We start from the raw sequence: 113,570 nt of genomic DNA, 5'->3' as shown, positions 1-113,570 counted from the left end.
GTGTCACCGAATTCGGTGACACACCCCGCTTCACGTTTCAGTGGAGCAGCTGATCGATCAGTTCACGGCTTGGTCAGATCAATTCCCGGAACCGACATCGCAACATCGGCGACCGGCGGAGCGATCGGGCCTTTGCCTTTTCGCTTTCCGGATCTCAGGCGCTTCTCCACCTTGGTTGCCAGGAAGGTGAGGGCTGAGTTGAGGGCGATCATGATCGCTGCGACCACGATGAGCGCCGGCAAGAAGTTCCCGTAGAAAGTGCCGAGTTGTTGGGCCTGACGCACCAATTCCACGTACCCGATCAGGTAACCGAGGGCGGAGTCCTTCAGCGCCACGACCATCTGCGAGATCAGCGCCGGGAGCATGGCGGTGACCGCTTGGGGGAGCAGGATCGTCACCATGATCTGTGTCTTGCGCATGCCCAGTGCCTTGGCTGCTTCGCTCTGCCCCCTGGGAAGTGAGTTGATTCCGGCACGGACGATCTCGGCGATCACGGAACCGTTGTACAGAGTCAAGCCGACGACGACTGCGGCGAGTGCGAGGTACTTAGACTTGAAGACTTCGTATTCGGCAAACACCTGATACGAGAAGATCATCAGAATCAGAACTGGTACCGCACGGAACAGCTCGACGATGACGCCGCAAATCTTTCGAATGATGTTGTGATCGGAGAGTCGACCGATACCCAGGGCGGAACCGAGGATCAGTGCGAAGACGATGGACATCGCGGCCGCAATCAGCGTCCCACGGATGCCGGGTAGCAGATACGTTGTCCACGAGGTGGATTCGAGGAACGGATCCCACTTCGCTGCGGTCAGCTGGCCTTTTTCGTCGAGCGCGCGGTAGATGACGTACCCGATTGCCACCATCAGGGCGGCGACAACCAGTGACGCGAATCGGTAGAGAGTTCGCGCTCTGGGGCCGGGCGCGTCGTACAGGACTGTTGCGCGGTTGCTCATCGTGAAACCTCGAATCGCTTGCTCAGCTTGCCGAAGATCAAGCCCATGGGAAGTGTCAGGATCACGAAACCGACAGCGAAGATTCCACCGACGACGAAGATCGCGGCTTCATTTTCGATCATCTTCTTCATCAGCGCTGACGCTTCGGATACGCCGATCACCGCGGCGATGGTCGAGTTCTTGGTCAGTGCGATGAGCACGCTACCCAGAGGTGCTGTTACCGCGCGAAATGCCTGGGGTAGAACGATCAAGCGAAGATTCTGTGCAAACGACAGGCCGAGTGATCGGCCGGCCTCAGCCTGGCCCACCGGAACGGTATTGATTCCTGATCGAAGTGACTCACAGACGAATGCGGCTGTGTAAACACTGAGGCCGAGTACGGCGAGTCGGAAGTTGTTGTCTGTCAGGAACGTCGGCGAGTCCGACTTGGCGAGGTTGACTCCGAGCGTCTGCGACAGTCCGAACAGACAGAACAGCAGAATCAGCGTCAAGGGGGTGTTGCGGAACACGGTCACATACGCGGTGCCCAGGAATCTGGCGACCGGGACCGGTGACACGCGCATGGCCGCGACGATGACACCGATGATGACGGCGCCGATCGCGGAGAAGAACGTCAGCTGGATCGTGGTCCAGAAGGCTTCCAGAATCTGGTCGCCGTACTTGCTCAGTAGGTTCACTTGCCGTCTCCCCAGATCACGGGATCTCCGTTGGTGGCGTCAGGCGCTGCGGCTCCCGAAGTGGGGAGCCGCAGCGAGATTGACGGTGAAAAAAGCAGGTCAGTAACGATCAACGGTGGGTGGTGCCGGGATGGGGTAGCCGGAAGCGCCAACGGTGTTGTTGAAGGCTTCTTCCCAAGCGCCGGTGGAGATCATCTTCTCGATGGCGTCGTTGATCTTGCCGCGACCTTCGGAATCGTCCTTGGCCAGGCCGACGCCGTACTTCTCGGTCGTGAACGGCTCTCCGACGACCTTCAGCTCGCCCGGGTACTGGGCCGCGTAGCCGGCGAGGATGATGTCATCGGTGGTGACAGCGTCGACTGCGCCGTTACGCAGAGCCTCGACACACGCGGAGTAGGTGTCGAGAGGCTGGAGCTGGACGTCCTTGGCGTAGTTGTCCTGGATGTTCTGGGCCGGAGTCGAACCCGACACCGAGCAGAGCTTCTTGCCTCCGGTGAGGGAATCGGGTCCGGTGATATCGGTGTTGTCGGAGCGAACGAGAAGTGACTGGCCGGCGATGAAGTACGGGCCGGCGAAGCTGACCTTCTCCTTGCGCGTGTCGGTGATCGAGTAGGTCGCGACGATGTAGTCGACCTCGCCGTTCTGGATCAACGTCTCACGCTGGGCTGACGGCGATTCCTTGAAGGTGATGCCTTCCGGCTTCACACCGAGTTCGTTGGCGATGTACCGGGCTACCTCGACGTCGAAGCCGGAGAACGTACCGTCGGGATTACGCTGGCCGAGGCCCGGCTGATCGAACTTGATGCCGACGGTGAGGGTGCCGTCGGAAGCACCCTCGGTGATCGACTTGTTCTCCTCGCCGCCGCCACAGGCTGTGGCAGCGAACGCAATGGCCATGATTCCGATTCCGAAACGGACGGAACGATTGATCTTCATGGAGATCCTCTCAGTTGTGACGACATTCGAATGTGTCGACATTCGAACTGTGAAGTCGAGACGGGTGTCTTGTGGACGTCGGTGCAGGACTTGATCAGTGCGTGAGGATCTTTCCGAGGAAGTCCTTGGCCCGATCCGACTTGGGGTGGGTGAAGAACTCTGTCGGGTTGGTGTCTTCGACGATCTGGCCGTCAGCCATGAACAGCACCCGATCGCCGGCTTTACGTGCGAAGCCCATCTCGTGGGTCACGACGAGCATGGTCATGCCCTCTTTTGCGAGGGAAGTCATGACGTCGAGGACTTCGTTCACCATCTCGGGGTCGAGAGCGGAGGTGGGCTCGTCGAACAGCATCACTTTCGGTTGCATCGCGAGAGCGCGAGCAATGGCGACACGCTGCTGCTGACCGCCGGAAAGCTGTGCGGGGTACTTGTCGGCCTGATTGGCAATTCCGACACGCTCGAGCAACTGAAGAGCGGTCTTCTTTGCGTCCTCTTTCTTGGCTTTGCGGACTTTCATCGGTGCGAGCATGACGTTCTCGAGGATCGTCTTGTGGGCAAAGAGGTTGAAGGACTGGAACACCATGCCCACGTCGGCGCGGAGAGCTGCGAGGGCTTTGCCTTCCTCGGGAAGGGTCTTACCGTCGACTGCGATGGTGCCTGAATCGATGGGTTCGAGCCGGTTGATGGTCCGGCACAGCGTCGACTTACCGGAACCGGACGGACCCAGGACGATCACAACTTGGCCCTGGGGCACTTCGAGATTGATCTCTTGGAGCACATGAAGATCCCCGAAATGCTTGTTTACCGAAGTCATCGAGATCATGGATGTGGAATCGCCGGAGGTGGTCGGCGTCTGCGCATCGTCGGCGTGGGTCATAACCGAGAACCTTAGGCGTAGTTTCCGTCTGTGCCCCGCATTTCGTCAGGGTTCTGCGTAACGGTAGTGAAAATTTTACGCCGCTGACGTTTATATGGTGCTTTGTCGGTTTACCTGGGCGTTATTACACGTCGTAGTGGACGTGAGCTACGCTGAAGCGTGTCACTGATCGACGAAAAGACCCCCACCGTGCCTTCGGCTACCACCGCCACGGCTTCGGCAGCGCCTCCCGCCCGCACCTACGAAGTGCGGACTCACGGCTGCCAGATGAACGTCCACGATTCCGAGCGTCTGTCGGGACTTCTCGAAGATGCGGGTTATCGCAAGGTGGAGTCCGGCGTCGATCCCGATCTTGTGGTTTTCAACACCTGTGCCGTCCGCGAGAATGCCGACAACAAACTGTACGGAACACTCGGTATGTTGGCGCAGAACAAGAAGGCCAAGCCAGACATGCAGATTGCTGTCGGTGGATGCCTTGCGCAGAAAGACCGTGAGACTGTCGTCAAGCGGGCTCCGATCGTCGACGTGGTCTTCGGAACGCACAATATCGGTTCGCTGCCTGCACTACTCGACCGCGCGCGCCACAATCAGCGGGCCGAGGTCGAAATCCTCGACGCGCTGGAGGCGTTTCCGTCGACGCTGCCTGCGAAGCGTGAATCTGCCTATGCCGGTTGGGTTTCCATTTCAGTTGGCTGCAACAATACCTGCACGTTCTGTATCGTTCCCGCCTTGCGCGGCAAGGAAGTCGATCGCCGTCCGGGCGACATCCTGGCCGAGGTGCAGGCGCTGGTGAACGAAGGCGTGTCCGAGGTGACCCTGCTCGGTCAGAATGTCAACGCTTACGGCGTGTCCTTTGCCGATCCCGAGCAACCGCGCGACCGCGGGGCTTTTGCGTCCCTGCTGAAGGCCTGCGGAAACATCGAAGGGCTCGAGCGTGTCCGGTTCACGTCGCCGCACCCCGCGGAATTCACCGACGACGTCATCGAGGCTATGGCGACCACTGCCAACGTGTGCCCGCAGTTGCACATGCCGTTGCAGTCCGGTTCCGACAAAGTTCTCAAGGCGATGAAGCGTTCCTACCGCAAGTCCAAGTATCTCGGAATCATCGAGAAGGTGCGGGCCGCCATGCCGCACGCTGCGATCACTACGGACATCATCGTGGGATTCCCTGGCGAAACCGAAGAGGACTTCCAGGAAACCCTCGATGTCGTACGCAAGGCACGGTTCTCGAATGCGTACACGTTCCAATACTCCATTCGCCCCGGCACTCCGGCAGCAGAGATGGAAGACCAGATCCCCAAGGACGTGGTCCAGGAACGCTACGTGAGACTTCTGGCGGTGCAGGAAGAAGTCAACATCGAAGAAAACCGCAAACTCGTGGGCACCGAAGTGGAGCTCCTTGTTGCTGCCGGTGAAGGCCGTAAGAATGCGGCCACGCACCGAATGAGCGGTCGCGCCCGTGACGGCCGGTTGGTGCATTTCCGGCCCGAAGGCAATGTGGAGTCCTCGATTCGCCCCGGTGACGTCGTGACCGTAGTCATCACGCACGGCGCGCCGCACCACCTCGTTGCCGACGACGGCGTGCTCACTCATCGGCGCACGCGCGCCGGAGATTCTTTCGACCAGGGGATCACGCCCAAGACCGCGCCGATCGGCGTCGGTCTCGGACTGCCGAAGATCGGTGCCCCAGCCCCACAACCCGTTCAGATGGGATGCAATTCATGAGTTCAGCACACGACAACAGGACGTCGCCTTCCGGCGACGACGCTTCCTTCGAGGAATACCGTTCCGATCTCGACGCCGTCGAGCGAAAGATTGCCGGCGAAATCGATCCGGGTGTTCGGGCGATGGTTGTTGCGATAGCCGTTCTGGTGCTCGTCGGAACGCTTGCGCTTCCGCACGCCGGGGTCGCCAACGGCTGGGACGTCTTGGCGTTCAACCAGGACGCGGTTTCCGAGCGCATCGCGCTGTTCTCGCGCCTGTATGTGTGGTTTGTTGTGATCTTCGGCATCGGATTCTCGATGCTTGCCTTGGTTACGCGTCGGTGGTCGGTGGCCTGGATCGCGCTGGCCGGTAGTGCCGTTGCAAGTGCACTCGGCATGATGGCAATTTGGTCGCGTCAGACAATTCCCGAAGCGTTCCACGTAGCCGGACCGTCGATCGGACTGGTCATCGGCTGGTTCACGGTCATGTTCCTGACGTTCCACTGGCTCAAGGTCGTCTGGGCGCGCACGACAATCCAGTTGGCTGCCGAGGAACAGCGACGGATCGCTGCCGCGGAAGCAGAGCAAAACCAGCAGTGGAACGCCGGCTGACCCCGCGGCGCGGGGCCAGCCGACGGTAACCCCGCTCAGTCGTTGACTGCGCCTTCGGCTGCGTCTGCCCACTCTTGCCACTGCTTGGCCTGAGCGCGCGCCTTTTCCGCATCCTTGGTCTTGCCGGCAGCTTCGGCCTTGGCGGCCTGCTCCTCGAACTGCGTGACCCGTTCCTTGAACTGGGCTACGCGGGCGAGGGCCTCCGGGTCGGTACGACGCCACTGCGCGTCGACGGCGTCACGGACCTTGCTTTCCAGAGCCCGAAGCTTCGCCTCGAGATCCTGCATGCGATCGCGCGGAACCTTGCCGATGGCATCCCACTTCTCCTGCAAGTCGCGCAGTGACGCACGCGCGCTGTCGAGGCCGTGCTCGGGATCGATGTTGGCGTGCGAGGCCAGGAGGGCTTCCTTGGCTTTCGCGTTCTCCTCGAACTCTGCGTCACGTTCTGCAGCTGCGGCATTACGCGCTGCAAAGAAGACGTCCTGCGCGGTCTTGAACCGTTCCCACAGTGTGTCGTCGGCCTCGCGAGGTGCGCGACCTGCGGCTTTCCACTCGGTGAGAAGGTCGCGGAATTGGCCTGCCGTCGGTCCCCACTCAGTGGACGTCGACAGCTTTTCGGCGCGCTCGACCAGTTCTTCCTTGGTGGAGCGCGCGCTGGCCCGGTCTCGGTCCAGTTCTGCGAAGTGGGCGCCACGTCGACGATTGAAGGATTCGCGGGCTTTGGAGTACCGCTTCCACAGCGCGTCGTCGACCTTACGATCGATACCGCGAATGGTCTTCCACTCGTCGAGGATTTCGCGCAGGCGATCACCTGCGGTCTTCCACTGGGTGGATTGGGTGCCGATCTGTTCTGCCTCGGCAGCAAGGGCTTCCTTGCGTGCAGTGTTGGTCGCCCGCGACTGCTCCTTCTCCTCCTTGGCGTGAGCTGCAGCTTCGTCGGAACCGGCGATAATGTGGTCGAGGCGTGTGGAAAGCGCGTCGAGATCGCCGATCACTGCTGCGGTGGGAAGCGTTTCCAGGAGCGCAACAGCTGCGGCCTTGGTCTTCTTCGCATCACCGGCACCGGAGGTCAGACGCGCCTCGAGTAGGGTGACTTCGGTTGCGAGGTCGTCGTAGCGCCGACCGAAGTGGGCCAGGCCCTCGGCCGCATCACCGGCCTGCCACGATCCGATCTGGCGTTCACCGTCAGCGGTCTTCACCCATGCGGTGCCGTCTTCCTCGACGCGGCCGAACTTGCTCGGGTCGCTTGCCGGGGTAGTCGGTACTGCCGGACGGCTGGCAGCCGGTCCTGGCCGTGGCGCGCCTGGTCGCGGTCCACCTGGTTTCGGAGCGCCGGGTTTCGGCGTCGACGCACTCGGCTTGGCGGCACCGGGGGTTGGTGTGCCGGGTGCCGAGCTGGTGTCTGTTCCGGTGGTGGGTTCGCTGTTCTCGGTCATCGGTCCTCGTCTCTGCCGCGCGTCACGGCTGCCTGATCGCATTTCTGGTTCCACGTATCTCTGGTTTATTGAACCCGGTACTCACGTTCTACGACTATTGAATCAGGTAACGGGGTGTCAGGTTGCCACCTCGGGTTGGACTAGCGTGGCATCTGTGTTCACAGCTGCCGCACTGGTCCCGTCGCCCCCACTTCTTGTTCCCCAATTATCGGGCGACTCGGCTCCGGCCGACGAGGTCCGAGCGGAGACACTCCGGGTAGTTCGGGAATTGGCAGCCACTGCTCCGCGATGGATCGCGTTGGGCGCCGACACCGAGAAAGTCCTGGAAATCGCCGGAACCGTGGGTGTGGGCCAGGGCGAGGTCGGAACCTTTGCCGGTTTCGGAGCTGATGTTCGCACCCAACTCGACGGTAATGCTCGGGGACCGGTCAATCCGGAGCTGCCATTGGCTGTCTTGGTTGCCGGTTGGCTCCGCGAGCAGAGCGGGCGGGATGTGTCTGTCGACGTGCATCTGATTTCAACTACCGCGTCGGTGGACGAATGCCGCGCACTCGGCGCGAAGCTGCGTGAAATCCTGGACGCCGGAGACGAGCCGGTCGGCCTACTGATTCTCGCGGATGGAGCGTCGACTCTGAGTCCCAAGGCGCCCGGCAGCTTCGACGAGCGGGCCGCGCCGGTCCAGGCGGTGATCGACGATGCGCTGGAGGTGGGGGATCGGGCGGCTCTTCTGGAGCTGAATCCTGCGCTGTGCGAGGAGATCGGTGCGTCGGGCCGCGCTGTCTGGCAGGTGTTGGCGTCGGTGTTCACCGAGCAACCCGACGCTGTAGTGCACTACAGCGGTGCACCGCTGGGCGTCGGTTATCACGTCGGGATGTGGCGTCCGTGAGCGTCAACGGCGATTGGCGACCCATTGCCGTGGTCGGCCCGACGGCTGCGGGTAAGTCCGATCTTGCGCTCGATCTGGCGCAGGAGTTCGGCGGCGAGATCATCAACATCGACGCGATGCAGCTCTACCGCGGCATGGACATCGGAACCGCAAAACTTCCAGTCGGTGAACGCCGCGGGATTCCGCATCACCTGCTCGACGTGCTCGATGTCACCGAGACGGCCACCGTGGCGCGGTATCAACACGACGCCATCACCATCGTGGAGCGGTTGATGGCGGAGAGAAAAGTGCCCGTCATCGTCGGTGGATCCATGATGTACGTGCAATCGCTCCTGGACGAGTGGGCCTTCCCGGCCACCGACCCCGTGGTGCGTGCGCGGTGGGAAGCTGTGCTTGCAGACGAGGGAATCGCGGCGGTGCATGCCGCGCTGGTGGCGGCGGATCCCGTTGCGGCTGCGTCGATACTTCCGACCGACGGCCGCCGCATGGTGCGTGCGCTCGAGGTTGTGGAGTTGACCGGGCAGCCATTTGCGGCGTCAGCTCCCCAGATCGGTGAACCTCGTTGGGGTACAAGGATCTTGGGGGTCGATCGGGATACGGAACAGTTGGATGCGCGTATTCGGCTGCGGACGGAGTTGATGTTCGACGCCGGATTGGTCGGTGAGGTCGAGGCGTTGATCGAACAGGGTCTCCGCGACGGCGTGACCGCGCCGCGAGCGATCGGCTATGCGCAGGTACTGGCTCATCTCGACGGTGAATACGACCTTGCGGAGGCACTCGAGCGCACCTTCATCGGGACTCGTCGATACGTTCGGCGTCAGCGGTCGTGGTTCCGTCGCGATACGCGGGTCCAGTGGCTCGACGGCGGCGCTGACAGTTTGCTGGACGCCGCGCGTGAGGCTGTGGCGGGAGTAGCGCAGTAGTTGTGCGGCCCCGTGTGTAACGCTTCCCCGAATTCAGCTATCTTACAGTTATGGCTATCGGGTGCGGTGGCCAGCTGACGAAGGGTGAAGAGAACATGGTGCAGACCGCGGTGCACGCTCGAACGCCCCGCAAGCGCAAGACGACTCTGCCCCTGATTCTTCTCCTGGTCGTGTTACTGGCAGCGGGTGGAATCCTTGTCTACGTGGCTGTCAGTGCTGCGGGAAAACCGATCAGCGCACCATTGCCCGATGCTCCATTCGAGGTCGGAACAGCGCCGGACCCCGGAACTGTCTGGGCTCCCGTACCGACCGATCTGCCGCCCAACACGCTCGCGATCCCGGATCTCGACGTGCGAGCCGACATCGTGACCAGTGGTCTGGGCGCCAATCGCGGCATGATCCTTCCGCATCCCGACAAGGTCTCGCACTTCCTGAACGACGTGCAATTCGGTGAGCCCGACGGCACCAATCTTGTCGCCGGGCACGTCGACGACGGTGACCGCACCCACGGCGCGCTCTGGCCGTTGCACCAGATCAAACCGGGAACGCCGATCTACGCCACCGACGACGCCGGCACTATGTACACGTACACCGCCGCGAGTCTGAAGCTCTACGAGAAGGTGGCCTTGCCGACCGAGTTCTTCGAGGACACCGGAGCACCGAGACTCGTGCTGGTTACCTGCGGCGGCCCGACGGTTCCCGATCCGTCGATGCCCTCCGGTTTCACGTACGAGCACAACCTGGTGGTCACTGCCTCACCGGCGTAAGGGTCCGGGTGGTCCGGATAGGATGGCGCCCATGGATTTCAGCAAGGGCCACGGCACTCAGAACGACTTTGTCGTGCTTCCCGATCTCGATGTCGCGATCGATCTCGAGCCGGCGCGCGTCGCGGCGCTCTGTGACCGTCGTCAGGGATTGGGTGCCGACGGAATCCTGCGTGTCGCGCGCGCCGGTGCGCTTGCCGACGCCGGCGTCCTGAGCGAGATTCCGGCAGGAATTGTCGCTGACGACTGGTTCATGGACTACCGCAACGGCGACGGCTCGATCGCCGAGATGTGCGGAAACGGTGTTCGGGTGTTTGCGCATTACCTGACGGCATCCGGTCTCGAGAACCGTCGCGAGTTCGTCGTCGGCAGCCGGGCTGGTGCAAGGCCGGTGGTGGTTCACTCGACAGGCGCCACCGCGGGTGACGTCACGGTAGGTATGGGAACAGTCACCGAGTTGGGAACCAGTAGCGCCAGCATCGAGGGCCGGGCATTCACCGGTCTGGGAATCGATGTCGGCAATCCGCACCTGGCCTGCGTCGAGAAAGATCTCCGCGCCGAGCAGTTGGCTGCGCTGGATCTGTCTATCGCACCGGCATTCGATCCGGCATTCTTCCCGCACGGCGTGAACGTGGAATTCGTGACGCCAATCGAAGACGGCAGTGTCGGCATGCGCGTGTACGAGCGGGGTGTGGGCGAGACACGTTCGTGTGGAACCGGGACTGTCGCGGCAGCGGCAGCGGCGCTGCGCCACGACGGTCGCAGTGACGGCACTGTCGCCGTCCGAGTTCTCGGCGGCGAGGTTCAGGTCGCGATCGAGCAGGGTGTCGCTGAGCTTCGCGGACCGTCGGTTCTGCTCGCAGTAGGATCGATCAGCGACGACTGGTGGCGATCACTCGGATGAGCTGCGTATGCCGTACGCGAAAAGCGGATGCGCCGCTGTGAGGTTTCGTGGGAACATGGATCTTGTATGACGAAATCACATGACAATCAAGAATCCACTGCAGACGAGTCTGCAGAATCGTTTGCTGCCGACTCTTCAACTGCAGACTCTGGCGAGGGGTCTGATTACACAGGCTCCGGCGAGGGGTCCGATTACACAGACTCCGGCGAGGAGTCCGATTACTCAGCGTCTTCCGGTTCCGGAACGCCGTCGGTTGGCGAGATGCAGCTTTCCGAGCGTGGCGCATTGCGCCGCGTTGCGGGACTGTCTACCGAGCTGGAAGACGTCACCGAGGTCGAGTACCGCCAGCTGCGCCTCGAGCGTGTTGTCCTGGTGGGCGTCTGGACTCAGGGGACAGCGGAGCAGGCAGCGTCCAGTATGGCCGAGTTGGCTGCGCTGGCAGACACGGCCGGTTCCGAGGTTCTCGACAGCCTCGTTCAGCGCCGCGACAAACCCGACACGGCTACGTACATCGGTTCCGGCAAGTCCCAGGAACTGCGTGAGATGGTGCTCTCGACGGGCGCCGACACCGTGGTGTGCGACGGTGAATTGACACCTGCGCAGCTCACTGCGCTGGAGAAGATCGTCAAGGTCAAGGTCATCGACCGTACGGCCCTGATTCTCGATATATTTGCTCAGCACGCCACGTCCCGCGAAGGCAAAGCTCAGGTCGCTTTCGCACAGATGGAGTACATGCTTCCTCGCCTGCGTGGTTGGGGCGAGTCGATGTCGCGCCAGGCCGGTGGTCGCGCCGGCAGCAACGGCGGTGTGGGTCTGCGTGGTCCTGGTGAGACCAAGATCGAAACCGATCGCCGACGCATTCGTGAGCGCATGGCAAAACTGCGGCGCGAGATCAAGGCCATGAAGGCGGCCCGTGACACCAAGCGGACGCGTCGACTGCGCAGCGACATTCCAGCCGTTGCCATCGTCGGCTACACCAATGCCGGCAAGTCGAGCTTGCTCAATTCGCTTACCGGGGCAGGCGTATTGGTGGAAAACGCACTGTTCGCCACGCTGGATCCGACTACCCGCCGGGCGTCGCTCGAAGACGGCCGCGAGTACGTCCTGACGGACACCGTTGGTTTTGTTCGGCATCTTCCCACCCAGTTGATCGAGGCATTCCGTTCGACTCTGGAAGAGGTTGCCGACGCGGATCTGCTGATGCACGTTGTCGACGGTTCCGACGCGTTGCCCACCGAACAGATCAAAGCCGTCCGCGAAGTGATCACGGACGTTCTGCGCGAAACCAATTCGCCGGCGCCGCCGGAGTTGATCGTGGTGAACAAGATCGACGCCGCAGATCCGGTCACGCTCACGCAGTTGCGTGCATTGCTGCCCGGCGCTGTGTTCGTCTCGGCCAAGACGGGCGAGGGAATTGCGGAACTGCGGGCACACCTTGCCGAGGTTCTGGTGCGCCCCGACGTGGAGGTCGACGTACTGGTTCCGTATCACCGCGGCGATCTGATGGCGAAGATCCATTCCGACGGAACAATTCTGGACTCAGCTCACGAAGAGTCCGGCACTCGAGTTCACGCCCGAGTTCCCCAGATATTGGCGTCGGCTTTGGTCGAGTACGCACCGAGTGCGTAGTTCACTCGGTGTAACCGCCGCGTGCACCGTGCTGGTGGTGCTCCTGTCCGGAAGTGCTGGAGCACAAGCGAATACACCCGTTCCAGAGGCGGGTGTATTCGAACCGCTCTGCACACCAACCGATCCCGGACTCGAGGAACTGTCCGGCATGGTCGCCGTCGGCGACCGTTTCTATGCCGTCGGCGACAGTGGGAACGACGAAGTAGTCCTGAAGCTGGACGCCGATTGTGTTGTGCACAACCGGATTCCCGTGCCGATCGATCCGTACGACATCGAGGATCTGGCGTATTACGACGGTTCACTGATTCTCGCGGACATCGGCGACAATCTCCGTACCCGCGAAACCGTCGCGTTCATCACGCTAGACCTCGAGTCGGGCAGCGGCTCGTTGCATCGCGCAACCTACCCCGATGGACCACACGACGCCGAAACCGTGCTTGTCGATCGCAGTGGTCGCGTATTTGTCGTGACGAAGGAGCTTTTCGGGACGAGCAGCATCTACACACCCGCACAGGGGCAGGCCATCTCCGCGCTGGCCGAACCCGGGCCGACACCCCTGACACGAGTCGGAACACTCGCCACCGGGGATGGATCGAGCGCCTCGATGTTCACGGGCGGCGCTGTATCCGGCGACGGTTCGATGGTTGCCCTGAGGAATTATTCGGACGTCTATCTCTACCGGGTCGGCGGCGAAGGAATCGGCGCCGCACTCACCGAGGGGCAGCCGCTACGCATTCCGACGCCGTATCAGCCTCAGGGCGAGTCGGTCACCTTCACGGATGCCGGTGATCTTGTGATCGGTTCCGAGTCGAGGGGCGGTGAGCTCCCGCCGCTGTACGTGTTGCGGGGCGCTGCCGCGACACTGGCGTCGCAGGACGGTGGCGCGTACGTGGCCGACATCTCTGCCGGAGACCACGTGGGCGAAGAGCCGAGTAACGCAGCGGCGTGGGGCATTGTCGGCGGTGTTGTTGTTGTTGTTGTGCTTCTCGTGGGCGTTGGTTTGTTCGTTCGTATTCGCAAGCGCAGATAGATAATCGTAGACAGACAACACAAAGCCGGACACTCGCATGAGCGTCCGGCTTTGGGTGACGGCGATTCAGGCGTCGAGATCGGCAGCAACCAACTCGGCAACCTTCTCGAGAGCGTCGATGTCGTCGGATTCGATGGTGACTTCGGCGCCCTTGGCGGCGCCGAGCGTCATGATCATCAGCGCCGAGCCGGCGTCGACGGGTTCTTCGCCGGCAACGGCAAGAGTCACGGTGGCTCCGGAGGCTCCCACGGCTTCGGCGATGAGGGCAGCAGGGCGGGCGTGGAGGCCGACTGCGGAACCTACGGCAACTGTCTTACTTGGCATGAGAACTCCTCAGGGTGGTGGTGGGTGTGATGTCGATCATGCCGCAGCGGGCACGATTTCGGGGTCCAACTCGGCGTCTGACGGGCCACTTCGGATGAACTGTTTTGCGCCGATGACCGCCAGCGCGGCTACGACGGTTCCGGCGGCAAGGGAGATGAGGAACCAGCCGATTCCGCCGACTGCGAAGAATACGAAGATTCCGCCATGTGGGGCGCTCAGTGTGACGTCGAACGCCATGATCAGACCGCCCGTGACGGCGCCGCCGGCCATCATCGAGGGAATGACGCGGAGCGGATCGGCAGCGGCGAAGGGGATGGCACCTTCGGAGATGAAGGCAGCGCCGAGCAACCAGGCAGCTTTTCCGTTTTCGCGTTCCGCTTCACTGAACAACTGGGGACGCAGGACGGTGGATGCAAGTGCCATCGCGAGCGGCGGGACCATACCGGCTGCCATGACGGCGGCCATGATGCGCAGTGACGCGGGGTCGTCGACGTTCAGGCCGGCTACAGCGAAGGCGTAAGCAGCCTTGTTGACCGGTCCGCCCAGGTCGAAGCACATCATCAGGCCGAGGATGATGCCGAGGAAGATCGCGGAGCTACCCGAGAGTCCGTTGAGCCAGTCGGTGAGTCCGGTGGTGATCGCGGCCAAGGGGCGTCCGAGGACGAGGAACATCAGCGCGCCGACGATCATGGTGGCGAACAGCGGAATGATCACGACGGGCATCAGTCCGCGGAGCCACTGCGGTACGGAGATCCGGCCGATGTACAGGGCGACAACACCGGCGATCAGACCACCGACCAGGCCACCGATGAATCCGGCGCCGACGAAGACCGCCACCGCGCCGGCTGTGAAGCCGGGGGCGATGCCTGGCCGGTCGGCGATGGCAAACGCTATGTAACCCGCGAGCGCCGGTACGAGGAAGCTGAAGGCCAGCGAACCGATCTGGAACAGAACGGCGCCGAGGTACGTGGCGAGGCCGCCGTCGGGCAGGTTGGTCAGTGAATTGTTGAGAACGATGTCTCCGGCCGGACCGGAGATTTCGTAACCGCCGAGCAGGAAACCGAGTGCGATGAGCAAACCACCGGCGGCGACAAACGGAATCATGTAGCTGACGCCGGTCAGGAGAACCTGGCGCAGATGCGTGCCGAATCCGACGTCGCCGGACTCGCCGTCATCCGCGTCGGCGGTCACGGACCCGTCCACCGTTGCGGCTGCGGGATTGTCGGCGGCGCGGAGCGCTTCGGCCAGCATCTTGTCCGGTTCGTTGATGGCCCGTTTCACTCCGGACGCCACCACGGGTTTACCGGCGAACCGCTCGCGACCCTTCACCCCGACATCGGTGGCGAAGATGACGGCCGCGGCACTTGCGATGAGCGACGGCGAGAGTGGTGTGCTTCCGCTGGAGCCCTGTGTTTCCACATGCACCGTGACACCGGCGCGCTCACCGGCGGCAACGAGGGAATCGGCGGCCATGTACGTGTGGGCGATACCGGTAGGGCAGGCAGTGACGGCAACGATGTGCCGCTCGGCAGCGGCAGGCGCGGCCGGCTCCGGTGCCGTTGGATCCGCCGAGTGTTTCGCTGTGGAAACAGCAGCAGCGGCCGGCGCCGGAGTTGCGGGCTTTGCCGGTGCCGGGTTGAGCACCTCGTCCACCAATCGCACGATGTCGTCGGGTGTCGCAGCCTCGCGCAGGGATGTCACGAATGCGGGTCGCACCAACGCGCGAGCCAGTGACGACAGGAGCTTCATGTGCTCGGCGCCGGCGCCCTCGGGGGCAGCGATCAGGAACACCAGGTCTGCGGGACCGTCGGGGGCGCCGAAGTCGACCTTCGGATCGAGTCGCGCAAACCCCAGCGACGCCGATGTCACGGCCTCGGCGCGGCAATGTGGAATCGCGATTCCGCCGGGGAGGCCGGTCGCAGATTGCGCTTCGCGGGCCAGCGCTGCGTCGACCAGACCGTCGGCGTTGTCAGCCCGTCCCGCTGCAGTAAGACGTGCGGCCAGGGCGCGAATGACGTCCTCTTTCGAGGCGCCGAGGTTGGTGTCGAGTGAGATCAGTTCAGGGCTGATGATCGGGGAGCCGGAACTGCGTGCGGTGGGTTCGGACATGTCGATTTCCTTACGGCGTCAGGCGAGTTCGGTGGGCAGGGCGGGTGCGGATGTGGCAGACGAGATCGTGACGCCTGCAAGATCGACTTGTTGTGGCGTCGGGAGGGTAGTGCCGGGAAGGGATGCGGCAGCACTTCCGTAGGCGACAGCGTGGCGCAGGCATTCGCCCGGATCAGCCCCGGCGGTCGCCGCCAGGATGTATCCGGCAAGTGAGGAATCGCCGGCGCCGACGGTACTGACCGCGACGATCGGGGGAGCAGTGGCAATCCAAGAGCCTTCGGCGGTGACCAATACCGCTCCCGCTGCGCCGAGGGTCGCGAGCACCGCGCCGACACCGCGTTCGACCAGAAGGGTGGCCGCTGCGATCGCGGGCCCCGGATCGCCTTCTTGCGCAGCATTTTCCAGGGCATTGCCGTCGACACCGGTAAGTTGAGCCAACTCTTCGCCGTTGGGCTTGAGGAGATCCGGTGCTGTGAGCGGAAAGTTGTCCGCGAGAGCGGACAGCGGCGCGTCGGAGGTGTCGACCGCGACCTTGCACGGGTGATCACGTAGTGCGGCAACAAGTTCGCCGTACCAGCCGGGAGAAACGCCTGGTGGAATGGAGCCGGACAGCACGATCCAGCTGGCCACGTCCGCTCGTGAGACGAGTTCGCGCGCCAGGTTGTCGAGCGTAGAAGCAGGCAGCGCTGCGCCAGGTTCGTTGATCTTTGTTGTGGTTCCGTCCGGTTCGGCGACGGTGATGTTAGTGCGCGCGAGGCCCTCGGTTGCGACGCCGAGGTGGGGGATTCCGCCACCGGCCAGTGCGCTGAGCAGGGGATCGCCCGGATTTCCGGGAAGGATTGCCAGGGCCTCGAGTTTTGCCGCACTCAGGACTCGGGCCACGTTCACCCCCTTGCCGCCCGGATCGCTGCGGGTGGAGAGGGCTCGCAGGACTGAGCCGCGCTGGAGCGGTTGCTCCAGTTGCACCGTTCGGTCGATGCTCGGGTTGGCCGTCAGGGTGACGATCATGCGATGACTACCTCGATTCCCTGGTCGTGGAACTCGGACGTGTCGGTCGGGGTGATGTCCTCGTCGGTGATGAGGACGTCGATGCTGTCGAGCGGCGCGAAGCTGATGAGATGCTCGCGGCCCACTTTGCTTGAATCTGCCAGTACCACTACGTGATTGGCGGCCTTGACCATTGCTCGTTTGACTGCTGCCTCCTCGCTGTCCGGGGTGGACAATCCGTGCCCGAGGCTGATGGCGTTGGTGCCGATGAAGGCGACATCGACGCGCAAGGTGCCGAGCACTCGTAGTGCGTCCTCGCCGACCGAGGCTTGGGTGACTCCGCGGACCCGGCCGCCGACGAGGATCAGCGATACCGAGTTCATCGACGCGAGTCGTGCGCCGATCGGAACCGAATTGGTGACTGCCGTGAAATCGAGATCGGTCGGAATCTCGGGAATCATCCGACCGGTGGTGGTGCCGGCGTCGAAGAGTGCACTACCGCCGTTCGGCGGCAGGTACGACAGCGCGCAACGGGCGATGCGGTCTTTCTGTTCCGCGCGGGTTTGATCGCGTTCTGCCATGCCGGGTTCGGTGACGCGCAGTGAGGCGGTGGGTACCGCGCCGCCGTGGACGCGTCGTACCTGCCCGATTCGTTCGAGGAAGGCCAGATCACGCCTGACTGTTTCGGTGGTGACGCCGAAGGTCTCGGACAGTGCTGCGACGGACATGCGTCCGCGCTGCGACACCATCGTGCCTATCGCTTGTTGGCGTTCTTCCGCGTACACAGTCTCTCCATTGCTTGGTGCCGGCCGGCTTGGTGCCGGTCTGTTTGGTGCCGGTCGTGATTCGCGGGTGCGGTGCGAGTCACAGTCAATGTTGCTTTATGTTGTTTTACGCCCGAGTGTGTTGACATGTCAAGAGTTGCGAGTAATCTTCGTCACAACAAAGCTGAACAGGAAGTCAGCGCGGCGTGGGACCTACGGTTGGTGGCCAGTCGGGCAAATCGTTTCTAGGAGGACCGATGACCGAACAGATCGATATCGCGAGTGTGCATGGAACACCGGTTGTTCCCGGGGTCGCATACGGCCCGGCAATCTGGCCTTCCCGGCGCCCCGAGTTGATCGCCGAAGCCCCACCACTGGACGAGTCGGTGCGTGCCGCCGCTCAGGACGATTTCATCGCAGCGGCCAAGGCCGTGGAAGGCCGACTGCTTGCACGGGCGGCCTCTGCGACCGGCGCTGCCGCTGAGGTGCTCACGGCCAATGCGGCCATGGCAGCCGACCGCGGCTGGATCGCAAAAGTGCAAAAATCCATCGCTGCCGGGGTTCCTCCGGTCCAGGCCGCCATTGCGGCGACCGAACAGTTCGTGACGATGTTCACGAAGCTCGGCGGGGTCATGGCAGAGCGGGTGACGGACCTCGAGGACGTTCGCGATCGGGTGATCGCCGAGTTGTCCGGGCTACCGGAACCCGGAATTCCCGCCCCCGAGACGCCGTCCGTTCTGTGCGCCGACGATCTTGCGCCGGCCGACACCGCCGGGCTCGATGCAACCAAGATCATCGGACTCGTGACCGTCCTCGGTGGACCCACCAGCCACACCGCGATCATCGCCCGTCAACTGGGCATTCCGTGCATCGTGGCGGTCAAGGATTTGGGCACGGTAGAAGCCGGTACACCGGTGCTGATCGACGGGACTACCGGTGAGGTGATCAGCAATCCCGACGCAGACAAGGCAAAGGCGCAGGTCGAGCAATCCAGGCTCGAACGTGAGCGGGTCAGCACCTGGGTCGGCCCGGGGAAGACGGCCGACGGTAGGCCCATTGACGTTCTGGCCAATGTCCAGGATGGCGCCGGTGCCCGTGCGGCAGCGCTCACCGCAGCCGACGGCATCGGACTGTTCCGCACCGAACTGTGCTTCCTCGGACGTGAAACCGAGCCGACGGTCGACGAGCAGGCGGCAATCTACGTAGAAGTTCTGGAAGCGTTCGCGGGCAAGAAGATCATCATCCGCACCCTCGACGCGGGGTCGGACAAGCCCTTGAAGTTCGCCAATCACCAGGAGGAAGCGAATCCCGCTCTCGGCGTACGGGGCGTCCGAATTGCGTGGCAGGACATGGGAATTCTCGATCGGCAACTCGACGCGATCGCGGCCGCGGCAGCGCGGACGGGCTCGTCGCCGTGGGTCATGGCGCCGATGATCGCGACGCCGGCGGAAGCCAAGCGCTTCGCCGACGCCGTTCGAGTCCGTGGTTTGGTTCCCGGCGTCATGGTCGAGGTCCCGGCGGCGGCGTTGCTGGCTGATCAAATCCTCGAGCACGTCGAGTTTCTCTCCATCGGTACAAACGACTTGGCTCAGTACACGATGGCCGCCGACCGAATGTCGTCCGAACTCGCCGAGCTCACCGATCCGTGGCAACCGGCAGTGCTCGCGTTGGTCGCTCGCACCGCGCAAGCCGGTCAGGCCGTCGGCAAGCGAGTGGGGGTGTGCGGCGAGGCGGCGGCCGACCCGTTGCTGGCGTGCGTTCTTGCCGGACTTGGTGTCTCGTCACTCTCGTGTGCGGCCGCGTCCGTTGCCGGCGTCGGCGCCAAGGTCGGTTCCGTCACGATGGAGCAGTGCGTCGCTGCGGCGTCCGCAGTTCTGGCCACCGGCGATCCCGCGTCGGCACGAAAGGCAGCTGCACTGGCCCTGAGTTGAACCGAATGAGGTCGCAGTACCTGCACTGACCTAGTATTTCGGGCTGTGACTAAACGAGAAACGACGACCGGGGCCAGCGGAATCGGTTGGACTGTCCACGGCGACGGTAAACGAATTGCCGACGGCGCCGTGGTGGGCCCGGACGAACGGCTCAGTTGGCCCCGAACCATCGGTATCGGAATGCAGCACGTCATCGCGATGTTCGGTGCGACGTTGCTCGTGCCGACGATTACCGGCTTTCCGGTCACGACCACCCTGCTGTTCTCGGGTATCGGTACCGCGCTGTTCCTGATCATCACCAAGGGGCGGATACCGAGTTACCTCGGTTCGTCGTTTGCGTTCATCGCGCCGCTGACGGCGTCGGCCGGGTCCGGCCCGGCCGCGCAGCTCGGTGCGGTCATGGCTGTCGGCATCGTACTGATGCTTATCGGTGTTGCCGTGCGTGTGATCGGCGGACGTGTGATCGACGCAGTCATGCCCCCGGTGGTGACCGGTGCCGTCGTGGCGTTGATCGGTCTCAATCTTGCTCCGACCGCAGCCGGGTCGTACCAGTCGCAGCCTCTGATCGCGACCGTGACGTTGTTCTCGATTCTTCTGGTCACGGTGGTCGGGCCTGGTCTGCTCGGCCGCCTCGGAATCCTTGTCGGCGTCGTGATCGGCTGGGTCTTTGCCGCGATCTACGGTGGCCTCGACAGCGAGCGCGTCAACGCGCTGCGAGAAGCCGACTGGTTCGGTGTTCCGAGCCTGCATGGTCCGTCGTTCGATTGGTCCGTGATCGTGTTGGCGCTGCCAGTAGTAATCGTGTTGGTGGCCGAAAACGTCGGACACGTCAAAGCTGTGTCGGCAATGACTGGAAAGTCGTTGGACGACCTCGCCGGAAACGCACTTTTTGCCGACGGTCTGGCAACTACCTTGGCCGGCGCGGGCGGAGGCTCGGGAACCACGACGTATGCCGAGAACATCGGCGTGATGGCCGCTACCCGCGTCTACTCGACTGCTGCCTACTGGGTTGCGGCGGCCACAGCGGTGGTTCTGGCGTTCTCGCCCAAGTTCGGCGCGCTGGTGTTCACGGTTCCGAACGGCGTCATCGGCGGCGCGACCATGGTCCTGTACGGCCTGATCGGCATTCTCGGCGTGCGGATCTGGATGGAGGCAAAGGTCGATTTCACCGATCCGGTGAACCTGACTGTGGCAGCTGCCGCACTGGTAGCCGGTATCGGCAATCTGACACTCACCATCGGCTCCGTCGAGCTCGGTGGTATCGCGTGGGGCTCGATCGGCATCCTCGTCGCGTACCCGGTCATGCGCTATCTGGCCAAATTCCGTACTTCGGGTAACAGTTAACCGGTACAGTCACGAATCGTGATCGTTCGGGTCATCGACGCGCGGCACCCTTCGGTTCTAGCGTCGGTACGACAGTCAAGTGGGACGAGTGGACATCAGTTCGCCCACGATGCATCGAAGTAGTAGGAGCTGGCGTGGAACGTACCCTGTTCGAACCGGAGCACGACCTTTTCCGGGAGTCCTTCCAGAAGTTCTTGGCCCAGCACGTCGCGCCCTTCCACGATCAGTGGGAAGAGCAGAACATCGTCGATCGCGGTGTGTGGGTCGAAGCCGGAAAGCAGGGCTTTCTGGGAATGGCCGTTCCCGAGGAATTCGGCGGAGGCGGCGTCAAGGACTTCCGTTACAACGCGATCATCACCGAGGAAGCCACCAAGGGTGGGTACAGCGGGCTCGGCTTCACACTCCACAACGACGTTGTGGCGCCGTACCTACTTGACCTGTGCAACGACGAGCAGAAGCAGCGCTGGCTCCCCGGATTCGCGTCAGGCGAACTGATCTCCGCGATCGCGATGACGGAACCAGGCACGGGCAGTGACCTGCAGGGCATCAAGACCAAGGCAGTCCGCGACGGTGACCACTGGATCCTCAACGGGTCCAAGACGTTCATCACCAACGGTATCAACGCTGACCTCGTCATCGTTGTGGCGTGTACCGATCCCGACAAGGGCGCACAGGGATTCAGCCTCTTCGTGGTCGAGCGCGACATGCCGGGCTTCGAGCGCGGACGCAATCTCGACAAGATCGGCATGAAGGCACAGGACACCGCAGAACTCAGCTTCACCGACGTTCGGGTTCCCGCAGCCAACCTGCTCGGCGAAGAGGGAATGGGCTTCCTCTACCTGATGAAGAACCTTCCGCAGGAACGTCTTTCCATCGCAGTGGTGGCCGCTGCAGCCATGGAATCCGTGCTCGAGAAGACCATTCAGTACTGCCGTGACCGCAAGGCTTTCGGCAAGTCGATCGGCAGCTTCCAGAACACCCGATTCGTGTTGGCCGAATTGGCCACGGAGACCACGGCCGTTCGCGTTCTCGTCGACAAGTTCATCGAGCAACTCAACGCCGAGAAGCTGACCGTGCAGGAAGCCGCCATGGCAAAGTGGTGGACCACCGAGGCCCAGGTCAAGCTGATCGACCGTTGCCTCCAGCTTCATGGCGGTTACGGATACATGAAGGAATACCCGGTTGCCAAGGCGTACATGGATTCTCGCGTGCAGACCATTTACGGTGGCACTACCGAAATCATGAAGGAGATTATCGGACGGTCGCTGAACCTCTGATAACAGCAGCGACAACGATGGCCCCGGCATCAGCCGGGGCCATCGTTGCTTTGTTGCTTTGCTCTGTGCGCGTCAGATCTTGCGCATCACGGTGACAACCTTGCCGAGGATGACGGCGTTGTTACCGGAGATGGGTTCGAACAGGGGATTGTGCGGCATCAGCCACACGTCCTTCTTGACCCGCTTGAACGTCTTGACCGTTGCCTCGCCGTCGATCATCGCGGCAACGATGTCCCCGTTCTCGGCGACATTCTGCTGACGTACGACTACCCAGTCGCCGTCACAGATCGCAGCTTCGACCATGGATTCACCGACAACCTTGAGCATGAAGAGCGAACCCTGCCCGACCAGCTCGCGGGGGAGTGGGAACACCTCTTCGACAGCTTCTTCCGCGAGGATCGGCCCGCCCGCAGCGATGCGACCGAGGACCGGCACGAATGCAGGTTCCGGAAGCGGATCGCCCGCGGCGCTGCGAATCTCCGACGCGTGCCTCGTCACCGAAGCGATAGCGGTGTCGGCAGCAACCTCGTCCAGGCCGCGGACGTCCACCGCACGAGGGCGATTGGGGTCGCGGCGAATGAAGCCCTTGCGCTCCAGCGTGCGGAGTTGATGTGCGACCGACGAGGTCGACGTCAACCCCACGGCGTCGCCGATCTCGCGGATGCTGGGCGGGTAGCCACGCTCGCTCACCGAATCCCGGATCACTTCGAGAACACGGCGCTGCCGTTGGGTGAGCGTCTCGGCTGACGTCGCGGCAACGCCTGCCGTTGCGGCACTTGTGGAGCGATCGTCCTTCATGGCGTTGAGCCTTCCGTGTTTGCGGTGAATATTTGTCCGTGCAGTGAATATCAGGATTATGGCGGTGCTGTGATCAATCGGCCGAGCTTGTTATCCGGTGGAGCTTTCTTGTCGGTGGTGCGTGGTTCTCTGTGCGTGTCGCACCGGGAATCTCAGTTCGGGATTCCCAGTTCGGAATTCCCAGTTCGGAATTCCCACTGTGTGACTTGACACGAATCTAGTCGCATTTGCTCGCGGTTTCAAACATCTGTTCGACCTGTGTCGCTCGAACAGGAGACTTTGTCAGTCAGACGTGGTAGAAATTCGAACATGCGTTCCATCGAACGCAGGTTCGAACCGCTAACGAGTTCGAATGAGCCGGTGTAGATCCGCGGAGGTCAAGATGGGCAACGCAGCACTGAAGTACGACGCAGCTTTCGAGTACGACCCAGCTTCTGATCAGGCACTTCCGCATTCTCCGGTGGCGCCGAAGTATCACGCGTCGTTCTACGATGCCGCGCCGTACGACGAGGCCGTCGGGGCGATGGCCTATCGCGTCCGCCGTGAGGCGCTAGACATTCGCGGACGTCGTGACGCTGTTCGTGAGCCGGTCGGTGATCGCCGATTCGATCGAGATTCGGATTCTTCGCGGCCTCACAGCGGTAACTTCGATCATCGCAATCGGGTCGGAGTCTCACGGGCGCCTCATCACGTCGATGTCGATCGTGTCGATTCCGGCGGACTCGGTTGGCGGAGTATGGCAACGGGAGTGCTGCTGACTGCCCTGACGGTGCTCGGTCTGGTGGGGCTCGCTGCTGTGTCCACAAGTGGTGCTTCGGATCCGGTCGGCGCTACCTCCGTTGTACGTGTTGCGGCAGGTGAATCGCTGAGTGACATCGCAGCCGATATTGCTCCTGGCCAATCGGTGGGTGTTGTTATCGAGCGGATCATGGATCTCAATGCAATGAATGATTCCAGGCTGAAAGTAGGTCAGACGCTGATTGTTCCTGCCGCGCAGGGGCGTTGAGGTCCGCGCAGCGCGGTTCGAGGTTACGGTGTGCGCCGGTGTCAAGCACTCCACGGGCGGAGAAGGACCGAGCGCGCGTTCGGGTGGTGTCGAACGAGTAAGCTGTGACCTTGACAGTCACACCACCTCGGGTGGTCGCGCAACTGCTCTGTGAATCTTTGGAAGATTTGCGGTTGGTGGGAAATTTCGATTGCGGCCATTTCCGGCAACGAAGAAGGAACCGCGATGCATTGCCCGTTCTGCCGGCACCCTGACTCCCGAGTGGTCGACTCGCGTGAGGCGGATGAAGGTCAGGCAATTCGCCGTCGTCGTTCGTGTCCCGAATGTGGTCGTCGCTTCACGACAGTCGAGACGGCGGTGCTGTCGGTAGTCAAGCGCAGTGGTGTCACGGAGCCTTTCAGTCGCGAGAAAGTGGTCAAGGGTGTGCGCCGCGCGTGCCAGGGCCGTCATGTCGACAACGATTCGTTGAATTTGTTGGCTCAACAGGTCGAGGATGCCGTGCGTGCTTCCGGTTCGGCTGAGATTCCGAGTAACGAAGTGGGATTGGCAATCTTGGACCCGTTGCGGAACCTTGACGAGGTGGCGTATCTCCGGTTTGCGTCGGTCTATAAATCCTTCAGCTCCGCCGAAGATTTCGAGCGAGAGATCACGGATATGCGAACCCGCGTGGACGCACAAGCGTCCGGCGAAGAAGTCGTCTCAGTCGACTGATGTCGAGATCGTTGATGTTCGAGCTTGGAGCGGGTGCCCGGCCGAGCATCACTCGCGGTAGTATTCAGCCACGGCAGTAAACGCAGCCTTGGGCTCCCACTGCATATCGGGGTAGGTCTGCCCGCTGTGGTTTTCGAGGACCTTCACGATCCCGAGGCTGGCGAGGTCCAGGTCGTCGCGCGGGTCACCGTCGGGGCGGTGCGGGTAGTTGTAGAGCGCGAAGAGAAACACGAAGGTGCTGTCAACGCCCTCGCTGTCGAAGATTTCGAGTAGTTCACTCAGGTACTCCGCTTGGCCGGCCTCGTCACGCGTGTAGTGGCCGTTCAACCGGATCGGTTCACCATGCGCGTCATGCTCGACGATCTCCATGCTGCGCGGCGCCATATCGCCGGATCCGCGCCACGTTGCTGTCCCAAATCCGGTGACAGCCACTGGTTTTCCTTGCGCGACGAGGGTGCGAACGCCCTCCCGGAACTGGTCGGCCACCTCCGCGGACCGGATCAGCTCGATCGACAAATAGTCGAACGGAGTCCAATCGACTTGCTCGAACTGTATGCAGGCATAGGTGACCTTGCCTCGAAATTGCGCGCGCACGACGGGCAGGGCTTCACCGAAGAAGTCGTTGAGGCGAGTGCTCACCTCAGCGAACCGGGCGGTTCGGGCGTGGGGGTCACCCAACAGCGTGTCCAGTCGTTCTGCAGTGCTGTCTCCAGAGACGAATCCCCGGTTCATGATGCTCAGCTCGACACCGGCGACGAATACGATCTCGGCTCCAGTGCGTCGGATCCGTTCGGCCCGCTCGGCGCAGTCGGCGAACAGGGGCACGATCTCGTCGGGGGTCAGTTCAAGGGGGTAGGGGGAGAACCAGACCTCCAGGCCCGACTCGGCGGCGCAGCGGGCGGCGAGCTCGAGCCGGTCGGGATCACCGCCGGTGATGTGGACTGCGGTGCAGTGCAGATCGTTTCGGATGATGGCGAGTTCGCGCCGGACCACCTCAGGGTCGAACTCCTCACGTGACACCGTGCCGTTCCGGACGAAGCCGGTGTCGTATGTCATTCCTTTTTTGCGCATCTGCTGCTCCATCGTGTCGGGTACGTCGGCTCGGGGACACACGCTAAACCATAAACATGCGTGTACGCAATATTACGTATGCGCAGTTTTTGCTGGCATGATGACGTCGTGACGATGAAACAGGCCGGGTTGCGCGAGCGAAAGAAGCAAGCCACCCGACGAGCTCTGCGCGAATCGGCATTGCAGCTGGCTCTCGAACGTGGGCTGGACGGCGTGCGCGTCGAGGACATCGCCGACGCAGCCGGCGTCTCGCCCAGGACTTACAACAACTACTTCCCCAGTCGCGAGCATGCGATCGTCGCAGCCGTTACCGCTGAGCGGGAAGCCCAGGTCGCGGTAGCGGTTGCAGCGCAACCCTCGGATGTCCGGCTTTCCGATGCCATCGCTGATGCGATCGTCGAGCAGTACACCGACCCGGGCGAGCACCGTCGCGACGCACTACTGCTGATCACCACCCACCCAGCTCTCCGAGAGGTATTCCTTGACGCCACGAGTGCCATGGAACAGCCCCTCGCCGGCGCAATTGCCGACAGACTTGACGGCGCCGACGATCGCACAGCCCGCGTACTCGCCGCCAGCGTGGCAGCCGCGGTCCGCATCGCGCTCGAACAGTGGCTGCGGCCCGCCACTGAAATGCTTACCGCTACGGGCCTTGTCGTGGTGTCCGGCGCACTCTCTGAGCAGCTTCGCGCCGCACTCGCCCCCCTGACGCCAGCACTGGACGCTGCGGAGAAGAACCACCACGACGCAAAACATCGGTGAACCCGACGGCCTGTGCGCCGACAGGGAGTCCTGCTGAGGGAGCATCCTCAGATAACGCTCCGAGAACAAATAGGGCTTTTGTCCCTATTTTCCGGCCACGGACGCCTACGCTCGACGAGTACGTTCAGCGGTCCGAGTCGGAATCGCAGCATTCGGGCCGAAAGTCCGCATCTGTCGTTACGGAGGCGTTATGCCCTTGAACGGAATCCTCGCAGTAGTCAACAGCTTGGTCACGTTAGGTTTGGCCAATACTGTCGCAACGATCGGTGGCTCGGTCGCCAACGTGAACATCGTGCAGTGAACTCCTGACGATCAGCGTTTGATCGACTCGATTGCTTTGAGTACCCGCTTCTCCGAGACCGGAGTCGGGGTTCCCAAGGACTGTGCAAACAGCCCCACCCGAAGTTCTTCGATCATCCACGAGATGGCGTCGACATCTCGGGCGGTACGACGCTCTTCCGGCAGCGAATTCAACAATCTGTCGTATGCGGCGTATACCCGATCGAGAACGTCCATGGCCTGTTGGTCGCGATGAGCGCTGGCAGGAAGTGCTTCGAGTCGGAAGGTCGCGGCCGCCAGGTATCGGGGAAGCTCGCGTAGTCTCGCCGAACCCAATTCCGCGACAAATCCGGGGAAGAGGAGCGATTTCAGTTGCTCGCGAACGTCTTCGGCTGCTTCTCCGCTGGATCGGTGGAGGACGACATTCAAGCGGTGTGATTGTTCGAGAATGGGAACGATCATGCGCAGTATCGCGGACACGCGACCGGCCAATTCCGATCGGGCCACTTTCACCAGTGCCTCGAATGCCTCGGGTGTCCGCACCGGTCCGCCGTGGGCAGCGATGATCTCGTTGGCCGCGGCAACACGACAGTCCTCGACCAACGCTTCGAGGCTTCCGTCGGGATTCTGTCCCAGCATGAGCCGGTGTGTATTGGACAGCCCGGATGTCACTGCCTTGAGTTGAGTGGGTACAGCCGCGAGAAGTAGAGCGCGAGTGCCCTCTCGCATGGCTTGTGCCTGCGCTGCGGGGGTACTGAGAACCCGTACGGCCACGCCGCCGTTTTCCGGCACCAGCGCCGGGTATCCGGTGACCTGCTGGCCGCCGATGCTCCGGGTGATGGTCGGCTCCAGCGCGCCCAGTGTCTCGGAAGTCCACACTGTCGCTGCTGCCCGCTCGGTGCCGGTTGCTGCCTTGGCAACTTCCTTCTGAACTCGCGGGGCGAGAGTGCGTCGCAACTGCGCCAGGTCCTTGCCCTTGGCCAGAACTTTTCCGGATTCGTCCTCGACCACAAACGTCATCCGAAGGTGATCGGGAATGGCGCTCGGATCAAAATCCTTGGCGTCGATGTGCGTTGCACCCAACCGGGACAACTCGCGTGCCATTGCGGTGAGCAGCGGTTCCGATCGCGGCTTTACCGAAGCCAGAGCTGCGGCTGCATAGTCCGGCGCCGGAACAACTTGTCGCCGGACGGTCTTGGGTAGCGTCTTGATCAATGCCGACACCAATTCGACGCGCATGCCAGGTACCAGCCAGTCGAACCCGACGGGTTGGAGTTGTGCGAGGAGGCCGACGGGAATGTGCGCGGTGACACCGTCGTCGTCCTTGCCTGGTTCGAACTGATAAGTCAGTGGCAGAAGCATGTCGCCCTGACGCCAGGCGTCCGGGTATTCGCCGCCCACAACCGTTGCGGCGTCGGAATTCACGACGGTTTCGGGTGTGAACGTCAGTAGGTTCGGATCTTGCCGGCGTGCAGTCTTCCACCACTTGTCGAAGTGGCGCGCCGACACAGCTTCGGCGCCGACGCGGGAGTCGTAGAACTCGTAGAGCGTCTCGTCGTCGACCAGGATGTCGCGTCGACGAGCCCGGTTCTCGAGTTCTTCGACATTGTCGAGTAGTGCGCGGTTTTCGTGGAAGAACTTGTGCTGGGTGGTCCATTCGCCCTGTACCAGTGCATGACGGATGAACAGTTCGCGCGAAGTTTCCGGATCGATCGACGAGTAGGTGACAGCGCGCCCGGTAACCAGGGGTACACCGTAGAGTGTCACGCGCTCGTAGGCCATGGCCGAACCACGCTTGGACGACCAATGCGGTTCGGAGTAGGTTCGTTTGACCAGGTGGGGGGCCAGTTTCTCGGCCCACTCCGGTTCGATGCGCGCGGACATACGCGCCCAGAGCCTGGTTGTCTCCACCAGTTCGGCGGCCATCACCCAGCGTGGTGGCTTCTTGAACAGGCCGGAGCCGGGGAAGATCGCAAAGCGGCTTCCGCGAGCGCCGAGGTAGTCGCGCTTTTCGCCTTCACGGAGTCCGATGTGGGAGAGCAGACCAGCCAGCAATGACTGGTGGATCGAATTCTCGGCCGCGGGTAGTTCATTGACCGACCAACCGAGTCCACGTGTGATCTGACGCAACTGTCCGTGCAGATCTTGCCATTCGCGGATGCGCAGCCAGTGCAGGAACTCGTTGCGGCACATTTTGCGGAACTGGCTCGAGGACAGATCGTTTCGCTGCTCGCGGAGATAGTCCCACAACTTCAGGTAGGCGAGGAAGTCGGAATTCTCGACCGTGAAGCGGGCATGCTTCTCGTCGGCGGCCTGCTGGAACTCGGCGGGCCGCTCTCGTACGTCCTGTATCGACAGTGCCGCGACGATGACCAGCGTTTCGTGCAGCGCTCCGTTTGTCTTGGCTTCCACCAACATTCGAGCCATGCGAGGGTCGACGGGAATCTGGGCCAATTCGCGGCCGATCGGCGTCAGTTCCGGATGTGACGCGTCGGATCCGCGTGAGATTGCGCCCAGTTCTTCGAGCAGTCCGATGCCGTCCTTGATCGCTCGCGAATCCGGTGGTTCGACAAAGGGGAATGCCGCAATGTCTCCGAGGTCGAGCGCCGTCATCTGCAGGATCACGGATGCCAGGTTGGTGCGCAGGATCTCCGGTTCGGTGAACGCCGGCCGGGCTTCGAAGTCCTCTTCGGAATACAGACGGATGCAGATACCTTCGGCGACACGGCCACAGCGACCGGACCGCTGACGCGCCGACGCCTGGGAAATCGGTTCGATCGGCAGCCTTTGCACCTTGGTGCGGACCGAATACCGCGAGATGCGCGCCGTTCCGGGATCAACGACGTAGCGAATGCCGGGAACCGTCAGAGAAGTTTCGGCGACGTTGGTGGCCAGGACAACTCGTCGACCGGTGTGCGGCGAGAACACCTTGTGCTGTTCGGCTGCCGACAGACGTGCATACAGTGGAACAATTTCGGTATTGCGAAGTCTGCGGTCGCGCAATGCATCTGCGGTGTCACGAATCTCGCGTTCACCGGACAGGAAGACCAGGATGTCGCCCTCGCCCTCTGCGCTGAGTTCGTCCACAGCTTCACAGACGGCGTCGACAGGATCTCGGTCGTAGCTGATGTCACCGGAGTCGACAGTGAGTGGGCGGTAACGCATTTCCACCGGGAAGGTTCGGCCGGACACCTCGACGATCGGTGCGGGCTTCCCGTCGACGGCAAAGTGCTGAGCGAACCGCTCCGGGTCGATGGTCGCCGAAGTGATGATGACCTTGAGGTCGGGTCGGCGGGGGAGTAGCTGCGCCAGATACCCGAGGATGAAGTCGATGTTGAGGCTGCGTTCGTGAGCCTCGTCGATGATGAGAGTGTCGTAGCGGCGCAACATCTTGTCGCGCTGAATCTCTGCCAGCAGAATGCCGTCGGTCATCAACTTCACGTATGTGCGATCGGAAACCTGATCGGTGAATCGCACCGTGTAACCCACGGCGTCGCCGAGTTCGGTATCGAGTTCTTCGGCGATCCGCTCGGCGACCGTTCGCGCAGCGAGCCGGCGGGGCTGGGTGTGCCCGATCAGTCCTCGAACGCCCCGCCCCAATTCGAGACAGATCTTGGGGATCTGAGTGGTCTTGCCGGAGCCGGTCTCGCCGGCGACGATGACTACCTGGTTCTCGGAGATCGCACGAGCGATGTCGTCCTTGCGCTGGCTGACCGGCAGCGCCTCGGGGTACGACACCGCGGGCACGTGAGCCGCGCGTTCGGCCAGCCGGACACGCGCGGATTCGATCTCCTTGGCCAGTGCGGTCAAGTTTTCCGGAGTGCGGGCGCGGTCGAGTTTGCGCCGCAGACGGTTCTCGTCACGGAGTGAGACCTCGGACAGGGCGCGTTTCAGGTCGCTTCGTCGTGGTGAGAGCGGGGCCGGTGGTGTTGTAGACATGCTGACGAACAGCTTATCGAACGCCGGGAAAAGTCCCACCTGCAGAGTGCGTTGTGACACGATCGGGCAGTGACGACATTTGCGACATCCACGCCGTTGGCGGTAAGAATTCTGCGTCTTGCGTTTGCGGTCTACGGGCTGACCGCCCTGTTGTGGATCCCGCTACGCAATGCCGAGGGATTCTCGCTCGTCAACTACTTCAGCTATTTCACCATCGAGAGCAATATCGCTGCAGCCGTCGTACTGATTGTCGGAGGGTTGCGGGATCCGCAGTCGCGTACCTGGCAGACGGTTCGAGGTGCCGTGACGCTCTACATGGTAATCACGGGCATCGTCTACGCGGTTCTGCTTTCGGACGTCGATGTAACGCTGAACGACGCCTGGATCAATTCCGCCCTGCATCAAGTTCTTCCGTTGGTGCTGCTGGCCGACTGGGTGTTTTCGCCTCCACGCCAGCGCATTTCCGAGGGATCGGCGTTGACGTGGCTCGCTTTTCCCGCTCTGTACGCCGTGTATTCGCTCGTTCGCGGGGCAATTGTCGATTGGTACCCGTATCCGTTCCTGGATCCCCGGGCCAACGGTTCCGTGTCCCTGGTTGTCGGACTTGTCGTTCTTGCCGTGGCTATGGCGTTGATGGCATTGGCCGTCAACGCCGTCGGCAAACTAGGGGCGCGGTGGCGGTACGGCGATACCGAACGGGCTTCGGTCGAACTGTGAGATTTGCTCTCGGACAGCTCAGCTGACGACGATGCGCGCCCGCTACTGCGCTGGAACTTCCTGAAGTCCGAGGGTGTTGCCGGTGGCAAGAACCTGATCGAGGCGGTCGATGTTGGGGTGCTTGCCCGGATTCGCGCGCGCATCTTCGGTGTGCTCGGCAAAGATTGCCAGTGCAGCTGTTGCGGCTTCAGGGGTGATTGCGCCGTAGACCTGCGCCAAGTGGTTGTAGACCTTGACCGAACCGGACTTGCCCGGCTTGTTCTCCACGGTGTCGATGACCGTGCCGTCGGCGTCGAGCACGTTGATGGCGGCGAGGTGATCGATCGATGGGAGGGCGGCAAGATTCTCGGCAAAAGTCATGGTGATGAGATTACGTGCCCGGTACGGGGACGCCCACGCTGGGCAGCATCGCTCGGGGGCAGATTTGTGGTGTCGATATAGTTGCTGCACATCGTTTGCACACCAGCATCGTTGGTATTCGTTTGGACTCGAAGGGGAAAATGATGGCTTCGGCACTGTGGCACGGGTTCGCGGATATGGGCGCGGTCGAGAAGAACGGCGCATTTGTCGTTTCTCGCGGTGAAGGCGCGTACATCTGGGACTCGCAGGATAATCGATACCTCGACGCAACTGCCGGGCTCTGGTTCACGAACGTGGGCCACGGCCGCACCGAGATCGCCGACGCCGTTGCCGCTCAGCTGTCGAAGATCGCTCACTTTTCCAACTTCGGTGATTTCGTCCCCGAAACCACACAGGCATTGGCCGAGCGTCTCGCGAAGATCGCGCCGGTTCCCGGTAGCAAGATCTTCTTCACCTCGGGTGGTTCCGATTCCGTCGACACCGCAGCGAAGCTGGCGCGGCGGTACTGGCACGAGGTCGGTCAGCCCGACAAGAACATCATCGTCGGACGCCAGAAGGCTTACCACGGAATGCATGTTGCGGGAACAGCTCTCGCCGGCATTCCAGTCAATCGTGAGGGGTACGGCGAGCTGATGGCCGATGCTGCCACCGTCGGCTGGGACGACGCCAAGAGCCTCCTCGATCTGATCGAGAAGGTCGGCGCGAACAAGATCGCCGCCTTCTTCGCCGAGCCCATCATCGGTGCCGGCGGCGTGTACCTTCCGCCGGAGGGCTACCTGGCCGAGGTTCGTGACATCTGCCGTGAACACGACATTCTGTTTGTGGTCGACGAGGTTGTCACCGGCTTCGGACGTATCGGTGGCGAGTGGTTCGCCTCGACCCGTTTCGATCTGCAGCCCGACATGATGACCACCGCAAAGGGTTTGACGTCCGGATACGTTCCGATGGGCGCCGTGTTCATCGCACCTCGCGTCGCCGAGCCGTTCTACAACGGCGCTTGGTGGCGTCACGGTTACACCTACGGTGGGCACGCCGGAGCGGCAGCTGCCGCCATGGCAAACCTCGACATCCTCGAGCGTGAGAAACTGCTCGCCGATTCCAAGCGGCTCGAGGCGTCGTTGCACACACACCTGCAGCCGCTGGCCGAGCACCCGCGAGTATCCGAGGTCCGCAGTGGACTGGGCGCCGTCGCCGCAGTCCAGTTGGCAGACCCGGCCGAGGCACTGCCGTTCGTGAAGACGTTGCGCGAGCACGGAATCTCGGGTCGCGCGGCAGGTCAGGGAGCTATGCAGATTTCCCCGACCTTCGTGATGACGGACGATCAGGTGGCCGAGATGGCTGCGGGAATCCTCGCCGCTCTCGGATAAATTTTCGAACTAGCTGCGGCGTCGGAAGATTTTCTTCATCCGGCGCCGCAGTGTGCTCGGGACCGGTTCCAGTTCGATGGTGTCCTGCTCCGACGCCCTGGCATACGCCTGCGTGTATCGCTCGTGGAGGACGGAGCGAATCTCGTCGGGGGAGTATGCCCGACGCGCACGTTCATTCCGCACGGCGAGTACGCCGGTGGCCGCGACCCCCATAGCGCCGGCGAGGCCGACGAGCTTCCATACGTGCGAGGCGCGAAGTGTCATCCCTCTAGGCTAGAGGTTATGGACAGACGATCGCGCTCTCAGGTGACTCTCGACGAGGCTGCCAGTGTCACCCGCACTGGCGATATCTGGATCTTTCGTGGAGATTCCACGGCCGACAAGGCAATTCAGACGCTCACCAACAGCCCGGTGAATCACGTCGGGATGTCGGTGGTGATCGACGATCTGCCACCGCTCATGTGGCACGCGGAGCTCGGTCATTCGTTGCAGGACATGTGGACCGGTCGTTTCCAGCGCGGCGTGCAGTTGCACGATCTGAAGGCCGCTGTACAGGTGTGGGGAGCCAAGTACGGTCAGCAGGGCTGGCTGCGGCAACTCGACACTCCGGTCACGCGTGAACAAGAGGATGCGTTGCTGCGCACCATTGCCCGCTTGGACGGCACGCCGTTTCCCTCCACCGCCAAGCTTGCATCACGCTGGTTCGGTGGGCGCGTACCCAAGTTCCGGAAGAAGCCCGAAGCACCGGCGTCCGGCATCGAAAGCGCCTACTGTGCCGAAGTTGTCGCGCAGACGTACGAGGCAATGGGTCTGATGGTCGGGAACCGACGCATCAACTGGTTCGACCCCGGCAAGTTCTGGAGTGGCGATCAACTGCCCCTCGCACCCGGAGTCGCACTCGGCGACGAAATTGCCGTGACGCTCAGCGCCGCAGACCTCGAGGCAGGACGGAATCCGGCAGGGCAGTCACAAAGTTCGTGACTGCTCGGCAACCACGCGTCCGCCTACCTCCAGCCACCCATCGGTTGAGTAAGTGGTGTGCAGGATTGATCCCCGTCCCTGAGTGATCCGAAGTGATTTCCGGAGGTGATCGGTGATGCGCAGCGCTGCCGAGCCGGTAGCTTCGTCCTCGGGGATTCCCATTTCCGGTGCGAACATACGTGAGCGAATGGAAGATTCGAGTTTGTCCTGCCACGCCCAGAGGTAGGAGTGGTCGGTTTCGTAGTCCGACGGAACGGCGTCGATCACGTCGTCCACCGTTTCTAGGGGGTAGAGAGCAAACTCCGGCGCCCACTCGGCGCGGGCGCGAACCCACGTGAGGTTGCCGCTACGGCGTACATCGAGTTCGCCGGCTGGCACGCCCAGTGTTGTCACCGGTCGAGTCTGCTCGTGCAGCCACCACGTGAGGCCGACCGTGGGATGGCCGGCAAAGGGGAGTTCTGCTGCCGAAGTGAAGATCTGGGCGCTCGCTCGTGTGGCGCCCACATCGGGGAGATCGACAAAAATCGTTTCGCTGTACCCGAGCGCCTCGGCGACTTCTTGCCGTTCGGATAGTGCGACCAGTGAAGCGTCGACAATCCCGAGTGGGTTGCCGTGCTTGCCGTTTTCGTCCGTGAAAACCCGGACCACACTCACTTCGATGCCCATCGGTCCACAGTAGCGCGCAGGAAAAACGACTAAACCCTCCCCACCATGGAAGGTGGGGAGGGTTTAGTCGACTACTGCGTCGGTCTGAGATCAGACCTGTGCGGCAGAGAGGATCTCGTTGGCCTCGACAGCCTGCGCGACACCCATGACGATGGAACCGGCACGGATCGCTTCGAAGATGACCTCGCGGGAAACGCCTTCCTGACGGAGGGTGTTCTCGTGAGCTTCGAGGCAATGGTTGCAGCCGTTGATCGCGGAAACCGCGAGCGACCACAATTCGAAGTCGGCCTTGTCGACGCCCGGGTTGCCGATGATGTTCATCCGCAGGCCCGCACGAAGGTCGTCGTACTTACCGTCAAGGTAGCCCTTGGTGCGGTAGAAGACGTTGTTCATGCCCATGATCGCCGCTGCACCGAGCGCTGCGTTGTACGCCTCAGCGGACAGATTGTCTGCCGCCTCGGCTGCGATCTCCTTGAGCGTGGTCGCCGACTTGGTGGCAGCCGCGGTTGCGAGGAGGGTGCCCCACAGCTGCTGCTCGTTCAAAACCGTGGTGCGCGCAATGGAACTCAGGTTGAGCTTGAGATCCTTGGCGTACTCGGGAAGCGAATCTTTCAGGTTGTCGACGCTCATGATCAGACGCTCGCGTTCAGCAGCTCGCCGGCGTTGATCGTCGGGTCGCCCTTCTTCCAGTTGCAGGCGCACAGCTCGTCGCTCTGCAGAGCGTCGAGAACGCGGAGAACCTCGTCGACGTTACGGCCGACGGAACCGGCTGTGACGGAGACGAACTGGATCTCGTTGTTGGGGTCGACGATGAACGTCGCGCGGTCTGCAACGCCGTCAGCGTTGAGGACGCCGGTGGCCTCGGCAAGCTCGCGCTTGAGGTCCGAGAGCATCGGGAAGGGGAGTGTCTTGAGCTCGTCGTGCTGTGCACGCCACTGGAAGTGAACGAACTCGTTGTCGACGGAAGCGCCGAGAACCTGTGCGTCGCGGTCTGCGAACTCGTCGTTCAGCTTGCCGAATGCTGCGATCTCCGTGGGGCACACGAACGTGAAGTCCTTGGGCCAGAAGAAGACGATGCGCCACTTGCCGGCGTAATCGTCGCTCGTGATCTGAGTGAAGTAGTCGTCGGGCTGCTGAGCGTCGACCTTGGAGAGGTCGCCGCCGATAACGGCCTTCAGGTTGTATGCCGGGAACTGGTCGCCGATTGTCAGCAGAGCCATATGTCTCGTCCTCCTACTTGTCTTGTGAACAGGTTTTTCTCACACGCACGATCACGAATGACTGTGATCGAAAGTTCTCGATACCGCCGAAGCGGGTCTCACCGTCGTGGTGCATGACCGGCGCTTTTTGGTATGAGTCCATTCTGCATCAAAGTGGTCAAAAGGTAAAGGTGATAGGTGGCACTACACTGATAGGCATGGCTGATCAGACTTATCAACCTTCCTTGTCACAGCTGCGTGCCTTCGTCTCGGTGGCGGAACATCGCCACTTCGGCACCGCTGCAGCACGTTTGAGTGTGAGCCAACCCACACTCTCGCAGGCGTTGGCCGCGCTCGAATCGGGCCTCGGCGTGCAATTGATCGAACGCAGTACCCGACGCGTCCTCGTCACCGGCGACGGTCAGCGGCTCCTCAGCCAAGCGAAGCTGATCCTCGAAGCCGCCGACGGATTTGTCGCGAGCGCCGCCGGAATAGGGGATCGATTGGCCGGGCCACTTCGGATCGGGCTGATTCCCACTGTCGCGCCGTACATTCTGCCGTCACTGCTGCCGGCATTGCGGGCATCCATGCCGACGGTTGCCCCTCACGTCATCGAGGACCAAACCGCACGCCTGCTCGACTCACTGCGATCGGGTGCCCTCGATCTGGCCCTGCTCGCGCTACCCGCCGGTGCGCCTGGGCTGATCGAGATACCGCTCTACGACGAGGATTTTGTTCTTGTCGTCCCAGTCGGCCACCCGTTGGCCGGGCGGGACGATCTCACCGCAGACGTCCTCGACGAACTGCCCTTGCTGCTTCTCGACGACGGGCATTGCCTGCGGGACCAGACGCTCGATCTGTGCCGCTCCGTCGACGCCCATCCGCTCTCCGGGGATACCCGGGCAACATCCTTGGCGACGATCGTGCAGTGTGTTGCCGGCGGCCTCGGTGTGACCTTGGTCCCTGAATCGGCTGTGCCGGTGGAGAGTCGGAGAGGTGAACTCGCTACAGCGACATTCACGGCGCCGGCACCCGGCCGGACTATCGGACTTGTGTTCCGCTCGTCCAGCGGCCGCGCCGAAGGGTTCGGCCAGTTGGCGGAGGTGGTGAAATCCGTGGCGCCGGGGCAGACGATCACTCAATGACATCTCCAACGTCGATCCGGCAGCGGCAGTCAGTCGCCGAGGACCAGGACCGCGCCGGGATTGAGAATCCCCAGGGGATCGAGCGCATCTTTGATCTTCCGATTGAGAGCCATCACGTCCTCACCCAGCTGAGCCGGCAACCAGTCGCGCTTGATTCGGCCCACTCCATGCTCGCCGGTGATGGTGCCGCCCAGTGCAATTGCGAGATCCATGACCCGACCGAATGCGATCTGGGCGCGCTCGGTCATATCGGGATCAGATGGATCGAACACGATCAGAGGATGAGTGTTTCCGTCGCCGGCGTGCGCGACGGTGCAGATAAGGACATCCAGGTCCGCGGCGATTGCTTCCACCCCGGTGATCAATCGCGGCAATGCTCGCATCGGAACTCCGACATCTTCGAGGAGCAGATTCCCCAACGCTTGAACGGCAGGAAACACCGCCCGCCGGGCCGCAGTGAAAGCATCACCCTCTGCCTTGTCGTCTGTCGCGAAAACTTCGGTAGCCCCGTTGTTTTCACACGCCGCGACAATGCTCTCGATCTCGAGCACGCCAGCGGCGCCTGGCGCATCGGATTGGGCCAGAATCAGTGCTCGAGCCTTCCGGTTGAGTCCCATCCGGACCGAATCCTCGACGGCATTGATGCTGGCATGGTCCATGAACTCGAGCATTGCCGGCCGAATGTTGCCGGTAATAGCCAACACTGCGTCCGCAGCTTCCTCGACAGAATCGAATGATGCCACCACCGTCGACGCCGGGGGCTGAGCGGGAATGAGGCGCAACGTCAGTTCCGTGATGATGCCCAGAGTGCCTTCGCTGCCGACAAATAGTTTCGTGAGTGAAAGTCCGGCAACATCTTTCAGTAGCGGACCACCCAGTGACACCGCGGTGCCGTCGGCGAGTACCACCTTCAGGGCAAGCACATAGTCGGTGGTGACGCCATATTTCACACAACAGAGTCCGCCGGCGTTGGTAGCGGCATTGCCACCGATGGAACAGATCTCGAACGACGACGGATCCGGTGGATACCAAAGCCCGTGCTCAGCGGCAGCGTTCTTGACCTCGGCATTCATCAGACCCGGCTGCGTGACAGCGACGCGAGCCACGGGATCGATCATGATCTGACGCATCTTCTCGGTGCTGACCATGACACAGCCGTCGACGGCACTCGAACCACCGGAGAGTCCTGAACCGGCACCACGCGGAACTACGGGAACTCGGTATTCGGTTGCCCAGCGCATCACAGCCTGGATGTCTTCGGTGCAGGTGGCCCGGACAACAGCCAAAGGGGTACCGGCATTCGGATCTGCTGCCCAGTCCTGCCGGTAACCAGCCGTCAGGTCCGGATCGCTGACGAGCGCACCGTCCGGCAGTGCCGCGATCAGTTCTGCCAGGACCGTCGAATCAACCGAAGTCATAACTCCATCATGCGCGCAGAACTCCGGAATGCGAGGTGAGTTGGAGGAACTCCCCGCTAGCGGCCCTTCGGTTTACCCGTGAACCGGCCACCCGAACTCTTGGTGCCGCCGGACTTGCCGCTGCCCGCCTTGCCACCGGCCTTCGCCTTACCGCCGCTGGTGTTGCGGCCCGAAACACTTTTTGCCGTTCCGGCACTCTTGGCTTTGTGGTCGGCTTTGGCCGCCTCGGCCCGGCGTTCCTTTGCCGCTTGCTTGGCCTTGACCGAACCCTTGATCTTCTCGGCGGGTTGACCGTTGCGTCCGCGTGAACTCTGAGCAGTACGTCCGCGCACGATGCCGATGAGTTCTTCGACCAATTCTGTGGTCTTGGACTCCAACCATGCCAAGGCGATCGGAGACTCGGGAGCGCCGGCAACCGGACGGAAGGTCAGATCCTTGCGATGGTGCAACCGCGCCACCGAATGCGGAACAACGACAACGCCGATGCCCGCCGCAACCAACTCGATGGCGTCGGCGATCGTTGCCGGCCGCTGAGCCGCCGCTTTACCCGGACGGGTCGTCCACTCGAGGGTGTCCTCGAGAGGATTGAGCACAATCTCCTCATCCAGATCGGCCACGGAAATCTGTTCTACAGCGGTGAACACATGATCTTTGGGGATCACCACGACGGGTGTCTCCGCATACAGGGAGATCGCGCTGAGTTCGGTGCGATCGATCGGCAAGCGGACCAGACCGGCGTCGGCCTCTCCCGCCCGCAGCGCTGCGACAACCTCGAGAACCGGAAACTGGACCAACTCCAGACGGACGTCGGGAAGCCGCTCGTGCCACACCCGAATCCACTTGGTCGGCGTTACCCCGGGGGCATACGCGAGTCGAAAAATTGCCGGACTATCCGCGTTGCTCACCCGCCAAGGCTACCGCCTTGGTAAAACGTGACGCGATGGCTGGCTACTCTTGACGCATGACGTCGAACAAAACGCCCCAGACGATGAAGCCGACGACGGCTGCCAAGAAGCTGGGTGTGTACCTGGAAGCAACACCGAAAGAGTTCCAGGAAGGCGACGTGACCCGTGAAGAACTGACCGCGCTTCAGACCGAAGCCCCGGAGTGGCTGCTGGAACTGCGCCGCACCGGCCCGCACCCGAAGCAGGTCATTGCCGCAAAGCTGGGCATCTCCATCGCCGGTCTTGCTCGCGGCGGCGTCGAAGAGGCACTCACCACGGATCAGGTTGCTGCCCTGCTGGAAGAAAAGCCCGAGTGGCTGGAGAAAGAACGCGCACTGCAAGCGGAGGTGCGCGCTGAAAACCTTCGTATCAAGGAAAAGCGCGCGTCGCGTCGCAATCAGCCGCGCAAGGCACGCCGCGGCTGAGCCTGCTGTGCGCCTTTGTCAACCGCGGGCGGTTAACAAAGGCGCACAGCAGTGCTAGCCCTCGACGATGCTGAGCTCGTCGAACACGATTTCACCCAACGCGTCGGACTCCGGGATGTCGACGACGCCGAGCAGCGCCCAGCCGTGATCACCCTCCGGGTCCTCGAGCACCTGACGCACTCGCCAGAACTCACCTTCCTCGACTACCTGGAACAACGCCGGCCCACGCGCTGACGGCCCCGTTCCGATCGAGTTGTACTCCTCGAAGTAGGGGAGTAGCTGCTCTTCCCACTCGGCGGCGTCGATACCGTCGTCGAGGTTTTCCAGTTCGTTCCACTGCCGCCGCGACGCAAGGTCGATCCGACGGAACATCGCGTTGCGCACCATGACGCGGAACGCCCGCGGGTTGGCCGAGATCGGCCGGGGAATATCGGCGCCGAATGCAACCTCTTCGGTGTCGGCTTCGGCTCCTGGGTCGGTGAGAGACTCCCACTCGTCGAGCAGGCTCGAGTCGACCTGTCGGATCAATTCACCCAGCCACTCGATGATGTCTTCGAGTTCTTCGGTACGGGCCTCGGTGGGCACGGTCTGGCGCAGCGCCCGGTAGGCGTCCGCAAGGTAACGCAGAACCAGTCCTTCGGAGCGTGTGAGGCCGTAGTGGCTGATCAATTCGGCAAAGGTCATCGCGCGTTCGATCATGTCGCGCACGACGGATTTGGGGGAGAGCGCAAATTCGGTGATCCACGGATGACCGCCGCGGTACATCTCGAAGGCAGGGAACAGTAACTCGGCCAACGGTTTCGGCCAGGTGACCTCTTCGAGGAGTTCCATGCGCTCCTCGTACTCGATACCGTCGGCCTTCATCTGCGCAACAGCCTCACCGCGGGCGAAGTGCTGCTGGCCCATCAATACCTGACGGGGGTCGTCGAGCGTCGATTCGATGATGGACACGACATCGAGTGCGTACGTATCGGATTCGACGTCGAGGAGTTCGAACGCGGCCAGTGCAAACGGCGAGAGCGGCTGATTCAAGGCGAAGTCGCGCTGTAAGTCCATCGTCAACCGCGCCATCCGGCCGTGCTCGTCGGGTTCGTCGAGGCGCTCGACAATGCCGGCGCTCAGCAATCCGCGGTACAGCGAGACCGCTTTGAGGATGTGCTTGCGTTGCGCCGGACGCGATTCGTGGTTGTCCTCCAGCAGATGTCGCATCGCGTCGAAGCAATTGCCCGGTCGAGCAATAACATTGAGCAGCATGGAGTTGCTGACGGAGAACCGCGACACCAAGGGTTCCGGTGATGCCGCAACCAGCCGGTCGAACGTCGCTTCGCTCCAGGACACAAACCCTTCGGGAGCCTTCTTGCGTTGAATCTTCTTGATCTTCTTCGGATCGTCGCCCGCCTTGGCAACTGCTCGCAGATTGTCCACCTCGTGTTCGGGTGCCTGCACGACGACGGTGCCCATCGTGTCGTAACCGGCCCGACCGGCGCGACCCGCGATCTGATGGAACTCACGAGCCTTCAGGTGGCGGGTGCGGACGCCGTCGTATTTGGCGAGACCGGTCAGCAACACGGTGCGGATCGGGACGTTGATGCCGACGCCGAGGGTGTCGGTGCCGCAGATGACCTTGAGCAGGCCGTCCTGAGCCAGTACCTCGATGAGCCGTCGGTACTTGGGCAGCATGCCGGCATGGTGAACGCCGATGCCGTGGCGGACCAACCGGGAGAGGGTCTTGCCGAATCCTGTTGTGAAGCGAAATCCGCCGAGCGCCTCGGCAATTGCTTCCTTCTCCGTTTTGGAGCAGAAGTTGACGCTCGTGAGCGCTTGCGCTCGTTCGAGAGCTGCTGCCTGCGTGAAGTGCACGATGTACACGGGAGCTTGGTTGGTGGTGACCAACTCTTCGATGGTCTCACCGACCGGGGTGGTGGCGTACGAGAACATCAGGGGGACAGGGCGTTCGGTACCGGAGACGACGGTGGTGGGCTTGCCGGTGCGACGCGTGAGGTCCTGGGAGAAGAAGTCCACTTCGCCCAGAGTTGCCGACATCAGCAAGAACTGGGCGTGCGGCAGTTCGATCAGCGGAACCTGCCACGCCCACCCACGGTCCGGTTCGGAGTAGAAATGGAACTCATCCATCACCACCTGGCCGATGTCGGAATCGGGTCCCTCGCGCAACGCGAGATTCGCGACGATCTCCGCTGTGGCACAGATGATGGGAGCCGACGAGTTGACGGCCGCGTCGCCGGTCATCATGCCGACGTTCTCCGCGCCGAACACCTCGCACAGGGCGAAGAACTTCTCGCTCACCAGCGCCTTGATGGGCGCGGTGTAATACGTACGTTTGCCCTGGGACATCGCGTAGAAATGCGCACCGATCGCCACCATCGACTTTCCGGAACCGGTTGGGGTAGCCAAAATGACATTGGCACCCGAGACCAGTTCCATCACAGCCTCTTCCTGGGCAGGATAGAGCGTCAAACCACGCTCGATTGTCCAGGATAAGAAGGCGTCGAAAACGGAATCGGGATCCGCGTTGTCGGGGAGCAGTTCCGTCAGCAGCACTTGTACAGGTTAGCCGCTGGCGGTGATCAGGTTGCGCTGCGCTCGTCGGAGCCCATCGCATCGAGTACCGCCATGCGTGTCGACGACGAACCGGTGATGGTGTTTTCGCCAACCCCGGCAATGAGCATGTGCCGCCAGTGCGCCTCGTCGAATACGAGGGGCGCTGTGCTCGCGAGGAACTCTTCGATCACCTGAAGGAAATGCATGGGGTCGTCGCGGAAAGGGAAGTGTCCGGATCCACGGAAAACTTCGAGTCGGGAGTTGGGCATCGCCGCATGCGCGAGGTGCGCGTGCGAGACAGGAATCACGGAATCTTCGTCACCCCAGATCAACTGAACCGGCAAATTCTCCGTCAGATAACACCGATCGAGCATCGTGACGACCTGACCTCGCCAGTCGACCACTGCGCGCAACGTCCGCAAGTAGGCCTCGTACGCAGTGGGATCGGGCAGTTCGGCGAGAACGCGAATGAGATCGGGAGTGTCGTGCAGCATGGTTCCCGGCCGCAGGTTCGATCCGTGGACGGCGCCGGCGAGAGTACCGGCGAGGCGCACGATGGGCATCGCTCCGGGAATGCGCAGGAGTTTGAGAACCTCGTTTACCACCGGCACCGACATCAACCGAAGAATCGGATGAACGTCCTTGGTGATGCCGCCGGTGGAGACCAACACGAGTCGATCGACCATGTCGGGGAACTGGTACGCAAATTGCATCGCCACACCGCCGCCGAGCGAATGCCCGATCACGCTGACGTGTTCGATGCCCAGAGTGGACAGCAAATCGCGCATGCCGTTGGCGTAGGCCGCTACCGAGTAGTCGGCACGAGGCTTGTCAGAGCGGCCGTGCCCGAGAAGGTCAGGGGCGATGACGGTGTAGTTCTTGGCCAGATGGGGGATGATCTCCGTCCACGTGGACGAGTTGTCGCCGATGCCGTGCAGGAGCAGAACTGCTGGGCCCTCGCCGGCAATGCGAAAAGCTCGACGGTAACCGTGAATCGTCCGAAACATCATCCGCGGTTCCTCGTCGGGAACTGGCCGGAGCTGCCGCGTTCGGGGTCTGCTCATGTCGCCTCCAGTATCAGCGCGTGACCGCTGTTGACTGAATCGCCCCGATTTGTTGAGCCGTCAACAAAAGTCACGCAGAATTTGAGGCTATCCGACAGATGTATCGAGAACAACATCTCAGGTAACGACGAGGTTGCGGATTGCGCACGATGTGCGCAATCCCGCAGCTCAGATGTCAGTTTCGGTCGGATTCGCCGTCATCCGGCGTGTCGAACTCTCCACTGCCTGCCTGTTCGGCCAGGAACCGCTCGAATTCGGCACCGATCTCGTCTCCACTGGGAAGGTCGGCCTCACCGGCGAGCAGCGACGCCTGCTGTTCCTGCGCCGTCACGAAGGTGTCGTACTGGCGCTCGAGAGCGTGGACTACAGTCTGAACTTCTTCGTTCCCGGCAATGTGCTCGTTAACCTGCTCGAGGACACGCGCCGACGCCTCGCCGAGGGCGGCGAGCGGCAATTCGAGCCCCGACACCGACGCCACATTTTCGAGCAAGGTCTCGGACGCAGCCGGGTAATCGGTCTGTGCGAGGTAATGGGGAACGTGGACGGAGAAACCGACGGCTTCGTGGCCGTGCTGGCTCATCCGAAATTCCAACAGCGACGACGCGCTGCCGGGAACCTGCAGTTCGCCGGACCAGCGCTGGTGATCGCCGATCAGATCCTTGTTCGTGGAATGCGCGGTCAGGCCCAACGGACGGGTGTGCGGAATTGCCATCGGGATCGCATTGAGTCCGATGGTCTGGCGTACGCCCAACTGTTCGGCAAGCAAGCGGACAGCGGTGGTGAACCGTTCCCACTTGAGATCGGGTTCCATGCCGGCAAGCAGCAGGAAGGGCGTTCCCACCGTGTCACGAAGCGCGTACAGGTTGATGGAAGGCGTGTCGTAGTCCGAGAAATGATCTGCCTTGAACGTCATCGTGGGACGACGTGATCGGTAGTCGATCAACTCGTCCACGGCAAACGACGCGACAAGTTCGGTTTCGAGGCTCTCACGCAGATGCTTCGTCGCAAGTTTCACGGCATGACCTGCGTCGGAGTAGCCCTCTAGTCCGTGGATGAGAACCGGTCCCTGGCCGTCGGCAGCCGACAACTGCGGTGCCGGGAATTCCAGCTCGTACATTTTCGACTGGTCGTCCATCGCAGTCCCCTTCGTTCACGGTGCTTGTTTCCAGTGTCCACTATCGGCAGTTGCCGATTCGCAGTGGAGTCGGCAGGCGAGTCGTCTTTTGCCGAGGTTCCTTTGGTGGAACACGCTCCGCGTGCTCGGGCATTCCCGAATTCCGATGCGGATGCGTTCGCCAAGAGCGAAGCACGCCGTCCGAGGTCGACACTCTCGCGGAGAGGGCGGAGATCCACGACCCGGCAGATTGAGCATGGCAGAGTAGCGATGAGGTACTGCCGTGGTGGATTTCTCCCATTCGGCTGCAGCCGAACGGAGGCACACGTGATGGTCGGTCGGGGATCGCGCAGGTCGAGGCTCACAGGCGTCGTGACTGTTGTTGCCGCGCTGGGATTGGCAGCGGGGTGTTCCTCGTCGGTTCCCGGGGAGGCTTTGCCTGACGCCGGCGGGCAGACACCCGCCGCTGCGGCGACCACAACGAGCGCTACCGCTTCACCCAAGGCAGCGCCGTTGGCGGACCTCTTACTGACTCCGGCAGAGTTTCCGCCACCGTTCGACGCAGTAGTACTTCCCGCGCAAGCTGTTCCGATGGCCGCGCCGGATCTGGTGGGCGTTCCGCGTGGAGCAACCGTCGACCCTGCCGACTGCGCCCCACCCGAACAGGATTACGGACCTACAGGCACCGTGATGGCTGTGGGCACTGACAACGCGAGCAGATCGACTATCTCGGTGGAACTGACCCGGAGCGAGACCAGCCTGACCACGTTGGAAGCGCAGACCGAAGATTGCACGTCGATGAAGGTGACCGCAAACGGTGTGACGTCGACGGTTACGACCGCGATCTTGCCGCCTTCGCCGATCAATGCCGATCAAACGTTGTCGTTGCGTCGCACGGTGTCGACACCGTCCTCGGCTACCGGTGGCCAAACGATGTTGACGTTGATGGCCCAGGTCGGTGACGTGCGCATTGCTGTCACGCTGATGACATTCGGTGCAACCGAGCCGTCCACCGCGCCCCTGGACGAGGCATTTACCGCTGCTGTTCAGAAAGTTCGCGCCGGTAGCTGAGAATCATGCACGAGGCACCGACTCGCATCGTGTGATCAGCGCCTGTCTTCGTGATTCGTCCACAGCAACATCGGTTGTCCACAGCCGAGCGTGACGTGGCACGTTTCGCCAGGTCGAACGCCGGGTCGCGGCGACCGCGCTTGCCATGGTTCTTCCATGACAACACCACCGTTTTCCCGCGAATTCGAATCCTCCGACGACCAGGTGCAGAGTTGGGCGTCGCCAGAGTCCGAACACCTCTCCGAACCAGGCGAGCTGATCGCCGCGATCCCAGCGCTGATGGGATTTTGTCCCGAAGACTCCGTCGTCGCGTTGTGCCTGATGGGCACCACACCTAAAACGCTCGGACCGATCATGAGGCACGACTACTTTCCCAATATCGGGTCCGAGCTTGCTCCGGCGATGCACTCGGCTCTCGAACAATTTGTTCGAGTCTGCGCGACGGAAGGAACCGTCGCGGTGATCCTGGTGATGATCGGAGACCATCCGATGGGGGAATTGTTCGACATAGCAGCGGAATTCAACGACATGCTGACCGGCAACGGCGTCGAGCTCGTCGATGTGCTCGCCGTGCCGGTGATCGCCAGGGGCCGAGACTGGATGAGCATCCTTGCCCCGGATCGGTATGGCCGTCTGCCCGATCCCGGCTCGTCCTCTGTCGCTGCTGCCCAGGTCCTCGGGGGCCGTGTGATCAGAGCGTCCCGCGGCGAGTTGGTGCATTCGGTTCGTGGGCAATCGAGCAATCACGCGGTGATCGGATCATTGATCGACCGGGGGCGCGCACAGCTCGCGTCGCTGCGCTGTGAGGCACATTGTTCGAACGATCCCTTCGCTCAGGTGCGCCGGGAGGTCGAGGAAGTCCTGACGCATGTCGAGCGGATGCGGCGTGGGATATCTCCCGACCCCCGAGAATGCGCGCACCTGGCACTGGTGTTGTCCGACGTGCGCGTCCGGGACACCGTCATGGGTCTGGCGGCCACGGAGTACGCGGATTCCGCGGAAGCCTTGTGGGCGATCTTGACTCACGAACTTCCGGTTCCCGAATGTTCTTTTCCCGCTACACTTCTGGGGTTCTTTTCCTATGCCCGCGGCGACGGCCCACTCGCTGGTATCGCGCTTGCGTACGCGCTGGAAGCGGACCCCGAATACTCGTTGGCCGGCTTGCTCGACAACTCGCTGCAAGCCGGCCTGAGACCGGACGGAATTCGTGCCTTGGCAGAAGTCGGACTCGACCTCGCCCGGGACTTCGACGTGAGTGCGATGCCCGAGGCGAGGTGACTGGGCCGAGTAGTGACTGGACCTGGAGAGTCGCAGATCTACCGAGCAGAGTGCGATGCAGAACCGAGGTCCTGCAGGAACTGCCAAGCATCCGCGACGATGACGTCCAGATCGGTGCGTGTCGGTGTCCACCCCAGTTCGGCAATTGCCTTGTCGCTGGACGCGATCAAAACGGCGGGATCGCCGAGGCGGCGTGGAGCATCCTCGACGTTGATCGGAAGTCCGGTCACCCGAGCACACGACGCAATAACCTCGCGGACGCTGAATCCGGCGCCGCTACCGAGGTTGTAGATGCGATGCTCGGATGGTGTGGACTTCTCCAACGCGAGAAGATGAGCCTCGGCCAGATCGAGCACGTGGATGTAGTCCCGCACAGCAGTGCCGTCGGGCGTGGGCCAATCGGTGCCGAAGACCGCGATCTTGTCTCGCTGCCCCAGCGCAACCTGCAGGATCAACGGGATCAGATGTGTTTCGACAACCCGGTTTTCACCAGCAGACTTGTACGCACCCGCAACATTGAAGTATCGCAGGCTGGTGGCGGCTAGACCGTGCGCGACGGAATACGACGTGATCGCGTGGTCGATGGCAAGCTTGGATGCCCCGTATGGATTTGTAGGCCGAGTCGGAGCAGTCTCCATGATCGGAGTCTGCTCCGGCTCGCCGTACGTCGCCGCCGTCGACGAGAACACCAACCTCGGAGTCCGAGAGGCCCGAATGGCCTCGAGGAGCGCGAGGGTTGTGACGACATTGCCCTGCCAGTACTTTTCGGGATGGAGCACCGATTCGCCGACAAGTGACTGCGCGGCAAAGTGCAGTACGCCGTCAAAAATCGGGGAGTTGCCGAGGACCTTCGCAGCCGTCTCCGCTACATCACCTTCGATGAAGTCGGCACCTGCGGGGACGGCATCGGCATTTCCGGTGGAGAGGTCGTCGATCACAACGACCTCGTGTCCGCGTTCGAGTAGCACTGTGCTGCAGACACTGCCGACATAGCCGGCACCGCCGGTGACCAAAAGTTTCATGAAATTCCTCAGACCAGCTTTACCTGTACGGCGTGCGCCATTTCTTCTGCCAATTCCACACCGTCGTGGCCGGGCACGATGATGGTGACCGAACCTGGGCGGGTCTCAACGGTCACGCGGGCATCCGGAACAACGCCTGCGTCGCGCAGCTGCGCGATCACATCGGGATCGGACTGCACGTGCTCGGCGAGCCTGCGCACAACCACGGCCGTCGGCTTGCCCGCCGGAACGTCGGTGAGACGCATCAAGGTCTCGGCAGGATTGCTCGGGCCGTCGAGGCCCAGCTGATCCAGCCCGGGAATGGGATTACCGTACGGCGATGTGGTGGGGTTGTTCAGCACGACGACGAGGCGGCGCTCGACGTCCTCGCTCATCACATGCTCCCAGCGGCACGCCTCGGCATGCACGTCTTCCCACTTCAAGCCGATGATGTCCACCAGCAGTCGTTCTGCCAAGCGGTGCTTACGCATGACCGAAACGGCCAGGTCGCGGCCCTTGTCGGTGAGCTCCAGGTGTCGATCGCCGGCAACCATCAGCAATCCGTCACGCTCCATGCGCGCAACAGTCTGGCTGACGGTGGGTCCGCTCTGTTCGAGCCGTTCGGCGATCCGCGCCCGGAGTGGGACAACGCCCTCTTCTTCCAAGTCGTAGATCGTCCGGAGATACATCTCCGTGGTGTCGACTAGATCCTTCACACTCAACCCCTTCGTCAACGGTCATTCTACCGTTCGGTTCCGGAAACTTGTGCCGCTCGATCAGCGGCGAGTCCAGCTGCTCGGCCGGCGCCGACATCCCTGGTGCGGCGGCCTGCGCACACGAGCTGAACAGTGTGGTGCACGGCACGAATCCAACACGAAGTAGCGTGTTCCCATGACCGCCTCGATCAGATCTGACGAGGACCCCACGACGCCTCGAGCAAATCGAGTTGTGGTGTGGAGTCCGGAGTACCTGAGTTATCGGTGGAGTAACGATCACCCGATGAATCCGACCCGCCTCGACCTGACGATGGAACTCTCCCGTGGCCTCGGACTGCTCGAGGGTATCGAGTTCCTCGAACCCACACCTGCCAGCGACGTCGACCTCCTCCGCATACACACGCCCGCGTACGTTGCCGCCGTCAAATCGGCCGGCCATTCTGCTTCCAACGGTGTTACCGGCGCGGATGTTCCCCACGGTCTCGGGACCGAGGACAACCCGGTTTTCCCGCAGATGCACGAGGCGAGCGCAATTCTTGCCGGTGGTTCCCTGGCCGCTGCCAAGGAAATCGCGTCGGGCCGCACCCGTCGTGCCGTCAGTATCGGCGGCGGAATGCATCACGCGATGGCCGACTGGGCATCGGGATTCTGCGTGTACAACGATGCGGCCGTTGCGATCTCCTGGCTCCTCGACAACGGATACGACCGCATCGCGTACATCGACGTCGACGCACATCACGGTGACGGTGTGCAGCACGCATTTCTCGGCGACCCGCGAGTCTTGACGGTGTCCCTGCATCAGCATCCGGCAACACTGTGGCCGAATACCGGGTGGTCAAGCGAAGTCGGGGACGGCGCAGCGGAGGGAACGGCTGTCAACATCCCGGTACTGCCGGGAACCGTGGACGCATTGTGGCTGCGGGCATTTCACGCGGTGGTGCCCGGCGCGATCGCCGCGTTCCGGCCGCAGATCATCATCAGCCAATGCGGCGTCGACTCGCATCGGGAAGATCCGCTGGCCGATCTGGCATTGACCGTCGACGGTCAACGAGCCGCGTTTCTCGCGATGCGTGATCTCGCCGACCGCTACAGCGAAGGTCGATGGCTGGCGGTCGGTGGCGGCGGATACGGACTGGTGCGGATCGTGCCACGGGCGTGGACGCATCTCATCGCAGCTGCGCTCGATCGTGACATCGACGTGAATACGACGCTTCCGGACGGGTGGAAGGAAAAGACCGGGGCGATGGCCCCTGGCGTGGAACTTCCCGAGACCATGGGGGACGGCGGCGACATCAACTTCTCGAAGTGGGACGGGCCCGGCGGTACACCCGAGACGGGAGTGGCGTCGGTGGACCGAGCGCTCACCCGCATCGATTCCGCCATCATCGCGACGCGCCGCGCTGCGTTTCCGCTTCTCGGACTCGACCCGGAGGATCCCCGTGACTGAACAGTCCGACCCCAAATCCGATACCGGCTCCAAGTCCGACACCGGCCCCAAGTCCGACACCGAAGCCAAGGCTGCCGCTGCGGTGGACGCGGCGCACAACTATCCCCATGAATGGGTTGTCGACGTGCTCGCGTCGGACGGCGGCGCAGTTGCCCTGCGGCCGATCGTTCCCGAGGACGCGGACAAGCTTGTCGATTTCCACGGAAAGCTCTCCGAGCGCACGCGGTACCTGCGGTACTTCGGTCCGTACCCCACGATGTCCAAGCGCGACGTCACGAACTTCACGACGGTCGATCACCACAACCGGGTCGCGTTTGTCATGATGCTCGGCGACGAGATCATCGCCGTCGGCCGGTACGAGCGGCTCATCGACGTCGGTGACGGCAAGTCGGCGGAGGTGGCGTTTGTTGTTGCCGACGCCCATCAAGGGCGCGGCCTGGGCCCCATCTTGCTCGAGTATCTGGCTGCTGCTGCGGCGGAGAACGGGCTGACGATGTTCGTGGCCGAGGTTCTGTCCGAGAACCGCAACATGGTCACTGTGTTCCGTGAAGCCGGGTATCAGGTCAGTCGATCGTTCGACGGGGGAGTGCTGCGCCTCGAATTCGCGATCGACCCCACGGAAGCCCTTGTGTCCGTGCGTAATTCCCGGGAGCGGGCGGCTGAGGCCCGGAGTATGGGCAACGTACTCAGTCCACGGTCCGTGGCCGTGATCGGGGCGTCGGCCGACCCGGCGAAGGTCGGTAACGCGGTTCTGACCAATCTCCTGCGCGGCGGGTTCACCGGTCCGGTCTATCCGGTCAACGCCGAACACCGTTCGGTGCACGGAGTTCGGGCCTACAAGACTGTTCGTGAGATTCCCGACGATGTCGACCTGGCGGTTGTTGCCGTCCCGGCCGAATCCATCAGTTCGGTTCTCGACGACTGCCTCGACAAGGGCGTCAAGGCCCTGGTCGTCGTGTCGTCGGGGTTCAGCGACAGCGGCCCGGACGGTCGCACATCGGAGCGAAAGCTCGTCCACGCCGCACGTGCGCACGGGATGCGTCTCATCGGACCCAATGCGCTGGGAGTGGCAAACAACGATCCGGCGATCTCCCTGAACGCGACGCTGGCACCGGTTCTTCCCACCGCGGGCAACGTCGGCTTCTTCTGCCAGTCCGGTGCTTTGGGAATCGCGATCCTCGACGAGGCCGCGCGCAGTCGAATCGGGCTGTCGGCCTTCGTCTCTGCCGGTAACCGCGCCGACGTATCCGGAAATGACCTTCTGCAGTACTGGGATTCGGATCAGTCCACCGAAGTGGTGCTCCTGTACCTGGAGAGCTTCGGTAACCCACGAAAGTTCTCCCGGATCGCACGGCGGGTGGCGCGCAAGAAGCCGATCGTCGCGGTCAAGAGTGGACGCCACGCAGTACCGCCGGTGCTCGCGGCCACCGGAGTCGAGATCGACGACTCTGTGGTTCGCGCTCTGTTCGAACAGGCGGGTGTCATCCAGGTCGGGTCCATCTCCCAATTGTTCGACTGCGCACTGCTGTTCGGTTATCAACCGTTGCCGGCCGGTCCGCGTCTGGCCGTCATCGGCAACTCCACCGCTCTTGGTGTGCTGGCCGCGGACGCGGCTCGCAGCGAAGGGCTCCAAGTCAGCGATCCGATCGACCTGGGAGCGCAGGCCAGTCCCGAGTTGTTCGCGGCCGCTGTGCGTGATGCCTTGGCGTCCTTCGACGTCGACGCCGTCATCGCGGTGTTCGTCCCGCCGGTCGCCATCCCGGTCGAACCCTTCGCGAAGGCCCTCAAGGATGCGGTCGAGGGATCGGACAAGCCGATTCTCACGACGTTCCTGGCTGCGGAAGGTGTGCCGGAGGTGCTGACGGTCCGTGACGACGTCGGCAATCCGACTCGCGGGTCGGTACCGTCGTATCCGGGACCCGAACGTGCGGCACTGGCGTTGGCGCGGGCCTGGAGATATGCCGAATGGCGAAGTAAGCCCGCGTCCAAGGTGGTGCGGCCCGCCGGAATCGACTCCGAACGGGCTCGCCAGATGGTAGCCGCGTGGCTCGAAAACTCGCCCGGCCGTTGGCTTTCCGACTTCGAAGCGGCGGAACTATTAGCGTGCTACGGCGTCGACGTCGTCGAATTCCGCTCGGTCCTCAGTGCCGACGAAGCTGTTGAGGCGGCCGACGCACTCGGGTACCCCGTGGTGGTGAAGGCAACCGGTGAACTGTGGCGGCACCGCCCGGATCTTGGTGGTGTCCGCCTCGATCTGGTCGGACCGGACTCCGTTCGGCTTGCGTACAGCGACCTGGCCGCCGCTTCGGGGGAGCCGCTCCTGCACGTGCAGAAAATGGCACCCAAGGGCATCGGGTGTGTTGTGGCCGTGCAGGACGACCCGTCGTTCGGTTCACTGATCTCGTTCGGTCTGGCCGGCGTGATCTCGGATCTTCTCGGTGATCGTGCCTATCGAGTCCTACCGCTGACCGAGGACGCCGCCACCGAATTGATCGACGCCCCCAAAGCCGCGCCGCTGCTCTCCGGATACCGCAACGCCGTCCCCGTCAACAAGGGTGCGCTGGTGGATCTGGTTCAGCGAATCTCGACGTTGGCCGACGATATCCCCGAAGTTCGGGAGCTCGCCTGCGAGCCGGTACTGGCATCGGCGGTCGGTGCCGAGATCACCGACGCCCGCGTGCGCATCGGGCCGGAACCGAGCGCCGTGGATCTGGGACCCAGACGACTGCGCTGACCGCCCGCGTCAGACACAGAAAAACCGGCCACCGTACGTTCCCGATGGGAGAACATACGGTGGCCGGTGTGTTATGTCACACGACGCCGCGATCAGCTGGCGTAGGAGCGCAGCTTCTCGGCACGATCGCCGACACGAAGCTTGCCCATGACCTCGCGCTCGATCTGACGCACCCGCTCGCGGGAGAGCCCGAAGAGCTTGCCGATCTGGTCGAGGGTGCGCGGCTGACCGTCGTCGAGGCCGTAGCGCAGACGAATGACCTGCTGCTCACGTTCGTCGAGGGTGCCGAGCACGCTGCGGACGTCACTGTGCAGCAAACCGGCGATGACGGCGTTCTCGGCCGACGTTGCCTCGGCATCTTCGATGAAGTCACCCAATGGTGCTTCTTCGTCGCTGCCGACCGGCATGTCCAGGCTTACCGGGTCGCGGCTGTGGTCGAGGAGATCGGCGATCTTGTGCGCCGGGATTCCCGACTCTTCCGCTAATTCCTCGTCGGTCGCTTCGCGTCCGAGCTGCTGATGGAGTTCGCGTTTGATGCGGGCCAGCTTGTTGACCTGCTCGACAAGATGGACTGGTAGGCGGATGGTGCGGCTCTGATCAGCCATTCCGCGCGTGATGGCCTGGCGAATCCACCAGGTGGCGTACGTCGAGAACTTGAAGCCCTTGGCGTAGTCGAACTTCTCCATCGCACGGATCAGACCGAGGTTTCCCTCCTGGATCAGATCCAGGAGCGGCATGCCGCGTCCGGTGTATCGCTTGGCCAGCGATACGACGAGTCGCAGGTTCGCTTCCAGGAGGTGGCTACGTGCCGACTCTCCCTCGCGAACGATAGTTGCGAGATCCCTCTTCTTGGCAGCTGTCAGGCGCTTTCCCGTAGCCAGAACGTGGCTGGCGTACAGCCCCGCTTCGATTCGCTTCGCCAGTTCGACTTCGTCTGCTGCTGTCAGCAGTGCGGTGCGACCGATTCCGTTCAGATAGACACGGACCAGGTCCGCTGACGGGCTCTGGGCGTCCAGATCCGCAGCGCTCGGACGAATGCGAGTAGTGGTGCTGGGGCTTGTCATGACTTGCCTCCCTATCGGCGGTCTCTCACAAGGTTCAACGTGTGAGAGTTCCGAGATAGTTCCCGCAGCGATTTCGTCGAAATGGCTCTGACCTGCTGTGTTCCCGCGACCGTCCTGAGAAGTTGCTGAGAACCCGAAAATCTGCAACCCAATCGGAACTGAGCTACGTGACCGGCAACACCAATCCGTGACGTACGAGTGACACGAGCAGAGCGACGACGCCGGCACTCAGATCGTCGGGGTCTTCACCGTTCGCGGCGGCCAGAAGTTCCACCAATTCCCCGGCGACAAGTCCGTCTGCCCGCAGCCCGGCCAGTAGTGCGGCACCGAGGTCGTCGATCTCGTGCTGCCAGTGTGGTCCGTTGCCACGGTGAATCCGTGTGACAACCTGCTGCCACCCTTCCTCACCGGGCAGATAGACGCGTTCGAGGGCGGTGTTCGGATCGACGACAAACCGTTCCTGCAACACGTCGTGTTCACGCAGCCATGCGACACGGTCGAAGTACGCGAGCGCCTCCGGTCCGAGCGGGTCGGAGAAACCGTGGAGGAGGTCCTCGGCCATCAAGTCCGTCGGAGCGTCCGTTCGGCGCAGGAAGACGAAGCCGAATCCCACTCCTTCTACGTTCGACTCCTCGAGATGATCGAGCCAGGCATTGGCGCGTTCCTCGGTGGCGGGATCCCGCGGGTCCTGGCCGCCGTCCTTGAGCCAGGTCCCGACGTAGAGCGCAGGATCCGCGACATCACGTTGCACCACCCAGGCGTCGACGCCGTGTGCCGGGAGCCACGATGCGATCCGCGATCGCCAGTCTTCGCCTTCGACATGCACCCACGACGCGAGCAGTGCTGCGGTGCCACCGGGATTCAGATAGTCGACGGATCGCGAGATCATCAGTTCGCTGGCCCCGTCGAGTTCGAGACCGGAATCTCGATAGGTGTGGTGAACGCGTGCCTCGCCGACGACAAACGGGGGATTGGCGACTACTTGGTCGAAGGTTCGTCCTTCGATCGGTTCGAACCACGAACCCTGATGCAACTCGACGTCGAGGCCGTTGAGCGCCATGGTTGCGGCGGTGAGATCGATCGCGCGCTGGTTGATATCCGTCGCGGTGACGGAATCGGCGTAGGTCTTGGCGTGCAGGGCCTGGATTCCGCAGCCGGTGCCCACGTCGAGAACGCTTCCGACGTGAGAGGTCGGCGTTGCTTGCAGTAGTGACAGTGACGCGTGCCCGACGCCGAGGACATGGTCGCTGGTCGTGGACTGCTTCGGCCGAATTCCGCCGTCCAGGTCCGACATCACCCAATGGTCGCCGGCGCCGACGTCGATGGGCCGCAGATCCACGGCGGCACGTACAGCGGAGTCGGCCGAGTCTTCCAGCAGACCAGCCGCTATCGCATCGTCGAGGGTCAGCGGCGCCAGTGCGGCGGCGACGTCTTCGCGAGGACAGTCGTCGGCCAGCAGGAACAACCGGATGAGAACACCGATGTCACCGTGCTCACGGCTCGCGCGTCGCACCGGAACCGGTTCACTGCGACCGAGCGCTGCATGAACTTCCGAACCGAGCAGTTCGAGCAGGGTGTCGGTGTCGAACTGATTGCGCAGCAGTGCCGTGCGCAGCGCAGGGGTGATGGACAGGAGTGTTGTGCTCACCCGGACATTCTCGCAGGCGACAGATTTCGCCCAGGTGATGCGTCAACTCTCGATGATGTGATGTGGGCTGGACTCGATCTCGCCGGCATTGTGGCGTCGGCCGTCGTAGCGACTCGGTTCGTCCTTCGTACGCGGTGGTCGATCGTTTGCGATGAGGACCGCGATCCACGGAAGTGGGATGGACGCTCCGATGATCAGCATCGAGACCCAGCCGTTCTCCCAAATGCCATACGCGATAGCAGCCAGAATCAACGCGGGGAAACGGAAAGCCATGATCGTCATGTACTTCCGCACGCGCGCTTTGTGCTGCTCGTCGATGGACAACTGTGCTTCGGTGATCAGTACGGGATTGTCGGGTGTTCCGGCTTCGTCGGAGTGACCGAACGCGCCATTTCGTGCCATAGCTCCACTGTTCCACTCTCGGCCGACAATTGCACACGCGGCCCGACGGTCGCACCGCGCTCGCGGAGACGGCATTATTGGAGGTATGAGCACCCAAACCAAGGAACGTCCCGACGTCTCGACCGACGAAACGACCGATGACGACACCCCGAAGGTCTTTCACTACGTCAAGAAGAACAAGATCGCCGAAAGCGCAGTGATGGGCACCCATGTGGTTGCACTGTGCGGCGAGGTCTTTCCGGTCACCAAGTCGGCGAAGCCGGGATCGCCTGTTTGCCCCGACTGCAAGAAGATCTACGAAGGACTTCGCAAAGGCGAATGACCGGGTAATCGGGACCGGCCTCGCTGCGCCGGATCCGACCCGTTCTCCGAACTCGGCGACTCGACAGTGTCAGCGCAGTCGGTCGCCGAGTTCGACTCTGCTCCCATGCCGACACAATCCTTGCCCTCCGAGTTGGCCCGCCGACTTCGCGGTCGGCCGTACGTCGGCACTGCTGCCGGATCGGCTTTGTCACCGGACACCCGAATCGGACTGGTTGCCAGGTGCCACGTCAGAGTGGTCACCGGCCCTGCGCTGTTGTCGTCCTCCTGTTGTGCGGCCAGCCACTCGCGGACCTGTTCGAGCCGCGTCGCTCGCGCCGGCCAGAATTCCTGCACCGTTGCGTTGAACTCGGCTCCGAGTACTACCGCGAAGCCGAGGAAGAAGGTGAACAGCAGGAAGGCGATCGGCGTAGCCAAGGCTCCGTAGGTGTAGCCGGTGCCGGTGACAAAGCCCAGGTACCAGCGCAACCCGGTGCTCGCGGCCATGAAGAACACACCCGCGACCAGTGCGCCGGCAAGAAGTCGATGCCACGGCAGGGACTTCGGCAACGCGACTTTGTACAGCGTTGTCAAACCGATGATGACCAGCAAGCCAACGGCCGGGTAGTAGAACGTGTCGACGAGGTGCGAGCCCACGTCGTACCACGACGGCGGCAGCACACGGCCGATCATCGTCGGACCGAGCGCGACCATCGGCAGGATGAATACGGCCAGCCCGAGGAACATCACGTAGAGCAGCAGGGCAAAAATCCGTTGCCAGATCGGGTTACGCGCGTCCTTCTGCCCGTGCGCTTCGACGATCGAATCCACGAACGTCGAGATCGCCGACGAACCGGCCCACAGTGACAGCAGGAACCCGACCGAGATGATTTCCGGCCGGCCACGTTGGAGAACGTCGGTGACCGTCGGCCTGATGATCTGATCGACGACGCTTTCGCTGAAGATCGTTCCGCTGAACGTGACGATCTTCGACTCGATGATCTCGACGGTGTTCGGTCCGAACCAGCCGCCGATGTAGCCGATCATGCCGAGCAACCCCAGCAATAGCGGGGCAAGTGAGAGTGTCTGCCAGAATGCGGCTGTTGCGGCTTTGGCGAAGATCGAGTCGTCCCAGGCCTTGCTCAGAGTGCGGCCGATCAGTTGGCCCGTGCGGCGCAGCGGATGCCATCTGCGGTGATGCAGATCACTTCCGTGCGTCTTCGGGCCCGCCTCTTCGCTCATGATCACTCCAGCATTCCTGATGACACGCCCCGATGCCCAACCGCGGCGTCGCCGTGTCGCATATTTTTCCGCGGCGAGGGTTGCGCCCCCGATCTCGTGAAACCTCGCCGCGGGAGGGCACCGGTAGTGAATCCGGCCATGCCCGGGTGCTTCGGGTGCGGCTTTCGTCGGTAGCGACAGTTAGGCTCGTCGCCGGACATTCATGAAAAATCTAGGAGCGCGAGGCAATAGTGCGATTCCAGCGGAGGCGCGCTTATGACGTCTGAGACAACGGCGACAGAAGTGACAGGGGCAGCCGAAGTGAACAACTCGACCGAGAGTGCCGGAGCGCAACCGACGGCATCGACGGGGTCGCTTCGCGCGTGGCAGCGGCGTGCACTCACCAAGTACTTGGCAAGCAGTCCTCGGGATTTCCTCGCGGTGGCAACCCCGGGTGCCGGTAAGACGACATTTGCTCTGCGGGTGGCGTCTGAACTGCTTCGCGACCGGACCGTCGACCAGATCACCGTCGTTGCTCCCACCGAGCACCTCAAGCATCAGTGGGCAGAATCGGCCCAGCGTTCAGGCTTGTCGTTGGATTCACGGTTCTCCAACTCCACCGGCCAGACGTCGAGCGACTATCACGGCGTTGTTCTGACATATGCACAGGTGGCGGCGCATCCCACGAAGCACCGGGTCCGGACCGAAGGTCGCAAGACCCTCGTCATTCTCGACGAGATCCACCACGGCGGCGATGCAAAAAGTTGGGGCGAGGCAATCCAGGAGGCGTTCGGTGACGCCACCCGGCGTCTGGCGCTGACCGGAACTCCGTTCCGAAGTGATGACAGCGCAATACCTTTCATTCAGTACGAGCCTGACAAAGAGGGATTGCTGCGCTCCAAAGCCGATCATTCCTACGGCTACTCGGACGCGCTCAAGGACGGTGTTGTCCGTCCGGTTGTCTTCCTCGCGTATTCCGGTGAGGCCCGCTGGCGCAACAACGCCGGCGAAGAATTCACCGCCAGGCTCGGTGAGCCGCTCAGTGCAGAGCAGACCGCCCGAGCCTGGCGTACCGCACTCGACCCTGCCGGCGATTGGATTCCCGCCGTCCTGCAAGCAGCAGACACGCGTTTGGGGCAGCTGCGTTCCACCGGTATGCCAGACGCCGGTGGATTGGTCATCGCCACCGATCAGACTGTTGCTCGCGAATATGCCAAGGCATTGACGGCAATCACGGGGGAGGAGCCCACTGTGGTTCTCTCCGACGACCCCACCGCGTCCAAGCGCATTGCGGAATTCGGTGCGAGCGATCAGAAATGGATGGTTGCGGTGCGTATGGTGTCGGAGGGCGTGGACGTTCCGCGTCTGGCCGTCGGCGTGTACGCGACCAGTGCATCGACACCCCTGTACTTCGCGCAGGCCATCGGACGATTCGTGCGTTCGCGGCGGAAAGGTGAGACCGCCAGCGTTTTCCTGCCGTCGGTACCGGTTCTGTTGGACCTTGCGGCGCAGTTGGAGGCTCAGCGCGATCACGTCCTGGGCAAGCCGCATCGCGAAAAGGACGGTCTCGACGACGATCTCCTCGCGGACGCCAACAAGCAGAAGGACGAACTCGGCGAGGAAGAAAAGGCGTTCACGTCGCTCGGCGCCGATGCCGAGCTCGACCAGGTGATCTACGACGGCGCCTCGTTCGGAACCGCCACCTTCTCCGGCAGCGACGAGGAAGCCGACTATCTCGGTCTGCCCGGTCTGCTCGATCCCGATCAGATGCGTGCACTTCTGCGTCAACGCCAGGCTGAGCAGGTAAACAACAACACCGCCAAAGCGGCCGCTCCGGCGCCGACCGCCGCAGTGGTCGCGGAACGTGCCGCAACGGCCGACCAACTGGGTGCTTTGCGACGTGAGCTGAACGGCCTGGTCGCGATGAACGTGCACCGCACCGGACGGCCCCACGGAATCATTCACGCCGAACTGCGTCGCGTGTGCGGTGGCCCGCCGACGGCAATCGCGACGGTCGATCAGCTCACCGAGCGCATTGCGATTCTGCGTAGCTGGTAGAAATCCTGCAGACGGCAAAACGGGCGATCACAGTGATTGTGATCGCCCGTTTCGGCGTTCATGGTGCGCCTCGCGAAGAGGCCACCCCCGGCTGACAGGTTAGTTTGCGGGTTCGCTCTCGGAGACGACGGCATTCATCTCGCGAAGTCGATCCGCGTGTTCGGTTGCGTGGTGTCCGCAGAAGAGAAGCTCGCCGCCGGTGGGAAGCACGGCGCGTACGCGTGCTCCGGCACCGCACCGGTCGCACCGGTCGGCAGCGGTCAACTGTGGGCTGGTCAGTGTTCCGGGCATGACTCCTCCGTACTGGCTTGACGGCTTTCGTGCCGCGTGCCTGGGGCCTGGTCCGCCGCGTCGGAATGGCGCGGTAGATCCACTCTTACAGACGTTTGGCGTTCATGGGTTGTTCCCAGAAGAGTTTCTTAGTGTTGTGTCTCACTGGAAATGCGCTGGGCAGGCATTCTTCAGCCAGAATTGTTCGCTGAGAGCTGATTCAATTCCGCGTGTGCAGAGCGATATTCTGGGGCGATGAACCAGGAATCCGGAACGGATGTCGACGCATCGGTCGAGTTGCTCCATATGTGCACACAGGCCGAATGGGAGCGCGCGCAGGAGATCGGTGAGCGCGTCCCGGACGGATTTGCCGCTGAGGGCTTTGTGCACATGTCGACGCCCATGCAGGTTCATCTGCCGGCCAACCGGATCTTCGCGGGCCGGGACGACATAGTGTTGCTCGCCCTGGATCCGGCTCGGCTGGGAGCTGAAGTCAAGTGGGAACCGGGAGTGCCGTCGGATCCCGATTCGATGCGTTTCCCGCATCTGTTCGGACCGATTCCCGTCGCCGCTGTCACTGCCGTTACTGCGTACGTTCGCGACGAGAACGGTGCGTTTGCGGCGTTGCGGTGACGCGATCGAACCTGCCTCGCGGCGCCGGCCGACGATAATTTCGCCCTCCTGCGAAACTTGTCACAGATCGGCGCTACCGTTGATATATGAATGTAGAAGTCACCCCTCTGCCGGGCATCGGGACTCGTAAGGATTTTGTCCTGGCTTCCGGTCGCCGCGTGGGTGTCGTCACTCATCGTGACGGACATACGGACCTCATCGTGTCCAAGGAAAACGATCCGGATGCGTGCGCCGCGTCCTTGCCGCTCACCACGGAAGAGGCCGCTGCACTGAGCAACCTGCTCGGTGCGCCGCAGCTTGTGGCCCAGCTCGAAGACGAACACAGCGACATACCCGGGATCAGAACCAAACAGCTGTACATCAAGGACGGTTCCCGCTACGACGGACAGACACTCGGCGATACCGGGATGCGGACACGCACCGGCGTCTCGATCGTCGCTGTGATGCGTGCCGGTCAGGTGAATCCGTCGCCGAACCCCGACTACACGTTTACCGGAGGCGATCTGCTGGTGGCAGTCGGTACACCCGACGGCTTGGCTGCCGCTGCAAAAATCCTGACCAACGGCTGACGGGCAGGTGGATACAACCACACTTGCACTCATCGAACTGGGCGCGGTCTTCTTCGCGCTAGGACTTCTGGGAAGGCTCGCAGCACGATTCGGCATGTCGCCGATCCCGTTCTACCTGATCGGTGGCCTGTGCTTCGGTCAGGGTGGATTCATCCAACTCGGCGACATCGGCGAATTTGCTCACCTCGCAAGCGAAATCGGCATCGTGCTTCTCCTGCTCCTGTTGGGGCTCGAGTACACCGCAGCCGAATTGATGACCGGGCTCAAACGATCGCGCGTTGCCGGCATCGTCGACATCGTTCTCAACGCCACCCCTGGTGCCGTCGTCGGTCTGATGCTCGGGTGGGGTGTTGTCGGTGCCACAGTCATGGCCGGTGTCACTTACATCTCGTCGTCGGGAATCATCGCGAAAGTTCTCAGCGACCTCGGACGCCTGGGCAACCGCGAAACACCGGTCGTCCTCTCGATTCTCGTGTTCGAGGATCTTGCGATGGCGGTGTATCTGCCGATCCTGACGGCGATGCTCGCGGGTGTCAGCTTCATGGGCGGACTCGAAGCTGTCGGAATTTCGCTGTTGGTCATCACAGTCGTGTTGGTGGTGGCCTTGCGATACGGACGGTACGTCTCCGCTCTGCTGGACAGTCCGGACAGCGAGACATTGCTTCTCAAGTTGCTCGGTGCTGCGCTGCTGGTGGCCGGCGTCAGTTCTGCGATGCAGGTCTCCGCGGCGGTGGGGGCCTTCCTGCTCGGTATCGCGATTTCGGGTTCGACCGCTCATAACGCCAGTCGGGTGCTCGAGCCCCTTCGTGATCTTTTTGCGGCGATGTTCTTCGTGGTGTTCGGACTCAGCACCGATCCGAGCACAATTCCGCCGGTACTCGGGTGGGCCGCGATTCTGGCCGTCGTCACCGCGCTCACGAAACTGATCACCGGGGCATGGGCGGCCAAGCGTCAGGGTGTGGCCCGGATGGGTCAGGCCAGGGCGGGTGCGGCACTGATCGCCCGCGGCGAGTTCTCGATCATCATCGCCGGTCTGGCAGTGTCGGCAGGCGCCGTGGAACCGGAACTTGCCGCACTCGCAACGGCCTACGTGCTTCTGATGGCCGTGATCGGTCCTGTGGCGGCGCGAGTTGTCGAACCGGTCACCTCGTTGTACATCAAAGTTCGCACAAAGTCCTGATTGCGAAAATATCCTGTTTCGATGAGTAATGGATTCGCTCGTCCCGTCGCGACAGTGGCGTGTGCCATCTTGATTGCGTGTGCGCCGGTTCCCGCCTTTGCGGGCGGGATTCCCACCGCAGACCAAGACGTCTCGGCCGCGCAGGTGGTCGTGGATCGATCACTGCACCTCGAGGGGGCGTCCAATGCGAGGGATGTGGGCGGGTTCCGAACTGCGGACGGGCACACCGTCCGGATGGGACAGGTCTTCCGGACCAATGCACTCGACAAGCTGAGCCCGTCGGATCTTGTGGCGCTGCAACAGCGCGGCGTGGTGTCGGTCGACGACTTCCGGACGGTCGTCGAACGCGCCATGTCCCCGGACCGCATCCCGGAGGGTGCCGGGAGCAATTGGTTCGACGTGATCGGGACCAACCCGGCGAACTTGCCGGCACTGTTGGATATGCCGTCGATGTACACACTGATGGTGAGTGATCCCGGGGCCGGCCGAGCCTTCCACGACGCACTGACGAATATCGCGAACACGGACGGCGGTGTCCTGTACCACTGTTCGGCAGGAAAGGACCGTACGGGCTGGATGACCGCGGTTCTGCTGACACTGCTCGGTGTGTCCCGGGAAGACGTGAACGCCGACTACATGCTGAGCAACCAGTACCTCGCCGGTCCCCGCACCGGCATTGCCTTCGTCGACGGTGTGGAGCAGTCGTGGCTGGATACGTCGTTTGCGACGGTCGAGCGGGTGTACGGCGGTTTCGACAACTACGTTCGGGACGGACTGCAGTTGAGCGCGGACGATATCGCGCAGCTCAAAGACAAACTCTTGGCCTGACACAGGAGCGAATCGAGACAGAAGAGCCGCTCCCCGGTGAACAGGGGAGCGGCTCTTCTGCGTGGAGCTGGTGTGGCTAGTCGAGGTAGTCGCGCAGAACCTGCGAACGCGACGGGTGGCGCAGCTTCGACATCGTCTTCGATTCGATCTGGCGGATACGCTCACGCGTGACGCCGTAGACCTGTCCGATTTCGTCTAAAGTCCTCGGCTGGCCGTCCGTGAGGCCGAAGCGCAGGCGAACAACGCCGGCCTCGCGCTCGGAGAGCGTCTCGAGGACCGACTGCAGCTGATCCTGCAGCAAGGTGAACGAGACGGCGTCGACTGCGACAACAGCTTCCGAGTCTTCGATGAAGTCACCGAGCTGGCTGTCACCCTCGTCGCCGATGGTCTGGTCGAGAGAGATGGGCTCACGCGCGTACTGCTGGATTTCCAGCACCTTCTCCGGCGTGATGTCCATTTCCTTGGCAAGCTCTTCCGGCGTGGGCTCACGGCCCAGGTCCTGGAGCAGCTCACGCTGGATACGGCCGAGCTTGTTGATGACCTCGACCATGTGCACCGGGATACGGATGGTGCGGGCCTGGTCGGCCATAGCGCGGGTGATGGCCTGACGGATCCACCACGTTGCGTAGGTCGAGAACTTGTAGCCCTTGGTGTAGTCGAACTTCTCGACTGCACGGATCAGGCCCAGGTTGCCTTCCTGGATGAGGTCCAAGAACGCCATGCCGCGGCCCGTGTATCGCTTTGCGAGCGAGACGACGAGACGGAGGTTGGCTTCGAGGAGGTGATTCTTGGCGCGGTTGCCGTCGCGGCAGATCCAGCTCATGTCGCGGCGCTGAGCGGCGGGCAGCTTTTCGCCCTTGTCAGCAAGATCCTGCATGATCTGCACGGCATACAGACCGGCTTCGATGCGCTTGGCGAGTTCGACTTCCTCCTCGGCGTTGAGGAGCGCGACCTTGCCGATCTGCTTGAGGTACGCGCGAACGGAGTCGGCGGACGCCGTGAGTTCGGCATCCTTACGAGCCTGGCGAAGTGCCTCGGACTCTTCCTCGTCCCAGACGAAGTCGCCGGACGCCTTGTCCTTGTCGGTCGGTTCCTCGGTGGCGGGCTCTTCGTCCTCGCCGACTGCGACGACCTCGACCTCTTCGAGGTCTCCGTCTGTGATGTCGATGTCTTCCAACTCGACGTCGCCGTCTTCTACATCAGGATCCCCGGCCTTCTTGGGGCTGGCCTTCTTTGCTGCTGCCTTCTTCGCCGGAGCCTTCTTGGCGGGGGCCTTCTTAGCTGCTGCCTTCTTGGCGGGGGCCTTCTTCGCCGGTGCCTTCTTGGCGGCCGGAGCTGTGACGGTGGCCGCCTCCACGGCTGAAGATTGTGGCTCTGACTCTGATGGAGAATCAGCAGTCTGACGTGTATCGGTGGCTGCCACGTACGCCCTTTCGTGACGGTGTCGTGCGGCGTCACGCCAGAGTGGTGATCCGGCGGAGAGGTCAATGGTTGTGGCCGGCGCGCAGCCGGACTCCACCATTGTAACGACTCTCAGGAAACTCTTACGTCACGACGGGCGTTAACGGCATTTTCCGCACGGGATTAACCCCCGTTTTCACCCTTTCGCGCAACCCGTCGCCGGCGGAATCAGCCTAGATTTTCGACGCGGCCAAGGCGGCGCCTGCGATTCCGGCGGTGTTGAGAAGTGCGGCAGGAACGACCGGCGTGCGATTGGTGAGGAGCGGAATCCACTTCTCGTGCTTACGGCTGATGCCGCCGCCGGCGATGAACAAATCGGGCCATGTCAGGTCCTCGATCGTGGTGAGCACCTTGGAGACCTCGACGGCCCATTGCTTGTAGCTCAGGTCTTTTTTCTCTTTCACCGACGACGCAGCTCGGTGTTCGGCTTCCTTTCCGTGGACTTCGAGGTGGCCGAACTCGGTGTTGGGCAACAGAACTCCGTTGTGCAGAATCGCCGACCCGATACCGGTTCCGAAGGTCAGCAAGATGACAACCCCAGACGCGTCCTTGCCGGCGCCGTAGGTGTCCTCGGCGATACCAGCGGCATCGGCGTCGTTGAGAACGGTGACGGCGCGGCCGCCGAGTGCCTTGCCGAACAGCGCAACAGCATCGGTTCCGATCCAGGACTTGTCGATGTTGGCGGCACTGCGGGCGATGCCGCCGGTGACGACCGACGGCAATGTGATGCCGACGGGGCCGTCCCAGCCGGCCTGCTCGACGATCTGGGTCACAGTGGTGGCAATTGCGTCGGGAGTCGAGGGTTGCGGGGTCAGGATCTTGATGCGCTCACCGATCATCTCGCCGGTGCTCAGATCGATGAGCGCGCCTTTGACTCCACTGCCGCCGACATCGATTCCGAAACCTGTCGTTGTCATCGTCCTGCGCTCCTGAGGGCTCGAATTCGAATGTCGCGATCTGACCGAATAGAACACTAACCCGAACGGGTGCGCGTGGTGCGGCGCATCTATGGATGTGTTGCGATGGTGGAGTGCGCCCACAAGAGATTTCCCTGTCCGAGCTGTCCACAGATTCGCTTGATCCGGCCGAACTGAGAGTGGTTGCGGTTGCCGTCGCGGAACGTGCTGCAGCGCACGTTCGAGCCCGTCGTCCGGAAGTGTTCGGCGTCGTCGGTTCGGGTGAGAGCGCGAGTAGTTCCGACGCCGGATCCGTTGCGGTCAAGAGCACACCGACCGACCCGGTGACGATCGTCGACACCGAGACGGAACAGGTGATCCGGGATCTGCTTGCGACGCTACGGCCGCACGACTCGATTCTCGGTGAGGAAGGTGGCGGCCACGCCGGCGACGTCGTCGGGGTCCGTTGGGTCGTAGATCCCATAGACGGAACTGTGAACTTCCTCTACGGGGTTCCGGCGTTCGCGGTGTCGGTGGCGGTGCAGATCGACGGAGTTTCGGTGGCCGGCGCGGTGGTCGACGTGTCGGCGCGGGCGACGTATTCGGCGCACCGCGGCGGCGGTGCCACGATGACCACCGAGGACGGTGCGGTCAGTGAGCTCGCCGTCAATCCGGTGGCCGAGCTGTCAATGGCGTTGGTGGCTACAGGTTTCGGATACGGCGCGCAGCGACGCAAGGCGCAGGGGCGGATCATCGCGGAAATTTTGCCCCAGGTGCGCGACATCCGGCGGATCGGTTCTGCGGCGCTGGATCTGTGCATGGTCGCGACCGGTCGTGTCGATACCCATTTCGAGCACGGCCTGAGCCCGTGGGATTGGGCTGCCGGTTCGTTGATCGCCGAAGAAGCCGGTGCCGTGATCAGCATCCCGGGCCCGAATTCGACGTCTGCGGCGGGTGACATCGTCTATGCGTGCGCCCCGGGGATCGCCGACGAGTTCGCGAGGATGCTTTCCGCCTGCGGTGCTGATCGCCCGATCAGCACCTAGCGGTTCGCGCTGCTTTCAGAAGATCGATGTCCATTGCAGCGGCTTCGGCATTCGCGGGTTGCTCGGCGAGGGCGCGGAGCACCTCGCCGGCGTCGGTGTTGGGGGAGATCTTGCCGAAGTACGTGCCGAGCGCAAGATCCACCGTGTCGTCGGTGCGGCCGTCCTCGATCAGTTCGGCGCACGGCGCGACCAGCCATACGGCGCTGGCTGCAGCAATTCCGTTCTCCCCGAACCGGATCTGGCCTTGGCATTGCATGTTCTGATCCACGTAGACCGGGTCGTTGCCCACCTGTACGTCGGGAGCGCTGGCAAAGCCGTAGTCCTTCAGTTGGGCGGCTACCTGCGAGGCCTGGCCGCTTTCGCCGTTGGCGTTGAAGACTCGGACCTTGGTCGCGGCCAGCGGTGCCGGTTCCACGTCGAGCAGCGTGGTTCGGTCCACTACGGAACCGAGGGGCATCGGTTGTGGCGCGGCCGGATCGGACGACGCCTGCGGGCGATTGCACGCGACGGTGTCGCTGATTTTTGCGTCGGCCGTGAGGATTTTGATCCAGAGCGCGCTGCCGAGCACGGCGAGTACCGCGAACACCGCGACGACCGGCCACACGCGTCGGCGCCGGAACGGACGACCTTGGTCGTCGGTCGCGCTGCCTTCGGTGATCAGAGAAACCACGGTATCCCTCGACTTTCTGGACGAGTTGGAGCTTCGTCGTCAAGCCGAGCAGTGCGGGCGTGACGTTCGGTGCCTACCTTAGAGGGCGCGCGGTTCAATCCCGTTCACGTGTGTGGTGACTGGCCGTCAACCGAATTTCGCCGAGTTGATACGTCGGTGCCGCCGCGGTCATACCGAGGTGATTTCAACGGCGTTTTGGGGGTCGAAGATCACAAAATGCTGTGTAGTTGGTGACGATTCGCAGACTTTTTTCGGAAATGACCGAATGGGTTACTACTTTCGTGCTTACTTCGGCTACTGTCTGGCGGCCCAGGTCGTTCGACTGGGCGTCGGCTCCATGCCGTAATGACAACCAAATGAGGCACAGATCACGTTCTCGGGAAAAGTTTCCGGGCACTTTTCCGCCCGCTGCCACGTTGTGCAGCGACAGGGAATGATCTCCATGCCACGGCGGTTTCCATGCGCATGACGGGATCTACCGGATTCCAGGCGTTCATGGGACCGGGATACACGAGAAGGATGAGGGGTAAGCGACATGGCAACTGACTACGACGCACCGAGGCGTACAGAGTCCGACGAGGTTTCGGAGGATTCGCTCGAAGAGCTGAAGGCGCGGCGCAACGAGGCGCAGTCGGCTGTCGTCGATATCGACGAGACCGACACTGCAGAATCCTTCGAGCTGCCCGGTGCAGACCTTTCCGGCGAAGAGCTGTCGGTTCGGGTCGTTCCGAAGCAGGCCGACGAGTTCACGTGTTCGAGCTGCTTCCTCGTGCATCACCGCAGCCGTTTGGCGAGCGATGCAAACGGACAGCTCGTGTGCATGGACTGCGCAGCCTGATAGTCCTTCGCAGCGCTACATTGCGTCCCGGCGGTCGACGCAGCGCTGCATTGCGTCCCTGCGGTCGGCCCGATGTCTTCGGGTCGACCGAGGGATCAAGGCGGCCGCAGAATCAGGCCGCCGCAGAATCTGGGGACCGTGAGACTGCTAGACGCTCAGAGCTTTGACCAGCTCGTCCGGTCGACGTGAGCTCACGAGCCAGTACGGCGTGGGGTCTTCCGGATCGTCGAGGACGATCAGAACCATGGTCTTGACCCACGGCCGGTGCTGAACGAAAGCCGACGGATCGAGCTGGCGACCCATCGCGGCACTCTTTGCCGAGGCCGGTACCGCAGCGGCCCGGGAGATCAGATCTACCGGAATGTGCGCACGGCCCACATGCAATTCCTTGACCCCGCCGGTTTCGACAACCTCGACTCGGGAGCGGCTGAGCCAGAAGGCCAGCCAGATCGGGATGGGCAGCAGCAACACATACGCGAGCAGGGGCAGTAGCCCGGAACGCCCCATGTGGAACTCGGCGGCCAGGAGCGCGGCCACCGCTACTCCGGCAATCCACCATCCGATGGGCAACCAGAGGCGCTCGGCATAGAGCGTCCTGGACGCAGGGGTTGTGGCAGCGACGTCAGGTCGAGATGTTTCGGGCACGAGTCAAGGATAGTCCGTCGCGCCGAGTAGTCTTGGCCGACGTGAGCGATCATCTCTCCATCGCCTTGAAGCGACTGGACCCAGACCTGCCGGTTCCGCAGCGTGCACATCCCGGTGATGCCGGTGTGGATCTGTGCTCCACCAGCGATGTCATCATCGAGCCCGGCCGCCGTACCCTGGTTGGTACAGGTATCGCGATTGCCTTGCCGGTCGGCACTGTCGGACTCATCCATCCGCGTTCCGGACTTGCTGCAAAGTCGGGTTTGTCCATCGTGAATGCGCCGGGCACCGTGGATGCGGGCTATCGCGGCGAACTCAAGGTGTGTCTGATCAATCTCGACCCGGACACAGCCGTCGAGATTCGTCGAGGCGACCGAATTGCGCAGCTCGTGGTCCAGCGCGTCGAGCTACCGGTATTCGAGGAAGTGGAGTCGCTCGACGACACCGCCCGCGGTACCGGCGGATACGGTTCGAGCGGTGGACACGCGATACTCGACACCGATGCAGGTGTCAGTCCTGTCGTAGAGGGAGTCTGAAATATGTTCGGACGTAAGAAGAAGTCAGATGTAGACGAGGAGCCGACAGGTTTCTTCGAGGACGAGGATCTCGACCAGGTCGACGATGCCGACGACGTGGATGACGCGGTGAGCGAAGAGTCGGAGGGCCCGTACGACATCGCGGACCTGGAGTCCGACGATCCCACTGCCGGTCGCAGCGGTCAGCGGCTCGATCTCGGTTCTGTTCTGGTTCCGATGCCTCCTGGCGGTCAACTGCAGGTGGAGATGGCACCCAACGGGTCACCCCAGGCAGTGCACCTGGTCACCGAACACGGGCGAGTCACTGTTGCCGCGTATGCGGCGCCTAAATCGCCCGGGCAGTGGCGTGAGGTCGTCGCCGAACTGGCGCAGTCCTTGCGTGACGACAATTCGCCGGTCAGCATCGAGAACGGTCCGTGGGGTCGTGAATTGGTCGCGGAGACCGCTGCCATGGATTTGCGTTTCATCGGCGTGGACGGTCCCCGGTGGATGGTTCGGTGTGTTGTGGCGGGTCCCAGTGGATCGACGGCCGCCGGTGCACCGCTGGTGGCCATTGCGCGCGACATTCTGCGCGATACCGTCGTCAATCGCGGATCCGAGCCACATCCGGTGCGGACACCGCTGCCGGTCGTGCTGCCGCAAGCGCTGGCTGAGCAGCTCGCCGCCGCGCATGAGCAGCAGCTGGTCGCGCAGCAGCAGGCCGCAGCTCAGCAGCAAGTCGATCAGCAGATCGCTGCGGGCCAGCAGGCGCAGCAACAGCCGCCCACCCCGCCGGTTCCGCCGCAACGCCGCGGCGAATCCGGTTCTGCCATGCAGCAATTGGGCCAGTAGCCCACGTCTGCTTCAGGCGCTCGCGGCGGTGTCGGATTGGGCCGCTGCGAGCGCTTCGAGACACGTTGCCCCGAGTATCGCGGCGTCATGTCCGATCTGGTCGAGCTCGAGCGTGCCCACTTCGGCGCGAGGGAGCGCGGCCGCCCATTCGTAAGCGACGGCTGCCGGATGAACCGGATCGTCGAGCGCTACCGCAATTCCGACGGGGACGTCGATCTCCGCGAGAGCCGCTTCGGTCAGCGAGAAGTACGTTGCGGCCTCGTCGAGAGCTGCGGGCAGATCCGGCCACTGTGAACGCCACGAACGCTCCAGCTCGCGTCCCAGCCAGGCCGGGCTCGATGCGAGCATCGCCGCAATCACCGATTCGAGACCGTCGCTGCGTAGTTGTGACGACGTGAACCGTGCGCTTGCCGCCGCCGGTGCGTTATCCGGCGCTCCGGTCCACGGTGGCAGCGCCGCCAACACCCCCGACGTCCTGTCCGGATTGAGCGCTGCCCACTGCAATGCGACGGCAGCACCGATGGACACACCCCCGACAAGGATTTGTCCGTATTCGGTGGCTGCGGCATCCATCGCGTCGAGGTAGCTGCCCACGACACGCCGAGGGTCCGGTTCGATTGCGATGGTGCGCACACTTCGGGCAGCGAGGGGTCCACGGAACGCGTGGTCCACGAAGTGTGCGTCAGAGCCCGTACCAGGGAGAATGACCGCAACTGATGGTGAGTGTGTGAGCGCCATTACCTGATCTTGCCTGGTGCCCCGAGATCACCGATCGACCGGTGTGGTTACCGGGTCGTAATGGGGCTACAGTGGCGAACACACAGCCCTTCCGTGACGCGAAACCCGTGCGTCACATTTGTTCGCAGGAGCGCGCAATGGCACCCGCCGCCGCAGGATATTTTCGCCGATTGACCCGTCGCCTCACCGAGGATGTCGATCAGTTGGATGCACAGGAAATGACCGAGTCCATCGAGGCCGTGGGAGGCCGGAAGGCATGTGACTGTCGGCGCGGCGAAGAAGTCACGATGGAGGGTCGACTCCGTAGCGTCGACGCGTGTCCGAAGTCGGGTAATGCCAGTATCGAAGCGGAATTCTTCGACGGCACCGAGGTCATCAACCTCGTCTGGATCGGCCGACGCCGTATTCCGGGCATCGAGACCGGCAAGAGCATTCTGATCCGTGGCCGCGTCGGCGAGCGGGACGGGCGCAAGGCAATCTTCAATCCGTACTACGAGCTGCGCGGCGAGTAGACGCAGCCCTAGTACCAGACACAGCGCATTTGCCGCATAACGCGGCGGGTGTGGCACCCTCGACAGGTGAGCGAACCCAAACAGCAATCGGTGATGGACCAACTCGGTGGTGTGAGTGGTCTCGTCTACACGTCGTTGCCGATTCTGATCTTTGTACCGGTCAACAGCATCTGGAACCTCACCGCTGCCATCTGGGCGGCCGTGGGCGTGGCCGTGTTGATCGCCGCGTGGCGAGTCTTCCGCAAAGAGTCCATCCAGCCGGCAATTTCAGGCGTTCTCGGTGTCGCCGTATCTGCGTTCATCGCCCACCGCACCGGAGATGCCAAGGGCTACTTCCTCTTCGGTATCTACACAAGTCTCGCCTACGGTGCCGCATTTGTGGTGTCGATACTGATTCGATGGCCTCTGGTCGGCATCATTTGGGGATTTCTCAACGGCCATGGCAACCTCTGGCGCCGGCACAAAGGTGCGGTGCGGGCTTACGACATTGCCACCGCGGCATGGGCGTTGGTATTCGGTGCGCGGTACATCGTTCAGTCGCAGTTGTACGACACCGATCACACGGGCTGGCTCGCCGTCGCGCGAATCGCGATGGGGTGGCCGCTTGCGGGACTGGCTTTCCTGGTCACCATTTGGGCTGTGCGCAAGGCAGATCGGATTGTCGAGCCCTCGCCTACCGAGAGCGACATCGAAGCGGTAGGCGAGGATCCGGGCGATCAACCCGATCAGCGCGACGTCAGCTGATCAAATCCTGATAGTCGGGGTGCTTGCCGAGAAACTTCACGACGTACGGGCACACCGGATGTACCTTGAGGCTGCGCGCGCGGAGTTGGTCCAGCGCGCCGCTCACCAGAATCGAGGCAAGTCCCAATCCTTCGAAACGGGGATAGATCTCGGTGTGATTGAACGAGAGCACATCGCCGGCGGTGGTGTAGTCCTCGATTCCGGCCAGATCTCCGTCGACATGAATCTCGAAGCGGCTCTGAGCCGGATTGTCGACGACAACGGTGTTTTCGGGTGCAGCGGTCATGAGTGTCCCTTTCGATGTGTGAAGTCGGTGTCAGTCGTCGAGGCGAAGTGCTGTTCTGAGTTGATCCTCCGTGTCGATCGCTGCGACGAAGAGAAGTTCGTCGCCGCCTTCGATGGGGTCGTCGAGTTCGGGAACTATGACGCGCCCACCGCGCAGGATCGTCACGAGCGCGCAGTCTCGGGGGAGTTCGAGTCGTTTGACGGGCTTGCCGGCGAGGGGTGTGTTGTCGGGCAGCGTGATCTCGACGAGGTTGGCCTGACCCTGACGCAAGGTCATGAGTTTGACCAGATCACCGACCGACACGGCTTCCTCGACCAACGATGCCAGCATCCGGGGGGTGGAGACGGCAACGTCGACGCCCCACGACTCGTCGAAAAGCCATTCGTTTCGCGGATCGTTGACGCGGGCGACGACGCGGCGGACACCGAATTCCGTTTTCGCGAGCAAGCTCAGCACGAGGTTGGCCTTGTCGTCACCGGTTGCGGAGATGACCACCTCGTAGGACTCCAGTGAGGCTTCCTCGAGTCGGCTGAGCTCGCAGGCGTCGGCATGTACCCAGGTGGCTTCGGGTACGGACTCGGGTTCGACGTGTTCGATCTTGCGTTCGATCAGCATGACGTCGTGATTACTGCGAATCAGCTCGCGCGCAATGGAGCGACCTACGGCACCTGCGCCGGCGATGGCGACCTTCACCTGGAACTTCCAATCACGTTGTGGTGCATCATGTTTTCGGGCAGTGCACTCGGGTGTGGTGTGTACATTGCAGCCACCTCAGTCGTCGCTCGGCGGCGGATTGCCGGCAAGTGCGATCGCTTCGGCGACAGTCCCGGAGACTGCTGCGACGTAGACCTGGTCGTCGGCCTGGATGACGGTCTTGCGATCGGGGAGGACGCCGGTGCCGAAGCGGATGATGAATGCCACCCGGGAATTGGTCGCGCCTTCGAGGATCGCGATGGATTTGCCGGCCCAATCCTCGTGTAGCGCAAGTTCGGTGATGGCGACGTTTCCCGACGGGTCGCGCCACTTCGCGGTCTGGCTTTCCTTGGTCAGCGTGTGCAGGAACCGGTCGGTCGACCACGGAACTGTTGCCACGGTGGGGATGCCGAGGCGCTCGTACACAGCGGCGCGCTTCGCGTCGTAGATTCGAGCGACGACGCGTTCGACACCGAAGGTTTCGCGCGCAACCCTGGCCGCGATGATGTTGGAATTATCACCTGACGATACGGCTGCAAAGGCGTCAGCGCGCTCGATGCCTGATCGGATCAGCACATCGCGGTCGAAGCCCATGCCTAGAACCGTGGTTCCCGTGAAATCATGGTCGAGACGCAGAAATGCACTCTGATCGCGGTCGATGACCGCAACTTCGTGTCCGATCCTGGTCAGGGACGCGGCGAGGGAAGATCCCACACGACCGCACCCCATGATGACGACATACACGACCTACTCCGTTCATGGACTTTCCGACGCGATTGCACGTCGAAACGAACCGTACATCGCCGAGCGGGAAGAGCAAGTTCCGACTGGCGTAATACTGCTGTGATCGCACCGATGACAACGGAGTTCTGCTGCGGATGACTCGATATCGGGCGCGACGGCTTACGCTTTGCACGTGTCTAAGCTCTCGACCGCGACCAAGCGGCTCTTGCTCGGCCGGCCGTTCCGAAGTGACAAACTCGGGCACACGCTGCTACCCAAGCGGATTGCGCTCCCTGTGTTCGCGTCCGACGCCATGTCGTCCGTTGCCTATGCCCCCGAAGAAATCTTCCTGGTTCTCTCCGTTGCGGGCATTTCGGCGTACGCGTACACGCCGTGGATCGGCCTGTCGGTCGCCATCGTGATGGCTGTTGTCGTGGCGAGTTACCGCCAGAATGTCCACGCCTACCCGTCGGGTGGCGGTGACTACGAGGTGGCGACGGTCAACCTCGGCCCGACAGCGGGTTTGACGGTCGGCAGCGCACTGATGGTCGACTACGTGCTCACTGTTGCTGTGTCGATCTCGTCCGCGGCGTCCAACATCGGTTCAGCGCTGCCGTTCGTCGCTCAGCACAAGGTGCTGTTCGCGGTGGCGGCGATCGTTCTGCTGACGGCGGTGAACCTGCGCGGTATCCGAGAATCGGGAACTGCGTTCGCGATTCCGACCTACGCCTTCATCGTCGGCATGTTCCTGATGCTGGGGTGGGGTTTCTTCCGGATCTATGTTCTCGGTGAGGATGTTCACGCGGAATCGTCGTCGTTCACCCTCGATGCCGAGGACTCGCACCTCTACGGGATTGCCTTCGCGTTCCTGATCGCGCGGGCGTTCTCCTCGGGTTGTGCAGCGCTGACGGGCGTCGAGGCAATCAGCAACGGTGTGCCGGCCTTCCAGAAACCGAAGTCCCGCAACGCGGCGACCACGTTGCTGCTGCTCGGTTCGATCGCCATCGTCTTGCTGATGGGCATCATCATCCTGGCTCAGAAGATCGGCATCGTCTATGCCCATAATCCGCAGGAACAGCTGGTCGGTGCTCCCGAGGGCTACCACCAGAAGACCCTGATCGCGCAGATCGCCGAAGCCGTGTTCAACGGGTTCCCGATCGGGTTCTTCTTCATCGCCATTGTGACTGCGCTGATCCTCGTGCTGGCCGCGAACACCGCGTTCAACGGATTTCCCGTCCTCGCGTCCATCCTGGCTCAGGATCGTTACTTGCCGCGTCAGCTGCACACTCGCGGTGACAGGTTGGCGTTCAGCAACGGCATTCTGTTCCTGTCGGCTGCTGCCATTGCGTTTGTGGTCATCTTCGGCGCTGAAGTCACCAAACTGATCCAGCTGTACATCGTCGGTGTCTTCGTCTCGTTCGTGCTCAGTCAGACCGGCATGATCAAGCACTGGACGCGCCATCTGAAGTCCGAGACCGACAAGGCGCAACGTTCGCGTATGCAGCGGTCTCGGGTCATCAACTCGATCGGTCTTGCGATGACCGGTGCTGTACTTGTCATCGTTCTGATCACCAAGTTCGCGGCGGGCGCCTGGATCGCGATCGTCGCGATGGTGGCCATCTTCGGTGTCATGAAGTTGATCAGACGGCACTACGACAGCGTTGCCGCCGAGCTCGAGGAGCAGGAGTGGGACGGCGTACTGCCGAGCCGGACGCACTCGATCGTGCTGGTCTCGAAGCTGCACATGCCGACGATGCGCGCCCTGGCCTATGCGCGAGCAACACGACCGGACACGCTGGAGGCAATCACCGTCAACGTCGACGAACCTGACACCCGCGCACTGGTTCGACAGTGGGAGAAGAGCGACGTGACGGTGCCGCTCAAGGTAATCGAATCGCCGTACCGCGAGATCACGAAGCCGGTTCTCGACTACGTCAAGCGAGTGCGACGCGACGCGCCCCGTGACGTGGTCACCGTGTTCATCCCCGAGTACGTGGTCGGACATTGGTGGGAGCAGATCCTGCACAACCAGAGCGCATTGCGGCTCAAGAGCCGGCTGCTCTTCCAACCCGGCGTGATGGTGACGAGTGTTCCGTGGCAGTTGAGTTCGTCGGCAAAGGCCAAACCGCTCGATATCGAGAAGACAGCCGGTGCAACCCGTCGTGGCTACGACGCGGGAGAAAAATGATCAATCAAGAAAATGGAACGGCAGGCGTAGTTCGTTGAGTGAGAATTGGACCGGGCAGAGCTTCGAGGCCGAACTGGGGAAGCCCGGTCACGGCGGGTTTGTCGTTGCCCGCCACGAGGGCCGCGTGGTGTTCGTCCGTCACGGTTTGCCGGGGGAGCGGGCTCTGGTTCGGGTCACCGAGGACAAGGGTGGGTCGTTCGCGCGCGCCGACGCGGTGTCCATTCTCGAGGCGTCGCCGCATCGCATCGACCCGACGTGCCCCGTCGCGGGACCCGGGGGAGCCGGTTGCTGCGACTACTCGCACGCCGATCTCGAGATCCAGCGCGAGATGAAATCTCTGGTGGTGGCCGAGCAATTGCAGAGACTGGCGGGCGTCGAACACGACGTGCCGGTGGAGGTTCTGCCGGGGACCGGCGACGGCACCGGGTGGCGGACTCGCGTTCGGCTTGCCGTCGACGGCAACGGCGAGGCGGGGTACCACGCGTTTCGCAGCAATCGCATCGTGACGGATCTGCGATGCACCCAGATCGAGGAACGTGCCTACGACGGTTTGGCCGGTCCGCAGTGGTCTCCGGGCAGTGAACTGCAGGTAGTCCTCGACGGTGCGGGTGCCAGGCATGTTGTCGAGATCAGCGCGCCCACCATCGCGAAGGCCGGGCGTCGTGCGACCGGTCGGCGCGGGGCGACGGCCCGCCGTGCTGCCGGCAGTGGCCCGCGGAAGACGCGAGTTGCTCTGGGAAGTGACACGGCGCGTGAGCGCGTGGGTACCCGCGAGTGGGAACTCTCTGTGACGGGTTTCTGGCAGGCGCATCGTGGTGCGGCGCAGGCATATTCGGACGTTGTGCGTGATTGGGCCGGCGTCGGCGCCGGCGATACGGCATGGGATCTGTACGGCGGGGTCGGGGTGTTTGCGGCAGTACTGGCGGATCGTGTCGGACCGGACGGGGTCGTGGAATCCGTGGAGTTGTCTGCGCGTGCAACGTCGGACGGACGGGCGGCGTTGGCCGATCAGGAGCAGGTCCGATTCCACACCGACCGGGTCGAGAAGATCGTGGCTGCCGCGTCGTTGGCGCCGTCGCCGGGTGTGGTTGTTCTGGATCCACCGCGAGCGGGCGCCGGACGACCGGTGGTGGAGGCGATCGCGTCGACCGGGACCGAGCGCGTGATCCATATCGGGTGTGATCCGGCGTCGTTCGGCCGGGATGTCGGGTTGTACCTCGAGCAGGGGTTCCGCATCGGGGGGCTTCGTGCCTTCGACGCCTTTCCTCAAACTCATCACGTGGAATGCATAGCCCTGCTCGAGCGTTGAGCCCTATCGAGATGTGATCGCTGTCGGTTAGCTGATTCCCGAATCGGATGTGACTCTTATCGCGTCGCCGGAGGTTGCTTGCACTATGCAACTAAATGTATAGTTGTGTTCTGCAAGTAGTTTTCGCGCAGATCGTTGTCAGGGGTTCTCAATGTCAGTGCAGCCGGATACGGCCCAAGCTCTTGTCGACACGGTTTTCCTGTTCGGCAGGTCCTTACGGGCCGTGGTGACTCACAGCGCCGAAAGCGTGTTGCCGCCGGCGCTGGTCAGCGTGTTGTTCATGCTGGCGGCAAAAGGGGAGTGCAGACAGAACGAGTTGGCAGTAGACCTTTGTGTCAGTCAGTCCTCGCTCAGTCGGCAGATGTCCGATCTCGTGGATGCCGGGTATGTCGAGCGAAGTCCCGACCCCGCAGACAAGCGAGCGTTCCGAATCCGAGTCTCGGACGAGGGGCACAGCGTTCTCGAGGAAACGAAACAACGGCGAGCGGCGCGATTGCGCAGCATGCTCGAAGACTGGAGCCAGGAAGAGGCCGTGGCCGCAGTGTCGTCGCTTCAACGTCTCAACGAGACGTTCGGCGCAGCGATCCATCGTCAGGCCTCACCTGCAGTCCCGCACACGGCCATGCCGGTCGCGGGCGTAGAAACTATTGGGAGATAAAGCACATGTCAGCCACAGTTGGAGAAACTCGGGCAAGTACCGAGAGCGGTGCGATGACGCACAGCGAAATCTTGAGAGTCCTGACCGGACTCATCGCGGCACTCTTTACCGCGCTGCTGAGCAGCACCATCGTCTCGACGGCACTCCCGACCATCATCGGTGAATTGCACGGGACGCAGACGCAGTACGCCTGGATCATCACGGCGGCACTGCTCGCGACGGCCGCGTCGACGCCCATCTGGGGCAAATTGTCCGACCTCTTCAACAAGAAGTTGCTGGTCCAGACGTCGATCGTGATCTTCGTGGTCGGCTCCATCATTGCGGGCGCAGCACACAACGTGCCGCTGCTTCTCGGTGCCCGTGTGATTCAGGGCATCGGCATGGGCGGCTTGACGGCCCTCGTCGTGGCAATCATCGGCTCCATCATTCCGCCGCGTGATCGTGGTCGTTACTCCGGTTACATGGGCGCTGCCATGGCTGTCTCGATGTCCGGTGGACCCGTGCTCGGCGGTGTCATCGTCGACACGATCGGCTGGCGCTGGTGCTTCTACGTGTGTGTTCCGTTGGCAGTCATCGCACTGTTCCTCCTTCAGCGCACCTTGCACATCGAGACCGAGAAGAAGGACAACGTCTCCATCGACTGGTTGGGCGCCACTCTGCTCACCGCAGGTGTCAGTGTTCTGCTGATCTGGGTTTCCTTCGCCGGTCAGGATGACTACTACGCCTGGTTCTCGATGCAGTCGCTGTACTTCGTCGTCGGCGGACTTGCGTTGCTGGCCCTGACGATGTTCGTCGAATCCAAGGTCAAGGATCCGATCCTGCCGATCAAGATCATCACCGAGCGCACCACCGCGTTGGCAATCATCGCATCGGTAGCAGTGGGTGTCGGCCTGTTCGGTGCGACGACCTTCCTGACGCAGTACTTCCAGACAGCTCGCGGTTTCGATCCCACGGCTGCCGGATTGCTCACCATTCCCATGGTGGCCGGCATGCTCGTCGCCTCGGTCGGTTCCGGACAGTTGATCACCAAATTCGGTCAGTGGAAGCCGTTCGTTGTTTCCGGTGCCGTCCTGCTCGTCATCGGTTTCGGTCTTCTCTCCACGATCGACCATGGGACCAACCTGTGGATTATCGGAGTCTTCATGGCGATCGTCGGTATGGGTACCGGCATGTTGATGCAGAACATCGTGCTCGCGGTCCAGAACACGGTCAGTGTCGAGAACATCGGCGCGGCAAGCAGTATCGTTGCGTTCTTCCGCACCTTCGGTGGCGCGATCGGCGTCTCGGTTCTGGGTTCCATCCTCGCAAGTCGCGTCGGCACTTTGACGAAGGAATCCGTGTCCGCTCTTCCGCCGGAGCAGCAGATGGTTGCGGGCAAGAGCATGCAGGACGGGCTCGACCTGAACAACATGCCCGACTTCGTCGGACAGATCGTTCGGTTCGCCTACGGTGACGCAACGGGACGCATCTTCCTGGTCGCAGCGATTGTCGCCATCGTCACCCTGGTCGCGGTTGTCTTCATCCCGAACCGCGCACTGCGGACCACGATCGACATCGTGGAACCTGCGGCCAAGGACGTCGACCTCGAGAAGGCCACGTCACAGTAATCACGCCATAGACCATCGAACACGGATCGAGATCGTTTCTTCGATCTCACCGTGTTCGACGGCTAGCGGAGCAGAATCTGCCCGAGCAGCGGCAAACACACCGCGCACCGGGATCATCTGGTCGACACCCTCGGAAATCTCGAGGGTGTCGACCAGATTTTTCTGTGCCAGACCAGCCAGATGCACAGCCTTCGATCGGGCTGCTGCCCAGGCTGTTTCGCGGGCCCGCTCTGCCAACTCCGTGCGATCTTCGAGATCGAACTCCAGGCTGTCCAAACGAATCGCGTCGCCGGCGGCGGATATGCAGGCGGCAATGAGCGATGCCGGGGAGGTTGCGCTACTCGGGTCGAGATCGCGAACTACCACTCGGAACGTCGTTGACGCTGTGAAACCGGTTGTCTCGCTTCGTCCACCGTCGACCCATTGTGTCTGCGGGTGAACGCTGAGTCCCGTCGTAACGAGGTCGACTCCGCGGATGTCATGGGCACGCAGCGTTTCCGTCAAGGTAGTCGAGTGCCGGGCCAGTGCGTCGAAAGCGTCTGCCACGGCTGGATATGTCACCGAAATGCCGATCGACACGCGGGCAATGTCGGGAGCGGCAGTGGCGCTGCCGGTTCCGTTGACGGTCACTGTGCTCGGATCCGAGTGCTCCGACGTTGTCGAGGTCACGAAATTCTCCTATCCGATGCGTCCGGCACCGATGACGCTGCGCAAGGTCATGTCGAGTTGTTCGTAGGCTCCGGACGCCAGGTTTTCCAGTAGTGCAAGTTTGAGTTCCGGTGCCGCAGAAGTGAGTTCGCTGTAGCGTGCAGTCGTGAGGACGGCAACAACGACGGTGGTGTCGGCGCGGACGTCGTTGAGGAAGCGGGTGTCCAGGAACATCGTCATCTCACCGAAAGTCATTCCAGCGGACAACGTGGCGATCCGGTGCCGGGCGCCCTGGACATCGGTGAACGTCGTGGTTACCTGGCCTTGCAGGATGAGGTAGAAACCCGATGCGGGATCACCACGGCGGGCGATAGTCTCACCCCGCGCATAGGTTCGATTCTCGAGTTGTGAGACGAAGGCAGACACTTGCTGCGGTGACAACGCGTCCAGGACGGGGTGGTTCTCGATCGACAGACTTGTCGGTTGGCGCTGCTGCGAGCAATGGATCGTCAGTAGGGCATCCTCGCACCAGGCCATCGCCGAGTCGAGATCCGCGAAGACCCGTCCGCCGCGCTGGCGGGGATCGATGCTCGAACTCGCCTGACCGAGAAGTCCGGCCGGGTCCACCAGAGCCACGGCGCAACCCCGTTCGGCCAGTTGAGTCCGCAGCGCCGTGATCATGCGAATCGCCACGTCGCTGGCGTCGTCGACCCGGCGGACGTCGATCACCACCACTTCGAGCCCCTCGTCCACCGAACCGATCTCGCGTACAGCTGATTCCGCGCCGGTGAACAGAAGATCGCCGTGCAATTCGTAAACCCGGCTTCGTTTGCCGACGTCGTCGAGCACTGCTTGCTCTGTGGGTGTCCGCCGTACCCGTGACGGAGCTTCCGTCACGGTGTACCGCGCCCGGATCGACGACCTCGCTGCTCGCGTCACATGCAGGAAGTGAAGCTCCAATTCCTTGGACAGTGCTTTTGCCGCGGCGATGCCACGAACGCTGTTTCCGTGAGCATCGAGCCGGGGGGAGTAGACGGCAATTCCGATCTGCCCGGGAAGCACTGCCATGACGCCGCCGCCGACGCCACTCTTGGCGGGCAACCCCACCTCCACCAGCCACTTCCCGGCGCCGTCGTACATTCCACACGTCGACATGACACTGAGGACCTGTTCGACGCCGACGGCGGTGAGCGCGCGCTCACGGGTCAGGGGATTGACACCGTTGTTTGCCATTGTTGCGGCCATCAGGCTCAAGTCGCGACAGGTCACGTCGATGGAGCACTGACGAAAGTACAGATCGACCGCGTCGTTGGGGTCGCCGGAGATCACGTCGAACGAGCGCAGCATGTGTCCGATCGCGCGATTGCGATGTCCGGTGCGCGCTTCGGAGTCGTAGACGGCTTCGTTGAACGGCAACTGCCGGCCGGCGTAGCGCGAATACGCTGCGCGAATGCGTTCGAACCGGGTTGCCTGATCTGCGCCCGCCACCAACGAAGCCGCGGTGATGGCGCCTGCGTTGATCATCGGATTCCGCGGGCGTTCGGTCAGGGGGTCGAGACTGATTTCGTTGAACGGCTCACCGGATGGTTCGACGTCGATCTTCTCGGCAACCGCGTCGGCGCCGCGATCGGCGAGAGCCAGCGCGTACGTAAATGGTTTGGAGATCGACTGGATCGTGAACGGGTGCCGGGAATCACCGATTTCGTAGACGTATCCGTCGATAGTGGCGAGACAGATCCCGAACGAATCGGGGGCGACTGCGGCGAGTTCGGGGATGTAGTCCGCGACTTCTCCGGCATCGAGTGATCGGACTTCGTCGAAGACTCGGGCGATCAGATCGTCTACCACGTTTCCCATAGGAAGACTGTAAGCCGAGAGGTTCGACAATTTGTGGTTGCAGAGCGGGCGAAGACAAGATCTGTCATCCGATTTGTCTGTGATTGCAATCACGAACCGTCGGCTGGCGGTGCTGTTACTCGAAGTCACAGGTGAATACCGCCGAGTCCGCGTGTCGGTTCGCGACAACGCTCCGTAGACTGACAGAACTGTCGCACAGACAGCCGCGGCGCGCACCGGTGCAGCTGTGAAGCACGGAAGGAGCGATCTCGTTGGGTGTTCTTGCCCGCATTCAGGGTCCTGACGATCTGCGTCAGTTGAGCCACGCCGAGGTTTCGGAGTTGGCTGACGAGATTCGTGAGTTCCTGGTGCAGAAGGTCGCTGCTACCGGTGGTCACCTCGGTCCCAATCTCGGAGTTGTCGAACTGACACTCGCCCTGCATCGAATTTTCGATTCCCCGCAGGACGCCATCATCTTCGACACCGGACATCAGGCGTATGTCCACAAGATCCTCACCGGCCGCAAGGATCAGTTCGGCACCTTGCGTAAACAAGGCGGTTTGTCGGGGTACCCCTGCCGCGCGGAGAGTGAACACGACTGGGTCGAGTCCTCCCACGCGTCAGCCGCCCTGTCCTATGCCGACGGTTTGGCCAAGGCGTTTGCTCTGACCGGTCAAGATCGTCACGTCGTCGCCGTTGTCGGCGACGGTGCGCTCACCGGCGGAATGTGTTGGGAAGCCCTCAACAACATCGCGGCCGGCAAAGATCGCTCCGTGGTGATCGTCGTCAACGACAACGGTCGCTCGTACGCGCCCACCATCGGTGGACTCGCCGATCACCTCTCCGCGTTGCGGACCGCCCCGAGCTACGAGCGGGCGCTCGACAACGGTCGCAGGATGGTCAAGAAGCTTCCGTGGGTGGGACGCACGGCGTACTCCGTCCTGCACGGAATGAAAGCCGGGCTCAAAGACGCGGTCAGCCCGCAGGTCATGTTCACCGACCTCGGTATCAAGTACCTCGGCCCCGTCGACGGACATGACGAGCCGGCCATGGAATCGGCGTTGCGCCGGGCCAAGGCCTACGGCGGACCGGTGATCGTTCATGCCGTCACCCGCAAGGGCAACGGTTACGCACATGCCGAGAACGATGTCGCGGATCAGATGCACGCAACCGGGGTTATCGATCCCGTGACCGGTCGGTCCGACAAGACGCCGGCACTCGACTGGACATCGGTCTTCTCCGCCGAATTGATCGAGCAGGCTTCGCGCCGCGAGGACATCGTGGCGATCACAGCCGCAATGGCCGGCCCCACCGGCCTGGCCGCGTTCGCGGAAAAGTTTCCTGACCGCATGTTCGACGTCGGTATCGCCGAGCAGCATGCAATGACGTCAGCGGCCGGACTGGCACTCGGCGGGTTGCATCCTGTGGTCGCGATTTACGCGACCTTCCTCAACCGCGCCTTCGATCAGCTGCTCATGGATGTTGCACTCCTGAAGCAGCCGGTGACGGTCGTCCTCGACCGCGCCGGCGTCACCGGCGTCGACGGCGCCAGCCATAACGGTGTCTGGGACTTGTCTCTGCTCGGCATCATTCCCGGAATTCGTGTTGCTGCCCCACGCGACGCCGTCACGCTCCGTGAAGAATTGGACGAGGCGCTCAAGGTCGACGACGGTCCGACCGTCGTCCGGTTCCCGAAGGGTGCTGTCCCCGAGGGGATTCCGGCGATCAAGCGGCTCGACGGCCTAGATGTGCTTCGCGAATCCGAGGGCGATCGCGGCGATGTGCTCCTCGTTGCGGTGGGACCATTTGCATCGTTGGCACTCGCGATCGCCGAACGACTCGACAAGCAGGGCATCGCAGTGACCGTCGTCGATCCGCGGTGGGTTCTGCCCGTCTCGGACGCATTGGTGAAGCTGGCCGACCAGTTCGCGCTTGTTGTCACTCTCGAAGACGGTGGAGTGCACGGTGGTATCGGTTCGACGGTCTCCGCTGCGTTGCGCGCTGCCGGTGTTCACACCGCGTGCCGCGACATGGGTGTGCCGCAGCAATTCCTTGATCACGCCTCGCGAGAAGCTATCCATCAGGAGTTGGGTCTCACGGCGCAGGACCTGTCGCTGAAGATCACGGGTTGGGTCGCAAGCATGGGCGGCTCAGCCGTTCATGTTCGAGACGACGCGCCCGCACGCGGCGACGCGCCCGCACAGGGCTGAGTAGAAACGTCAAACGTATCGGCACTGCTGGGAATTGCTTCTCAGCAGTGCCGATACGTTTATGGCTGGGATGTGGCTTGTCGGTGTTATTGCACCGATTCGAGTGTGCTGCCCCGCGTTTCCTTCACGAATCTCAGCACCACGAACAGGGACAGCAGTGCCATCACCGCGTAGCCGCCGTAGGTGAGCGACAGATTCCAATCGGCCAGTGACGGGAAGGTCCAGGACACCAGGAAGTTGGCGACCCAGTTTGCTGCGGTGGCGAGTCCGACTGCCGTGGCACGCACTCGGTTGGGGAACATCTCGGAGATGAGGACCCAGACGACCGGTCCCCACGACAGTGCAAAGAAGAACACGAAGGCGTTCGCGCCGATGAGCGCGATGGTGGCGTTGGCGCCGCTCAGTGTCGCGACGGACTCGCCGATCTCGTTCTTCGTTACTGTTGCCGAATGGAAACAGATAGCCGCTGTTCCGAGTGAGATCGCCATACCGGCGGAACCGACCAGCAGCAACGGCTTTCGCCCGACGCGGTCGATGACGGCAATCGCGACGAAGGTGCCGATGATGTTGACCAAGGCACTGACGACGCTGATCAGGAGCGAGCGGTCTGCGCCGAATCCGACGGCCTGCCACAGCGTGCTGGAGTAGTAGAAGATGACGTTGATTCCGACGAACTGCTGAAGCGCGGCCAATGCTATGCCGAGCCAGACCAAGTACGAGACACCGAGGCGCTTCGAGAAGAGCTCACGCACAGTGGTTTTGGCCTGCTTGAGTTTGAGAGACTCGCGAATCTCCTCCATCCGGCCGGTGACGGCTTCGTCGTCGCCGCCTTCGAGGTCGGAGATGATCTTGCGGGCGCGGTCGTCCTTGCCCTGAGCGACGAGGAAACGAGGAGATTCCGGGATCGTCGTGGTCATGACGAGATAAAGCAGCGCAGGTACTGCCTCGAGCATCAGCATCCACTGCCAGGCTTCGAGGCCGGCAATCTGGTTGCGAGCGCCACCCGCCGCGGCTTGGAGTGCGTAGTTGACCAACTGCGACACCGCAATTCCGAGCACGATGGCCAGCTGATACATCGAACCGAGGCGGCCACGGATAGCGGCCGGCGAGATTTCCGCGATGTATGCCGGTGCGATCACCGACGCAAAACCGACTGCGACACCGCCGACCACACGCCAGAACGTGAGGTCGTAGACGCTGAACGGAACCGCAGAACCGACGGCGCCGACAACAAACAGCACTGCCGCGATCTGCATGACACGGATCCGACCGAGCCGGTCGGCGAGTGATCCCGCTATCCAGGCACCCAAGGCCGCGCCGAGCAGGGTCAGTGACACGGTTAGTCCGGTGGCACCGGCACCGATGTCGTACTTGTCGCGGATCGCTCCGACTGCTCCGTTGATGACAGCTGTGTCGTATCCGAAAAGGAAGCCGCCGAGTGCGGCAGCGCCGGCAAAGAGAACTGCATGTCCGACGGCAGCGCGTGTAGCGCCGGAACCGCCACTGTCGGTGGTACCGCTGAATGCCATTCCTGCCCCCTTCGGGCCAAGTGAACTACGCCCCGATGCGTCGTCCGTGTATGAAGCACTCTGGACGCTACGCCCACCGTGGGCGATTTGGCGGCTAGTCGAGTCTTGTTATCCACCTGAGTTGTTCGGGACATTCGTCCAGTCGGCGATTGCGCGTCATGTTCAGGCGGTCCGTTCGGCCTTTGCGGCGAAGTCAGCAAGGTCGGCGGCCATCATCTTTCGGGTGATCCGAAGTCCGAGGCGTCCGAGTACGGCACCGAGGACCTTGGACGCGGCGGACTGGGACTCGGAAACACCGGCGAAGTTCATTGCGAGCAGCGTGCCGCCGGGAACGGGCTTCAGCGTGAACCCGGACGTGTAGTCCATGCCGTTCGAATGCGCTTTCACCACAGTGCGGGTGGGCGCGTCGACCTCTACGACCCACATTTCCTCGGTTGCTTCCTTGCCCATGAGTTTTCGGGTTTCACGCCACCGGGTGCCAACGGCGTACCCCTCACCGGCGAGCCGTTCGATACGGCTCACGCCGGTGAGGGTGTCGACGGCACCGTCGAGGTCGGTGACGACCTTCCATACGGTGTCCACGGGTGCATGGACAACTCTGGTCACGGTTGTCGCTAGTTCGGCCATGCGGAGAGCCTAGGTCGCGGCACCGACAAACGCGCGGCTACTTCAACCGACGATGACGTCGGCGATCAGTCGAACTGGCAGCCACCGACCGGCACGCCGTTCAATCGATCCCGGAGGTAGTCGAACGCGTTGTTCGGGCCGAATCCGTCGATGATCTCCGGGCCGAAGTGATTGGCAAACGTTGTGCCGGGCGCGATCGGTGGCAGGACGTTGGTCCGGAAAGTGACCGTGGCACCCCGCGAACACCATGTCTCGGCCAGCGCCCGTGCCTGCGCGTATGGAATGGTGTCGTCGTTGATTCCGCTGGTCACGAGAACGGGGGAGGCCGGCGTCAGGTTACCGATCTGTTGTTCGTCGAGAATGGTTGCGGCTTCGGGGATCTCGTCGAGATGCTCGAGGAGAGGTCGGCCGTCGACGGTCAGCGCGTCGGTGCGCATGAAGGGGTGCTTGACGATGATGTCACCGACACATTCGGTGGACAGTTGATCGAGAAGGGCGCGCCCTTGCGGGGTGATCCGCTGGTCCAACGACGCATTCAGTTCGGGATAACGCGCGAGTAGCCCGTTGATGTTGAATCCGACAACACCGCCGATCAGGTTGCCGTCGATCTGTCCGAGTACCGATCGCAGATCGGGCGGGGGAGCGCCCGCCCAGGTTCCCGCGAGGTTGAGTTCCGGTGCGTAACTCGGCTGGAGCTCGGCCGCTGCGGCAGCCGCTCCGCCGCCCTGCGAGTATCCCCAGAACGCCAGGGGAGTATCGGAGCCGGTTCCACTGAGAATGTTTGCCGCCCGGGCGGCGTCGAGCATGGCGTGCGCTTCTTCGATTCGATTGACGTATGTGTGGACGCCGGGGGTGCCCAGACCGATGTAGTCAGTGACAAAAACGCGGGCCCCCAATGCATTCCAGGTTCCGGCGGAGAACAGTTCCTGATTTGCGGACATCGACAGCGGATCGGTCTGGATCAGCAGTGCGTCGGGAAAAGCCCGCGACGGCGCGCATTGGTCACCTTGACCCATCGTGCCTGGCCCGATGACAACAGTGGGTCGCTCGCCGCTGCCCTGCCACGGCTTCGACGTGTCGATGTAGGTGCCCGTCACCGCGGTGGGCGTGCCGTCCTGAAGCCGTGACGTATACATCACTCGTTGCGCTGGGGCCGGCCACGGACCGTTGTACTCGGGCAGTGATGCTCGGAGCGTCATCGGTTCGGTGCGAATGACGCTGCCGGGAACGGTCGAGAAATCCTCGGGCGGTTGATAGAACTCGGGGATCGCTGGAGCAGCGGCGGCAGGGCTGATCGCGGTGACGGCACAGAGTGATGTTGCAACGACGGACATGCCGACCAGTGCGGCAACCCGGAATCGCCGAGTGGACGTGCGCCGAAACGCTGCGGACAAATTGTTCATGGATGCCTCTCGATGCGTGTCGAAGACAGCGCGCGAGTTGCTGCGATCGACCTGAAGAAGTGTGAAAGACGGTCCTCGACAGAGGCCCGCTTGCCGTATCGGATCGCCGGACGCGTAGGTGCGGCAATCGATCTCGGCAGTGCTCGGAAGTGTGGTGCGGAGCTCACCCCTATGAGCTACCGGCGAGTAACAACATAGCCCATAATTTCGTGAACTGGGTCACGAAAGTGCGATTTTGCCCAGAAATCTTCTCGAACGGTCCGTAAATCGTCGTGACCTGCGGGCTTGTCGCGATCCAGGTTTGGGTGAATCGGGTGCTGATAGGCGATAATTTCCCGGTGCGGTCGCAGCAGAAGATCCTGAACGCCACGCTTCGACTGATCGAGGGTGGCGGGTTCGAGGCCGTCAACATGGCTGCGATTGCTCACGAGGCTGGTGTGTCGCGCCAAACCGTCTACTCCAACTTCGGGTCCCGTGAAGAAGTTGTGTCCAAGGCGATGTCCGATCTCACGGTCGAGATGTTGAGTGGCATCAAAGCGCGACTGGCTGCGGTGGAAAGCGCCTGCGAATACGTCGTCGAATTCATCGTGGCCTCGCGGGCGGAGGTGCGGGCTCACCCAGTGCTGACAACATTGTTGCTCGCCGAACGAGGTGATCCGGTGTTCTCGGTAGAGATGATGGATCGGGCTAAACCTGTTGCACACGAGTTTCTTTCACCCATCGTGGAGCGAGGGCTCGCAACGGAGGAGGAGTTGGACGGCATTATCGAAATTGCCGTCCGCCTGGGGTTATCGGTCATCGCGTTCGACAGCGAGTCCATTCATTCCGACGACGATCTACGGACTTTTCTTACGCGGTGGCTGCAGCCCGCTATGGGTTCCACTGACTAGGTTGTAGCTTTCTCTTCAACTATTCTTGACACTTTTCCGCAAAGTGTCTAGTTTTGGACTCGCTCGGTTGTTCTGTCCATACGGAATTAGGCACTGCCCCCTGATTTTCTGGTGCCCCGTGAATTTTCGCCGCCGGCTGATTCGGCGAGTCACCAAGGGAGCACAGCTATGTCTGCACTGAAACGGCGAGCCTTTCTGTCCGGGGCTGCCGCGGCAATGGCCGCAGTGGCCATACCGAGTGTTGCTCGGGCCGGTAGCGCTGCCAGAACCGTGGGAGTCCCGCTCACCCGCGAAGAACACCGCGTTGTGGTGATCGGTTCGGGATTTGGCGGCGGCGTGACCGCGCTGCGGCTGGCTGAGGCCGGTGTTCCGGTTACATTGCTGGAGAGGGGAATTCGATGGCCGTCCGGCCCCAATGCCGAGACATTTCCCCATCCGGCCAATCCTGACAAGCGGATCCTGTGGCACCAGTCCAATCCGACGCTCTTCGGGAGACCGGTTGCATTCGAGCCGTACGCAGGGTTGCTCGAGACGGTGTCCGGCGAGAACATGACCTCGATCTGCGCCGCTGGAGTTGGCGGCGGATCGTTGGTGTACCAGGGCATGACACTGCAACCTGCAGAATCCGTCTTCAACGCGCACTTTCCCGAGCAGTTGGACTACGCGACGATGGATCGCGTCCACTATCAGCGCGTCGCATCCATGCTGCAACTCGCAGTAGCTCCGGACGAGTTGGTCGAGAGCCCCAATTACGAGGCTGCCCGTGTATTCGCCCGCAATGCAACACGTTCCGGGCTTCCGGTGTCGAAGATTCCGATGCCGATCGACTGGAATTTTGCACTGGCCGAGCTGCGCGGGGAAATGAAGGCCTCGTACACCAATGGCGATGGCGCACTAGGCGTGAACAACGGCGGCAAGCATTCGGTGGACGTCACCTACATCGCCGCAGCAGAAGCCACAGGATTGGTGAAAGTCGAGACGCTGCATCAGGTCACCGATGTCGAACGCGCGGAAGACGGCCGGTGGCGGGTATACGTGAACCGCACTGACACGTCCGGGCGGGTGCTCGAGAACAAGATCCTGACGACAAAGGCGCTGGTCATGACTGCGGGCAGTGCCAACACCACAAAGTTGCTTGTGCGGGCCGGTGCACAGGGGCGGATTCCCGATCTGCCGGACGAGTTGGGCGGTGGCTGGGGCACCAATGCCGACCGCATCTACATCTGGTCCGACCCCACCGAGAATTTCGGTAGCACCCAGGGCGGTCCGGTTGTCTACGGAAGTCGGAACTGGGACGATCCGAACTCCGCGTTCACCGTCATTCAGGCGTCGTTCCCACCGGTGCCGTTCGATGCGCACAGCACAGTGATGGTCGGATTCGGTGTCAGCAAAGACAGAGGCCGGTTTGTGTACGACTCCGCGCGGGACGAGGCAGTGCTCCGCTGGCCGAAGGACGGCGACTCTGCAATCCAGCAAGGTCACATCGGGCCGGCCGCCCACAAGATCGCCGGGACGACCGGCCTCCTCACCGACACGAATGCGCTGCTGTCGTCGACGTGGCATCCGCTCGGCGGCGCGTGCATGGGAACGGTCTGCGACCTCGAGGGCCGAGTGCATGGCCAGCGTGGGTTGTACGTGCTCGACGGTGCCTTGATGCCCGGCACTGCCGCCGCCTGCAATCCGTCGATGACTATCGCGGCCGTCGCTGAGCGGGCCCTCGACTACATCGTGAAAGAGGATGTCGGAACGGTGTTTTGAGTTACTGGCTAGTTTGAGCTGTTGCACTGACGCGAACGGCGCACCCGGAAAATTCGGGTGCGCCGTTCGGCTTTGTCTGTGCGAGAAGATCAGACGCTGGCAACACCAGGCGCGAGGAAGCGCTTGCCGTTGACTGCTTCGGAGGTGCCGGTTCGGTCCAGGTACGGTGTGATTCCGCCGTTCCAGAATCCGAATCCGCCGCCGAGCAGCAGGCAGAGGTCGATGTCCTCGGCTGCCGCTACAACGCCCTCGTCGAGCATGATCTGGATTTCCTCGGCGAATGCACGACGGGTGCGCTCGAGAACCTCTTCCGAGGTGGATGCCTTGTCGCCCTGCGGCCACAGTGCTGCAACCTCGGGGTCGACGGCCTGACCGTTCTCGCCCCAGGTCCACACGCCGGGCTTGCGGGCCTCGACGAGTGCTTCGAGTCCGGGTGAGCTCTTGAACCGGTCCGGGTACGACGCCTGCAGAGTCTCACCGGTGTGCAGTGCCACGGCGGGTCCGACGAGGGCGAGCAGGGTGAACGGCGACATGGGCATGCCGAGTTCGGCGATGGCGTTGTCGGCGACGTCGAAGGGGGTGCCTTCGTCGACGGCGGACATGACCTCACCCAAGGTGCGGGTGACGAGGCGGTTGAAGACGAAGCCTGCCTTGTCGCCGCACAGGACGGCGGACTTCTTCAGTGACTTTGCGGTGGCGAAAGCCGTTGCGAGCGTTGCGTCGTCGGTCTTTTCGCCCCTGATGATCTCGAGGAGGGGAAGAACGGCAACCGGGTTGAAGAAGTGGAAGCCGACCACGCGCTCGGGATGCTCGAGCCCGGACGCCATCTCAGTGATGGAAAGTGACGAGGTGTTGGTCGCGAGGATCGTTTCGGGAGCGATGAACTGCTCGAGTTCCGCGAAGACCTTCTTCTTGACGTCCATGTTCTCGAAGACGGCTTCGATGACGAAGTCGGTCTTGGCGAACGCGGCCTTGTCGAGCGAGCCGGAAACGAGTGCCTTGAGGCGGTTCGCGGCGTCGGGGGACAGGCGTCCCTTGCCGAGGAGCTTGTCGATCTCGGTGTGGACGTAGCCGACACCCTTGTCGATGCGCTCTTGGTCGATATCGGTCAGGATGACCGGCACCTTGAGCTGGCGGACGAAGAGCAACGCCAGCTGGCTGGCCATGAGGCCGGCACCGACGATGCCGACGCCGTTGACCTTGCGGGCCAGCGAACGGTCCGGCGCTCCGGCGGGTCGCTTGGCGCGCTTGTTCACCAGGTCGAAGGCGTACAGGCCGGCGCGGAGTTCGTCGGTCAGGAGGAGATCGGCCAGAGCCTCGTCCTCGGCCGCGAAGCCCTTGTCGAGCGAAGCAGCATCGGTGATGTCGGTGCTGCGAGCGAGTTCGAGCAGCTCGACGGCCTTGACGGCGCCGGGCGCGTTGCCCTTGGTCTTGCCGACGACGATTGCCTTCGCGCGTGCGATCGCGTCGTCCCAGCCCTGGCCGCGATCGATCTCGGGGCGAGCGGGGGTGACAGTGCCGGCGAGAACCTGCGACGCCCAAGCGAGGGACTGCTCGATGAAGTCGGCGGAGTCGAGAACGACGTCGACGACGCCGAGTTCGAGTGCCTTCTTGGGGGAGAGCACCTTGTTCTGGTTCAGCGAGTTCTCGATCACCACGGTGACGGCGTTGGACGGGCCGACCAGGTTGGGGAGCAACTGCGTTCCGCCCCATCCGGGGACCAGACCGAGGAATGCTTCCGGCAGGCCGAGCGCGCCTGCGTTGGCGGCAACCGTGCGGTAGTGGCTGTGCAGGCCGACCTCGAGGCCGCCGCCCAGAGCGACACCGTTGATGAAGGCGAACGTGGGAACGGACGACTCACGCAGGCGTCGGAACACCTTGTGGCCCAAGCGGCCCAGCTCGAGTCCCTGCTCACGTGAGGTGATAGCGGGAACACCCTTGAGGTCCGCGCCGGCGGCGAAGATGAACGGCTTGCCGGTGACGGCGATGGCAACCGGGTTGGCTGCAAAGGCTTCGTCGAGGGCAGCGTCGAATGCTGCGAGTCCGCCGGGACCGAAGGACGACGGCTTGGTGTGGTCGAAGCCGTTGTCGAGGGTGATCAGTGCAAACGGGCCCTCGATGCCGGGAACCGAGATGATCTTGGTGTACGCGTTCGTCACGACCTCGTCGGCGAATGCTGTTGCAATATCAGACATTTAGTTAACTCCTGCCTGGTAGTCAGCGTGGTTCGGGTTCTCCCAGATAACGGTGCCACCCATGCCGAGGCCGATGCACATGGTGGTCAAGCCGTAGCGCACGTCGGGGCGCGTCGCGAACTGGCGGGAGAGCTGCGTCATCAGGCGCACACCCGAGGAAGCGAGGGGGTGGCCACACGCGATGGCGCCGCCCCACTGGTTGACGCGCGGGTCGTCGTCGGCGATTCCGTAGTGCTCGAGGAAGGCGAGGACCTGAACGGCGAACGCCTCGTTGATCTCGAAGAGTCCGATGTCCTCGATCTTCAGGCCGGTGCGGGCCAGGAGCTTCTCGGTGGCGGGAACCGGTCCGATGCCCATGACGGCGGGGTCGACGCCCTGGTAGGCGAAGCCGACCATGCGCATGCCGACGGGCAGGCCGAGTTCGGCTGCGGTGTCCTCGCCGGCGAGCAGGGCGGCGGTGGCGCCGTCGTTGAGCCCGGCGGCGTTACCGGCGGTGATGCGTCCGGCGGGGCGGAACGGCGTCTTGAGCTTCGCGAGGTCTTCGACGGTGGTTCCGGGGCGCGGCGGCTCGTCCTCGGTGGCGAGGCCCCAACCGGCTGCGCTGCGGGTCGCGACGGGAACCAGGGTGTCGGCGATGAAGCCGGCCTTCTTGGCGGCGTCGTACTTGTTCTGGCTGTTGACGGCGTAGGCGTCCGTGCGGTCCTTCGTAATGGTCGGGAACCGGTCGTGCAGGTTCTCGGCGGTGTTACCCATCACGAGGGCGCTCGGATCGACCAGGCGGTCGGCGAGGAAGCGCGGGTTGGGATCTGCGCCCTCACCCATCGGGTGGTGACCCATGTGCTCGACGCCACCGGCGACAACAACGTCGTACTGGCCGAAGCCGATGCCAGACGCGGTGGTGGTGACGGCGGTCATCGCGCCGGCGCACATGCGGTCGATGGCAAATCCGGGGACGGTCTCGGGCAGGCCGGCGAGGATCGCGGCGGTGCGGCCGATGGTCAGTCCCTGGTCACCGGTCTGAGTGGTGGCTGCGATCGCCACTTCGTCGATCCGCGCGGGATCCAGCTGCGGGTTGCGACGAAGCAGTTCGCGGATGGCTTTGACGACGAGGTCGTCTGCACGCGTCTCGGCGTACATGCCCTTGGGGCCTGCTTTGCCGAACGGGGTGCGAATGCCGTCGACAAAGACGACGTTGCGTTGGTTGTGTGTGGATGGAGCCACGCGAATTCCTCCTGATGGAGATGCCCACCACGCGCTGGGCGGATGGGACTTACGGTTCGGCAATCACGGCCAAGCGTCCGGCCTTGTGACAAGCGTACTACTGCCCATTACTCGCCGGTAACTTAACGTGTCGAATTGCTCCACCCACCCGCGTGGTCGCGTCAGGATTCTCCGGTTTCCGCTGCTTCCGCTTCGGCCGGGGGCGCGTCGCTCTCCGCCGGAACCACCGAGTTCAGCGCCTCGGCGAGGACCGGGACGGTGAGTGTTCGCTGCCACGCGCGAGCGCCACCGGACGTGAGCTTCGTCTCGATCGCATCGGTGACAACGGCGATGTCGGATGCCGGCTCGATCGTCCAGTCCCAGCACAGGCGACGGACCAGATCCGGTTGCAGCAGATTCTCGACCGGGACCGACACCTCGGAACTGAGATCCGACAGCGCGGCGCGGGCCGCGGTCAGACGATCGGCGGCGGCCGGATCTTGACGTGCCCAGCGGCCGGGAGCCGGCGGGCCGATGTTCGGCGGAGTCTTCGGCGGAAGCTCGCTGTCCGGCAGGGCCCGAGCCGATTCCAGCGCCGACATCCAGATCCGTGAGTAGCGTCGTTGCCTCGGTCCGCCGAATACGGGCAGCGACCGCAGCGCGTCCATCGACCGGGGATCCTTGAGCGCCGCGTCGATGATCGCCGAATCCGGCAGCACTCGGCTGGGAGAGACGTCGCGCTTGCGTGCGAGATCTTCACGCGCCTGCCACAGTGCCCGCACAGCGGCCAATTGGCGAGTGGTCTTCAGGGACGTGATGTGCGACGTGCGACGCCAACGATCCGGCTTCGGCTTCGGGGGACCGGCAAGTCGAATGTGCTCGAATTCTTCTTTCGCCCAATCCAATTTGCCTTGCGCACGCAGTTCGGCTTCCATGGCGTCGCGCAATTCCAGAAGCACTTCGACGTCGAGCGCAGCGTAGTTCAGCCACGGCGGCGGCAGTGGCCGCGTCGACCAGTCGGCGGCGCCGTGGCCCTTGCGAAGTTCGACGTGCAACGTGCGTTCCACGATCGCGGCCAGACCGACCCGTTCGAATCCGGCCAGTCGGCCTGCCAACTCCGTGTCGAAAAGTACAGCCGGATACAACCCCAGTTCGGCAAGGCCTGGCAGATCCTGATCCGCGGAATGCAGAACCCACTCCAGGGGGTTGATCGCCTCAGCCAGCGGTGCCATGTCCGCAGCGGTGGGGATCGGATCGATCAGAAACGATCCAGCGCCCTCGCGTCGGAGCTGAATCAGATACGCGCGGGCTGAGTACCGGAACCCCGACGCACGCTCGGCGTCAACAGCCAAAGGCCCCGTGCCCGCCGTCAATTCAGCGGCAGCCTTCGCGACTCCGTCGGCGGTGGTGATGACATCCGGCACGCCGTCACGCGGTACGAGGAGTGGTTCGACATCGGACGTGGGCTCGGTTGCATCATCGGTGACTTCGGACATGATCGATAACTCTACGTCGCAGGGGGCGTCGTGGTTGCGCAACCTTCCCCGTTACTTTCGTCGTCGCCTGTCTCGGCCGCTCCCAGGAGTTCGTCGAGTGCCAGGGCGAATCCTTGCGCGAGTTCGTGCAATTGGGGTGCCAAGTCTGTGCAACTGACAATTCCCACATCTACATTGCCGTCGAGCGACATCACCGTCACATTGAGTCCGGCACCGTGAAAGATAGGTCCCAGTGGGAACATTCCCGTAATGCGTGCGCCCAGGAAGTACAGCGGAACCGGCGGACCGGGAACGTTCGACACGACAAGATTCGACACAACCGGGTGGCGTTCCGCCAGCTTGAGTGAGGAGTAGACGCGCATTGCGGCGCCGAAAACTGCGGGCGACGCAAATTGTGACCAGTCTTGAAGCATGTTTGCGCCCAGCGCCTCGTTGTGGTTTTTCGAGGTCGCGTTGTATTCGCTGATCGCCCGCAAACGGGCCAGCGGGTCGGCGATCTGGGTGCCCAGTTGCGTGAACATGCCGGAGATCTGGTTTGTGCCCGCCCGGTCGGATTTTCCGTGAACAGACACGGGAACCATTGCGACCAACGAATCGGCGGGAAGCTCACCCCGCTCGTCGAGGTAGTTGCGCAACGCTCCGGCACACAGCGCAAGGACGACATCGTTGACCTTGACGCCGTGCCGGTCCTTCACAGCTTTCACTTTGGCCAGGTCGAGTTGGGTGAAGGCGATATTGCGATGCCCGGTGATGGCGCCGTTGAATGACGTTCGAGGGGCAGTGAACGGCGCGGGCATCGCCGTGCCCTTGCGGGCGCGGGTTACCCATTTGGGCAGCATCGCTATACCTCCGGGCACGAGGCGCGCCAGCCGTGCAGGCCTGGAAATCACTGCGAGGAGGCCTCCGACAGCGATATCGAGTGTGCCGGCGTCACCGGCGCTCTCGGCTGTGGTGTCCACCAAAGCGGGCGATTCCGGTTCCAGACTGCACAGTTGAGCCAGGATGTTGGCACCGGTGATGCCGTCTGCGGCGCTGTGGTGGATCTTCGACATGACGGCGATGGTTCCGTCGGCAAGTCCTTCGATGACCCACATCTCCCACAGTGGACGGGAGCGGTCCAACGGTTGGCTCGCGATATGTCCCGCAAGTTCTGCCAGTTCGTCGTGGCCACCCGGCGCGGGTACCGACGTGCGATGGCAGTGGCGTTCGATGTCGAAGTCGTGGTCGTCCACCCAGACGGGGTAGTCGAGGTTCAGGCGTGAATCTTTCAGCTTGCGCCGGAACGTCGGCATCGCTGCCATGCGGGAGTCCAACTCGCCGAGAAGTGATCGATAGCGGTACCCGCCGGGGATCGTCGACGGGTCCAGTATCACCAGGCCGCAGACGTGGAGTAGCTGTGTCGACGTTTCCAGGTAGAGGAAGGTGGCATCAAGTCCGCTGAGGCGCTGCATCTGCCAATTTTAGAACGGGTTCTAGTTAAATTTGGGTGGAATCATCAAACCGGACCAGGGGATCAGTCATTCTTTCGCGACAATTCCGTTACCCCGGCAGGTGGCAGGCCTGCGGCGTAGGCCAGTACCTCGCAGAAGGCCTCTACGTGATGTCCCAATTCCGTGGATGTGGCAGTCCACGAGGCCCGGAGTTCAAGTTGATGTGCCCGCGGAGGCCCGGCGATGTCGCCGTAGCGGACCGACGTCGTTGCCGTGACCGTGCCGCCGAGCGCAACAAACGGAGCGCCGCCGGCTTCGAGGGCGTCCACCAGCCAACTCCACGCAACTTCGGGCAACAGTGGATCAGCAGCGAGTGATTCGTCGAGATCGGCTTGGATGTAGGCGACCAGACGCATGGTGCCGTTCCAGGCCTCGTCGCCGTCGGGGTCGAAAAGCAGGATGAGCCGACCGAACGCGTCGCCTTCCGATTGTTCCGAGACGGTGTCCGATTCCGGATGGAGCACCTCGGCGCCGATCGCATGGCTGTACGGCGCGAGTCGTTGTGGCGGGCGAATCGGACCGACTTCGATCTCGGACCGGACCTGTGCTGAGCCCATTGCGGCGATTGCGGCACGAAATTCGGCCGGGTCAGCGGTGGATCCGGAAGTTGTCACAGGTCAGGACGTTAGTCGGGGAAAAGGTCCCTGAGGTGGAGGCGCGCCGATCAACTGTGACGCGGCCCGCAGAGTTAAGTGTGAGCACCGTCACGAAATGTGACGTGGACGTTTCTGCCCGCTGAACATGGCAGCATTGGGAGCGGTCGAATACACATGTTGGCGGAGAGCGCGAGGATTGATGAGCGGGTTGGACAACTTGAATTCAGGCACCATCGGGTCTGCGGAGTACAGCGCACGGCGCGTGCTTCCGGATGCGCCGTTGTTGGCGGCGGCCACCGGTCGGAAGCCGGTGCGGCGTCCGGTGTGGTTCATGAGGCAGGCCGGCCGCTCGCTTCCCGAGTATCGCGAGATCCGCGCCGGAATCGGAATGTTGGAATCCTGCTTCGATCCTGCGTTGGTCTGTGAGATCACGATGCAACCGGTCCGCCGCCACGACGTCGACGCCGCAATCCTCTTCTCGGACATCGTGGTGCCGTTGAAGGCGGCCGGAATCGACCTCGACATCGTTGCCGGTGTCGGTCCGGTGGTCGCCAATCCCGTTCGGTCGATCGACGATGTCGCGTCCCTGCCGCGGTTGGTGCCCGACGAGGTCGGTGCAATTGCGCAAGCTGTGCGTCTGCTCACCGCCGAGTTGGGTTCGGTGCCGCTGATCGGATTTGCCGGTGCGCCATTCACCTTGGCGTCGTACCTGGTCGAGGGTGGACCGAGCCGCAATCACGAGAAGACCAAGGCGCTCATGCTGTCGGATCCCGCGACGTGGCATCAGCTCCTCGGCAAGATCGCCGACATCACCATTTGTTTCTTGCAGGCGCAACTCCATGCCGGTGTCGACGCTGTTCAGCTGTTCGATTCCTGGGCTGGGGCCCTCTCGCTCGCGCAGTACCGCGAGTTCGTATTACCGCACTCCGAGCGCGTGCTGGCCGAGGTGGCGAGCGCCGGTGTGCCGCGCATCCACTTCGGTGTGGGTACCGGTGAACTGCTCGGCGCGATGGGTGAAGCCGGAGCCGACGTCGTCGGCGTCGACTGGCGTATTCCGCTCGACGTCGCCGCGACGCGGGTCGGCCCGGGCAAGGCGCTGCAGGGCAACCTCGATCCGGCAGTACTGTTCGCAGGTCCCGAGGCGGTTGACCGCGAGGTCAGGCGCATCGCGGCTGAAGGTGACCGCGCGATCGAGGCCGGCGCGATCGGGCACATCTTCAACCTCGGACACGGTGTTCTTCCGGACACAGATCCGGCGGCAATCACGGCGGCGGTGGAGCTGGTGCATTCACTGTGACAACAACTCGGCCGTCGGTAGCGGTGATCGGGGGCGGAATCTCCGGTCTGGTCGCCGCCTACCGGCTTCGCCGAAGCCTGGGAGGTGACGCGGCGATCACGATCGTCGACCACAGTCCCAGGCTGGGCGGTAAGTTGCGCACGGTTGATCTCGGCGCCGGGCCGATCGATGTCGGCGCCGAGGCGTTCATTGCGCGTCGGCCCGAGGTTCCGGCGCTTCTCGCCGAGCTCGGTCTCACCGACCAGATCGTCTATCCGGCCGGACGCACTCCGCTGATCTGGTCGCAGGACTCGTTGCATCGCCTCCCCACCGGCACGTTGATGGGCATTCCGGCGAGTGTCGACGCGGTCGAAGGTCTTGTCGACGACGCAACTCTGGCGCGGATCTCGGCCGAACCCGATCGCCGAATCGACTGGACTCCCGGTTCTGATAGCAGTGTGGCGCAACTTGTTTCGGATCGCTACGGCGATCAGGTTGTCGCCCGTTCGGTCGATCCGCTGCTCGGGGGTGTGTACTCCGGGTTGGCGGAGAACATCGGAATACGGGCCGCCTTGCCGACCCTCGCGGCTGCATTGGACGCGGGGGCGCAGAGTCTGTCGGAGGCCGTGACAGCGGCGCTCCCGACGCCGGCTCCCGGGCCGGTATTCGGTGCATTGAAGGACGGTTACGGAGTGCTCCTGGATGCACTTCGGGAGGCAGCCGCCGCACGGGTCGTTCATGCGGAGGCCGGGATCGTTCGCGCCGACGGCAGCCGCTGGTTCCTGGATCCGGTTGGCGCGGTCGACGCGATTGTTCTGGCAATTCCCGCGCCGCACGCCGCAGTGCTCCTGGCTGACGTCGCGCCGGAGGTCGCCCGGATCGCGGCTCGAATCGAGCTTGCGTCGTCGGCTGTCGTGGCGATGCGTCTGCCGGGCACTGTCGAGTTGCCGGAGAACTCCGGGATCCTCGTCGCGACGGACGCGGATCTGACGGCCAAGGCATTCACGCTGTCCAGTCGCAAGTGGACGCATCTCGCCGATCGGGGCGAGCATCTTGTACGGGCGTCGTTCGGCCGCTTCGGCGCCGCGGACATCGTCGATCACCCGGACGACGAACTGATCGCACTCGCTCGCACCGATCTTGCGACAGTGACGGGAATCACTGTGGATCCGGCGGCGTCCTTTGTCCAACGTTGGCATGGGGGACTGCCGCAGTACGCACCAGGTCACGTGCAGAAAGTGGCCGAAATCGAACAGCTGCTGGCAACGCTGGACGGTATCGAGGTGGCCGGTTCGTGGCTTCACGGCGTCGGCGTTCCGGCGTGTGTTGCCACTGGCACGACGGCGGCGACACGGATTTTCGAACGGGTGGCACGATAGAGGTATGGCACGCCTTGATTTCGACAAACTGAACTCTGAAATCCGATACCTCATGTTCTCCGTGTTCCAGGTGGAACCCGGTGTGCTGGGCGACGATCGGGAAGCTGCGGTCAAGGACGCCCGCTTGTTCTTCGAAGGTCTCGAAGACAAGGGCGTCGTGGTTCGCGGAATCTACGACATCGCCGGCATGCGCGCAGACGCAGACTTCATGATCTGGACCCATGCGGCCAGCATCGAGCAGCTGCAGGCCGCGTACTCGGACTTCCGTCGCACCACGACGCTGGGCAAGATCAGCGCTCCGGTGTGGAGCAACTCCGCCGTGCACCGTCCGGCCGAATTCAACAAGAGCCACGTGCCGTCGTTCATCGCGGGCGAAGATCCGGGCGACTACATCTGCGTCTACCCGTTTGTGCGCTCGCTCGAGTGGTACCTGCTTCCGGATGAGGACCGTCGTAAGATGCTCGCCGATCACGGTATGGCGGCACGCGGATACAAGGACGTCCGCGCCAACACGGTGCCGTCGTTTGCGCTCGGTGACTACGAGTGGATTCTGGCCTTCGAGGCACCGGAGCTCATCCGCATCGTCGACCTCATGCGTGACCTGCGCGCCACCGAGGCTCGCTTGCACGTGCGTGAAGAGGTTCCGTTCTTCACCGGACCACGTGTCGACATCGAGAAGCTGGTTCTTTCTCTTCCCTGATCGAAAGTAGCTGCTGTGGCCACCACGCCGAATCGGCGTCATCAGCACATGTCTCATTGGGGCATGTTCACTGCCGAATCGGTAGCCGGCGAAGTCACTGCGGTGCATCCGTACGAGGGAGATTCGAATCCTTCGCCGATGCTCGGCAACTTCGCCGGTTCGGTGCGCAGTCGCAGCAGAGTGGCCGGCCCGGCGGTGCGCCAGGGCTGGCTCGAGAACGGTCCCGGCCCCACGGACAAGCGGGGATCGGAGGAGTTCGTCTCGGTGGACTGGGACGAACTGACAGAGCTGTTGGCCCGCGAACTGCGTCGGGTCGTCGACACTCACGGCAACAACGCCATCTTCGGTGGTTCGTACGGATGGGCCAGCGCCGGCCGATTTCACCACGCGCAGAGCCAGGTTCACCGATTTCTGAATCAACTCGGGGGTTACACCAAGTCGGTCCACAGCTACTCGCTCGGAGCAACGGGTGTCATCATGCCCCGGGTGGTCGGGACGCACAGCCAATTGTTCGAACGGTCCACGTCGTGGGACGTCATTGCGCGACATTCGGATCTGTTGGTGTGCTTCGGCGGGGTGCCGATCAAGAACACGGGCGTCAATGCCGGTGGTACCAGTGATCATCCGACCCGCGGCGCAATCGACGCCTTCCGTCGACGTGGCGGAAAGGTCGTTGCGATCAGTCCGTTGCGTGACGACGTCGACGGTGAGTGTGACTGGATCGCACCGATTCCCGGGACCGACGTAGCGATCATGCTGGCGCTGGCGTATGTCCTCGCTTCCGAGGATCTGCACGACGTCGCGTTCTTGAACCGATACTGCGTCGGCTACGAACGGTTCGAGGACTACCTGCTCGGACGAAGTGACGGTATCGCGAAGGATCCGCGCTGGGCCCAGGAGATTTCCGGAGTGTCCGCCGAGACTCTGGTCGACCTGGCCCGCCGCATGGCAACCGGCCGCACACTGGTTTCTGTCACGTGGTCACTCCAACGCATCAAGCACGGTGAGCAGGCCCCGTGGATGGGTGTGACCCTCGCCGCGATGCTCGGTCAGATAGGCCTTCCCGGAGGTGGGTTCGGGCACGGCTACGGTTCGATGAACGAGCCGGGAATGACGTCGATCCCATATCCACTACCTACCTTCCCGCAAGGACGAAATCCGGTCACGGACTTCATTCCGGTGGCGGCGGTCTCCGATCTCCTGCTCTCACCCGGCGAAGATTTCGACTACGACGGCAGACGCCTCACCTATCCCGACATTCGCCTGGTCTACTGGGCAGGCGGTAATCCGTTCCATCATCACCAGGACATTCCGAGGCTGCGGCGGGCGTTTGCACGTCCGGACACCATCGTCGTCCACGATCCGTACTGGACGCCAATGGCCAAAAACGCCGACATCGTGGTGCCCTCGACCACGTCATTCGAGCGCTCGGACCTCAGTTGTACGCGCAACGACGCGTTGCTGGTCGCGATGCACCAGGTCACACAACCGTTTGCAGGTGCTCGCGACGACTACGAGACCTTCTCGGCGCTGGCCGAGGCTCTCGGATTCGGTGACACGTTCACCGAGGGACGATCGTCGCAGCAATGGATCGAGCACCTCTACGGTCAGTGGCGGCCGAGCGTTGACGCGGACGGTGGCAACACGCCGTCGTTCGAGGATTTCTGGGCTGATGGCCACTACCGCATGCACACACGCGGCAACGAGGTGTTGTTCGGCGACTTCCGCGATAATCCCGAGAAGTATCCACTTGGCACACCCAGCGGGAAGATCGAGATCTTCTCCGAAACCATCGAATCGTTCGGTTACGACGACTGCGCCGGTCATCCGCGGTGGTACGAGCCGGACGAATGGCTGAAAGGTCCACGTGCGGAAGAATTTCCGCTGCATCTCATCGCCAATCAGCCCAAGACGCGACTGCACAGTCAGCTCGATCACGGTGCCGTGAGCCAGGCGTCGAAAATTCAGGGGCGAGAACCTATTCGGATGCATCCACGCGCAGCGGCCGAGCGGGGCATCGTCAGCGCGGACGTGGTGCGGGTGTTCAATGATCGCGGCGCGTGCCTGGCGGGTGTTGTCGTCGATGAGAACCTTCACCCCGGTGTTGTCCAACTCGCGACCGGTGCGTGGTACGACCCACTCGATCCGGCCGATCCTGACTCGCTGTGTGTCCATGGAAATCCCAATGTTCTGACCCCGGACGTCGGTACGTCGCGGCTCTCACACGGATGCACCGGACAGCACGTCTTGGTGCAGATCGAGAAGTTCGCAGGGGAACTTCCCCCGGTTCGCGCATTCGATCCGCCGGTGCTGAATCCGCGCTGACGGAACCGATCGAGGCCAGGCCGCGTCGAACTTGGTGAGCACCCGATATTCGGGTGAGCACGTCGATCGAGGTGGGGGCCCATCGTGAGTACAGCGGACTGGAATTCGACGCGGGGGAGATCGGAAGTTCTTCGCGGGCAGATCGATTCGATGATGGAGGATCTGCGCGAGCGAACGCGGTTGCTTGCGCTCGCGCAGGAGAAGATCGCGTTGTCGACTGCGTCGGCTCGGTCGGCTGACGGCTTGGTGGAGGTTGTCGTCAATGCTTCCGGAGCCGTTGTCGGCGTCAAATTTTCATCCGACGCGTGCGCGAAGTCGACGCCGAAAAAACTTGGTAACTCGGTGCTGTCGGCGTCGACGGCAGCGTCAGCGGACATGCGCCGGCAGAACGCGGAGATATTGAAGCCGTTCACCAGCGCGACGGCGTTGGATCTTCCGGATCTGATACCCGGAGCGCCCAGCGTGCGTGGTCTCGCCGCAGTGCCAGGGATACCCGACGACGTCAGGATCGACGATCGGCCGGATTGGGATCAGACCGTCCTGAGGAGCGCGGGCAATGTCTGAACTGTGGATCGATGTACAGGTTGTGCGGGCATTGGCACCCCGATTTGTACGACTCGCAGAGGATCTGGAGAGGTCGAGAGCGGATCTCGAACAAGAGATGACTGCCGAAGGTCCGAGTTGGGGAAGTGACGAGGCAGGCAGCACTTTTGCGGACGCGTATCTCCCGGGATCCGAGTCGGTGCTTGCCGGTATTTCGATGATGGCCGGCGTCATGCGGAATCTCACCGACGCGCTGTATCGGACTTCCGACAACTTCGAGGGCGTCGACGCAGAACTTGCCGACAATTTTGCCGGTGGTCTCTGATGGGAATCGAGATTCCGGGATACCTGCAGGCCGTTGCGAGTGTGGCGGTGGGTAGCGACTGGCCGCAGGGCGACGAGACGTCGTTGTGGCGATTGGGTGACGCGTGGACCGATGTCGCAGACCAGCTGACCAGTGCATCCACGGGCGGTGATGTCACGGTCCGAGGAGTGCTGACGGCAATCACCGGCGAGACGCATGATTCGCTTGACGGATTCTGGCAAGATTCCGGCGGCGTCGCTGATGTCTTCGATAGATTGATCGCTGCCGCAACGGAATTAGCGGAATCCTGTAATTCCACGGCAACGGACATCGAGTACACCAAACTTGCGATTATCGCGGCGTTGATCGCCTTGGCCATCGAGTTGGCGGCTATGGCAGCGGCTGCGATTCCCACTCTGGGCCTGAGTACCGTGGGCGCTGCGGCAGCGGAAGTCGCTTCCGTCATTACGGTTCGAATGTTGCTGCGGCAATTACTGATCGGGGTACTCGAAGCCGCTGCGGTGGAAGCAGCGTCGGCCGTCTTCTCCGGCCTGGCCATTCAGCTTGGCCAGATGACAATGGATCATCGCGAGTCCGTGGACGTCGGGAAGGTCGTGACCGAGGGGCGCGAGGGGTTTGTCACGGGCGCGGCGGACTCAGGCGCTCTGAACTGGAACTTCTGACGCCGCACCCGAGCCTGAGCGCACACAACGTTCACTCGCGTGGCTGAATCAGCGACGTTGACGGTACTAGTGTGCAACTATTCGCGGTTCCTTCACCCCGATCAGTGGAAGCAACGCCACGGCGGCAACCAGTGCGAGTACTCCGCAGACCACCAGGAACCGCCAATCGGCGAGCCATGCACCGAGTAGCGGTGAGCCGGCGCGGGCCAGCGCCGTCGGAATCGTGATCGCGGCAAGGACACTCGCGAAGTGCGTCACACCGAAGTTGTCGGCCAGTATCGACGGCCGGGCGATCACTCCGACACCTTGGCCGAGACCCACCGCCGCGACGCACAGCAACGTCAGGGGGATTGACAATCCCGCGAGAGGTAGCAGCAGTAGACCGAACCCTTGTACCGCGAACGCAAATGACGTTACCGGTGTAATGGCTAAGCGACTGCCCGCTACGGTGAGTATCAGCCGCGAAAGAATCTGCAGCACGCCGACGGCGATCGGTACCGACGTTGCGACCGCAACGGAGTGGCCTTGGTCGAGCAAGTATGCGATCACGAGCAGAAGAAAAGCCGATACCGATCCTGCCTGGGCGACGAAGGCGATCAGCAGCAACCAGAATCGGCGCTGACGCAGTGCTGCACCGAAAGCCGTTCCCGAGCTTTTCCGGACCCGGTTGCGATGTGCGGCGCGCGACGGTACCGCCCACAGATGGCCAGGGACGGCCGTAGCGACGAGGATGGCCGAGAGGATGATCAAGGTTGTGCGCCAGCCGAATTCGCTGTTCATCCAACCGAGGAGTGGATACACCAGATAGGTCGACAGACCGGCGATCATCGTCACGGTCAGAATCGCCTGATTTCGTTGATGCGACTCGGTCGCAACCACGATCACGGCGAAAGTCGACTCGTACGTCGACATCGCCAGGGCCAGCCCGATCAGTGCGAAAGCTGCGTACAGCGAGACCAGGTTGGTGGCCTGTGACCACATCAGTACCGAGCCTGCACCGATCAGCGAGCCGGTGGCCATGAGCGTGCGTCCGCCCCGGCGGTCAAGGATGCGACCGATCGGCAAAGCGGCCAGGCCGCCTACCAGCGTCGATACCGTCGATGCGCCCGCTACTGCGGTGCGTGAGACATCGAGATCGGTGGCGATGGGGATGAGGATCACCGGCAGGATCTGGATCATGGCGATGAAACTGATGGAGTTCGTGAGTGCGAACACCATCACCAGATGGCGGCGGTACTTTGGGCTGAGACCAGTTGATATGGAGGTCTCGGTGCTCATCCGCGAAGTAGCGGAAGCAACTGGTTGCCTTGGCGTTCGATCTCGTGCAAGTACGGAGTATCCGACAGAACGAAGTGGCTGATCCCGAGATCTTCGTATTTACGAAGCGATTTCGCGACGTCTTCGGCGGAACCGACCAGCCAGGTGGTCGCCGCGCCACCACCGCCCACTTTGCCTGGGGTGGTGTAGAGGTTGTCGTCGAGTACTTCGCCGCGGCCGGCCAGATCGAGTAGCCGTTGTTGTCCCACTGCACTTCGGCGGTGCGGATTCTGTGCGAGTGATTGGGGTGCACCTTGCTCGCGCTGGCGCGCTGCCATCTGCGCGACCTTTTCCTCGGCTTCCTTCCACGCCTGCTCGGTCGTGTCCCGGACGAAAGTCGTGATGCGCAAGCCGTATTCGAGTGGGGCGTGTTCTCGTTCGATCTGTCCACTGAGTGTTGTGAGTCTGTCGATGCGTTCGGCGACACCGTCAAGTGTTTCGCCCCAGAACAATTGCACGTCGGCCTCGGCGGCCGCGACTGTCTCGGCGGCTTCGGAGGCGCCGCCGAAGTAGAGCTTCGGGTGCGGGCGGCCTGGTCGGGTCTCGATGCGCGGCTCCACTGTCGAGTTCTCCACCTGGAAATGCTCGCCGTGGTAGGTCACGTTCTCCTCGGTCCACAGTTTGCGAACGATTTGGAGGAACTCCCGGGTCCGGGCATAGCGATTCGCCTGGTCACCGTCGGTATCTCCGTAGGCGGCGAGATCGTCCTTGCCGGATACGATGTTGACGCGCACACGACCGCCGGTGAGGTGGTCGAGTGCCGCCGCAGATGCAGCAAAGTTTGCCGGTCGCCAGTACCCGGGGCGGATCGCGATCAGTGGCTCGAATGTGGTTGTCCTCGCGGCCAGTGCCGTCGCCACGGTGAATGTGTCCGGACGCCCCCAGCCCGCTCCGATCAGAGCTCCAGTCCAACCGTTCTCTTCCAACGCCAGTGCCTGACGAGTAAGTGTTTCGAGGCTGTTGTGCCCTGCTTGTGTGTCGTCGCCGCGGTGGCCGGGCTCAACCTGGTTGGGGATGTACCAGAGGAATTCGGTGCTCATCGATTCTTCCTGATCTGTGCGAGATGGGACAACTGGGCATCGCGTACTTCGGCCGTTTGTCCCTGCACCAGGACGAAGAGGGCGGCGCGCGCGTACAACTGCGCGGTGTTGTCGCGAACGATGCCGCGCCCCGCTCGGGCTATGACCAGCGCGTGGGTGAGGGTGACGAGTGCTTCGCCCATGGCAACTTTTGCCGCGAGTCGCTCGTCGATTCGGTGCTTTTCGTTCCCCGTGCTCTTGGCGGCGTCGGTGAGTGCATAGGAGTCGGCCCGAAGTTGCGCGACCCGTGGGCGCCACAGGTCGGCCAGCTCACGAGCGGACGGATGTGCCTGCTCCAGTTCGCCCAGAACTCTGTCGGCGAGCCCGAAGTGATGTGGCCGGGCATCGCTGGCCGTGCTGAAATCGGTTGTGCGGTAATTGGATAGCGGGACCCTGCTGATGACGTTCTCTTCCGGTACGAACACGTCGGACAATGTCACCCGCTCTGTCCGACTGCCGGCCACTGCGCTCAACTCCAAGTCGGAGGTTTGAACGCGGTCGTCGATCGGTACCAGCGCGGTGATGACCGTGCGGGTTGAGCTTTCGACAGCAGCCACCATCAACACAGTGTTCAGACCCCAGCCACTGACCCACGAGATGGTGCCTGAGAACGTCCAGCCGGAAGATTCACGCGTCGCGGCGATGAAGTGGTCGGGGTATCGCCGGACATCGCTGATCGCCGCGCCGGTAAGGAGGCGTCCGCGGAGAATGTCGTAGCCGATCGAGGGCAACTCGGTTCCGGCCGTGTACGCCTCGGCCAGTCGCCCCACAACTGGAGCATGCTGCGCCCACACCAGCCACGTATTCAGACAGGCTCCCGCCAGTACTTCGTGGAGGAGTCGATCGCCATGGCGATCGACGCCTGCCCCGTCGAATTCTGCTGGTGCAAGATGATTCAGAAGGTGCAGATCGGAGAACTCGGTGATGCGGTCCGGAGTTACACCCCGCCGATCTGTTTCGAGTGCGGTAGGTAGCAGCACGGCGTCGGCATACTGGGTGGCACTGGCCAGCAGAGGGTAGGTGTCGGCAGCCGTAACTGTCTGTGCCGTCACGTATGTGGCGAGTCCGGAGACAGTCATACAGGCAGGTTTCCTCTCGAAATGTACTGGATTCGGGCAGCGGCGAAGAGGGAATTCGGATCGTCGCGAGACAAAGTCATTGCGACGATCAGACGTATCCCTATCTAGAAACTACTGTGGCTGAGACTGTTTCGCTAGCTTGCGATCACGGTGAATGCAAACCGTGACGTGCGCTCGGGAATCGGGTTGACTTCCTACCAGTGTCTTCCTGACCTCGGCGGCTGTGTTCTGAATTCACCCGCGACGGTAATCGTACGGTCTCTCTTCGACGCCCTTTCAAGAAAGGCGAACTGCTTTGTTCACCAATAGATTTCAACGTGTCGTCAAGTCTGCGGCAGCTGTGACCGTACTCGCAGTAGCTCTTGCGGCCTGTGGTGGCGCGTCAGCGTCGAACGACACCGCCGGCACGCCGGTGGAGGGCGGGACACTGACCTTCTACGACCCCGTCGATTATGCGGCGTGGAAACCTACGAACTCCCTCTGGTCGAACAGCCAGGTGTCCAACAATCTTGCTGAGCGGTTGATCTGGCAGGATCCGGAGACTGGTGAATACAGGCCATGGCTGGCGCAGTCCTACCAGATCAGCGATGACCATCTCACGTACACGTTCACGCTCAAGCCAGGCGTTACCTTCAGCGACGGCACAGCGCTGACTGCCGGGGTGGTCAAGGCGAACTTCGACCAGCACGGCATCGGCGACCCGCAGAAGGGCATCACCGCTGATCCGTTCTGGACCGACTACGCGGGCACCGATGTGATCGATGACCAGACGGTTGCAGTAAAGCTGTCGAAGCCCAACGCCGGCTTCATTCAGATTCTGTCGAACTATCGCGCCAGCTCGATCCTCGGGCAATCGCTTCTGGATCGAGATCTCAACGGCCAGAGTGATCTTCGCAACTGGGTGGGCACCGGTCCCTTTGTGGTCGAGTCCGTGAACGGAACCAGCGGCGTCACCCTCGTGCGACGCGACGATTACAACTGGGCGCCTGAAGGTTCCGGTCATTCCGGCAGGGCTTATCTGGAACGGATTGTGTTCAAGACCGTTCCGGAGGCCGGTACGCGGGTTGGCGCATTGCAGTCCGGTGAGGCGCAGGTCGCACGCAACATCGCGCCGTACGACGAGGAGACCGTGAGCGCGGGAGGCGGAGTTCTGCTCCCGATCTCGGTGCAGGGCGAGACCAACGACCTGACCCTTCAACTGAAGGATCCGGAGGCGCCCACTCAGGACAAGCGGGTCCGTCTCGCGCTGCAGGCGGCCACGGATCGCACGGAGATCAACCAGACTGTGCTGTCCCCGAACTACCCAGTTCCATCGAGTGCTCTGGTTCAGGGAACGCCGCTGCGTGGTGACACGAGTAGTTATCTCACCTACGACCTCGACAAGGCCAAGTCCCTACTCGACGAGGCGGGCTGGAAGCCGGGGGCCGACGGAGTGAGGGAGAAGGACGGCAAGCGGTTGGCCTTCCAATTGCGGGTCGCGCCCTACTACCAGGTCTCGCAGTCGGTTCTGGAGGTTGTGCAGTCGCAGTGGCGTAAGGCCGGTGTCGATGTCACCCTGACCCGCCCGTCGTTGACGGAGTACGAGTCCCAGTTGGCTTCCGCGCCGGACTGGTACTTCACGCAAGGTCAGACTTCCACTGCCGAGCCCAGTGTTCTGCGCACGTCGTACGGGAGCGACCGTCAGAACGGGACCAAGAATTACCAGAAGGACGACAAGCTCGATCAGCTCTTGGCGGCGCAGTCGTCCGCGTTCGATCCGAACGAGCGCAAGTCCGCGATCCAGGCGATCGAAGACCATATCTTCGCCGAGGGCTACTCGATACCGCTCTACGACGAGACGCAGGTCTTCGGGCTCGCTCCCAGCGTCCACGGTTTTGCCACTGAATCCACTGGCCGGTCGTGGTTCTACGACACGTGGGTTTCCCAGTGAGAGGCAACGGCGGAATGCGTACGTACATCCTGAAACGAATCGGGCAGTCGGTCCTGGTGATGTGGGCCGCGTACACGCTGTCCTTCTTCCTCCTCAGTGCGCTGCCCGGTGACGCGGTGAACAACCGGATTCAGAACCCCGAGGCTCAACTGACCCCGGAGTCTGCGCGGGCGCTGGTGGAGTACTACGGACTCGATCGGCCGTTGTTCGAGCAATACGTCAGTGGCCTGGCCGGAATCCTGCGAGGAGACTGGGGGTATTCCCTCACCAACGGCACATCGGTGACCGGTCTTATCGGTGATGTACTGCCGAGTACTATCCAACTCACCGGTCTGGCACTGGGTTTCGGACTCGTTCTTGCTGCCGTCCTCGCAGTGGTGGCCAACTACGCGCCCTGGGCATCGGTGCGAAATGTGGTCGGTTCGGTTCCGGCACTGTTCGGCTCGGTGCCCACATTTGTGGTGGGTATCCTTGTGCTGCAGTTCTTGTCGTTCAAGATCCACGTAATTCCCTCCTCCGACGACGGTTCGTTCCTCGCGCTGCTGGCGCCGGCGGCAACGTTGGCCATTCTCATCGCGGCGCCGTTGGCGCAGGTGCTCACTACCTCGATTGCCGCAACCCGAGACTTGCCCTTCGTTCACGTACTGCACGCGAAGGGCGCAGGGGAGGGGTATGCCTTCCAGCGGGGTGTGTTGCGAAACTCGGCATTGCCGGTGCTGACGCTGCTCGGGCTCGCCTGCGGTGAATTGATTGCCGGATCCGTGGTCACCGAGGCCGTCTACGCCCGGCCGGGGCTCGGCCAACTGACCGTGAATGCCGTTGGTACCCAGGATCTCCCGGTGTTGCAGGGCGTGGTGTTGGTGGCGGCCTTGGCGTACGTGGCAGTCAACCTCGCGGTCGACCTGGCGTACCCGTTCATCGACCCGCGGATTCTGGTGGACGGGCGAAGCCAACGCGTTACGTCTCTTCGGGCCCGCGCGAAGATCGTGCTTCCCGGTCTCGGTGTGAAAGCAGCAGGCGGGGCAGCCGTACCCGTTTCGGTTCAGCGTGGCCTGCCGGTGGAGGTGTCGATGCCATGACCGCAACCATCGAAAATTCGACGGGGCACAATACGACACCGACAGGAGCGGCAGCTCCAGCCCCAGCCGCGTCGAACGTCGGCGATGTAGTGCGATGGGTGGCCCGGAACTGGGGGTTGGTGCTGTCGACGGCCATTTTCACTCTCGCGGTACTGTGGGCGCTGCTCCCAGGCGTGTTCACCAGCCTCGACCCGATCGCCATCGACAACAGTCGTAAGCTGTTGCCGCCGTCGAGCGAACACTGGTTCGGTACCGACCTTCTCGGTCGAGACATGTACGCACGCGTTGTCTACGGCGCCCGGGCGTCGTTGCTGGGCGCGAGCATGGCGGTGGCTGTCGCAGTGATCGTCGGTTCGGTGCTCGGCGCCGTTGCCGGCTGGTTCGGCGGCTTCGTCGACACCGTCGTGATGCGGCTCATCGACGTGGTGCTCTCGGTCCCCGGGTTCTTGCTGGCTATCACGATCGTGGTGGTGTACACGGCAAAGGCCGGACAGGCGGGTCTGATTCCCGCTGCGATCGCGGTGGGTCTGACCTCCGCGGCGACATTCGCCCGATTGATCCGATCCGAGGTCCTCAAAGTGCGGGCAAGTAACTATGTCGAGGCGGCGATCACCAGCGGGGCAACAACCTTCACGGTTCTGCGGCGACACGTGATCCCGAATTCGCTGGCTCCGACCGTATCGCTGATTGCAGTTCAGCTGGGCATCGCCATCATCTGGATTGCCTCGCTGAGCTTCCTCGGGCTCGGCGCTCAACCGCCGAATCCCGAATGGGGACTTCTTGTTTCGGATGGACGCCAGTTCATCGCGACCCGAGGCTGGCTCACGCTCTACCCCGCGCTCACCATCATCGCGGTGGTTCTGGCGACCAACAACATCTCTCGCCACCTCACGGCAAGGAGCTCACGATGAGCATAGATCCAGTCTTGTCCGTCAAGGGCCTTACCGTTGGCTACCGGACGAATCGCGCCCTTGCGCCGGTGGTGCACGATGTCAGTTTCGACGTCGGCCCCGGCCAGGTCCTGGCTCTGGTGGGGGAGTCGGGGTCGGGTAAGACCACCACAGGCCATGCAATCCTCGGCCTGCTCCCGACGAACGGGGAGGTGATCGCGGGATCGATCACCTTCCGTGGCCGAGAATTGACCGGGTTGAACCCCAAGGGGTGGCGTGACATTCGTGGCCGTTCGGTGAGTCTGATTCCACAGGACCCGACAGTGTCCCTGGACCCGGTCCGGCGGGTAGGCCATCAAGTCGAAGACGTGTTGCGCCTGCATACCGCCCTCGACGCGGAGGCACGGCGTGACCGTATTCACGAGCTGTTCAGGCTCGTGGGTTTCGACGACGTAGAACGCCGATATCGGCAGTACCCGCACGAGTTGTCAGGGGGTATGCGTCAACGAGTGCTGGTTGCAGCGGCAGTCGCAGCGGAACCCGATCTGATCATCGCCGACGAACCCACATCGGGACTCGACGCGACCGTGCAAAAGCAGGTCCTCGATCTCATCGACAGTCTGCGGGCCCGGTCGTCGACAAGCATGGTTCTGGTGACACATGATCTCGGTGTTGCCGCAGACCGCTCCGATCTCATCGGAGTCATGCGCAACGGACATCTTGTCGAAGTCGGATCGAGCGCCGACGTTATCGCGAATCCGCAGCACGCGTATACCCGGCATCTGTTGAACAGCGTGCCGTCACGGTTGTCCGTGCGCGGGAATCGGCGCTCTGTTCTCTCGACCCGAAAGACGGTCATCGAGGTCACCGACCTACAGAAGGATTACGGTGAAGTCCCTGCCGTGGACGGTATTTCGTTCCATGTCCAGCAGGGGGAGACGTTTTCGATCGTGGGCGAATCCGGTAGCGGAAAGTCGACCACTGCCCGGATCCTCGCGGGCCTCACCAACGCGACGTCGGGGCACGCGTCCGTGCTGGGCACTGACATCACAGCACTGAGTCGTGCGGAGTTTCGGCCACTTCGTCGGGACGTGCAAATCGTGTACCAGAATCCGTACTCGTCTTTCGACCCCAGGTTCACAGTCTTCGACGTGGTCGAAGAGCCGCTGCGGTCATTTCAGAAGGCGCGGTGGGGGCGGCGCCGGGGCAACGTCGACAGGGTGGCCGCGGCGCTGGAAGCCGCTGCACTTCCGGCGGACTTTGCGCGGCGTCATCCACGTGAACTCTCCGGTGGCCAACGCCAACGCGTGGCGATTGCCCGCGCGCTTGTGGTCGAACCGAAAGTGGTCGTGCTCGACGAGCCGATCTCGGCGCTGGACGTATCGGTCGCCGCACAGATTCTCGAACTCTTGCAGCGCCTCCAAGAAGACCTTGGTCTCACCTATGTCTTCATCTCGCACGACTTGTCCGTTGTCTCCGCAATCTCCGACCGAGTCGCAGTGATGCAGCGCGGACGAATCGTCGAACAAGGTTCTGTGGAACAGGTCTTTTCGAATCCCACGGACGACTACACCGTGCGGTTGCTCGACGCGATCGCCGGACGCGAACTCACCACTACCCGAGGAATCTCATGACTACTCGACCCGACACACTCGAAGCCGCACTGGTTCGGTTCCGGTCCATCTTCGGCGAACTGGCAAAAGGTGCCGG

At 62.6% G+C, this 113,570-nt stretch carries 104 protein-coding genes (1 of these 104 only partly in view); 54 read left to right on the top strand and 50 right to left on the bottom strand.

Annotated features, from left to right (window positions below; genetic code table 11):
• Positions 1-62: 62 nt before the first annotated feature.
• From ACFRFQ_RS19815 to gluA, 4 genes are all read right to left on the bottom strand, one after another.
• Entirely contained in the window at positions 63-959 is an 897-nt protein-coding gene (locus tag ACFRFQ_RS19815; protein ID WP_378661143.1) for an amino acid ABC transporter permease, read from the bottom strand.
• Positions 956-1,636, bottom strand: coding sequence for an amino acid ABC transporter permease (locus ACFRFQ_RS19810; protein WP_378661140.1), 681 nt, complete (start codon positions 1,634-1,636; stop codon positions 956-958). Before ACFRFQ_RS19810 ends, ACFRFQ_RS19815 begins: the two co-directional genes overlap by 4 nt.
• A gap of 99 nt (positions 1,637-1,735) precedes the next feature.
• The gene (locus ACFRFQ_RS19805) at positions 1,736-2,572 is read right to left on the bottom strand and encodes a glutamate ABC transporter substrate-binding protein (RefSeq protein WP_378661138.1); all 837 of its coding nucleotides are present in this window, start codon (positions 2,570-2,572) and stop codon (positions 1,736-1,738) included.
• A gap of 94 nt (positions 2,573-2,666) precedes the next feature.
• A complete protein-coding gene (gluA, locus tag ACFRFQ_RS19800) occupies positions 2,667-3,395 on the bottom strand; it encodes a glutamate ABC transporter ATP-binding protein GluA (RefSeq protein WP_378661587.1) in 729 nt (242 codons plus the stop codon).
• A gap of 243 nt (positions 3,396-3,638) precedes the next feature.
• Here gluA and miaB point away from each other — a divergent pair, with 243 nt between their 5' ends.
• Together miaB and ACFRFQ_RS19790 are read left to right on the top strand one after the other, a co-directional pair.
• Positions 3,639-5,174, top strand: a complete 1,536-nt coding sequence (miaB, locus tag ACFRFQ_RS19795; protein WP_378661135.1) for a tRNA (N6-isopentenyl adenosine(37)-C2)-methylthiotransferase MiaB — start codon at positions 3,639-3,641, stop codon at positions 5,172-5,174.
• On the top strand, positions 5,171-5,764 hold the full coding sequence (locus ACFRFQ_RS19790; RefSeq protein ID WP_138868157.1) for a hypothetical protein: 594 nt from the start codon (positions 5,171-5,173) through the stop codon (positions 5,762-5,764). The genes miaB and ACFRFQ_RS19790 overlap by 4 nt, the downstream gene beginning before the upstream one ends.
• A 35-nt stretch (positions 5,765-5,799) precedes the next feature.
• On the opposite strand, the gene ACFRFQ_RS19785 is transcribed toward ACFRFQ_RS19790, so the two are convergent.
• The gene (locus ACFRFQ_RS19785) at positions 5,800-7,200 is read right to left on the bottom strand and encodes a DUF349 domain-containing protein (protein WP_378661133.1); all 1,401 of its coding nucleotides are present in this window, start codon (positions 7,198-7,200) and stop codon (positions 5,800-5,802) included.
• 154 nt (positions 7,201-7,354) lie between these two features.
• Here ACFRFQ_RS19785 and ACFRFQ_RS19780 point away from each other — a divergent pair, with 154 nt between their 5' ends.
• The 6 genes from ACFRFQ_RS19780 (at position 7,355) to ACFRFQ_RS19755 (ending at position 13,336) form a co-directional block, all read left to right on the top strand.
• Positions 7,355-8,086: a class III extradiol dioxygenase subunit B-like domain-containing protein gene (locus ACFRFQ_RS19780; RefSeq protein ID WP_378661131.1), complete on the top strand. Its 732-nt coding sequence runs from the start codon at positions 7,355-7,357 to the stop codon at positions 8,084-8,086.
• A complete protein-coding gene (miaA, locus tag ACFRFQ_RS19775; RefSeq protein ID WP_378661128.1) occupies positions 8,083-9,009 on the top strand; it encodes a tRNA (adenosine(37)-N6)-dimethylallyltransferase MiaA in 927 nt (308 codons plus the stop codon). The genes ACFRFQ_RS19780 and miaA overlap by 4 nt, the downstream gene beginning before the upstream one ends.
• 50 nt (positions 9,010-9,059) lie before the next feature.
• Positions 9,060-9,776, top strand: coding sequence for a class F sortase (locus ACFRFQ_RS19770; RefSeq protein WP_378661125.1), 717 nt, complete (start codon positions 9,060-9,062; stop codon positions 9,774-9,776).
• Positions 9,777-9,807: 31 nt separating this feature from the next.
• Positions 9,808-10,677 (top strand): diaminopimelate epimerase, encoded by an 870-nt coding sequence (gene dapF / locus ACFRFQ_RS19765; protein ID WP_378661123.1) that lies wholly within the window; start codon positions 9,808-9,810, stop codon positions 10,675-10,677.
• A gap of 66 nt (positions 10,678-10,743) precedes the next feature.
• Entirely contained in the window at positions 10,744-12,306 is a 1,563-nt protein-coding gene (gene hflX, locus ACFRFQ_RS19760; protein ID WP_378661120.1) for a GTPase HflX, read from the top strand.
• Positions 12,299-13,336, top strand: coding sequence for a hypothetical protein (locus ACFRFQ_RS19755; protein WP_378661117.1), 1,038 nt, complete (start codon positions 12,299-12,301; stop codon positions 13,334-13,336). Before hflX ends, ACFRFQ_RS19755 begins: the two co-directional genes overlap by 8 nt.
• Before the next feature lie 66 nt (positions 13,337-13,402).
• Here ACFRFQ_RS19755 and ACFRFQ_RS19750 read toward each other — a convergent pair whose 3' ends face one another.
• Genes ACFRFQ_RS19750 through ACFRFQ_RS19735 form a run of 4 tightly spaced genes read right to left on the bottom strand, consistent with a single transcriptional unit; the run spans position 13,403 to position 17,541 of the window.
• Positions 13,403-13,660 carry an HPr family phosphocarrier protein gene (locus tag ACFRFQ_RS19750; RefSeq protein ID WP_033234824.1) on the bottom strand — a complete coding sequence of 86 codons (258 nt, stop codon included), beginning with the start codon at positions 13,658-13,660 and terminating at the stop codon, positions 13,403-13,405.
• A gap of 36 nt (positions 13,661-13,696) precedes the next feature.
• Positions 13,697-15,769, bottom strand: a complete 2,073-nt coding sequence (locus ACFRFQ_RS19745; protein WP_378661114.1) for a fructose-specific PTS transporter subunit EIIC — start codon at positions 15,767-15,769, stop codon at positions 13,697-13,699.
• 18 nt (positions 15,770-15,787) lie between these two features.
• Complete coding sequence (locus ACFRFQ_RS19740) at positions 15,788-16,777, bottom strand: 1-phosphofructokinase family hexose kinase (RefSeq protein ID WP_378661111.1); 990 nt, start codon at positions 16,775-16,777, stop codon at positions 15,788-15,790.
• Positions 16,774-17,541, bottom strand: coding sequence for a DeoR/GlpR family DNA-binding transcription regulator (locus tag ACFRFQ_RS19735; RefSeq protein ID WP_138868167.1), 768 nt, complete (start codon positions 17,539-17,541; stop codon positions 16,774-16,776). Before ACFRFQ_RS19735 ends, ACFRFQ_RS19740 begins: the two co-directional genes overlap by 4 nt.
• Positions 17,542-17,777: 236 nt before the next feature.
• Here ACFRFQ_RS19735 and ACFRFQ_RS19730 point away from each other — a divergent pair, with 236 nt between their 5' ends.
• The 3 genes from ACFRFQ_RS19730 (at position 17,778) to ACFRFQ_RS19720 (ending at position 22,072) form a co-directional block, all read left to right on the top strand.
• Positions 17,778-19,451 (top strand): phosphoenolpyruvate--protein phosphotransferase, encoded by a 1,674-nt coding sequence (locus tag ACFRFQ_RS19730; RefSeq protein WP_378661107.1) that lies wholly within the window; start codon positions 17,778-17,780, stop codon positions 19,449-19,451.
• Positions 19,452-19,496: 45 nt separating this feature from the next.
• Positions 19,497-20,795 carry a uracil-xanthine permease family protein gene (locus ACFRFQ_RS19725; protein ID WP_378661104.1) on the top strand — a complete coding sequence of 433 codons (1,299 nt, stop codon included), beginning with the start codon at positions 19,497-19,499 and terminating at the stop codon, positions 20,793-20,795.
• Between the two features lie 134 nt (positions 20,796-20,929).
• Positions 20,930-22,072 (top strand): acyl-CoA dehydrogenase family protein, encoded by a 1,143-nt coding sequence (locus ACFRFQ_RS19720; protein WP_378661101.1) that lies wholly within the window; start codon positions 20,930-20,932, stop codon positions 22,070-22,072.
• Positions 22,073-22,144: 72 nt separating this feature from the next.
• Here ACFRFQ_RS19720 and lexA read toward each other — a convergent pair whose 3' ends face one another.
• A complete protein-coding gene (gene lexA, locus ACFRFQ_RS19715; RefSeq protein WP_378661099.1) occupies positions 22,145-22,870 on the bottom strand; it encodes a transcriptional repressor LexA in 726 nt (241 codons plus the stop codon).
• A gap of 382 nt (positions 22,871-23,252) precedes the next feature.
• Between lexA and ACFRFQ_RS19710 the strand changes: the two genes are divergently transcribed.
• The gene (locus ACFRFQ_RS19710; protein ID WP_378661096.1) at positions 23,253-23,876 is read left to right on the top strand and encodes a LysM peptidoglycan-binding domain-containing protein; all 624 of its coding nucleotides are present in this window, start codon (positions 23,253-23,255) and stop codon (positions 23,874-23,876) included.
• Between the two features lie 225 nt (positions 23,877-24,101).
• Positions 24,102-24,587, top strand: coding sequence for a transcriptional regulator NrdR (gene nrdR / locus ACFRFQ_RS19705; protein WP_138873156.1), 486 nt, complete (start codon positions 24,102-24,104; stop codon positions 24,585-24,587).
• A gap of 48 nt (positions 24,588-24,635) precedes the next feature.
• Here the strand turns inward: nrdR and ACFRFQ_RS19700 are convergent, their stop codons facing one another.
• Positions 24,636-25,658: a hypothetical protein gene (locus ACFRFQ_RS19700; RefSeq protein WP_378661093.1), complete on the bottom strand. Its 1,023-nt coding sequence runs from the start codon at positions 25,656-25,658 to the stop codon at positions 24,636-24,638.
• A gap of 114 nt (positions 25,659-25,772) precedes the next feature.
• On the opposite strand from ACFRFQ_RS19700, the gene ACFRFQ_RS19695 reads away from it, so the two are divergent.
• Complete coding sequence (locus ACFRFQ_RS19695) at positions 25,773-26,420, top strand: TetR/AcrR family transcriptional regulator (RefSeq protein WP_378661582.1); 648 nt, start codon at positions 25,773-25,775, stop codon at positions 26,418-26,420.
• Positions 26,421-26,732: 312 nt separating this feature from the next.
• On the opposite strand, the gene hrpA is transcribed toward ACFRFQ_RS19695, so the two are convergent.
• Entirely contained in the window at positions 26,733-30,638 is a 3,906-nt protein-coding gene (gene hrpA / locus ACFRFQ_RS19690; protein ID WP_378661090.1) for an ATP-dependent RNA helicase HrpA, read from the bottom strand.
• A gap of 69 nt (positions 30,639-30,707) precedes the next feature.
• Between hrpA and ACFRFQ_RS19685 the strand changes: the two genes are divergently transcribed.
• A complete protein-coding gene (locus ACFRFQ_RS19685; protein ID WP_378661087.1) occupies positions 30,708-31,355 on the top strand; it encodes a Pr6Pr family membrane protein in 648 nt (215 codons plus the stop codon).
• A gap of 42 nt (positions 31,356-31,397) precedes the next feature.
• Here the strand turns inward: ACFRFQ_RS19685 and ACFRFQ_RS19680 are convergent, their stop codons facing one another.
• Positions 31,398-31,715 (bottom strand): DUF2322 family protein, encoded by a 318-nt coding sequence (locus ACFRFQ_RS19680; RefSeq protein WP_138868173.1) that lies wholly within the window; start codon positions 31,713-31,715, stop codon positions 31,398-31,400.
• Between the two features lie 140 nt (positions 31,716-31,855).
• Between ACFRFQ_RS19680 and ACFRFQ_RS19675 the strand changes: the two genes are divergently transcribed.
• Complete coding sequence (locus ACFRFQ_RS19675; protein WP_378661084.1) at positions 31,856-33,082, top strand: aspartate aminotransferase family protein; 1,227 nt, start codon at positions 31,856-31,858, stop codon at positions 33,080-33,082.
• A 9-nt stretch (positions 33,083-33,091) separates the two neighbouring features.
• On the opposite strand, the gene ACFRFQ_RS19670 is transcribed toward ACFRFQ_RS19675, so the two are convergent.
• Positions 33,092-33,346 (bottom strand): hypothetical protein, encoded by a 255-nt coding sequence (locus ACFRFQ_RS19670; RefSeq protein ID WP_138868175.1) that lies wholly within the window; start codon positions 33,344-33,346, stop codon positions 33,092-33,094.
• A gap of 18 nt (positions 33,347-33,364) precedes the next feature.
• On the opposite strand from ACFRFQ_RS19670, the gene ACFRFQ_RS19665 reads away from it, so the two are divergent.
• Entirely contained in the window at positions 33,365-34,063 is a 699-nt protein-coding gene (locus ACFRFQ_RS19665) for a hypothetical protein (RefSeq protein ID WP_378661080.1), read from the top strand.
• On the opposite strand, the gene ACFRFQ_RS19660 is transcribed toward ACFRFQ_RS19665, so the two are convergent.
• The 3 genes from ACFRFQ_RS19660 to ACFRFQ_RS19650 all read right to left on the bottom strand — a co-directional run bounded on the left by ACFRFQ_RS19660 (position 34,049) and on the right by ACFRFQ_RS19650 (position 35,949).
• Complete coding sequence (locus ACFRFQ_RS19660) at positions 34,049-34,729, bottom strand: PhzF family phenazine biosynthesis protein (RefSeq protein WP_378661077.1); 681 nt, start codon at positions 34,727-34,729, stop codon at positions 34,049-34,051. The genes ACFRFQ_RS19665 and ACFRFQ_RS19660 overlap by 15 nt on opposite strands.
• A gap of 90 nt (positions 34,730-34,819) precedes the next feature.
• Positions 34,820-35,359 carry a carboxymuconolactone decarboxylase family protein gene (locus tag ACFRFQ_RS19655; RefSeq protein WP_378661074.1) on the bottom strand — a complete coding sequence of 180 codons (540 nt, stop codon included), beginning with the start codon at positions 35,357-35,359 and terminating at the stop codon, positions 34,820-34,822.
• A gap of 2 nt (positions 35,360-35,361) precedes the next feature.
• Positions 35,362-35,949, bottom strand: a complete 588-nt coding sequence (locus ACFRFQ_RS19650) for a peroxiredoxin (protein WP_033234808.1) — start codon at positions 35,947-35,949, stop codon at positions 35,362-35,364.
• A 197-nt stretch (positions 35,950-36,146) separates the two neighbouring features.
• Here ACFRFQ_RS19650 and ACFRFQ_RS19645 point away from each other — a divergent pair, with 197 nt between their 5' ends.
• On the top strand, positions 36,147-37,073 hold the full coding sequence (locus ACFRFQ_RS19645) for a LysR substrate-binding domain-containing protein (protein WP_378661070.1): 927 nt from the start codon (positions 36,147-36,149) through the stop codon (positions 37,071-37,073).
• 29 nt (positions 37,074-37,102) lie between these two features.
• Here ACFRFQ_RS19645 and ACFRFQ_RS19640 read toward each other — a convergent pair whose 3' ends face one another.
• Both ACFRFQ_RS19640 and ACFRFQ_RS19635 read right to left on the bottom strand, forming a co-directional pair.
• Positions 37,103-38,491 carry an FAD-binding oxidoreductase gene (locus tag ACFRFQ_RS19640; protein WP_378661067.1) on the bottom strand — a complete coding sequence of 463 codons (1,389 nt, stop codon included), beginning with the start codon at positions 38,489-38,491 and terminating at the stop codon, positions 37,103-37,105.
• A 56-nt stretch (positions 38,492-38,547) separates the two neighbouring features.
• The gene (locus ACFRFQ_RS19635) at positions 38,548-39,396 is read right to left on the bottom strand and encodes a LysR substrate-binding domain-containing protein (RefSeq protein ID WP_378661064.1); all 849 of its coding nucleotides are present in this window, start codon (positions 39,394-39,396) and stop codon (positions 38,548-38,550) included.
• A 56-nt stretch (positions 39,397-39,452) separates the two neighbouring features.
• Between ACFRFQ_RS19635 and ACFRFQ_RS19630 the strand changes: the two genes are divergently transcribed.
• Positions 39,453-39,860: a DUF5997 family protein gene (locus ACFRFQ_RS19630; protein ID WP_033234799.1), complete on the top strand. Its 408-nt coding sequence runs from the start codon at positions 39,453-39,455 to the stop codon at positions 39,858-39,860.
• A 54-nt stretch (positions 39,861-39,914) separates the two neighbouring features.
• Here the strand turns inward: ACFRFQ_RS19630 and ACFRFQ_RS19625 are convergent, their stop codons facing one another.
• The 3 genes from ACFRFQ_RS19625 to ACFRFQ_RS19615 form a co-directional block, all read right to left on the bottom strand.
• Complete coding sequence (locus ACFRFQ_RS19625) at positions 39,915-42,419, bottom strand: DEAD/DEAH box helicase (RefSeq protein ID WP_378661060.1); 2,505 nt, start codon at positions 42,417-42,419, stop codon at positions 39,915-39,917.
• Between the two features lie 26 nt (positions 42,420-42,445).
• Positions 42,446-43,483 (bottom strand): alpha/beta fold hydrolase, encoded by a 1,038-nt coding sequence (locus ACFRFQ_RS19620; protein WP_378661057.1) that lies wholly within the window; start codon positions 43,481-43,483, stop codon positions 42,446-42,448.
• 175 nt (positions 43,484-43,658) lie between these two features.
• The gene (locus tag ACFRFQ_RS19615) at positions 43,659-44,618 is read right to left on the bottom strand and encodes a proteasome assembly chaperone family protein (RefSeq protein WP_138868189.1); all 960 of its coding nucleotides are present in this window, start codon (positions 44,616-44,618) and stop codon (positions 43,659-43,661) included.
• A 351-nt stretch (positions 44,619-44,969) separates the two neighbouring features.
• Between ACFRFQ_RS19615 and ACFRFQ_RS19610 the strand changes: the two genes are divergently transcribed.
• Together ACFRFQ_RS19610 and ACFRFQ_RS19605 are read left to right on the top strand one after the other, a co-directional pair.
• Complete coding sequence (locus ACFRFQ_RS19610) at positions 44,970-45,668, top strand: sensor domain-containing protein (RefSeq protein WP_378661054.1); 699 nt, start codon at positions 44,970-44,972, stop codon at positions 45,666-45,668.
• Positions 45,669-45,824: 156 nt separating this feature from the next.
• Positions 45,825-46,946: a DUF4192 domain-containing protein gene (locus ACFRFQ_RS19605; protein WP_378661051.1), complete on the top strand. Its 1,122-nt coding sequence runs from the start codon at positions 45,825-45,827 to the stop codon at positions 46,944-46,946.
• Between the two features lie 38 nt (positions 46,947-46,984).
• On the opposite strand, the gene galE is transcribed toward ACFRFQ_RS19605, so the two are convergent.
• Together galE and ACFRFQ_RS19595 are read right to left on the bottom strand one after the other, a co-directional pair.
• Positions 46,985-47,968 carry a UDP-glucose 4-epimerase GalE gene (galE, locus tag ACFRFQ_RS19600; RefSeq protein WP_138868191.1) on the bottom strand — a complete coding sequence of 328 codons (984 nt, stop codon included), beginning with the start codon at positions 47,966-47,968 and terminating at the stop codon, positions 46,985-46,987.
• A gap of 8 nt (positions 47,969-47,976) precedes the next feature.
• Positions 47,977-48,663 (bottom strand): metal-dependent transcriptional regulator, encoded by a 687-nt coding sequence (locus ACFRFQ_RS19595; RefSeq protein ID WP_033234793.1) that lies wholly within the window; start codon positions 48,661-48,663, stop codon positions 47,977-47,979.
• 175 nt (positions 48,664-48,838) lie between these two features.
• Between ACFRFQ_RS19595 and ACFRFQ_RS19590 the strand changes: the two genes are divergently transcribed.
• Positions 48,839-50,110, top strand: coding sequence for an acetoin utilization protein AcuC (locus tag ACFRFQ_RS19590; protein WP_378661047.1), 1,272 nt, complete (start codon positions 48,839-48,841; stop codon positions 50,108-50,110).
• On the top strand, positions 50,103-52,844 hold the full coding sequence (locus tag ACFRFQ_RS19585; RefSeq protein ID WP_378661045.1) for a GNAT family N-acetyltransferase: 2,742 nt from the start codon (positions 50,103-50,105) through the stop codon (positions 52,842-52,844). Before ACFRFQ_RS19590 ends, ACFRFQ_RS19585 begins: the two co-directional genes overlap by 8 nt.
• 92 nt (positions 52,845-52,936) lie before the next feature.
• On the opposite strand, the gene ACFRFQ_RS19580 is transcribed toward ACFRFQ_RS19585, so the two are convergent.
• The 3 genes from ACFRFQ_RS19580 to ACFRFQ_RS19570 all read right to left on the bottom strand — a co-directional run bounded on the left by ACFRFQ_RS19580 (position 52,937) and on the right by ACFRFQ_RS19570 (position 55,958).
• On the bottom strand, positions 52,937-53,908 hold the full coding sequence (locus tag ACFRFQ_RS19580) for a sigma-70 family RNA polymerase sigma factor (RefSeq protein ID WP_138868194.1): 972 nt from the start codon (positions 53,906-53,908) through the stop codon (positions 52,937-52,939).
• Between the two features lie 163 nt (positions 53,909-54,071).
• Positions 54,072-55,556, bottom strand: coding sequence for a methyltransferase (locus ACFRFQ_RS19575; protein WP_378661042.1), 1,485 nt, complete (start codon positions 55,554-55,556; stop codon positions 54,072-54,074).
• 42 nt (positions 55,557-55,598) lie between these two features.
• The gene (locus ACFRFQ_RS19570; RefSeq protein WP_138868196.1) at positions 55,599-55,958 is read right to left on the bottom strand and encodes a DUF3099 domain-containing protein; all 360 of its coding nucleotides are present in this window, start codon (positions 55,956-55,958) and stop codon (positions 55,599-55,601) included.
• An 85-nt stretch (positions 55,959-56,043) separates the two neighbouring features.
• On the opposite strand from ACFRFQ_RS19570, the gene ACFRFQ_RS19565 reads away from it, so the two are divergent.
• Complete coding sequence (locus tag ACFRFQ_RS19565; protein ID WP_033234787.1) at positions 56,044-56,280, top strand: DUF3039 domain-containing protein; 237 nt, start codon at positions 56,044-56,046, stop codon at positions 56,278-56,280.
• On the opposite strand, the gene ACFRFQ_RS19560 is transcribed toward ACFRFQ_RS19565, so the two are convergent.
• On the bottom strand, positions 56,253-57,500 hold the full coding sequence (locus tag ACFRFQ_RS19560; RefSeq protein WP_378661039.1) for a YihY/virulence factor BrkB family protein: 1,248 nt from the start codon (positions 57,498-57,500) through the stop codon (positions 56,253-56,255). The two genes, ACFRFQ_RS19565 and ACFRFQ_RS19560, sit on opposite strands and share 28 nt — an antisense overlap.
• A 255-nt stretch (positions 57,501-57,755) precedes the next feature.
• On the opposite strand from ACFRFQ_RS19560, the gene ACFRFQ_RS19555 reads away from it, so the two are divergent.
• Positions 57,756-59,537 carry a DEAD/DEAH box helicase gene (locus ACFRFQ_RS19555; RefSeq protein ID WP_138868199.1) on the top strand — a complete coding sequence of 594 codons (1,782 nt, stop codon included), beginning with the start codon at positions 57,756-57,758 and terminating at the stop codon, positions 59,535-59,537.
• A 99-nt stretch (positions 59,538-59,636) separates the two neighbouring features.
• On the opposite strand, the gene ACFRFQ_RS19550 is transcribed toward ACFRFQ_RS19555, so the two are convergent.
• Positions 59,637-59,828, bottom strand: a complete 192-nt coding sequence (locus ACFRFQ_RS19550; RefSeq protein WP_033234784.1) for a hypothetical protein — start codon at positions 59,826-59,828, stop codon at positions 59,637-59,639.
• 234 nt (positions 59,829-60,062) lie between these two features.
• Here ACFRFQ_RS19550 and ACFRFQ_RS19545 point away from each other — a divergent pair, with 234 nt between their 5' ends.
• From ACFRFQ_RS19545 to ACFRFQ_RS19530, 4 genes are all read left to right on the top strand, one after another.
• Positions 60,063-60,440, top strand: coding sequence for a DUF952 domain-containing protein (locus tag ACFRFQ_RS19545; RefSeq protein ID WP_378661036.1), 378 nt, complete (start codon positions 60,063-60,065; stop codon positions 60,438-60,440).
• Positions 60,441-60,526: 86 nt separating this feature from the next.
• Positions 60,527-61,009, top strand: a complete 483-nt coding sequence (locus ACFRFQ_RS19540) for a cation:proton antiporter regulatory subunit (protein WP_033234782.1) — start codon at positions 60,527-60,529, stop codon at positions 61,007-61,009.
• Between the two features lie 7 nt (positions 61,010-61,016).
• Positions 61,017-62,189 (top strand): cation:proton antiporter, encoded by a 1,173-nt coding sequence (locus ACFRFQ_RS19535; RefSeq protein WP_138868201.1) that lies wholly within the window; start codon positions 61,017-61,019, stop codon positions 62,187-62,189.
• A 21-nt stretch (positions 62,190-62,210) separates the two neighbouring features.
• Positions 62,211-63,017 (top strand): tyrosine-protein phosphatase, encoded by an 807-nt coding sequence (locus ACFRFQ_RS19530; RefSeq protein ID WP_378661032.1) that lies wholly within the window; start codon positions 62,211-62,213, stop codon positions 63,015-63,017.
• Between the two features lie 76 nt (positions 63,018-63,093).
• Here the strand turns inward: ACFRFQ_RS19530 and ACFRFQ_RS19525 are convergent, their stop codons facing one another.
• The gene (locus tag ACFRFQ_RS19525; RefSeq protein ID WP_378661029.1) at positions 63,094-64,539 is read right to left on the bottom strand and encodes an RNA polymerase sigma factor; all 1,446 of its coding nucleotides are present in this window, start codon (positions 64,537-64,539) and stop codon (positions 63,094-63,096) included.
• 112 nt (positions 64,540-64,651) lie between these two features.
• The gene (ppgK, locus tag ACFRFQ_RS19520) at positions 64,652-65,395 is read right to left on the bottom strand and encodes a polyphosphate--glucose phosphotransferase (protein WP_378661026.1); all 744 of its coding nucleotides are present in this window, start codon (positions 65,393-65,395) and stop codon (positions 64,652-64,654) included.
• Between the two features lie 95 nt (positions 65,396-65,490).
• Here ppgK and ACFRFQ_RS19515 point away from each other — a divergent pair, with 95 nt between their 5' ends.
• Positions 65,491-66,420 (top strand): inositol monophosphatase family protein, encoded by a 930-nt coding sequence (locus ACFRFQ_RS19515; protein WP_378661024.1) that lies wholly within the window; start codon positions 65,491-65,493, stop codon positions 66,418-66,420.
• Here the strand turns inward: ACFRFQ_RS19515 and cei are convergent.
• Positions 66,410-67,090 (bottom strand): envelope integrity protein Cei, encoded by a 681-nt coding sequence (gene cei / locus ACFRFQ_RS19510; protein ID WP_378661021.1) that lies wholly within the window; start codon positions 67,088-67,090, stop codon positions 66,410-66,412. The two genes, ACFRFQ_RS19515 and cei, sit on opposite strands and share 11 nt — an antisense overlap.
• A 535-nt stretch (positions 67,091-67,625) precedes the next feature.
• Between cei and ACFRFQ_RS19505 the strand changes: the two genes are divergently transcribed.
• Positions 67,626-67,928, top strand: coding sequence for a DUF4193 domain-containing protein (locus tag ACFRFQ_RS19505; protein ID WP_003942593.1), 303 nt, complete (start codon positions 67,626-67,628; stop codon positions 67,926-67,928).
• A gap of 147 nt (positions 67,929-68,075) precedes the next feature.
• Here the strand turns inward: ACFRFQ_RS19505 and ACFRFQ_RS19500 are convergent, their stop codons facing one another.
• Positions 68,076-68,573, bottom strand: a complete 498-nt coding sequence (locus ACFRFQ_RS19500) for a DUF3093 domain-containing protein (protein WP_378661018.1) — start codon at positions 68,571-68,573, stop codon at positions 68,076-68,078.
• Positions 68,574-68,614: 41 nt separating this feature from the next.
• Between ACFRFQ_RS19500 and dut the strand changes: the two genes are divergently transcribed.
• Positions 68,615-69,109 carry a dUTP diphosphatase gene (gene dut, locus ACFRFQ_RS19495; protein ID WP_378661015.1) on the top strand — a complete coding sequence of 165 codons (495 nt, stop codon included), beginning with the start codon at positions 68,615-68,617 and terminating at the stop codon, positions 69,107-69,109.
• 3 nt (positions 69,110-69,112) lie between these two features.
• Positions 69,113-69,940 (top strand): DUF3710 domain-containing protein, encoded by an 828-nt coding sequence (locus tag ACFRFQ_RS19490; RefSeq protein WP_378661013.1) that lies wholly within the window; start codon positions 69,113-69,115, stop codon positions 69,938-69,940.
• Positions 69,941-69,952: 12 nt separating this feature from the next.
• On the opposite strand, the gene ACFRFQ_RS19485 is transcribed toward ACFRFQ_RS19490, so the two are convergent.
• A complete protein-coding gene (locus tag ACFRFQ_RS19485) occupies positions 69,953-70,678 on the bottom strand; it encodes an alpha/beta fold hydrolase (RefSeq protein ID WP_378661011.1) in 726 nt (241 codons plus the stop codon).
• 137 nt (positions 70,679-70,815) lie between these two features.
• Between ACFRFQ_RS19485 and ACFRFQ_RS19480 the strand changes: the two genes are divergently transcribed.
• Together ACFRFQ_RS19480 and ACFRFQ_RS19475 are read left to right on the top strand one after the other, a co-directional pair.
• On the top strand, positions 70,816-71,190 hold the full coding sequence (locus ACFRFQ_RS19480) for an OB-fold nucleic acid binding domain-containing protein (protein WP_378661009.1): 375 nt from the start codon (positions 70,816-70,818) through the stop codon (positions 71,188-71,190).
• A 66-nt stretch (positions 71,191-71,256) separates the two neighbouring features.
• Positions 71,257-71,934, top strand: coding sequence for a DUF3159 domain-containing protein (locus ACFRFQ_RS19475; protein WP_378661006.1), 678 nt, complete (start codon positions 71,257-71,259; stop codon positions 71,932-71,934).
• On the opposite strand, the gene ACFRFQ_RS19470 is transcribed toward ACFRFQ_RS19475, so the two are convergent.
• The 3 genes from ACFRFQ_RS19470 to ACFRFQ_RS19460 form a co-directional block, all read right to left on the bottom strand.
• On the bottom strand, positions 71,927-72,220 hold the full coding sequence (locus ACFRFQ_RS19470; protein WP_378661003.1) for a GNAT family N-acetyltransferase: 294 nt from the start codon (positions 72,218-72,220) through the stop codon (positions 71,927-71,929). The two genes, ACFRFQ_RS19475 and ACFRFQ_RS19470, sit on opposite strands and share 8 nt — an antisense overlap.
• A gap of 30 nt (positions 72,221-72,250) precedes the next feature.
• Positions 72,251-72,913: a potassium channel family protein gene (locus tag ACFRFQ_RS19465; protein ID WP_378661000.1), complete on the bottom strand. Its 663-nt coding sequence runs from the start codon at positions 72,911-72,913 to the stop codon at positions 72,251-72,253.
• Between the two features lie 78 nt (positions 72,914-72,991).
• Positions 72,992-73,657 (bottom strand): potassium channel family protein, encoded by a 666-nt coding sequence (locus tag ACFRFQ_RS19460; RefSeq protein WP_378660998.1) that lies wholly within the window; start codon positions 73,655-73,657, stop codon positions 72,992-72,994.
• A gap of 172 nt (positions 73,658-73,829) precedes the next feature.
• Between ACFRFQ_RS19460 and ACFRFQ_RS19455 the strand changes: the two genes are divergently transcribed.
• The 4 genes from ACFRFQ_RS19455 to ACFRFQ_RS19440 all read left to right on the top strand — a co-directional run bounded on the left by ACFRFQ_RS19455 (position 73,830) and on the right by ACFRFQ_RS19440 (position 79,398).
• Positions 73,830-75,824 carry an APC family permease gene (locus tag ACFRFQ_RS19455; RefSeq protein WP_378660996.1) on the top strand — a complete coding sequence of 665 codons (1,995 nt, stop codon included), beginning with the start codon at positions 73,830-73,832 and terminating at the stop codon, positions 75,822-75,824.
• 34 nt (positions 75,825-75,858) lie between these two features.
• Positions 75,859-77,133: a class I SAM-dependent RNA methyltransferase gene (locus ACFRFQ_RS19450; RefSeq protein WP_378660993.1), complete on the top strand. Its 1,275-nt coding sequence runs from the start codon at positions 75,859-75,861 to the stop codon at positions 77,131-77,133.
• 151 nt (positions 77,134-77,284) lie between these two features.
• Positions 77,285-77,791: a MarR family winged helix-turn-helix transcriptional regulator gene (locus tag ACFRFQ_RS19445; protein WP_378660990.1), complete on the top strand. Its 507-nt coding sequence runs from the start codon at positions 77,285-77,287 to the stop codon at positions 77,789-77,791.
• Between the two features lie 5 nt (positions 77,792-77,796).
• Complete coding sequence (locus tag ACFRFQ_RS19440; protein WP_378660987.1) at positions 77,797-79,398, top strand: MDR family MFS transporter; 1,602 nt, start codon at positions 77,797-77,799, stop codon at positions 79,396-79,398.
• Here the strand turns inward: ACFRFQ_RS19440 and ACFRFQ_RS19435 are convergent, their stop codons facing one another.
• Positions 79,399-80,067, bottom strand: coding sequence for an SIMPL domain-containing protein (locus tag ACFRFQ_RS19435; RefSeq protein ID WP_378660984.1), 669 nt, complete (start codon positions 80,065-80,067; stop codon positions 79,399-79,401).
• A 9-nt stretch (positions 80,068-80,076) separates the two neighbouring features.
• Positions 80,077-81,903, bottom strand: a complete 1,827-nt coding sequence (gene glsA / locus ACFRFQ_RS19430; protein WP_378660981.1) for a glutaminase A — start codon at positions 81,901-81,903, stop codon at positions 80,077-80,079.
• Positions 81,904-82,154: 251 nt separating this feature from the next.
• On the opposite strand from glsA, the gene dxs reads away from it, so the two are divergent.
• Positions 82,155-84,092: a 1-deoxy-D-xylulose-5-phosphate synthase gene (gene dxs, locus ACFRFQ_RS19425; protein ID WP_378660978.1), complete on the top strand. Its 1,938-nt coding sequence runs from the start codon at positions 82,155-82,157 to the stop codon at positions 84,090-84,092.
• Positions 84,093-84,178: 86 nt separating this feature from the next.
• Here dxs and ACFRFQ_RS19420 read toward each other — a convergent pair whose 3' ends face one another.
• The 3 genes from ACFRFQ_RS19420 to ACFRFQ_RS19410 form a co-directional block, all read right to left on the bottom strand.
• Positions 84,179-85,621, bottom strand: a complete 1,443-nt coding sequence (locus ACFRFQ_RS19420; RefSeq protein WP_378660976.1) for a sugar porter family MFS transporter — start codon at positions 85,619-85,621, stop codon at positions 84,179-84,181.
• A gap of 162 nt (positions 85,622-85,783) precedes the next feature.
• A complete protein-coding gene (locus tag ACFRFQ_RS19415) occupies positions 85,784-86,248 on the bottom strand; it encodes an SRPBCC family protein (RefSeq protein ID WP_378660973.1) in 465 nt (154 codons plus the stop codon).
• 65 nt (positions 86,249-86,313) lie between these two features.
• Complete coding sequence (locus tag ACFRFQ_RS19410) at positions 86,314-87,651, bottom strand: lipase family protein (protein WP_378660970.1); 1,338 nt, start codon at positions 87,649-87,651, stop codon at positions 86,314-86,316.
• A gap of 338 nt (positions 87,652-87,989) precedes the next feature.
• Here ACFRFQ_RS19410 and ACFRFQ_RS19405 point away from each other — a divergent pair, with 338 nt between their 5' ends.
• Positions 87,990-88,541 carry a TetR/AcrR family transcriptional regulator gene (locus tag ACFRFQ_RS19405; RefSeq protein ID WP_378660968.1) on the top strand — a complete coding sequence of 184 codons (552 nt, stop codon included), beginning with the start codon at positions 87,990-87,992 and terminating at the stop codon, positions 88,539-88,541.
• 168 nt (positions 88,542-88,709) lie between these two features.
• Positions 88,710-90,299 carry a GMC oxidoreductase gene (locus ACFRFQ_RS19400; protein WP_378660966.1) on the top strand — a complete coding sequence of 530 codons (1,590 nt, stop codon included), beginning with the start codon at positions 88,710-88,712 and terminating at the stop codon, positions 90,297-90,299.
• An 89-nt stretch (positions 90,300-90,388) separates the two neighbouring features.
• On the opposite strand, the gene ACFRFQ_RS19395 is transcribed toward ACFRFQ_RS19400, so the two are convergent.
• The 5 genes from ACFRFQ_RS19395 to ACFRFQ_RS19375 form a co-directional block, all read right to left on the bottom strand.
• Positions 90,389-92,494 (bottom strand): 3-hydroxyacyl-CoA dehydrogenase NAD-binding domain-containing protein, encoded by a 2,106-nt coding sequence (locus tag ACFRFQ_RS19395; protein WP_378660963.1) that lies wholly within the window; start codon positions 92,492-92,494, stop codon positions 90,389-90,391.
• Positions 92,495-93,715 (bottom strand): thiolase family protein, encoded by a 1,221-nt coding sequence (locus ACFRFQ_RS19390; RefSeq protein ID WP_378660961.1) that lies wholly within the window; start codon positions 93,713-93,715, stop codon positions 92,495-92,497.
• 161 nt (positions 93,716-93,876) lie between these two features.
• Positions 93,877-95,190: an HRDC domain-containing protein gene (locus ACFRFQ_RS19385; protein ID WP_378660958.1), complete on the bottom strand. Its 1,314-nt coding sequence runs from the start codon at positions 95,188-95,190 to the stop codon at positions 93,877-93,879.
• Between the two features lie 11 nt (positions 95,191-95,201).
• Positions 95,202-96,641, bottom strand: coding sequence for a wax ester/triacylglycerol synthase family O-acyltransferase (locus ACFRFQ_RS19380; protein WP_378660956.1), 1,440 nt, complete (start codon positions 96,639-96,641; stop codon positions 95,202-95,204).
• A 62-nt stretch (positions 96,642-96,703) separates the two neighbouring features.
• A complete protein-coding gene (locus ACFRFQ_RS19375) occupies positions 96,704-97,294 on the bottom strand; it encodes a DUF3000 domain-containing protein (RefSeq protein WP_033234757.1) in 591 nt (196 codons plus the stop codon).
• Between the two features lie 181 nt (positions 97,295-97,475).
• Here ACFRFQ_RS19375 and hemE point away from each other — a divergent pair, with 181 nt between their 5' ends.
• From hemE to ACFRFQ_RS19340, 7 genes are all read left to right on the top strand, one after another.
• A complete protein-coding gene (hemE, locus tag ACFRFQ_RS19370; protein ID WP_378660953.1) occupies positions 97,476-98,573 on the top strand; it encodes a uroporphyrinogen decarboxylase in 1,098 nt (365 codons plus the stop codon).
• Positions 98,570-99,931: a protoporphyrinogen oxidase gene (locus tag ACFRFQ_RS19365; protein ID WP_378660950.1), complete on the top strand. Its 1,362-nt coding sequence runs from the start codon at positions 98,570-98,572 to the stop codon at positions 99,929-99,931. The genes hemE and ACFRFQ_RS19365 overlap by 4 nt, the downstream gene beginning before the upstream one ends.
• Before the next feature lie 4 nt (positions 99,932-99,935).
• Complete coding sequence (gene hemQ, locus ACFRFQ_RS19360) at positions 99,936-100,631, top strand: hydrogen peroxide-dependent heme synthase (RefSeq protein ID WP_033234754.1); 696 nt, start codon at positions 99,936-99,938, stop codon at positions 100,629-100,631.
• A 48-nt stretch (positions 100,632-100,679) separates the two neighbouring features.
• Entirely contained in the window at positions 100,680-102,956 is a 2,277-nt protein-coding gene (locus tag ACFRFQ_RS19355; RefSeq protein WP_378661579.1) for a molybdopterin-dependent oxidoreductase, read from the top strand.
• An 84-nt stretch (positions 102,957-103,040) separates the two neighbouring features.
• The gene (locus tag ACFRFQ_RS19350) at positions 103,041-103,520 is read left to right on the top strand and encodes a YbaB/EbfC family nucleoid-associated protein (RefSeq protein WP_378660947.1); all 480 of its coding nucleotides are present in this window, start codon (positions 103,041-103,043) and stop codon (positions 103,518-103,520) included.
• A complete protein-coding gene (locus ACFRFQ_RS19345) occupies positions 103,513-103,824 on the top strand; it encodes a WXG100 family type VII secretion target (protein ID WP_378660944.1) in 312 nt (103 codons plus the stop codon). The genes ACFRFQ_RS19350 and ACFRFQ_RS19345 overlap by 8 nt, the downstream gene beginning before the upstream one ends.
• A complete protein-coding gene (locus tag ACFRFQ_RS19340) occupies positions 103,824-104,486 on the top strand; it encodes a hypothetical protein (RefSeq protein ID WP_378660941.1) in 663 nt (220 codons plus the stop codon). Before ACFRFQ_RS19345 ends, ACFRFQ_RS19340 begins: the two co-directional genes overlap by 1 nt.
• A 66-nt stretch (positions 104,487-104,552) precedes the next feature.
• Here the strand turns inward: ACFRFQ_RS19340 and ACFRFQ_RS19335 are convergent, their stop codons facing one another.
• From ACFRFQ_RS19335 to ACFRFQ_RS19325, 3 genes are read right to left on the bottom strand one after another with little or no spacing between them, the layout of a single operon-like run.
• On the bottom strand, positions 104,553-105,764 hold the full coding sequence (locus tag ACFRFQ_RS19335) for an MFS transporter (RefSeq protein WP_378660939.1): 1,212 nt from the start codon (positions 105,762-105,764) through the stop codon (positions 104,553-104,555).
• A complete protein-coding gene (locus ACFRFQ_RS19330) occupies positions 105,761-106,843 on the bottom strand; it encodes an LLM class flavin-dependent oxidoreductase (RefSeq protein WP_378660936.1) in 1,083 nt (360 codons plus the stop codon). Before ACFRFQ_RS19330 ends, ACFRFQ_RS19335 begins: the two co-directional genes overlap by 4 nt.
• On the bottom strand, positions 106,840-107,961 hold the full coding sequence (locus tag ACFRFQ_RS19325; RefSeq protein WP_378660934.1) for an acyl-CoA dehydrogenase family protein: 1,122 nt from the start codon (positions 107,959-107,961) through the stop codon (positions 106,840-106,842). The genes ACFRFQ_RS19330 and ACFRFQ_RS19325 overlap by 4 nt, the downstream gene beginning before the upstream one ends.
• 295 nt (positions 107,962-108,256) lie before the next feature.
• On the opposite strand from ACFRFQ_RS19325, the gene ACFRFQ_RS19320 reads away from it, so the two are divergent.
• The 5 genes in view from ACFRFQ_RS19320 to ACFRFQ_RS19300 are tightly spaced (at most 14 nt apart) and all read left to right on the top strand, a layout consistent with a single transcriptional unit that may run on beyond the window.
• Entirely contained in the window at positions 108,257-109,891 is a 1,635-nt protein-coding gene (locus tag ACFRFQ_RS19320) for an ABC transporter substrate-binding protein (protein ID WP_378660931.1), read from the top strand.
• Between the two features lie 14 nt (positions 109,892-109,905).
• Positions 109,906-110,970 carry an ABC transporter permease gene (locus tag ACFRFQ_RS19315; RefSeq protein ID WP_378660928.1) on the top strand — a complete coding sequence of 355 codons (1,065 nt, stop codon included), beginning with the start codon at positions 109,906-109,908 and terminating at the stop codon, positions 110,968-110,970.
• Positions 110,967-111,881, top strand: a complete 915-nt coding sequence (locus ACFRFQ_RS19310; RefSeq protein WP_378660926.1) for an ABC transporter permease — start codon at positions 110,967-110,969, stop codon at positions 111,879-111,881. Before ACFRFQ_RS19315 ends, ACFRFQ_RS19310 begins: the two co-directional genes overlap by 4 nt.
• Complete coding sequence (locus tag ACFRFQ_RS19305; RefSeq protein ID WP_378660923.1) at positions 111,878-113,494, top strand: dipeptide ABC transporter ATP-binding protein; 1,617 nt, start codon at positions 111,878-111,880, stop codon at positions 113,492-113,494. Before ACFRFQ_RS19310 ends, ACFRFQ_RS19305 begins: the two co-directional genes overlap by 4 nt.
• Positions 113,491-113,570 carry the 5' end (the start) of an acyl-CoA dehydrogenase family protein gene (locus ACFRFQ_RS19300; RefSeq protein ID WP_378660921.1) on the top strand. The gene runs 1,171 nt beyond the window's last position, so 80 of the gene's 1,251 nt are visible here — the first part of the coding sequence; the start codon lies at positions 113,491-113,493; its stop codon lies beyond the right edge, outside the window. Before ACFRFQ_RS19305 ends, ACFRFQ_RS19300 begins: the two co-directional genes overlap by 4 nt.

Source organism: Rhodococcus sp. NPDC056743 (assembly GCF_042790355.1).
Classification (GTDB): Bacteria; Actinomycetota; Actinomycetes; order Mycobacteriales; family Mycobacteriaceae; genus Rhodococcus_F.
This window is presented reverse-complemented; position numbering and strand designations above follow the sequence as displayed.

What these genes read in the sequence shown, in the direction of transcription:
- ACFRFQ_RS19815 (WP_378661143.1), bottom strand. Translation starts at nt 959, where the DNA reads ATGAGCAACCGCGCAACAGTCCTGTACGACGCGCCCGGCCCCAGAGCG.
- ACFRFQ_RS19805 (WP_378661138.1), bottom strand. Translation starts at nt 2,572, where the DNA reads ATGAAGATCAATCGTTCCGTCCGTTTCGGAATCGGAATCATGGCCATT.
- gluA (WP_378661587.1), bottom strand. Translation starts at nt 3,395, where the DNA reads ATGATCTCGATGACTTCGGTAAACAAGCATTTCGGGGATCTTCATGTG.
- ACFRFQ_RS19790 (WP_138868157.1), top strand. Translation starts at nt 5,171, where the DNA reads ATGAGTTCAGCACACGACAACAGGACGTCGCCTTCCGGCGACGACGCT.
- ACFRFQ_RS19785 (WP_378661133.1), bottom strand. Translation starts at nt 7,200, where the DNA reads ATGACCGAGAACAGCGAACCCACCACCGGAACAGACACCAGCTCGGCA.
- ACFRFQ_RS19770 (WP_378661125.1), top strand. Translation starts at nt 9,060, where the DNA reads ATGGCTATCGGGTGCGGTGGCCAGCTGACGAAGGGTGAAGAGAACATG.
- dapF (WP_378661123.1), top strand. Translation starts at nt 9,808, where the DNA reads ATGGATTTCAGCAAGGGCCACGGCACTCAGAACGACTTTGTCGTGCTT.
- hflX (WP_378661120.1), top strand. Translation starts at nt 10,744, where the DNA reads ATGACGAAATCACATGACAATCAAGAATCCACTGCAGACGAGTCTGCA.
- ACFRFQ_RS19750 (WP_033234824.1), bottom strand. Translation starts at nt 13,660, where the DNA reads ATGCCAAGTAAGACAGTTGCCGTAGGTTCCGCAGTCGGCCTCCACGCC.
- ACFRFQ_RS19745 (WP_378661114.1), bottom strand. Translation starts at nt 15,769, where the DNA reads ATGTCCGAACCCACCGCACGCAGTTCCGGCTCCCCGATCATCAGCCCT.
- ACFRFQ_RS19740 (WP_378661111.1), bottom strand. Translation starts at nt 16,777, where the DNA reads ATGATCGTCACCCTGACGGCCAACCCGAGCATCGACCGAACGGTGCAA.
- ACFRFQ_RS19730 (WP_378661107.1), top strand. Translation starts at nt 17,778, where the DNA reads ATGACCGAACAGATCGATATCGCGAGTGTGCATGGAACACCGGTTGTT.
- lexA (WP_378661099.1), bottom strand. Translation starts at nt 22,870, where the DNA reads ATGAAGGACGATCGCTCCACAAGTGCCGCAACGGCAGGCGTTGCCGCG.
- ACFRFQ_RS19710 (WP_378661096.1), top strand. Translation starts at nt 23,253, where the DNA reads ATGGGCAACGCAGCACTGAAGTACGACGCAGCTTTCGAGTACGACCCA.
- nrdR (WP_138873156.1), top strand. Translation starts at nt 24,102, where the DNA reads ATGCATTGCCCGTTCTGCCGGCACCCTGACTCCCGAGTGGTCGACTCG.
- ACFRFQ_RS19700 (WP_378661093.1), bottom strand. Translation starts at nt 25,658, where the DNA reads ATGCGCAAAAAAGGAATGACATACGACACCGGCTTCGTCCGGAACGGC.
- ACFRFQ_RS19695 (WP_378661582.1), top strand. Translation starts at nt 25,773, where the DNA reads ATGAAACAGGCCGGGTTGCGCGAGCGAAAGAAGCAAGCCACCCGACGA.
- hrpA (WP_378661090.1), bottom strand. Translation starts at nt 30,638, where the DNA reads ATGTCTACAACACCACCGGCCCCGCTCTCACCACGACGAAGCGACCTG.
- ACFRFQ_RS19680 (WP_138868173.1), bottom strand. Translation starts at nt 31,715, where the DNA reads ATGACTTTTGCCGAGAATCTTGCCGCCCTCCCATCGATCGATCACCTC.
- ACFRFQ_RS19675 (WP_378661084.1), top strand. Translation starts at nt 31,856, where the DNA reads ATGATGGCTTCGGCACTGTGGCACGGGTTCGCGGATATGGGCGCGGTC.
- ACFRFQ_RS19670 (WP_138868175.1), bottom strand. Translation starts at nt 33,346, where the DNA reads ATGACACTTCGCGCCTCGCACGTATGGAAGCTCGTCGGCCTCGCCGGC.
- ACFRFQ_RS19665 (WP_378661080.1), top strand. Translation starts at nt 33,365, where the DNA reads ATGGACAGACGATCGCGCTCTCAGGTGACTCTCGACGAGGCTGCCAGT.
- ACFRFQ_RS19660 (WP_378661077.1), bottom strand. Translation starts at nt 34,729, where the DNA reads ATGGGCATCGAAGTGAGTGTGGTCCGGGTTTTCACGGACGAAAACGGC.
- ACFRFQ_RS19655 (WP_378661074.1), bottom strand. Translation starts at nt 35,359, where the DNA reads ATGAGCGTCGACAACCTGAAAGATTCGCTTCCCGAGTACGCCAAGGAT.
- ACFRFQ_RS19650 (WP_033234808.1), bottom strand. Translation starts at nt 35,949, where the DNA reads ATGGCTCTGCTGACAATCGGCGACCAGTTCCCGGCATACAACCTGAAG.
- ACFRFQ_RS19645 (WP_378661070.1), top strand. Translation starts at nt 36,147, where the DNA reads ATGGCTGATCAGACTTATCAACCTTCCTTGTCACAGCTGCGTGCCTTC.
- ACFRFQ_RS19640 (WP_378661067.1), bottom strand. Translation starts at nt 38,491, where the DNA reads ATGACTTCGGTTGATTCGACGGTCCTGGCAGAACTGATCGCGGCACTG.
- ACFRFQ_RS19630 (WP_033234799.1), top strand. Translation starts at nt 39,453, where the DNA reads ATGACGTCGAACAAAACGCCCCAGACGATGAAGCCGACGACGGCTGCC.
- ACFRFQ_RS19620 (WP_378661057.1), bottom strand. Translation starts at nt 43,483, where the DNA reads ATGAGCAGACCCCGAACGCGGCAGCTCCGGCCAGTTCCCGACGAGGAA.
- ACFRFQ_RS19615 (WP_138868189.1), bottom strand. Translation starts at nt 44,618, where the DNA reads ATGGACGACCAGTCGAAAATGTACGAGCTGGAATTCCCGGCACCGCAG.
- ACFRFQ_RS19605 (WP_378661051.1), top strand. Translation starts at nt 45,825, where the DNA reads ATGACAACACCACCGTTTTCCCGCGAATTCGAATCCTCCGACGACCAG.
- galE (WP_138868191.1), bottom strand. Translation starts at nt 47,968, where the DNA reads ATGAAACTTTTGGTCACCGGCGGTGCCGGCTATGTCGGCAGTGTCTGC.
- ACFRFQ_RS19590 (WP_378661047.1), top strand. Translation starts at nt 48,839, where the DNA reads ATGACCGCCTCGATCAGATCTGACGAGGACCCCACGACGCCTCGAGCA.
- ACFRFQ_RS19580 (WP_138868194.1), bottom strand. Translation starts at nt 53,908, where the DNA reads ATGACAAGCCCCAGCACCACTACTCGCATTCGTCCGAGCGCTGCGGAT.
- ACFRFQ_RS19570 (WP_138868196.1), bottom strand. Translation starts at nt 55,958, where the DNA reads ATGGCACGAAATGGCGCGTTCGGTCACTCCGACGAAGCCGGAACACCC.
- ACFRFQ_RS19565 (WP_033234787.1), top strand. Translation starts at nt 56,044, where the DNA reads ATGAGCACCCAAACCAAGGAACGTCCCGACGTCTCGACCGACGAAACG.
- ACFRFQ_RS19560 (WP_378661039.1), bottom strand. Translation starts at nt 57,500, where the DNA reads ATGAGCGAAGAGGCGGGCCCGAAGACGCACGGAAGTGATCTGCATCAC.
- ACFRFQ_RS19555 (WP_138868199.1), top strand. Translation starts at nt 57,756, where the DNA reads ATGACGTCTGAGACAACGGCGACAGAAGTGACAGGGGCAGCCGAAGTG.
- ACFRFQ_RS19550 (WP_033234784.1), bottom strand. Translation starts at nt 59,828, where the DNA reads ATGCCCGGAACACTGACCAGCCCACAGTTGACCGCTGCCGACCGGTGC.
- ACFRFQ_RS19545 (WP_378661036.1), top strand. Translation starts at nt 60,063, where the DNA reads ATGAACCAGGAATCCGGAACGGATGTCGACGCATCGGTCGAGTTGCTC.
- ACFRFQ_RS19540 (WP_033234782.1), top strand. Translation starts at nt 60,527, where the DNA reads ATGAATGTAGAAGTCACCCCTCTGCCGGGCATCGGGACTCGTAAGGAT.
- ACFRFQ_RS19530 (WP_378661032.1), top strand. Translation starts at nt 62,211, where the DNA reads ATGAGTAATGGATTCGCTCGTCCCGTCGCGACAGTGGCGTGTGCCATC.
- ACFRFQ_RS19525 (WP_378661029.1), bottom strand. Translation starts at nt 64,539, where the DNA reads ATGGTGGAGTCCGGCTGCGCGCCGGCCACAACCATTGACCTCTCCGCC.
- ppgK (WP_378661026.1), bottom strand. Translation starts at nt 65,395, where the DNA reads ATGACAACGACAGGTTTCGGAATCGATGTCGGCGGCAGTGGAGTCAAA.
- ACFRFQ_RS19515 (WP_378661024.1), top strand. Translation starts at nt 65,491, where the DNA reads ATGTGTTGCGATGGTGGAGTGCGCCCACAAGAGATTTCCCTGTCCGAG.
- ACFRFQ_RS19505 (WP_003942593.1), top strand. Translation starts at nt 67,626, where the DNA reads ATGGCAACTGACTACGACGCACCGAGGCGTACAGAGTCCGACGAGGTT.
- ACFRFQ_RS19490 (WP_378661013.1), top strand. Translation starts at nt 69,113, where the DNA reads ATGTTCGGACGTAAGAAGAAGTCAGATGTAGACGAGGAGCCGACAGGT.
- ACFRFQ_RS19485 (WP_378661011.1), bottom strand. Translation starts at nt 70,678, where the DNA reads ATGGCGCTCACACACTCACCATCAGTTGCGGTCATTCTCCCTGGTACG.
- ACFRFQ_RS19480 (WP_378661009.1), top strand. Translation starts at nt 70,816, where the DNA reads ATGGCACCCGCCGCCGCAGGATATTTTCGCCGATTGACCCGTCGCCTC.
- ACFRFQ_RS19470 (WP_378661003.1), bottom strand. Translation starts at nt 72,220, where the DNA reads ATGACCGCTGCACCCGAAAACACCGTTGTCGTCGACAATCCGGCTCAG.
- ACFRFQ_RS19445 (WP_378660990.1), top strand. Translation starts at nt 77,285, where the DNA reads ATGTCAGTGCAGCCGGATACGGCCCAAGCTCTTGTCGACACGGTTTTC.
- ACFRFQ_RS19440 (WP_378660987.1), top strand. Translation starts at nt 77,797, where the DNA reads ATGTCAGCCACAGTTGGAGAAACTCGGGCAAGTACCGAGAGCGGTGCG.
- glsA (WP_378660981.1), bottom strand. Translation starts at nt 81,903, where the DNA reads ATGGGAAACGTGGTAGACGATCTGATCGCCCGAGTCTTCGACGAAGTC.
- ACFRFQ_RS19420 (WP_378660976.1), bottom strand. Translation starts at nt 85,621, where the DNA reads ATGGCATTCAGCGGTACCACCGACAGTGGCGGTTCCGGCGCTACACGC.
- ACFRFQ_RS19415 (WP_378660973.1), bottom strand. Translation starts at nt 86,248, where the DNA reads ATGGCCGAACTAGCGACAACCGTGACCAGAGTTGTCCATGCACCCGTG.
- ACFRFQ_RS19410 (WP_378660970.1), bottom strand. Translation starts at nt 87,651, where the DNA reads ATGAACAATTTGTCCGCAGCGTTTCGGCGCACGTCCACTCGGCGATTC.
- ACFRFQ_RS19400 (WP_378660966.1), top strand. Translation starts at nt 88,710, where the DNA reads ATGTCTGCACTGAAACGGCGAGCCTTTCTGTCCGGGGCTGCCGCGGCA.
- ACFRFQ_RS19395 (WP_378660963.1), bottom strand. Translation starts at nt 92,494, where the DNA reads ATGTCTGATATTGCAACAGCATTCGCCGACGAGGTCGTGACGAACGCG.
- ACFRFQ_RS19385 (WP_378660958.1), bottom strand. Translation starts at nt 95,190, where the DNA reads ATGTCCGAAGTCACCGATGATGCAACCGAGCCCACGTCCGATGTCGAA.
- ACFRFQ_RS19380 (WP_378660956.1), bottom strand. Translation starts at nt 96,641, where the DNA reads ATGCAGCGCCTCAGCGGACTTGATGCCACCTTCCTCTACCTGGAAACG.
- hemE (WP_378660953.1), top strand. Translation starts at nt 97,476, where the DNA reads ATGAGCGGGTTGGACAACTTGAATTCAGGCACCATCGGGTCTGCGGAG.
- hemQ (WP_033234754.1), top strand. Translation starts at nt 99,936, where the DNA reads ATGGCACGCCTTGATTTCGACAAACTGAACTCTGAAATCCGATACCTC.
- ACFRFQ_RS19355 (WP_378661579.1), top strand. Translation starts at nt 100,680, where the DNA reads ATGTCTCATTGGGGCATGTTCACTGCCGAATCGGTAGCCGGCGAAGTC.
- ACFRFQ_RS19345 (WP_378660944.1), top strand. Translation starts at nt 103,513, where the DNA reads ATGTCTGAACTGTGGATCGATGTACAGGTTGTGCGGGCATTGGCACCC.
- ACFRFQ_RS19340 (WP_378660941.1), top strand. Translation starts at nt 103,824, where the DNA reads ATGGGAATCGAGATTCCGGGATACCTGCAGGCCGTTGCGAGTGTGGCG.
- ACFRFQ_RS19335 (WP_378660939.1), bottom strand. Translation starts at nt 105,764, where the DNA reads ATGAGCACCGAGACCTCCATATCAACTGGTCTCAGCCCAAAGTACCGC.
- ACFRFQ_RS19330 (WP_378660936.1), bottom strand. Translation starts at nt 106,843, where the DNA reads ATGAGCACCGAATTCCTCTGGTACATCCCCAACCAGGTTGAGCCCGGC.
- ACFRFQ_RS19325 (WP_378660934.1), bottom strand. Translation starts at nt 107,961, where the DNA reads ATGACTGTCTCCGGACTCGCCACATACGTGACGGCACAGACAGTTACG.
- ACFRFQ_RS19315 (WP_378660928.1), top strand. Translation starts at nt 109,906, where the DNA reads ATGCGTACGTACATCCTGAAACGAATCGGGCAGTCGGTCCTGGTGATG.
- ACFRFQ_RS19310 (WP_378660926.1), top strand. Translation starts at nt 110,967, where the DNA reads ATGACCGCAACCATCGAAAATTCGACGGGGCACAATACGACACCGACA.
- ACFRFQ_RS19305 (WP_378660923.1), top strand. Translation starts at nt 111,878, where the DNA reads ATGAGCATAGATCCAGTCTTGTCCGTCAAGGGCCTTACCGTTGGCTAC.